This is a genomic window from Paraburkholderia sp. BL25I1N1 (assembly GCF_003002025.1).
Classification (GTDB): domain Bacteria; phylum Pseudomonadota; class Gammaproteobacteria; order Burkholderiales; family Burkholderiaceae; genus Paraburkholderia.
This window is the reverse complement of record NZ_PVZB01000023.1, coordinates 1-115,343: the sequence shown is the minus strand read 5'-3', so window position 1 is coordinate 115,343 and position 115,343 is coordinate 1. Positions and strand designations below refer to the sequence as shown.

The following is a 115,343-nucleotide window of genomic DNA, read 5'->3' as shown; positions in this document are numbered from 1 at the left end:
GTGCGGCTCGCACGCAGCGCGCTGTTTCCGACGATCGGCGTGACGGGATCGGCGACCCGCGCACGTTCGTCGACCGGCAACTTCAGTAGCGGCTCACTTGGCGGCCTGGGCGGGGCGAGCAGTTTTCAGCGCATCAACAATGCCGGCTCGCTCGAAGCCAACGCCAGCTGGGCGCCCGACCTGTGGGGCCTCGTGCGACGCAATATCGAGCAGAGCGCCGCCACCGCGCAAGCGACCCAGGCGACGCTCGCGAACGCCACGCTCTCCGAGCAGATCGCGCTGGCAAACGCGATCATCGATCTGCGCGTGACGGACGCGAATATCGACCTGCTCACTCACACCGTCGACGCGTTCCAGCAATCCTTGCGCGTCGTCGCCGAGCAGGACAAGGCCGGCACCGTGCCGCCGTCAGACCTGGTGAGCGCGCAGACACAACTGGAGTCGGCGCAATCGAGTCTGATCGCGCTGGGCGTCGCGCGCGCCCAGAACGTTCATGCGATCGCCGTGCTGGTCGGCAAGAATCCGGAAGAACTGGACATCCCTCCGAACACCATGCTGCCGACGCTGCCGTCCATTCCGGTCAGCGTGCCGTCCACCCTGCTGCAACGCCGCCCCGACATTGCCGCCGCCGAGCGTCAGATGGCGGCGCAGAACGCCGCAATCGGCGTGGCCGTCGCCGCGTATTACCCGACGATCTCGCTGTCCGCGCTGGACGGCTTCACGCAATCGCCGTTGGCCGGCCTGCTGCATATCAGCAACTACGTGTGGTCGTTGGGTGGCCAGGCGAGCGAGACGCTGTTCGACGGCGGGCAGCGCAGTGCGCAGGTCGATGCGGCAAAGGCGTCGTACGAAGCGGCCGTGGCCAATTATCGCGGCACCGTTTTGGCGGCGTTCCAGGGCGTGGAGAACGACCTTGCCGGCTTGCGCATCCTCGCGCAGCAATCCGAGGTGCTGGAGCGCGCCGTCCGCGACGCGACGCGCGGCACCGAGATTGCGCGCAATGAATACCAGGCCGGCACGGTGGACTTTACGACGGTGGCGACTGCGCAAGCCGCTCAACTGAATCTTCAGCAAACCGCATTGAACGTGCAACAAACACGCTTGCTCGATGCGGCGTCGTTGATCGGCGACCTGGGAGGCGGCTGGTCCGATAGCGAACTGAGCGATCCGCGCAAGACGGGGCAACAGAGCGCGTCGCCCTGAGCCCCTAGGCCCTGACTCGCCGATCCGTTCGGTCGGGATGCTGGTCGTTTTCTTTCGCCACCGCCGCGCCGGCGATCCGATGCCGCGCCGGCGACGCCGCGACAAAGCCCGGTTCACCGCGCAACGACTATCTCAGGATAGCGAAGCAAGCATATTCGACAGCCGTCTGATGTGAGCCTTGAACGCGTCGCTGGCTTCGCGATCGGTGGTGGGATTCAGATGCGACGTCTCGGCGAGTTGAGCCTGCTCGTGGAAATCGTTGGCGACCGCGCGCCGCACGTCCGGTGGCAACGACCGCACGATGGAGACCAGTAGTGCCTCTTCGGCGTGGATCATGCCCAGAATCGAATGAGTGTCCATGGCAACAGCTCCGTTGATGGCGCGGTAAGTTCAATCTAGCACGCTCCGCGCCGGGTATTCTGGTTACTTCCGCATACCTCTCGTTACAAACCGTCAGCCACCGGTTGGTTATCATGTGCGCTCGCATCGCTCTGAGCACCGTTGGCTAATTATGAGGAAGATCGGAAAAGCGTTGGTAGTCGGTCTGGTGCTGGCAGAGGTCGGATTCGCCGTTTACCTACTGTCCCCAAAAAGTGATCCGGCGACCCGCGATCCCGCAGCCGTTTCGGACGGCTCCGCGGCGTCGGCTTCAGACAAAGTGCAGTCCGGCACGTTACAGGTGACAGCCGACCACGCAATCGGCACGCCGCCGCCCGCCGCGAGCGCGGATATCGCCACTCGCGCTCCCGCGCCGAGCCCCGCCCAATCCGTGCAGGGACACATCACGTCCGCGCCCGCGCCCGCGCCCGAACGGTCAACTGAACACGCCGCGCAAATGCAGCAGCAACCGGCACAACCGCATCCCCAAACGGTCCAAACACCCGCTGTGGCCACTGTGCTTGCCGGCACCGATTCAAAAAAAGCCACCGTTGTGCAACCCGGCCGCAGCCGGGACGGTCTGCACCGCCGCGACTCCACCTCGCTCTCGACCCCGGCAACGGACGAACTCGTCAAGGAATCCGCCAAGCTCGATCCGGCGCTCCCACCGCCCGAGCCGTTTGCACACGACGACCAGCCTCGTCGCGGCTCGAACGCGGTCGGAGCCGCGATGACGGAACAGCTCGTCAGAGAGTCCGCCAAGCTCGATCCGGCATTGCCGCCGCCGAACCCATCGGGCGTGCACTAATCGGGTGAAACGCCGCTCGTGCGGCCGCCGTGATCCACGTGATCCATGTAATCGCCGTGATCACGCGCCGGCTGCTCAAGCCATGATGCGTTCAATTGCGCCGTAGTCTACGATGTAGTGCACATCCATGCGCGCCAGCAGTGGCACTTCTGCCAATGCAGCGCGGCGCAGGCCTGGACGCATTCCCATCGCAGCGAATCTTGATGGAGGACGAGCATGGCCAACGACTCCCCCGACATGGCAGAACGCGGCACCGGCTGGATCGACCAACCCGACAATGCTCAGGCGATCGCGCTGCTGGTCGAGAAAATCAAGGCACAGCAGGCGATGATTGCCGCGAGCAGCGCCACTCATCTGGACGGACGCGTCGACCGCGGCCAGCATCAGAAGCAAACGCTCGGCGCCTTCGGCACGCTGCGGATCTTCGAAACGATACCCATCGCGCTCAAGCATGGTCCTTTCGCGAAGCAGGACGATCTGGAGCGCTCGCTTTGCTATCGGGTCGCCTGCCGTTTTTCGAACGGCCAGCCCTGCCCTTTCTCCGACCAGGCCGTGGATGTTCGCGGTGTCGCCATCAAGTTCTTCACCGCCGAAGGCATGGAAACCGACCTCCTCATGACCAACGAGGGCGGCCGTTCGCACGCACGAAACGCGGTGCAATTCATGGACTTCGCCGATATCCTCGTCGCCCAGATCGCCAGAGGCGCGCGTGGAGCACTGGAGCAAGCGTCGATCGAACTATTGAACGGCACGCTGGGCCCCGCCGAAACGGCACGTATCGTCGCGATCCTGGCCAGGGAAACGACGCTGCGCTCCGTCGAAAGCCTGACGACCGAGCGGTTCTGGGGCTCGGTCGTGAAGCTCGGACCCGCAGCCATCAAGTACTCGCTGCAACCCGAAGACGCCACGGCGCCAGGCACCGACGGCGACCGTCACGGCGACGACTATCTGCGCGAAGACCTGTTGAACCGCCTGCAAAAAGCTCCGCTCAAGTGGCAACTCTGCGCACAGTTCTTCGTGGATGAAGAAAGCACGCCGGTCAACGATGCATCGGTGGTATGGGCCGGGTCGCCGATTGCGATCGGCGTGCTGGAGATTGCGTCACCGCCTTCCGCCGACGACGAAGCGCGCATCAACCAGATGGCATTCAACCCGGCCAACGGCTTCGAACCGCTCGGCATCACGCACGCCCGAAAAGACGTCTACGCGGCCAGCGCCGCGAATCGCAAGGACCGGGGCGTCTTGTCGAGCGAGGAGGCGCGCCGCTGCATTGGGCCAGTGTGAAACCTCTTGCGCCCTAAGCGGATCATCGTGAAGCCTCTCGACAAAACCGTGCGCCCTGTCTTGTCAAAAGCTCGTACGCAAACCAATGCGCGCAAGCGTCTGTGACCGGTTGCTCGCCGCGCCATCCGGTTGCAGCAGACCGTTGATCCATGCCCGCGTCACAGCCGCGTCGCCACTGGCGCGCTGATAGATCGCTTCGACATAAGCGGTGGTGCGTTTCGAAAAGTTGTACTGCAACGCGGTGGTGACCTGTTGCGCCTTGTTGTTTAGCAGCACGTCGTTGCCCTTCATGTACGCGTAGTCGAGACCGAGCGTCCACGGACCTGAAATCGTCCACGACGCACCGCCCTTGTAGACATCGATCTTCGCGCCGCTCGCGGTATTTTTCGTATTGGTATAGAGCAGCATTCCCAGCACGCTGCCGAAATTGTAGTGCGCGCCGAAGCCGAAATTGCGGATGCCGTCGTGACCATCGCCCAAGTGCGGATACTTCACTTCGACATACGCCGCGCCGATGCCCAACGGGCCGTTCGCATAGTTCGCGCCGAAGCTGATAGTCGAGTCCGACGAGAACGAGCCGGGCACGCCACCGAATCCATACAGCGCGCCGAACGTGAAACCCGAGATGTCCGGGCTGCGATACTTGACCGAGTTTCCTACTCGCGTAGCGCCCGCCATGCGGTCGAAATCGAATGAACCGGTCGGATTATTCGGCACACCCAGCGCGGTGAACGGCCCCTGGCGAAAATCGTAGATGCCGCCGAAGAGGAACGCACCGTCATACAGTCCGAGCGTCAGCGTCTCGAACATGAAGTCGTACTGGTTGCCGAAGGTAAGCGAGCCGAAGCGGTCGTTGGTGAGACCGACGAGCGCCGTGCGGTTGAAGATCTGCCCTGCGCCCGGAATCGTCGCGCCGCTGCCCAGATCGAACTGCGACGTGAGTTCGAAAATCGCCTTGTTGCCGCCGCCCAGATCTTCACTGCCTTTGAACGTCAGCAAGTCCGGCGACAGCACGCCGCTGTCGAACAGCGTCGCGGCGCCGCCATGCTGGTTATTCACATACGTGACGCCCGCATCGATCACGCCTTGCAGCGTCACGCTGCTTTGCGCGCCGGCTATATTCGGCACGAGACCCGGCGCGATGCAGGCGAACGTGCAGCCTGCGATAGCCAGGCGCTTCGGCTTTCTACTCTTCATGCTTATCCCCTGCAGTCGTTGTTGAATATCTGTCGTCGTTCGATGCGGATATCGACCGGCGTGAGCGATGCCCCCTCGCACGGGCCATCGATGCACAGGCCGTCTTCGAAGCGGAACATCGCGCTGTGATGCGCGCACATCAGCAATTCGGCGTCGTAGGCCCAGAACGTGTTCGGTTCGTAGTTCAGTGGAATCGAAAAATGCGGGCACATGTTGCGGTACGCCCATGCGTCGTCGCCGCGGCGCAGAACCACAACGCCTGGCGCGCCGGCCTGCCCGGCGGGGATTTCAAGCGCGCCGCCGTCGGGAATGTCATCGAGCGCGCAGAGAAAGCCTTGGCTAGGTTCGGGATTCGCCGCGTTCATCGCCTCGTCTCCTTACGCGTGCTGATCGGACAGCACGAAGTCGCGCTGTACTTCGAAGAACGGGCTCGGCAGCGCCCACTCTTTTGCGGCGGCTGCGTCGTGGTTCGGCACGTAGTCGATCACGAGCGACGGCTTCGAGCCGAACACCGCGTCGGAGTGGACGTAGGGATCTCCCTCGGAGTACAGCGCAGTGATCAGCGTCTCGTAGCCGGGCGCAACGATCAGGAAATGGATGTGGGCCGGCCGCATGGGATGACGCCCGCTCGCCATCAGCATCTGTCCGACCGGGCCGTCGGTCGGAATGGGATAGCTGGTCGGCTTGATGGTCCTGAACGCGTATTCGCCGTTCGGCCCCGAGCGAAATTTGCCGCGCAGGTTGCTCTCGGGCTGGTCGGGATCCTGGCCTTCATACATGCCGTTGTTCGCCGTTTCCCACACCTCGATCAACGCGCCGGCCACCGGCGCGCCGCGCTCATCGACGAGGCGGCCATGAATCAGCGTCGGCTCGCCTTCCGTGCGGGCGATGTTGGCGCCGAATTCTTCTTCCTTCGCGCCTTCGCGATAGAACGGGCCGAGCAGGCTGCTTTCGGTGGTGACACCGCCGCGCCCGTGATTGATCGCATCGACCATGATCGACAGGCCGAGCGTGTCCGACAGCAGGATGAACTCCTGGCGGATACCTTTGCACATTTTGCCCGTGGCTGTCAGAACCTCGATGCCGCGAAGCCATTCGTCGCCGGTCAGTTCAACTTCGCGGGCGAAAGCATGCAGGTGTCTAACCAGCGCGGTCATGATCTGCTTGAGGCGTGGATCGGTGCAATCGGCGAACGTGTCGAGCACGTTCTGCGTCAATGGATGAATGGTCTTATCGTTCATGGTTGGCCTCATGCGCGGTGTGCCGCCGAGCCCGCGTTGAGCGAATCCGACGCGCCGTCCGGCGAGCGTTGTTGAGACGGACCGGCGTCGCGAAACACGACGCGCCGGCCCACGGGGAAGAGTTGCAGGCCGTAGCGGTGTGAGACGAAGCCCCACAGCCCTTGCGGAAAGAACAGGGTCACGACGATCGCCAGCGCGCCGAGGCCGATCAGATACCAGCTGCCGAAATCGGACAGGAACCGGTTCAGCAGGAAGAAGATCAGCGCGCCGATGATCGGCCCTTCGAGCGTGCCCAGCCCGCCGATCATCACGATGAAAATGCCGAACGCGCTCCAGTTCACCGAGAACGCGGCGTCGGGCGAAATGCGCAGGTTGCCGATGAAGTACAGGCCGCCCGCCAACGCGGTGCCGCACGCCGACACCAGATAGACAATCAGGCGCGCGCGCTTCACGTCCACACCCTGGCTGCTGGCGGCCACCGCGTTGTCGCGCATCGCAGTGAGTGCGAGACCGGCTTTCGAGCGTAGAAACAGATACAGCAGGCCGATCGCCGCCGCGACGATAGCGAGCGCGAGCCACAGCGTCAGCGATTCGCGCAGCGCACGTGTTACCTCTTGCAATGCGGTGAGACTCGTGCCCGAGCCGCCGCCGAGCACCGAGACGTTCGCCACCGTGAGCCGGAACACTTCGGCGATCACCCACGTGCCGATCGCGAAGTAGCCGCCTTCGAGGCGGAACGCCACCATCGACACGGGAATCGCCACCACCGTCGCGATCACGGCCGCAATCGGCACCGCGATAAACGGCGAGATGCCGCAGTAGTTGGCGAGAATCAGCATGCCGTAGCCGCCGATGCCGAAGAATGCCTGCTGGCCGATCGACACCATCCCGCCATAACCCGCCAGCAGGTTCCACATCAACGCGAATACCAGGTAGGACGCCAACTGTACGAAGTCGCGCATCGCATCGCGTCCGCCCCACCAGGGCGCGCTCGCCACCGCCAGCGCGACGATCAGCAGCACGATCACCGCCACACGGCTCGCACGCGTCGCGCGCCGCACCTCGAAGCCCGCTGCGGGCCGGTTCAATTGCATGGTCATGTCGAAGCCTCTATGCGGTTTTGGGCAGCAAGCCCTGCGGCCGCGCCACCAGCACGCCGAGAAACACCACGTGGCCGAGCCAGATGCCCCAGCCGGGGTCGAAGTAAAAGCCCACCTGCTGCGCGATACCGAGCGCCATGCCGCCCACGAAAGTGCCCCAGAACGACCCCATGCCGCCGATGATCACGGCCTCGAACGCATACAGCAGCAGCGCCGGGCCATCGCTCGGCGACACCGCCGTGCGCATCGAATACAGCGCCGCGGCCACCGCGATCAGCACGAAGGCGATGCCCATCGCCAGCGCGTAGGTGCGGCGATACGAGACACCCATCAGTTGCACGATCTCGCGATCGTCCGAAGTGGCGCGAAACGCGCGGCCAAGCGGCGTGCGGCCGAACAGCCACTGCATCGCGAAGGCAAGCGCCACCGTCGCCACCAGCGTGACGAGCGGCAGATAGCCGAGCGTGATGCCGCCCGCGAGCGTGATGCTGCGCGACTCGAAACTGCCGGTGGCGATCGAGCGCGGGTCCGCCGAGAAAATCTGCTGCAACACGTTCTGAATCACGATCGACAGACCGAACGTGACGATCAGCGACGGCAGCGGATCGCGGCTGCTGACGCGGTTCAAAAGCGCGAATTGCACGCCATAGCCCGCGCCGAACGCGATCACGAGCAACAGCACCAGCGCGACGGCGAGCGGCAGATGAGTGAAACTCGTCAACGCGAACAGCACGAACACCAGCAGCACGATAAAGTCGCCATGCGCGGTATTGGTGAGCCGCATCACGCCGAACACCAGCGACTGACCCATCGCGAAGAGCCCGTAAAGCGCGCCCAACAGCACGCCCTGCACGACGATATTGATGAACGTGTTCATGCGGCCACTCCGAAATACGCCTGCGTGATCGCCTCGTCGGATACCTCGGCCGATACGCCGGTCAACGAAACGCGCCCTTCCTGCAGGCAATAAAAACGCGATGAGACGCGGCGTGCGAGTTGCACATCCTGTTCGACGACGATCGCGCTCATGCCATGCGCGACGATCTCGGGCAACGCCGCATAGATTTCGCGGACGATCACCGGCGCGAGGCCGAGCGAAAGTTCATCGCACATCAGCAGATCGGGATTGCTCATCAAGGCGCGGCCAATCGCCACCATCTGTTGCTGACCGCCCGACAACGCGGTGGCGGCGTGATGGCGGCGCTCCCGCAGCGCCGGGAACAGCGTATAGACGCTTTGCAGATTCCAGCGTCCCGGCCGCTTGCTGAACGCGCCGAGCAACAGGTTCTCTTCGACGGTCAAACTCGCGAACAGGCGCCGCCCTTCCGGCACCAACGCAATGCCCTTGCCGACGATGCTCGCTGCCGCCGCCCCGCCAATCGGCTCGCCGCGATACAGAATCTGCCCGGCATTGCGCGGGCGCAGCAGGCCCGCCACCGATTTCAGAAAGGTCGATTTACCCGCACCGTTCGATCCGATCAGCGCGACTACTTCGCCCGGCGCGACCGCCACGTCGATGCCGAACAGCGCCTGGAAGTCGCCGTAAAACGCGCTCAGCGCGCGTGTTTCCAATAGTGCCGACATGGTCAAGCCTCCAGTCCGAGATACACGCGCCGCACTTCGGGGTCGTCCATCACGGCGGCAGGCAGACCTTCCGCGAGCCGCTTGCCGAAGTTGATGACGAGCAGCCGGTCGGCCACCGCGAGCAGCGCATGCACAACATGTTCGATCCACACGATCGTCACGCCACGCTCCTTGACGCGCCGAATCTCGTCGACAAGGGCGTGCGTTTCAGGTTCGGTGAGACCGCCGGCGATCTCGTCGAGCAGCAGCAGTTGCGGTTGCGTCGCGAGCGCGCGAGCCAGTTCGAGGCGCTTGCGGTCGAGCAGCCCCAGCGTTCCGGCCAACTGGTTGGCGCGGGCCTTGAGGCCGGTGCGTTCGAGCACGTCGGCGCAGACGTCGTAGGCGGCGTGGCCGGTCAGTTCACCGCCGAAGGTGGCGCCGACCAGCAGGTTTTCGAACACAGTCATTCCGCCGAACGGCCTCGGCACCTGATACGAGCGGCCGATCCCCGCCGCGCAACGGCGATGCGGCGGCAAGTGATTCACATCGGCGCCGTCGAATTCGACGCTGCCCTGATCGGGCCGCACGTCGCCGCTGACGAGGTTGAACAGCGTGGTCTTGCCGGCGCCGTTCGGGCCGAGAATGCCGTAGGTTTCGCCGCGTTCGACCGCGAAGCTGATGTCGTCGGTCACCTGTAGCGCGCCGTAACGCTTCGACACGCCGGTGAGTCTGAGCACAGGGTTCATCACTGCTCTCCGCGTTGAGTTCAAGCGATCAGCTTCAGCGGGCCGGATAGCGGCACGCTCGGCGCGAGCTGGTTGTTGACGATGGCGAGATCGAAAGGATGCTTTTGACCTTTCACCCATTGGCCGCCGACAAGCGGCGTCTTCGCGACGTTCTTCACCGGACCGCTGCCCCACGCGACATGACCGACCAGCGTATCGAGCTTCGTCGAGGCCACCGCATCACGGATCGCTTCGTTCGAGTCGATGTCTTTCGCGCGCTTCAATGAATCGACGGCGATTTCGAATAGCGCATGCGCGAAGCCGATTGGTTGAGTCCATTGCTTCGAGGTGACGCGCTCGTAGTCGTCGGCAACTTGCCGCGCGCTTTGCCCCGTTAGCGACGATTTGAACGGATGCGAGGGCGACCACCACACTTCGGTGGAGAGTCCGTCGCCGAGATTGCCGAGCGCTTCGATCGAGGTCGGGAACAACAGCGCTTTGCCGATCGAAATGACTTTAGGCTTCAGACCTTGCTGACGCGCCTGAACGAGAAAATTCTTGGCGTCGGGCGGAATCACGACGCCCGTGACGATCTGCGCATTCGATTGCTTGAAAGAGGAAATCTGCGCGGAGAAGTCCTGCGTCATGCTCTGGAAGCGGCCGGGGTCCTTCAGCGTGAAGCCCTTCTGCGCGAGCACCGGCGGAAAGCCGAGCTTCGCGTCGCCCCAGGCGTTGCCGTCGCCGTCGTTGGGGAAAAGACCGCCTACGCTGTGATTGGTCTGCACCGACTGCCACATGCCGGTATAGACAGTGATCACATCCTCCAGTCCCCAGAAGAAGTGATAGGTGAAGCGGAAGCCCTTCTTCGGATCGCCCTTTCTGCCGAAGAACCACGGCTGCCACGGCACTACCGTCGAAACGCACGGCATCTCGTTCAGCTCGCATGCGTCGCTCACGGGATTGGCGGTTTCCGGCGTGCCGGACACCAGCATGATGTCGACCTTGTCCTTGAGGATCAGATCATTGGCGACTTCGCCGGCGCGATTCGGATTCGACTGGCTGTCCTTGACGACAATCGACACCGGATACGTTTTACCGCCGATCACGATGCCGTTTTTCAGCGCCGTCTGCATCTGCTGGATCGTGAAGCGGTCCGCCTCGCCGAATGGCGCGAGCGGCCCCGTTTGCGGCGATACGTAGCCGATTTTCAGCGTGCGCGGGCCGGCCGCGAAAACGAGTGGCGAGAACGCCGAAGTCGTGGCGGCGAGCGCGCCGCCGGCCGCGAGGCTGACAAAGCGGCGGCGCCTCGCATCAAAAGTATGTGAGTCCATGGTTGTCTCCTGAATTTTTTGTATGAGTGAGGTAAGCGCGCTAGTCCGGCCGTCGGCCGTCGAAGGCGGCCTCGAGTAAGGCGCGAAGCGGTATTCGCTCGACCGGCCGCGGATTCCAGTACGGGTTCTTCAAGGCGAGATCGAGTGCGGCATCGAGATCGGTTGCGCTCAGGCCAATGTCTTTCAGCGCCGTCGGCGCACCGTGGTCGCGTGCGAGATCGAACACGGCTTGCGCGGCATCGTCGGCGTGCAATGCGTGCGCGATACGCTTCATCGCCTCGGGCGCTGCCGCACGGTTGTAGGCGAGCACATGCGGCAGCACGATGGTGTGCGTCTCAGCGTGCGGCAGATTGAAGGCGCCGCCAAGCGTATGGCACAGCTTGTGATGCAAGGCCATGCGGACACTGCCGAGCACCGCGCCGCATAGCCAGGCGCCATACAGGCAATTGCCGCGCGCGGCGAGGTCTTCCGGTTGTTGCATCACGCGAGGCAGCCCTTGGCCGAGCGCGCGAATACCCTCTTCTGCCATCAGGCTGATGATCGGATTCGCGTCCTGTGCGTAGAGCCCTTCCGCCGCGTGGGCGATCGCGTTGATACCGCTCGTCAACGACAATGCGGGTGGCAGCGACGTCGTCAACGCCGGGTCGTAGATCACCGTTTTCGGCAGCACGCGCAGATCGCGGCCGGTCTTCTTGATGCCGTTCTCGGTGAGGCCGTAGATCGGTGTCATCTCCGAGCCTGCATACGTGGTCGGAATCGCGATGATCGGCAGCGAGGTTTCCAGCGCGATCGCTTTGCCGAGTCCCGTCGTGGAACCGCCGCCTATCGCGATCGCGCAGTCGGCGCCGACACTTGCGGCAAAGTCCCGTGCCGCGCGTGCGGTTTCGACCGGCACGTGCATGACGGCTTCGGCATAGACGCCCGCCGCACGCGAGCCGAGGCTTGCCGCGAGCGCTTCGGCCTGCGCACGCTGTTGCGGCGTGGACAGCACGATCGCCCGCGTGGCGCCGAGCAAACCGATCTCGCGATCGAGCTGCTCAAGACTGCCCGCGCCGAAAATCACGCGTGACGGCAGGCCGTTATAGATGAACGGTTCCATGGTGGCTCAGCGCGGATAGTAAGGCGGAATCTGCGCATCCACGTTGACCCAGACAGACTTGGGCTGTGTATATTCGCGCATCGCTTCGAAGCCCATTTCGCGGCCGTAGCCGCTTGCGCCGACGCCGCCGAATGGCGACGCGGGACTCACGCGCTTGTAGCAGTTGATCCACACCATGCCGGCGCGAATCTCGCGCGCCACGAGGTGCGCGCGTTGCAGATCGCGTGTCCACAGACCCGCGCCGAGACCGTATTCGGTGCCGTTCGCGATAGCGAGTGCTTCTTCGTCGGTGCGGAATCGGGTGACCGTCATGAACGGCCCGAACACTTCTTCCTGCGAGACCCGATCCTCCGGCTTCGCTTCGACGATTGTCGGCTCGACATAGCAACCGTTGGCGAGCGCGGCATTGTCCGGCGCTTTGCCTCCTGCTAGCACGCGACCACCCTGTTCGCGGGCGACATCGACGAACGACAGCACGCGGTCGCGGTGCTGACGCGAAGTGAGCGGCCCCATCTCGGTCGACGGATCGAGCGGATCGCCGATCTTGATCGTGCGGCTCAATGCGGCGAACTTTTCGAGCACTTCGTCGGCGATCGATTCATGCACGATCATCCGCGAGCCGGCAATGCACGCCTGCCCCTGGTTGTGGAAGATCGCGAATGCTGAGCCTTGCACCACGGCGTCGATATTGGCGTCGCCGAATACGATGTTCGCGCCCTTGCCGCCGAGTTCGAGCTGCACCTTCTTCAGATTGCCGCTCGACGCCTGCACGATCTTGCGGCCCACTGCGGTCGAACCGGTGAAGGCGACCTTGCTGATCTCCGGATGTTCGGCAATGTACTGACCCGCTACATGGCCGAGGCCCGGCAGAATATTGACGACGCCTTCCGGAAAACCCACTTCGGCCATCAGTTCGGCAATCGCGAGACTCGACAACGGTGTGAGTTCGGCGGGCTTCATGATCACGCAGTTGCCCGCGGCAAGCGCCGGCGCCATCTTCCAGCTCGTGAACATCAACGGGAAATTCCACGGCACCACTTGCCCGACGATGCCGACCGGCTCGCGGGTCATATAGTTCAGAAAGCCCTGCTCGACCGGAATCACCGAACCTTCGAACTTGTCGGCCATGCCGCCGAAATAGCGAAACGTGGCTGCCGTGCGTGGCACGTCGAGATTGCGCGTATCGCGGATCGGGTGGCCCGTATCGAGCGATTCGAGGCGCGCGAGTTGATCGGCATTCGCTTCGATCGCGTCGGCCAGTTTGAGAAGGAGGCGCCCGCGCTCCATCGCAGCGAGATTGCTCCACTTCGGAAACGCCGCCTTCGCCGCCGCGACGGCGCGATCGACATCGGCCGGGCCCGCCATCGCGACCTCGGCGATCACCGAGTTGTCGTGCGGATTGAGGGAGGCGAGCGTTTCGCCGTTTGCAGCCGGCACGAAGCGGCCGCCGATGAAGAGTTGCGTTTGCATGACAGTCCTGAGCAAGTAAAACCTGGACGCGACTTTCCCCGCGGCGCCAGCGGTCCGGCGCCGTTCGATCGACGATCAGGGGAATGCCGGAGAGTTACATCTGGATCGGATACGGCGGCAGTTCACCGCTTTCGTAACGCTTGGGCAGATCGGGCGTGGCGTTCTCCCACACCAGCAGCATCGAACGCTTCTGCGAGTAGCCTTTGTGGCGGATATCGGCCGGCATCGCGGCGATATCGCCCGCGTTCATGGTGATGCGTGCGCGCGGCTCGCCGCTGTCCTTGTCGGCGACGTCCCAGATGATCTGGTCGGACAGTTGCAGGAACCACTCGACGCGGTCGTTGCCGTGAAACACCGGCAGCACGAATTCCTCGGTGGTCGGGCAGAACAGGCTCTGCTGGCACACCGACGTGACCGATGGATTCCACGTCACGTCCGAGCGCGACAGGTATTTAAAAAGACTGAACGCATGCAGCGCGCCTTCAAAACCCGGCTCGGCGTAAATCTCAGGTTCGTCCTGACCGACGTCGGCAAACTGGCGATTGACGGGCAGGTCGTCGCGCAACGGCGAGTCGCCTTCGAGGCCCGGCATGCGTTTGGTGGCGATCCGCGTACGCTCGATCGCGGCAATGTTATCGCCGTGTTTCGTGCCGAATGCGGAGCCGGTTTCTTCCGGCGCGGCGAACGGGTCGAAGCCTTCGTTGACCCAGTCCTTCAGGATCGCCTTGAAGGTCGCCATGATGAGCGGCGTGTCGAACTGCTGCGTATGATCGACACCTGCTTCCTTGAAGCTCGCGTTAAATGCGCCGGCGTACATGTCGACCTTGCCGTAGTGATTGCGCGTGCCGATCACTTCGTCGAAGTTGACCCAGCCGTAGAAGAAACCCCACGCCACATCGCGCATCATCGCGCGCAGGAAGTCGTCGGCGTGCAACTGGTGCGAGCGGATCTGGCCTTTGGCCGGCCATCTGACGGTGGCGAAGTAAGCGTCGCGGCTGAATTCGAAATCGCCGAGGCAGAAGGTGCGATAACCGGTGACCGCGTCGGCCTCGCTCGCGGTGACGTTTTGCAGGGTGCTGAGTTTGTCCATGATGGGCTCCGGATGGATCGATCGTGTAGAGGGATTCAGTGGATGCAGATGTCGGCCCACTTCTCGACCGAATAGCGTCCGAGGATCGTCTGCACGAGCAGCACGCCTTTAGTCCTCGCTTCGAAGCGATAGGCGGCGCCCGCGGGCAGCAGCGCCTGATGGCCGCGACGCAGCCGCACATGTCCCATCGACTGGCCCGACGGCTGGCCTTCCAGGCGCACGCTGCCTTCGGTCTGCGCGTCGACCAGCGGGCCATCTGAGGGCTTGATGAAATAGATGTCGATCTCGCCGTCGAGCACGACCGCGAACTCATCGTGCGACGCAGCAAACCACGGCGACGATCCTTCCGCGCGCAGCGTCTCGATCACATACTTGAGATTCTTGCCGACAACGACTTTCTCGTAGGGTTCTGCACGGCTCGCTACGTCGAACACATTCGACATTGCGTAATGTTCCGGTTTGCCCTTGATGATTTCGATGGAGCCTTTCCGAAAGTTGTCCAGGCTGCCGAACCAGGTTTGTTGCATGTCTGCCTCCAATTGATCCACGAATGCTTTGCTTGCATCGAAGATTAAGCGGCGGCAGGCGCTACAGCAATGTTCCGAGGGTCGGGAAACGCGAACCTTGGGTGCGCCGGAATCGCGCCAGGGAAACTACCTGGTGGCGAACCCTCATAGGCCTTAAGGCGGGTCTCAGCTGTCGGACAGCTCCTCGCCGACGCTTTTCGTTTCGTCGTCGGGCGGCGAGATGCCGAGCGCCCTGTCCCACTGTGGTTCGCGCAGATAGCGGGTGCGCAGGAAGTCGACGAAGGCCTTGACCTTGGTGGTCGAGCGATGCGAGGCAGGATACACCGCAGAGAGCCACAGCGGCGGCGCCGCGTACTCCGGCAGCACGCGCTCGAGCCGGCGTTCGAGCAGATCGGCGGCGGCGACCATGGTCGGCAGATAGACGACACCCGCGCCGGCCCTCGCGAATTCCAGCAGCAGGTGCACGCTATTCGTTTTTAGCACCGGATTGAGCGCGATTTCGAAGCACTCGTTGCCGCGCATGAGCGGCCACTTGTCGCCCCACGGGTAATACGAATACCGGGCGAAATCGTGGCGCAGCAAATCGAGCGGTGTCTCGATCAGCGGCTCCTCCTTCAGATAGCCGGGCGCGGCGCAGAGCACGCCGCGCACTGGAAAGAGACGCCGCTCGACCAGCAGGTTCGACGCCGGCGGATAGATTTGCAATGCCAGATCGAAGCCTTCCTGAACCGGATCGATAACGCGGTCGTTGACGGTCACGACAAATTCCACGCGTGGGTAAGCGGCGCGAAATTCGATCAGTGTCTGCGAAAAATGGCCGAGCGCGAAGCCCGGCAGGACGTGGATATTGAGTGTGCCCGCCAGCGCCTGCGGATCGCCGCGCGAGCGCCCGGACAGATCGTGGACCTTGGTGACCAGTTCGGCGCAGTCGCGGTAGTAGGCCTCGCCGAGTTCGGACAGGCGCACCGCCCGGGTCGAACGATGAAAGAGCGGCACGCCGAAATGGTCTTCCAGTTGCTTGACGCGCGAGGTCACCACGGATTTGGCGACACCCAGCTGGCGCGCCGCGCCGGCGAAGCTCTGTGCTTCCGCGGCGCGGACGAACGCTTCCATCGACGTGAATAGATCCAACGCTGTCTCCTGTCGACCACAGTTAGCGCTTTAGCGCTTACTGTGGTCCCATGCAAAGCTGTCGACCACAGTTGGCGCTTTAGCGCTTACTGTGGTCCCATGCAAGGCTGTCGACCACAGTTAGCGCTTTGGCGCTTACTCCGACCCGATGCGCCCGCATTAGCTGCGGCGAGCGCTTTGTCGCCGTCGCCCCTCTGTACCGAGATGCTAACGCGAATTCGGCGGCACATCGCTTTTCTTATGGACCGGGCTCGACAATCGCCGTCCGAAGCTGCCCACCTTGATCTTCAAGAATCATCCTAGCGGCGCCGCCCGGGCAACGCCCCACTACTCGCACCCACACCCGCTAATTCTCCGCTCATTATGCAAACGCACAATCCGTCTCAGCACAGCCTGATTCGCCTATCGAATCACGCATCACTGAAGCGGAGCAATCATGCAACACGAAGAGAAAGCAGCGTTTCGGCCGTATATCGACGCCTTGCTCGATCAACTGGAAACACAAACTGATCGGGCGGTGCTGCGCTATTTCGACCATGACGTAACGGGCAGTACCCTGCGAACGGCAATCTTTCGCTATGCACGGGCGCTTACGGTGCTCGGCATCGGCCGGGGCTCGCTGGTCGCACTGCTCGCCCCCAATTGTCCGGACGCGCTTGCGATCCGCTACGCGGCAAACCTGCTTGGTTCGGCGACGATGTTCGTGCCTGCATCAACGAATGCCGGGCGGCACGCAACCTTGCTAGCCCGCGTCCAACCGACGCTTCTCGTAGCCTTCCCTGAAACTCTTCACGACATACCCATTGCGCTCGAGAGCCGCGTGCTGTTCGTCGGCGTCGGTCCCGCTTCTGCACGCCTGGACAAGCTCGCGCAAGTGCATGCGAATCAGCCGTTGCGCAGACCACTGAGCGCCGATGACCTGGCGGTCGTCGTCTCGTCGGGCGGCACGACGGGTGTGCCCAAATGCAGCCGCCGGTCCTTCGCGGCGTATTCGGCAAAGGTCTGCGCGGCGAACGACGAGGACCGGCGCCAGCTTATCAATGGCCGCCAGCCGGGCGATCGCCGCAATGCCTCCGCCAATGGCCCCCGACCCGCCACATGACACACCCATCATTCGTCTTCCTCAGCTAGCAACCGCGTGAGGTTAGCTGAATTGTCACGGCGATTCGCCCGGACTATCTCAGGGTTCATTTCGCCGCCCCGTTCTTGTCGATATGGAAAGGAGTAGCAAATGCGTCACTATCAATGCAACAGTCCCGAGGCAGCAGGCCGCATCCTGGCGGCATGCCTGTTAATCGATGGACACCTCAGCCTCACTGAACTCGACACCCTCGACCGCTGTGGTATGGAAAGGCGCCTGCAGTTGGATCGGCACCGATTGCTTTCGATCGTGCAAACGCTGTACGAAGACCTGACACGGTCTGGCTATCTGAATTGGAACGACGCATGTCAGGTCGATCCCGCGACGCTCGCCTGGCTCGCGGCTGATGTGCAGGACCGGCAACTCCGTCGCGACATCATGGAACTGTGCAGCGAAGCGGTCATGGCCGACCAACGCCACTGCTACCGCGAAGCCGAGTTCCTGAGACTGCTGCGCGACGCGTGGCAACTTGCGGCCCGTCCCGTTCGGCAAGTTTCGTTAGCGGGCACGTCCGCTTCGTAACGCGTGGCCTCTCGCGCCGCCAGTCATATAATCTGCCGCATGGCTGCGAGGACGGCTCGACATCAGTGTCATAGCCACGCGATAAATGGAGGCTCCTTTCACATGGATCATGCTGTCTTTCCGCATTGTGCCTGGGCCTCTCGTTTCGAGTGCGGCGAATAGATGACGCTCGCCGGCACGCTTGTTCAGCTCTGCCGTACGGCCGTTTTCGGGCTCGTGCGTGAGCTGGCGGCCTGGAAGGCTTCCCGGGCGCGCGCGACATTCGCCGCAGAGGCAATGCTCTCGGTCGCGCTCTCCGTCGCGCTTGCAAACGCGTTGGGTCTATCGGACACGTGGTGGGCCGCAATCAGCGGCTTCGCGGTGTATCGGGCCAACGGGTCCAAGGCGACCTACGCCTGGGTTCTGGGCGGCGTGACGGCCCTCATGGTGATGTACGAAGCGCACAAGCTCGCGTCCTTCCGGGCGACCGCATTGTTTGCGGCGCTGCGCGTCGCCGAGGTCGCGGTTGGAACACTTGCTTGCCTGCTGGTGGCGAGCTTGTTTCATTTCGGGCCGAAGTGGTATCGAAGGAACAGGACGGCACCGGAGGCTTCAACCGCTCGTGCGGCGGGTGAGTCCGACGGTGTACCAGCCGCCGAAAATTTGACGCCGCCACTGGAATCGGCGCGTTCGACTCGCATGCTGTTGTGCTTGCAGGCCGCGCTGTCCATCACAATCCTTGCATCGCTGACGTACGTTCTGCATCTGCCGGGTTTCGCGCAAGCAATGGTCACGGCGATCGCGGTGCTGATCGTGCCGCCGGGTCTGGCAGCAGACGGAACGCGGCAGCCGGTCATGGAAAAGATGGTGCAGCGCGTGGCCGGCTGCCTGCTGGCCGGTGTGATTGGTGTGGCGCTCCTCCCTCTGATGCAAGGGCAGGCAATCCTGTGCATGCTCGCGCTGTCCATCGGCGTGTGGGCAGGATGTCACGTGCAAACAGGACAGGAAGGAGCAAGCTACGTGGGGCGGCAATTCACCATCGCCTTCATCATGGTGTTCGTCCAGGATCACCACTGGTCGTCCGATCCATTGCCTGCGCTCATGCGGCTATCCGGCATTCTCACCGGAATTGCCGTGCTGGCGGTGGTGATGTTCGTGACCGGCCGGCTGTACATGCCGCCCATGCCGCCCATGCCACGGGATGCGAGTCGTTGAGACACATGCGCATCTGGTGTTGTCACCGGGATTCTTTTCGACTGCAGTCATTCAACTGGTAGTCGATCAGCGAGTCAGCAGCACCGTGATAGATGGTCGTATGGTCAATTCGCGGAATCGCTCGGAGCCTGTTGAACGCTCAGCGGCTATACATTGCATTCCAGTCCTCAGCCGACACGCCGCCGCCCACTCGGGACGTAATCGATGCACCGGCGTTGTTACTCGTCGATGCATCGCGCGCCGCCACCTTCGCTTCGGCGGCCTGGACTTCATCAGGATAGTGCGTCGGATCGCCGTCACCGACGTGCCATCCCACGCTCTCCAGTTGCACGAGTTCTGCACGGACCTGCGCACGTGTCGTGTGTTCGGTCGACTGAGCGAACGACGCAACGGGAATCACAAGCGCGCTGGCAAAAAGGACTCCACGGATAATCGATTTCATGGCAAACACCTCGATAAATGTTGAACCTGCCTGTAACAAACTCAATTGTCTGAAGTAGCGAATGAAGTCTGTGCTTCAACGGGGCGCGCATGAATGCACGCAACGATTGGCTCGCCATGCATAAGTGAATATCTCGCCTCCATCAACCGGGATCAGATCGCGCCATCGATCCACATTGCGCTTCTGCGGTAGCATCACCACCACAACCTGGAGGCTCGACATGACTGCGAAACCGCTGACACTTGGTATCGATCACATCGGCTTGACCGTTCGCGATCTGAATCTCACTCGCGACTTTTTCATCAATTGTTTGGGATGGACGCAAGTTGGCGAGAAGCCGGACTATCCGGCTGCGTTCGTGTCCGACGGACAGGTGATGCTCACGCTGTGGGAAGTCCAGAATCAGGCGGGCCGCGTCGAATTCGACCGCAAAACGAACGTGGGCCTGCACCACCTGGCGCTGCGCGTGGGCAGTGAAGCAGCGCTCGAGGACGTGTTCTCGAAGGTGTCGAAATGGCCCGGCGTCGAAGTTCAATTTGCACCAGAAACCTTGGGTGCCGGCCCGAAGCGGCACACGATGATTTTCGAACCGGGCGGCATCCGGCTCGAGTTCGACTTCGATCCGCGAGTCGCGGCGACCTGAGCGCGCGCTGCTACTGGAAGCAGACTCAGTGTGGCAGGCGCTCCGCGACTTTCGCCACGCCCGCCGCCGCGCACACCTCGTCCTTGTCGCCGCCGGGTGCGCCACCGATCCCAAGCGCGCCCACTATCTCGCCATTCACCTTGAACGCTACCGCACCCGGCAATGCCATGACGTTGTGCACGGTCGCGAGTTGCGGTGCGTATGGACTCGTCTTCATCAATTCGAAAAAGCCGCTGGACCGGTCGAAGCCGAATTCCGGGCCTAATGTCACGACGGTAAACGCTTTACGCATACTCGATTCAGCGGTGTGTACCGTGCTCCTGTCTCCGCGCAGTACTACCTGGGGCACGCCATCCATATCGAGCACCGTCGCGCTCACCCAGTAATGCTTCGTTTCGCACACGCGAATCGCTTCTTTCGCCGCGTCGAGGGCGACGTCGAGCGGCAAGGTGTAGTGATAGCCGGACGGCTGCGGGTCTTGTGCCTGACTTGCCGGCGACACGAGCGACGCAATGCATAGCGATGCGGTCAGACTAAAACGTTTCATGGTTACACCGTGCGGGGACGCGATGGCGCGTGAGCAGATCGATAAAGGGCAGTAGCGCGCACATAAAGTCTTGGCGCATGTTGACTGACAATATCTGCTTGTGGTCCAAGCCAACTATAGGAGTCGCGGTGGCCATTTGACACGGCGTGTCGCTGAACAACAGTTTTTCCTTGCTGGAATAAATGCTTCCAGAAATGGATCGGTTGGCGGCAACTATTCCCCATTCGCCATTGCAACAGGTCCGGGGCTAGCCTATCTTGAATCACTGAGCGGGATTGGCCGCGTCGTTTGCGTCAAAGGCCGATCGAAGCATCAGCCAGTCAATTCGAGTACGGATCGAGGGAGACGCGGCCATGACAACACCGCTGCATGGTCAGATGATGGACGTCCCGCTGACGGTTTCTTCGTTGCTGGCGCATGCGTCACGCTACTTCGGCACGACAGAGATCGTGTCGAAGCGCGTCGAGGGCGATATGCATCGGTACACGTATCGCGACTGCGAGCGGCGCGCGAAGCAACTCGCGCAGTCGCTGATCGCGCTCGGTGTCGAAGCGGGCGACCGGATCGGCACCCTCGCATGGAACGGCTACCGGCACCTGGAAACGTACTACGGCACGACGGGCTTCGGCGCTGTCTGCCACACGATCAATCCGCGGCTTTTTCCCGAGCAGATCGCCTATATCATCAATCACGCCGACGACAGTTATGTGCTGTTCGACATCACGTTCGCGCCGCTCGTCGACATGCTTGCGCCGCAATGCCCGAACGTGCTCGGCTGGATTGCAATGACGGACGAGGCGTATATGCCGCGCATGCCGACGGCCGCGTCGTGCTACGAAGCGTTGCTCATGGCGAAGGACGGCGACTTCGACTGGCCGCCCATCGACGAGCGAAGCGCATCGAATCTTTGCTACACCTCGGGCACCACGGGCAATCCGAAAGGCGCGCTGTATTCGCATCGCTCCACGGTGCTGCATGCGTTCGGCGCATCGCTTCCCGATGCGATGGGCCTGTCCGCGCGCGATTCTGTGTTGCCCGTCGTGCCGATGTTCCATGTGAACGCGTGGGGTATTGCGCATGCCGCGCCGTTGACTGGCGCGAAGCTGGTGTTCCCCGGCAAGGATCTCGACGGCAAGTCGCTCTACGATCTGATGGAAGCGGAACGCGTCACGTGTTCAGCGGGCGTACCGACCGTGTGGCTCGGACTGCTCAACTACGTGCGTGAAGCGGGCGTGCGGTTCTCGTCGCTGGAGCGCACGATAATCGGCGGCTCGGCATGCCCGCCCGCGATGCTCAGAATGTTCAAGGACGACTACGGCGTCGAAGCCATCCACGGGTGGGGCATGACGGAGATGTCGCCGCTCGGTACCCTTGCAAGACTCAACTGGGAGCAGACGCAGCGCTCGCCCGACGAGCAGCGCAGGCTGCTCGAGAAGCAGGGACATGTGGTCTATGGCGTCGATATGAAGATCGTCGGCGACGACGGGCGCGAATTGCCGTGGGACGGCGCCGCGTTCGGCGATCTGCATGTGCGCGGACCGTGGGTGATCGACCGCTACTTCCGCCACGATGCGTCGCCGCTCGTCGATGGCTGGTTTCCGACCGGCGACGTCGCCACGATCGACCGCGACGGCTTCATGCGCATTACCGATCGCAGCAAGGACCTGATCAAGTCCGGCTGCGAGTGGATCAGTTCGATCGACATCGAGAATGTGGCGGTCGCCCATCCCGCGGTGGCGGAAGCGGCGTGCATTGCCTGCGCGCATCCCTTGTGGGCAGAGCGGCCACTGCTGGTGGTCGTCAAGCGCCCCGATATGGATGTGACCCCGAACGAGTTGCGTACGTTCTACGACGGCAAGGTTGCGAAGTGGTGGATTCCTGACGATGTCGTTTTCGTCGGCGAATTGCCGCACACTGCAACCGGAAAGCTACACAAGTTGAAACTGCGCGAGCAGTTCCGCGATTACATATTGCCGACGGCACGCGAAGTTCAAAACTGTCCCCTGACCAATCGGATGGCGGGCGGTTAGTACTCACCTGGAAGTCGCGGTAAAGCCGTGCACTGGCAGGCCCAATCACAAATTAATCTCCGCAACGAAGCATGGAAAATCGACGCCTTCAACCTGGAACTCTATGGCCTGCCATGCTGCGCCAGGCGGAGCACGCACTACGCTGCGGCGCGCTGCAACGGATCGAGACTTCGCAGACGGTGCTCGAAAACGACGGCATCCGCTTTGTCGTGCGGCAGGTCTCGAACCTGATCCGCAAGGAGGAGCAGCGCCGACAAACACCAAAGCTTCGCGACGGGGAGCATCTATCGGCGGATCCATTCCTGCCCTACGAGCCGGACCTCTTTGTCGCGGATATCTCCGACACGCATCTGGCTTTGCTCAACAAGTTCAATGTCATCGACAATCATCTGCTGATTGTTACCCGTGACTTCGAATCGCAGAACGCACTCCTCAACCTGGCCGACTTCGAGTCGCTGATTGCCTGCATGGCCGAGTTCGACGGCCTCGGTTTTTACAATGCAGGCGCTGCTGCGGGGGCGAGCCAGGCGCATAAGCATCTGCAAATGGTGCCGTTGCCGCTCGGCGATTCTGAACCGCCGGTTCCCATCGAGTCCGTTCTGGCAACCGCGCTCCTTGATGGTCTGGCGCGGACCGTACCGCGCCTGCCATTCCGGCACGCTTTCGCGAGCCTCGAACCCGGTGCCGCGATTTCCGTGGATGCGGCGCCGTCGCTCCTGTCCCGCTACCGCGCGCTGCTCGAAGCCGCCGGCATCGCGCCAGTCGAAGTCGGCGGTGAACTTCATCAATCCGCGCCCTACAACCTGCTCGTTACACGCCGTTGGATGTTGCTAGTACCGAGATCGGAAGAGCGTGCCGAGGGCGTATCGATTAACGCACTGGGATTCGCCGGATCGCTCTTCGTGCGCGACGCGGCGCAGATGAGAGCGATCGAGCGGCTCGGGCCGATGGCCGCGCTTGCGCGAGTCGCGCTGCCTGTTGGTGCTTTGCGATAACGCGCTTTCACGCTTGAGCAACAAAATATCCACGATCTGTCGCGGACGCCGACTCAACCGCAAAATGTCGACCGTCCTGAGTCGGCGTCTACGACGCTACATGCTTGTCAACGCTTTTGAATCATTCAAGCTTTTTTGGCTTCGTAACTCCTGACGCTAGCAGCGACGATCTTTACTGGCCACCGTTCTGTTTCGAACGGCTAAGTCCGCTATTGACGTCGCTGTTCGCGCCGCTTTTTGTACCCATATTTAACCCGTTGGTCTTCCCGCTGTTGGAACGGGTGGTCGCAGAACTAGTCGAGCCGGAACCCGCACTGGTTCGCGCCCCCGCGTCGGTGCGCGCGTCCCCGGGAGAACCGTAGTCCTGCTGGTCCAACGCTTGCGCGGAACCAGCGCCGGATGTTGAGCTCCGCGCAGCGCCATCGCCAGCTCGCGCGCTTGCCGCAGACGACAACGCGATAACAAGAGCCAAAGCAACGAACGACCTGTTTCCATGTTTCATGACGTACCCCCAAGACGGTATTTCAGGCAGGCGGGCTGCCTTCCCATGCATGAGGCGGCGCAAGCGGCGTGCCGCCTGCCGGCGATTCCTCGCTAGCGCAGCGGAAATGATGGACACAGAGCCTCGGCGTTGCTTCTCCCTGATCAGCGCACTCCGTAAGCACTTCAAAGTGCGTTGTGCGGAAGACTCTTATGAATCGCCGTCGCGGCAACGGCCGCTTCGCCCGAGGCGACGCTGATCTGATTGAGGGTATTGACGATGTCGCCGGCCGCATAGAGCCGTTCAATGCTAGTACGCTGGTGTTTGTCGGTTCTCACCATTCCGTCCTCATCGCGCGCTACGTCGAGCCCCAATACGTCAGTCCGCGGATCGCAACCCATGACGGGATATACCGAGTCGAAACGGTGAACAGTTCCGCTCTGGCCGATGATCTGCACCGCCTGGTCAGCGCCCCGAATTGCGTCGAGTCTCGATAGCGCGATCAAACTGACGCCGCAAGCGGCAGCCGAAGCGACTTCCGCGTCCGATAGCGCGTCGAGCTCGGACGCGACCACGGACACGTCGCGTGAAAATGTCCGCATAAAGATGGCATGTGACAGCGCACACTTCGCCGGCCCTAACATCGCAATACGCTTGCCTTCAGTCTCGTAACCGTCGCATATCGGACAGAGACGAAACAGGCCGGAGCGTGTCAGTTCATCGGCGTTGGGCACTGAGGGCAATCCGTCACGTATGCCTGCGGCGAGCAACACACGTCTGGCGTGCACCGAGCGCGCGGTTTGTGCGTCGCCGCCTCCGATTGGACGATACTCGATCCGGAAACCATCGCTGACAGCTTCGATGGCCTCCACGCGGGCAGGTTCGGGCGTCACGTCGTACGGCGCGAGTTGCTCGCGCAGGTTGGCCAGCCAAGCCTCACCGTTAATGCCCGATGGAAAGCCCGGCACGTTGCGCGCAACAGGGATAAGCCGCGCGCGACTTTCGCCGGCGTCGAAGACTCTCGTCGTGCGGCGATAGCGCGCAAGATAGAGGGCCGCGGTCAAGCCGGCCGGCCCTCCGCCTACGATCACACAGTCGATCGAACCATCCATGGGGAAGCTTCCATTTCGAGCACAATGAAAGGCCGCTCGGTGCGCAATCTATGCGGGCGAGCAAAAGGCTCGCGGCGCAGCCTGCCTCCCTATCAGCCGGCTTCGCCCACCTCTTTCGGGTCGGGCAGCTTTTCGCCGCTATTCGGCGTTGGCGGCGCCGGTTCATTCTTCAGCGACTCTTTCTGTTCGTCGCTCAACCGGCGGTTCGCGGCGGTCGGATCGGACTCGGTTTGACGGGGTGGCGTTGGGCGTGCGGACTCGGTAGTCATATAAACTCCATTTCGATAGGTAGACTGATGCCAACAGACGCGTAATGCTGCGTACGCAAGCATGCGGCGTGCCGCGGCCGCTTGAAAAGGTTCGAGTGCAGGCGCTTGCTCGGTCGGTCTCCTTGATCGGTTTGCGGGTTCACGCTCAACAGAATGCTTTCGACAAACGCTCTATAACTTCAAAAGGAGACAAGCATGGCCATCCTCTCTTCAGACGAACTGGACGAGTACGCGGCGACGTTCGAGCGCGATGGCATGGTTGTGTTGAGACGCCATTTTCCTCAGGCGACGCTAAAAGCCTGGCGCGATGCATTCGAGCCGCTGCTACGCGAGCGCGTCGCCTCGGGGACAACTGCCGTGCGCGGTGACAATCGGCACTACATCACCCTGCCGTTCACGGGTGTGTTCGCCGACGAAAGTATTTTTTGCGACCCGGCCATTCTCGGTATCGTCGAGCGGGTCGCCGGCGACGACCCGGTAATGTGCCAGCTTGCCACCGACACGCCGCTGAATGGCTCGACGTACCAGGACATCCACCGCGACACGCCGCCGCTGTTCGATGACCAGCCGGAAATGCCCTCTTTTCAGTTGGCGGTCAATTTTCCGCTGTGCGACGTCTCCCTCGAGAACGGTCCCTTTGAAACCACGCTAGGCACTCATCGCATGCGTCCGGACGAAGCGATGAAGGCGTGGCGCGAGAACCGGGTCGGTCTGCAGGCGGTCCAGATGGAACTTGGCGACGTCATGGTGCGTGACGTTCGCGCTCTGCATCGAGGTACGCCGAATAGAACGGATCAGCCGCGCCCAATGGTGGTGATCGGCTACAGCAGGAGCTGGTATTTTCGACCGGAGGTTCATATCGACGTGCCGGCCGACGTGGACGAACGCCTGAGCCTCAGGGCGAAGCGGTTACTACGCTACATGCCGCGAGTGGATCGACTGGACGTTGCCCGCGCGCCGGAGGCGTATCAGAAGTTCGCGTATTGAGGCAGTCCACTTCAGCGGTCAACTTGCCGCGAGAAGTGCAGACCTGTTTGTGCGTCCACACCTAATATGGACAGGCAAAAAGGTGCGCACTTAACATTCCCCTGAGGCTGCGGCTCCCCGCGTTTCAAGATTGAACGGTCGCGGTTCCGAAAGCGCGCAGTTCCGGCCTTGCCGCGTGGCTTTTTAAAGGTCCGCTCCGCGATGCGTTTGAAGCATTCGCGGCCGATGTTCGATATGAAGGCGAGCACCTCGGTCGATCAACGATAGCGGAGTCTTTCGCTCCCTCTCCCTGTGGAGCGCAGGTTGCGCCAAGCGGGGGATTGCCAACTCGCAATGCTATGTTATAACATTGCCACCGCTGCGTAACGTCGCCCCTGTCGTCGATGGCGCATCGTGGCCTGACATCAGGCACGTCCACCCCTGAACCACAACAAGACAATGAACCGATCGCCGCTATCGCAGGCCGGTATGCTGCTGCTCGCCTGTACGCTTTGCTCCCGCGCAGTCGCTGCCGGTGGCGACGCCTCACTTGCCGGCACAGTGGCCGACGCCCAGGGCCACACGCCCGACCATGCCCAGATATCGCTTCAGGACGCCAGCGGCAAAAGCGTCGCACGGACGACGGCTGACGCCAGCGGGCACTTCCAGCTCGACCACATCACGCCCGGAACCTACGCCGTCAAGGGGGAGGCCCCAGGCTACGGCACCGTCACCCGCGTCGCGACGGTGACGCCGGGACAGGTGCTCGAGCCGCTCGCCGTCGTGCTCCAGAAAGACACCACGCTCGACGTCACCGTCAATGTGCAGCGCCTTGACCGCGCCCGCAACGGTCTGCTGCCCGAGGTCGGTGCAAGCATCTACCGCATCACGCAGGCCGACATCGACTCGTCGCCACAAGGCGCGAACACGCCGCTCAACCAGGTTCTGCTGCAGGCGCCCGGCGTCGCCAACGATTCATACGGTCAGCTTCACGTGCGCGGCGACCACGCGAACCTGCAGTACCGACTCAACGGCATCATCATTCCCGAACCGATCAGTGGTTTCGGGCAGTCGCTCGACACGCGGATCATCGATCAGGTGAATCTCGTGACGGGTGCGCTGCCGGCCCAGTACGGCTATCGCACGGCGGGCATCGTCGACATCCGCACCAAGTCCGGCGACGGCGGCAACGGCGGCACGATCGACGTATACGGCGGCAGTCACCAGACGATCGAGACGAGCGCCGACGTGTTCGGCTCGAGCGGCCCGTTCAGCTATTACTTCGCCGGTTCGCTCGGCCAGAACAATCTCGGCATCGAGGCGCCCACTTCGGACGGCAGCCCCCTGCACGATCACACGCGCCAGGGCAACGGTTTCGGTTACATGTCGTACCTGCTCAACCCGCTCACGCGCGTGACAGTGATGTTCGGCACTGCAAGCAACCAGTTCCAGATTCCGAATACGCCGGGGCTCGCGCCCGTCTACACGCTGAACAGCCAGTCCACGTTCGACTCGGCGAACCTCAACGAGACCCAGTCGGAGCTGAACAACTTCGCGGTAGTAGCACTGCAGGGCACCAACGGTGGCGCGCTCGACTATCAGGTGGCGCTCTTCACGCGCTACACACGCACCAAGTTCAATCCGGACCCGGTGGGCGACCTCATTTTCAACGGCGTCGCTTCCGAGGACTTCCACAGCAACCAGGCGAATGGCGTCCAGACCGATTTCACCTGGCGACTCAATGATCACCACACGCTGCGTGCCGGTCTCCTGTTCCAGCAGGAACATGCCGTGTTCGACAACACCGTGGCCGTGTTTCCCGTCGACGCGAACGGAAATCAGACCTCCGACCAGCCGCTCACGATTCAGGATGCGAACAGCAAATCAGGCTACCTGTACAGCCTCTATGCGCAGGACGAGTGGAAAATCACGCCGAAGCTGACACTCAACTATGGTCTGCGTTACGACCGCATGGACGAGTATGTGCAGGCCGGACAGCTAAGCCCGCGCGTCGGACTCGTGTACCAGCCGACCAACGCGACGACGCTGCACGCCGGATACGCGCGCTACTTCACGCCGCCCGCGTTCGAACTCGTGTCCGATTCGACGATCAGCAAGTTCAACGGCACGACCAATGAGAGCCCGACCTCGCAGAACGACCCGGTGAAGCCCGAACGAGCCGATTACTTTGACATCGGCGTCACCCAGCGCCTCACGTCTGCACTGACCGTAGGACTCGACGCGTATTACAAGCGCGCCAGCGATCTGCTCGACGAGGGGCAATTCGGCACTGCGCTCATCTTCACGCCGTTCAATTACCAGTACGGGCGCGTCTACGGCGTGGAGTTCACGTCGAGCTACCACCAGGACAATGTGACTGCGTATCTGAATGTCGCATACAGCCGGGCGCAGGGAAAGAACATCGAATCGGCGCAATTCAACTTCGGCGCCGACGAACTGGCCTACATCGCAAACCACCTGGTCTACCTCGATCACGACCAACGCATTACCGCGTCGTTCGGTGGCAGCTACGCCCTGGGCCAGACGACTTTCACGACAGATGCGATCGTCGGTAGCGGCCTTCGCAGCGGCTTTGCGAACACCGGGCGCCTGCCATGGTATGCGCAGGTCAACCTCGGCGTGATCCAGCATTTCAGCGAGCCGCTGATCGGCAGGTTCGATGCGCGGCTCGTGCTGGTCAATGCCTTCGGCCGTGTCTACGAGCTGCGTGATGGATCCGGCATCGGCGTAGGCGCGCCACAGTATGGCCCGCAGCGAGCGATCTACGCCGGCCTTACCAAGCACTTCTGATTATTCCGGCACGAAGGAGCCAGTCATGGACGAATGGAAAGGTGTCGCCGAGGCGTTGAGGCTCGGCGGCTGGGTCATCTACCCGCTTAGCCTGCTGGCGATCGTCGCGCTCGCGATCGCGTTCGACCGGGCTTACGTCTGCTGGCGCTACGCGCGTATGCCGCACAATGGCGCCGCGCATTCACTGCCGGGCGAGCATGTTTTACGGCGTGTGGACGTCCTGTTCGACGACGACAGCACGCCTGTCTGGCGTATCGAAGGGCAGATCGAAAAGGCCGCTTCGCAGATCGAGCGCGACATGAGCCGCGGTCTGTGGCTGCTGGAAACGATCGTCACCGCTGCGCCGCTGCTCGGATTGCTCGGCACGATCGTCGGCATGATGCATTCGTTCCGGCTGATCGGCGGGGATGGCGTCGTCAGTCCTTCGGGCGTGTCGGGTGGCGTCGCGCAGGCATTGGTCGCTACTGCCATCGGTCTCGTGATCGCACTGGTTGCGCTTTTTGCGTTCAACTATTTTTCGCGACGCGTGGACCGGCTCATGGAGGAGATCGAGACGTTCGCGAACGAGCGCCTTGGCGACCTGCGCCTCGCGCGCGAACGTGCGGAAGCGGTCTCATGAAGCTGCGGCGCGCACGTATATCGCGGCGTGGCCGCATCGAGATCATCCCGATGATCGACGTGATGTTCTTTCTGCTGGCCACGTTCATGCTCACGACACTGGCTATGCAGCGGCTCGACGCGGTCCATGTCGACCTGCCGCGGGGACAGGCGCAGCCGGTGCAGGTTGAGCAGTCCCTCACCCTCTCCGTGAATCGCGCCAACCAGATATTTGTGAACCAGCGGCCCGTTCGGCTCGATGAAGTTCGCGCGGCGGTCACGAACCTGCTCCGAAAGGACGGCAATCTTGTCGTGGCGGCCGACGACGGCGCTTCGCATGGCGTGGTTGTGCAAGCCATACTCGAAGCGCGCAAGGCCGGCGCCGAACACTTTCTCGTTGCCGTGCATCGTGAGTAGAGAATCGCTGCTATACGGCAACCGCAATGGGCGTCGCGTGATCGTTGCCGCCACGCTGGCAGCGATGGTCTGGTGGTTCTTCCTTTCCCACGTGCGCTGGCTCATTGGCTCCGGGCAACCCGCAGCGCCCCCGCAGGCGATCGAACTGCAGGTCGTGGAGCTGCCGCCCGCGCCACGCACGAGCGAAACGCCCCAGGGCCACGTCCGGCGTGATGCCGTCACCGCGTCCCATGCCGCGCCCCTTGCGCAACGGCAGCCGCAGGTGGCGCGTAGCAGCACCGTGCACCAGGCCCCTCGGGGGTTGCCGCTGCCACACCCCGCCCCCGACGCGCAGCAAGGCGCCACGGCCGCGCGGCAAGATGCGCCCATCACGCCAGAGTCGAAAGCGGCGCCGGCCCCAAGCGACGACATCGCGCAGCACGGCGCGCCATCTTCAGCCGCAGGCTCACCCGCGACCGTCAGCCAGCAGGCCCGGCTGCTCTCGCAACCGCTTCCGGAAGTCCCCGACGATCTTCGGGATCAGGCCTTTCAGGCGGTTGCCGTTGCACGCTTCGCTGTCCATGCAGACGGTACGTTCGATGTCGAACTGGTCAAGCCCACACAGAACCCGCGGCTGAATCAGATCCTGCTTGCCACGCTTGGGCAATGGCGTTTCTTCCCGGCAATCGAGAATGGACGGCCCGTCGAAAGTCATCAGGACGTTCGCGTGCACTTTAACGTGAATTGACGCGAAACGCCGAGCCCGCTGACGGCAACGACGACGAGGCCACCGTTGCCATCAGAGAATCGCGGAAGCTGTCAGCTCAGCTGCGCCAGTACTACGTCCGTGATCTCGGTGCTTATGAGAATCCGGATGACCGAATGGCCGACTATGGCAACAGATTTTTCTCCGAAACGCGCAGCTACAAAGTCACGCTAATGTTCGATCGCTGCCTGCGGATGGCGCGCTGGACGTGGCATACGGAAGAATGTTCAGGAGCCTGGCACGCGGCTAACAACCGCCCCGTCGAGTCGGCGTTCTCGTAGCTGGTGCCGCCGGATCGTGCGTCGAGAATTCCTCCAGCATCCAGTCGCGCAGCTTGCGCAGCGCCGCGCTCGTATCGAGGCGCTCCGGCGTGTAGCAGAGGAAGTGGCCCTGGTTGTCGACATCAACTGGTGCATTGACGGGCTGCACGAGCGTACCCGCATCGAGTGCTGCGCCAATCAGGAACGCTGGTACGAGCGCAAGGCCGAGTCCAGATTGCGCAGCCTGGATCAGCACTGCGTATTGCTCGAAGCGCGGTCCAGAGAACGCGTTCATGTGCGTGATCTCATGTCTTTCCGACCATACAAGCCAGACGCTTTCTGCCTGCTCGTGCACAAGCCTTGGCGCGGCCGCGAGGTCAGCCGGCGTGCGCAACGCATGCTTCGCTGCGAATTCGGGCGAACAGACAGGCACAAAAGTGCGCCCCGCCAGATAATCGCAGTTCACCCCATCCCAGCGTCCGTCGCCATAACGGATCGCTGCGTCGAGTCCAAGTGGGAACGGATCGCCGTGCGCGAGATGGCGCCGGAAGCTCAGTGTGATGTTCGGCGCTGCCGTGAGGAACGACGTTAACCTCGGCACTAGCCACTTGGTAGTGAAGGTCGGCACACTGGCGATGGTCAGCAGGTCGCTGTCCTCGCGCACACTCAGCAATTCAAGCGAGGCGTTGCCGATCTCGCGCAGCGGGCCTGTGACGCGCGCGTGATAGACCTGTCCGGCACGCGTCAGGGACAGGTTGCGCCCCTCTCTCACGAACAGCTTCATTCCGAACAGCACCTCCAGATTCGCGATCTGCCGGCTCACCGCGCTCGGCGTCAGGCCCAGCTCGCGCGCCGCATACGAAAAATTCAGATGCTTGGCCGAGCTGGTGAACGCATGCAGTTCGGCGATGTTCGGATACAGATGTTTCATTGCGTGATATTCCAGATTCGCAAAGCACGATGCGGACTTTGTACTTTTTTTTCATGACGATGCCATGTCGGCAACGCACAATGACGCCCGTTACCGCAATTCCAAGTCATTGATTAGACGGGGTTTTGCGCTGTCTCCTCTGCTCACCACCGGATTCGCTGATGTCATCCTATGCTGCCGCGGCCAGCGCCGCTGGCGTTCCTGTTCGTCGTGGCAACCGTTCGCCATCGCCGGGCCGCATGCTGGTACGTGCCGTGGTGGTGCTGTTCGCGCTCTACCTGCTGCTGCCGATCGCGCTGCTGGTGATCGGCTCGATGGGTCAAAGCTGGACCAACACGCTGCTGCCAACCGGCCTGACCGGTCATTGGTACGCCGAACTGGCGGCCGACCGTAGCTTTCGCCGCGCGTTCGCGACAAGTCTCACGGTGGCACTCGCATGCTGCGCGCTGAACGCACTGCTTGGTGTGCCGCTCGCCTATGCGCTGAACTACCGGGCAAGAGCCGGACGCGGGCTCGTCGCCCGGCTCGTGATGCTGATGCCGATCGCCGTGCCGGCGCTCACACTCGGGTTCGGCTATATCGCCGTGTTCGGCGGCGACACGCTGCCCTGGCTCGGCACGCTGTGGCTGATGATCGCCGCGCATGCGGTGCTGACGCTGCCCTACCTGCTGCAGACGCTACTTGCCGACTTGCGCCATCTCGATCTAGCCACGCTCGAGGCCTGCGCCGCCACGCTCGGCGCCGCGCCCTCGCGCCAGTTCTTGACCGTGGTACTGCCGAACCTACGCCACAGCCTGTTCGCCGGCCTGGTGATGGTGGCGGCACTGTCTATCGGCGAGTTCCAGATTTCGAATCTGATCGCGGGCTTTCGCTACCGCAACTATCCGGTGCTGCTGCTACAGGCGTTCTATGGCGCATCGGGCTTTGCATGCGCGGCAACCGTCGTGCTGCTCGTGCTCGCCGTGGCGGCCACACTCGCCTCAATCACCACCGTGCAACGACTGAAGTAATGCCATGAGCCTCGAATTCGATACCGTCAGCTATACCTACCCGGGCGCTTCGCACGGCATCTCCGACATCTCGCTGAAGGCTGCGCCGGGCGAACTGCTCGCCGTAATCGGCCAGAGCGGCTCCGGCAAGTCGACGCTGTTGCGGCTAACGGCGGGCCTGCTGACGGGCTATGCCGGTCGTATCGTGATTGGCGACCAGGACGTGGCTGAGCAGCCGGTCTGGAAGCGCGGCGTCGGCATGGTGTTCCAGCAATACGCGCTATTTCCGCACCTAAGCGTGACCGACAACGTCGCCTACGGTCTGAGGATGCGCGGCATCGGCGTGGCCGAGAGGCGCCGCCAGGCGCTCGCAATGCTCGAGCGCGTCGGCCTGACGAGTCACGCCGGGCGACTTCCCACGCAACTGTCGGGTGGCCAGCAGCAGCGCGTCGCGCTGGCGCGGGCGCTCGTGATCGAGCCGCGCGTGCTGCTGCTCGACGAGCCGCTGGCGGCGCTCGACGCTGGTATTCGTCATCAACTGCGCGACGAGATCCGCACACTGCAACGCGCCTGTGGCGCGACCACTCTGCTTGTTACACACGACCAGGACGAAGCGCTCAGCATGGCCGACCGCGTCGCGATCGTTGACGGCGGCCGCGTGCTGCAGGTCGGTACACCGCGCGAACTCTACGAACAGCCGGTCTCGGCACGTGTCGCACGCTTCATCGGCCATTCGACGATCCTGCCCGGGCGCGTGGTCGCGACTGATCGCGTCGATGTCGGCTTCACAACGCTGTGCGCCCCGTCCGGCTCGCTGCGCGAGGGCGAGGCCGTCGAGCTTTTGGTGCGCCCCGAGCACGTGCAAGCTGATCCCGAGCAGGGGTGTGCAAACCGCATCCACGGTGCGTGTGGCGAGGTCCGTTATTTCGGCTCGACACATCGCTACGACTTCATCCCGCACGGCGCCACCACGCCCCTTCTTGGTGAGGGGCGCGAGGTGGCCGTGCACAGTATCGCGATTGATCCGTGCCATCTGCGCGTTTTGCCGGCCTCGGTGCGCGAATGAACGCTCATCGACACCGCACCCTCGGCTGGACCGTAGCTGTATCTGTTCGCATGACTGATCAACACACACTCGCCCGCCTCGGCGGACACCCACACGCATTACGGAGAACTACGATGTTTGCAGGTCCCACCCTGATTCAACGCATACGCGCGACTGCGCTCGCGTTCGGCACGCTCGTGGCCTGCGCGGCCCATGCCGCGCTACCGGCGCCGCTTTATCCCGGCGAGGACGCGCTCTATGAGAAGGCTGCCGACGAAGGTATGGTGGCCTCGTTTGACACGGGTCCCGAGTGGGCCAACTGGAAAGCTCTGTTCGCCGAATTCCGCAAGCGCTATCCGAAGGTCGAGATCACCTACAACGACATCGGTTCGGCCGCCACCGTGGTCACGCTCGACAAGTCGCGCCGTCGCCCGCAGGCCGACACGGCCTATTACTTCGCCGCCTCGGCTCTCGACGCGACGGCCAGGGACGTGGTCGCGCCGTTCAAGCCGCTCAACTTCGACAAACTGCCGCCGGTGTTCCGCGATCCCGGCGCCCGCTGGTTCACGGTGCATTCGCTGAACGTTGCCTTCCTCGTCAACCGTAAGCTGGTGAAGGACGTGCCGAAGCGCTGGTCCGATCTGCTGAAGCCCGAATACAAGAACGCGGTCGTCTATCTCGACCCGCGCTCAACCGGCCAGGGGCAGGTGGACGTGTTCGCCGCCGCCTACGCGATGGGCGGCAGCGTCGACGATCCGAAGCCGGGCGCGGATTTCTTCGGCAAGCTGAAGATGGCCGGCAATGTCCTGCGCGTGGAGGGCACGACGCCCTATGCGAAGTTCGTGAAGGGGGATATCCCCATCCTGATCGGCTATGAGAACGACGGCCTGAAGGCCAAGTACACGGACGGTATGGGCGACGCGGCCGAGGTGGTGATTCCGCAGGATGGCAGCGTGTCGGCGCCGTATGCGATGAGCCTGGTCAAGAATGCGCCAAATCCGTCGGCAGCCCAACTCTGGCTCAACTTTGTGATGACCGATGCGGGGCAAGCGCTGTTCGCGCAGGGTTATGTGCGGCCTGCCGTGCCGGGCTTGACGCTGGCGCCGGAGATCGCCGCCAAGATGCCGAACGCGCCGCAGGTGCACCCGCTCGACGTGGCCAAGGCCGCCGCGAAGAAGGCGCAGGTCGACCAGCTGTGGTCGCAGGCTACGCTCGGGCAGTGAATCCAGTGATCACCGGTAACGACCAGGGACGCCCGCGATGACACGGAGCTCAACTCTCGCCACTCGCGACGCGGGGCTGCTGCGCCGCTTTGGCGCGTTGCCGGCCGGCTTGCTGTTCGCAATCGCATTCGCGCTGCCGCTCGCGGCTCTGGTCGGCGCCGCTTTCGACGGCGGCGGCCGCGCGTTTGCCTCCGTGTTCGGTGATCCGCTGGTGGCCGATGCGATCGGCCGCTCGCTGGGCCTGGCGGTGGCCACCGGCACGCTGTCGACGGCGATCGGCATGGTTCTGGCAATCGCGCTGGCCGGGCAGTCGCCGGCGAGGCGGCGACTCTCGCTCGCCGCGCTTGGCGTGCCGCTCGCCTTCTCGGGCCTGGTGATCGCCTACGGCTTCATCCTGAGCTTCGGCCGCGCCGGCTTCGTGACGATGTTGCTCGCCAAGCTCGGCGCGAATCCGGCGCAGATCGGAGGCCTGATCTATACCAGCGCGGGCCTGGCGATCGCCTACGCGTACTACCTGATCCCGCGCGTGGCGCTGATGCTCTATCCGGCCTTTGCCAACTTCGACCGGCGGCCGCTCGATGCGGCGCTCACGCTCGGTGCGCGGCCGTGGCGCGCCTGGCTCGACGTGGCCTGGCGCGAGCTGTGGCCGTCGGTGGCTGCGGCCTGGTGCCTCGTCGCAGCGATCGCGCTCGGTACCTACGGTACCGCCATCGCTCTGGCCGGCACGCAGATCAACATTCTGCCGCTTTTGCTGTATCTGAAGCTGTCCGATGGGCAAACCGATTTCTCGCAGGCAGCCGTACTGTCGATCGTACTGACAGCGCTTTGCACCTGCGTTCTTGCAATGGGGGAATGGATTGTCAGACCAAGGCAACACTGAACATGAGCGGCTCGTCGCTGTTGCACTCGCCGATCTCGCGGAGCGTCAGCGCTGCGCGAATCGGCACCTGATGCCGGTTGGCGTGATCGGCCCGAGAGCGGCCACTGAGGAACAACTGCGGACAGCTGAATCGATCGCGCACGCGCTCGCAAAAGCGGGCATCGCGATCGTCGGCGGCGGTAAGGGTGGCGTAATGGAAGCGGCCGCTCGCGGAGCTTTCCGCGCTGACGGCATCGCGATCGGCCTACTGCCCGAGGACGACGCTGAAGGCGCAAACCCGTACCTGAGCGTCGCACTGCCGACCGGGCTCGGCATAACACGCAATGCGTTGATCGCGCGTTCATCGCTGTGCCTCGTGGCGGTGGGCGGCGGGCTAGGCACACTGTCCGAGATCGCGCTCGGGTTGCAATGGGGCAAACCGGTATTCGCGGTATGCGACGCGCCGCAGGTGGCGGGCGTCGAGACGTTCGATTCGGCAGACGAGCTGCTCGTCCGCGCGGCGCGCTGGCTGACCATGCTCGCCTGAACGGGGAAGGCGAAGCCGTGACATTTTTCGTTTTTTCAACACAAAATAGGATTACTAATGATGAAGAAGACCATCGTCGCCTCGTGCATGCTGGGCGGTGTCTGCGTGGGCGCCCATGCACAAAGCAGCGTGACGTTGTACGGTGTTGCCGACAACGGCCTCGCATGGCAGAACAGCGCGACTTCGTTGGGTTCAACTTCGGGCGGCCATTCTCTCGTCAAGATGACCGCGGGTGTGTGGGCTGGCAGCCGGTTCGGCCTTAAAGGCAGCGAGGATCTCGGGAACGGTACCAAGGCTATCTTTACGCTGGAATCGGGGTTCAACAGCACGAATGGCACTTCGCAGTTCACGGGGGGAATGTTCACTCGGCAATCGTGGGTTGGTGTGACCAGCGACCGCTACGGCACACTGACTGCTGGACGCCAGTACACGGCCTACTACAACATGCTGGCGCCTTGGAGCCCGACCACTTGGCTGACCGGGTATTTCGGTGCGCACCCGGGCGATATCGATTCGCTTGACAACATATATCGCGCCAATAACTCGCTCGTCTACCAGTCGCCGACACTGGGCGGCTTCACGTTCAGCGCGTCATACGCGTTCGGCGGCGTGCCGGGCAGCGTTGACGCGGGCTCGACCTGGAGCGCAGGGCTGCAATACCAAAACGGCCCATTCGGGATCGGTGCTGCGGCTCAGCGGGTGAACAACTCGACGCCGGGCGGTGGCGCTTGGGGCGCGTCGTCGACGACTTCAAACGGTGGCGCGCAAACGGCCGTCTCGGCGATCAACTACGGCTACCAGACCGCGCAGGCGCAGCAGCGCGTCGCGGTGACGGGTGGCTATCGCTTCTCGGCCGCCTGGGACGTGTCGGCGTCGTACTCGAACGTCCAGTACATCCCCGGCATCGGCTCGACGTTTCGCGATACTGCGATTTTCAACACGGCGGGCGCGGTGCTGCATTTCAAGCCCGCCAGCGCGTGGGATTTCGCTGCCGGCTACAGCTACACGCGCGCTACCAAAGCGAACGGGATCACGAGCGCCGCGCAGTATCAACAGTTCACGTTGTCGCAGTACTACGCTCTGTCGAAGCGTACCGGCGTCTATGCGGTCCAGTCCTATCAGCGCGCGAATGGTGACACCTTGTGGAGTAACGGCAAGGTGATAATCGCGAAACCATCGCTGGGCGATGGATTCAGTAGCACGCCGGCGTCGTCGCGCAGCCAGATTGCGGTCGGTGCGGGTGTAGTGCACCGCTTCTGATGCAGTGTGGTGTGTGTATCGTCAGATGCACGCGATGCCGCGGTTTCATGTTTTGTGAACTCAAACCCTGACGCGCAGTTGAGCGTCTGGGTCTGAAGACGCAACAGAATTCGCGGTCGTGTGTCGGGTAGCGGCAAGAGACCTCGTTCCTCAAAGCAGCCAAAGGTCGATGAGCTGCCGCTGAGTTAAAGCTCGTGAACGAGTTTTCCATCGATCAACGCCACGGGCAGTTTGTGCTTCGGCATCTTTGCCAGGTTGCCGATGCGCGTCTCGTACGGCAGGTCCGACATGCGCAACCACGTTTCGAGCTTGACGACGAACGGACTGATATCGGGCGAGTCTGCGCTGCCTCCATAGCCGACTTTGTATACGATCATCTGTGGCTCCTCTCTACTTCGAACTACGCTAGACGGCCCCAGCCCGATTTTCAAGTCGCGATAGCCGTATCGAACTGAAGCTAAGTCCCCGAGGAGAACCTGAATGGCGGCTTCATGCCCTGAGTTAGTCCGTCAAGTGGTGTTGGTCGCAAAGAGCCAGTCTTGCATGGTCGGAAGCGCGGGAAAGCCGCGTTTCCGACCATAACGTAGTTTGGCAAGCCGAGTTTGCGTCAAGGGGTTTCTTCGGCCATCCATGTCGTCACGGCGAACGTCAAGTAATCGGCGACGCCATCGGCAAACCCTGCTTACGGTTTCCTCCCCACTGACGATTTCTGCGGTACGGGCGACGCGACAATTCCATCGTCACCCACGCAATGGATGACAGGAGATGTCGAAGAAGTTCTGTTCCTTTAGTCCGATCAATCGCGCCACTCGACAGCCAGCCCTGGTGGCACTAAGCTTGGGCAGGGCACGCCCCTTTGGATGTTTTTAGGGTTCGCCACGCGCGTAGCGCGACGGTCTGGTTGTGATTAACGCTTGGCGTAACGCGAAGAACCGAACATCTCATTCCGGTGGGTTTAGTCTCACCAACTTCACGCCTCATGGAGGCAGCACCATGGACATCTCACAGGCTTTTGCCGCGTTGAACGGTAGGTTCGTCGATACAGTCAATTCTCACGATACGATCGGTTGGGTGGCTCTGTTTGCCGAAGACGCCATTCTCGTCCCGGCGGGCCAGGAAATCGTGACCGGCCGAAAGGGGATCGAAGAATGGGCCGAAGTGGCAACGACCGTCTGGAACCATTTGGAAATCCAGCAAGGGCTTTGCAGATCTGATGGAAATGTGGCTTGGGAATCCGGAACCTGGACTGGGAATATCAATGTGCCGGATGAGCGGACCATGGACATCGGCGGAAACTTCCTACTCATTGCCCAGCAGGAAGGCTCCACGTTGCGCATCAAAGCGCACTCGTGGAGCGTGAATCCCACGACGCCTCGACCAACCGCAGCTTGAGCGGCGAGGCCTCGCTCGGCGAGTGCGCTACTGCTTCCTTGGCTTCCCGGCCCGGTGCGGAAGCTGGGCTTGGGCGCCGGCCGACAAGCAACATCGAAAACATACCAATGAAGTTTTCCATAATCGTGACTCGTAGGGTCCGCACGACGTTCACCGGAGAAGCCTCCCCGTTGTGGCAAGAGCTTCGAGCTTGCGTTTGAGTTCATCGTTCCCCGAGCGCAAGGCGGCGTTGTGGCGTTGTGCAAACCTATCCAGAAGGCCGACGATCCGACCGACATGATCGGCGTAAGAAGGTCCGTTGTCCAGGGCAGAGCCGACATTCGAGCGTCCGCGCGAAAGCTTGGGCCAAACGGCCGTTCTTGGCCGCACTGAGCGGGACGGCGGACATCGCAGGGACGCCCCATCTCAATCTTTCGGTCGGCGCTGCGATCATTGTCGAAACGAGTTGGCTCGATGGCGCGATGCAAAGAATCGCACTTGGACGTTTGATCGGACGGCTATTAGGCCGACGCATGCATGGAAGCATGCGCGGAATGTCGCTGCCTCGGGGACGGCGAGCGAGGGACCGAATCTTGCTCGCGATGTCCCTGTCCTGTTGATGGAAGGGAGCGCGTCATGATCAAGCTACTTGGCATCCTGGCTTTAGCGTTCGGTATTGCGGGTTGCGTCGCCGCCCAGCCGCCCTACTACGGCTACGGTGACCCGCCCGGCTATTATGCGCCGCGCCCCAGTTTCGGCATCGGGATCGGGGCAGGCAGTTTCGGTGGGAGTGGTTTCGGAGGCGTCGGCGTTGGGCTCGGGTTTTAAATGGGGCGCTACTGCCGTCAATCATGCGTCGTCTCTGGCCAGCAGTCCGACATGAAGCACGCCACTGTCCCGGGCAGAGCCTCACGCGCGACGTAGCGGGAGCGTCAGTTCGTTGCGCCCATAGATATCGGCCGCGAAACCGATTCTCTCGCCGGCATCACTTCGCATTCGTCCCGTTTTTGCGCCGCGTTGGTCCCACCGGACCCACAAGAGCCGTTCAGAGCAGTGAAAGATCAACGACTCAAATGCATCGTGAGACGCCATGACGTCGACATGAGCGCCGAAGTGGACGAGCGCGACTTCTGGGGCTCCCTGCGATCGGCAATCTCAGCAGACGAGTGAAGCGCAATGGCGTCCCCGACGACGTCGATTGGGCATGCAGAAACCTGCTCGCAGCGTCGGCGCCATCGACTTCGAAGCGCTTATCCGCAGCGTAATTCTCCGACAGACCCAGGTCGTCACCCGTTTCTCGATGATCTGACGGTCGACGCGGAGCTGGTCAGTTCAGTGTTGCGCAGTCCCGTAATCAGGCGCGACGACATCCGCCTCGCCGTCGATACCGTCGGAACCTTCTATGTTTCACAGACGCCCACGTTTCTTCATACCGTCGGTTCGCAGCTTTTGCTGTCGGTCGCAAGATTGGACAGCGCCAAATCACGAACAGCGTGACTATTCTGGAGGTGAATTCGGATCGCCCAGACATATTTCGGCTTCAGCGGAGGCTTCTGACCGACCAACTTATCCTTGTTCCAAGGCTCGCGGCTTTGATTGTGTCCCATGACAGACTCCCGTTGAGTTGATGGGAGTTTGATTGTCGTCCGGCATCTTGATAGCCGCTTCGCACCGTCAGGGTCCTTGCTATTCGGTCAGTGCCAACGTTCGTTGATCGCTGGCGGGACGACTGTTCAACTTTCGCCACCGGCCGTTGATACCATAGTCATCTCGAGCGGCGGTTCATGCTGATCGTGATGAATCCATGTCCGTTCATGGTCTGGCTCCGGGCTGGCTGTGATGCCGCAGCATGCGCCACAACAGTCAGTACAAAACAGGAAACCGGACATTTCTAATGAACCAGAACCGGACATTTCTAAAAAGCTGCTACAACCACTGCGAACGACAACTAAAGCTTATGTCACATAGATAGGAATGCTGTGCATCGATATCTACGCATGACTAACTCCGCTTATTTGAAACCATTTGTTGGTAGCAGTCCGCAAGTTGACGCATTGCCTTGATCGTCCTAACCGGAATCGCACTTTGCGCAAGGTCGCACCTATTTACGGAGTCAAAGCGTATGGATGGACGCGCGACCGCTCTGTCAGCAATGGCCTTCCTCTCACCGAGCCAAAAATTCACGCGGCGGTGATAGCGACCACTCAGGACGCCGGCTCTGAACCTGCACTTCGAGCCTCGGCACCCAGCCACTTTCTGAGCAAGGGTTCAACCCACGTCAGCGCCAGAAGAAAGCAGATTGCGACGGTAAAATTGAATATCAGATGCGCCCATGCCACCGCCATCCCCGGGTTGGTTGTTAAATCCACCATTGCTCTTGAAAAGGATCTCAGGAATGGAAAGTAGCACAGCACTCCGGTCGCATTGAACAGAAAGTTCGTAATCGCCGTGGCTCTTGCGATGGAACTCATCCCGAGACCTGCAACCAACGCGGTTGAGGTCGAGCCGACGTTCGAGCCAATGACAATCGGTATCGCGGCTTGCGGCGGTAGCACCCCTTGCTGGACGAGGAGAATTGCCAGACCAGTGGTGACGCTGCTTGACTGGACCAACGCAGTGAATAGCAAGCCGGCAAGCACGCCTGCCCAAGGAGCCTCTGCAAGTGCAAGCCATTCCTTGAACTGCGGGCGATTTTGCAGAGGCCTCAGTTCCGCGGATATCAGATCCAACGCGAAGAAGATCAATCCAAAATAGAAAACAGCTTTTCCGATGTACCTGGCGCGGATCGGCAACATCGAAATCAAGGCCCCAAGTACGATGAATATCGGTCCGATACCCGTGAGTTTGAAGGAGACCAGCCAGGCGGTTGCGGTGGTCCCGACATTGCTGCCGAGCAGGATCCCGAGACTGGCGCGGAAGGAAATGACGGACGCGTCCACAAGAGTGACCGCAAGCGCTGTGATCGCGCTGCTTGACTGCACAATCGCTGTGGCGAACGCACCAACCAGAAACCCGAGCCAGCGGCTTGCAGTCACACGTTCGAGCCATGACTGCAGCGCCGTGCCCCCGACCTCCTGCAGTTCGCGACTAAAGCCCTGAAGGCCGTAAAGGAAAAGAAGAACCGCGGAGGCCGCGGCGAACAGTCCCTGGATTGGTGTCATGGCGACCTCCTTGTCCGTTCTCCTCTGTGCGGGAAAGCCGTTCGAGTGTTGAGATCACGTCGACGGAAGACAATGCTGCGCCGCATGCCAAGTATGTACCCGCTTCGGGGTTCTGACCACCATGTCTCCCCCGCCGCTGCCGAATGGCAGAACACCCTGCGAGTTGTGCCGGCCTGTCGCGTCGGCGTGGTTCACAACTACTGCACGCGTTTCATCGACCGCCGCGTTCGCGGCGGGGCGGGTAGCAGAAAGTTACCTGCGAACCTCCGGGATAAACCTGAATGGATAGTCGGGCTCTTGGTAATCTCCGGGCTTCTGTCGTTTGGGCAACGTGACCTTGTCGCGGGCCACCTCCTCATAGGGAATCTTGCTTAGTAAGTGGCTAATGAGATCGAGGCGTGCGCGCTTCTTGTCATCCGACTTCACGACGTACCAGGGCGCAAACTCCGTCTCGGTCGCCATGAACATTTCGTCGCGTGCGCGACCGTCAAGGTGTCGCTGCAGACAGATCCTCCTCAGTCACCGCATCATCGCTCATCCCGTCCATTTGAATGCCGGGCAAATCTGCAGAAGTCGTCGCAGCCGGAGTTGACATCGAACGATCGAACGACTGACGTGACGTGCCCGATCGCCGCACGGGCTCGCCGATGGTCGCGTCGAGTCGCGTCAAAACGTACGGAAAGAATGGATTAGATGCGATTCGAAAGAGCGTATCCAGACTGACAATCAGCCCTCCGCGCTCCCCGCGTGGAACGAGAGTGCCGAGTGCTGCGCCATACTTCGTGCCTGATTCCTCGTCCTGGCGGGTTCCATACAACGGATCATCCGGTGGAAAAGGAATGGCGACATGTGACAGTGAGAACACCTGCGGCGGGTAGACGAGGTCAAGCTCACGTGTTTGCCATTGAGTGCTTCCCGGCTCGACCACGCGCTCCTTCATGTTCTCGGAGCCCGACGGAGCATTGGCGATGACCGTGAGCCGGTATGCCACAGGAAAACGCGGTACCAAGCGTGATAGCGCCAGTGGTGATGCCGGATTAAGGATCTGGCCCATCTTTGCCCGTCTGTTCACGTCGAACAGTACCAGTTCGCTTCCGTTTGATGGAAAATTCGCGTACATCGCGGTCAGGATCGCGCGTGTGCTTACCGTGGAATCGATAACGGATTGAAAGGTTAATACCGGCGGAAGTTTCGCGAGTTGTCCTGTTCTCGCAAGACGAACCAATTCCTCCTGCAATGCCATTGTCAGCCGGTGCGATTGCCTTGCACCATTGACCGGAAACGAGTTGTATTTGAATGGATTGAATTCAGGCACGATCCCGAGCCACGCAGCTTTTGCAAATGGTGGCAATAGCGCCGGAAGTGACGCGAGACCGGCAAAACGCGCGTAACGTGTAATGCCAATCATCGGTGAGAACAGCACGATCCGTTCTGGCCGGCCCAGCCGACTATCTTCGAGGCTGTCCAGTGCATACTTCATCGCGAGCGCACCACCATTCGAGAATCCGACCATCTCTAATGGGCAATTCGGCCCGACTCGACGTCTGGCTTCACGCATCGCAAGCCGCGTTGCCGCCATCCACCTCTCCCAGTCGACATCGGTCAGCCCGGCGGGCACCGTTCCGTGACCGGGCAGGCGAATTCCGATTGCAACAAATCCATGGGCGACGTAGATGCGTGCAATATGCCGGAGACTATAGGGAGAATCGGTCAAACCATGCAGCAGCACGACAGCGCCCAGGGGCTTCCCAGACGGGAGCATCTCATATGACCTGTTCCAGTCGTGGTCGAAACCTGGCGGATAGATGGGACTGTTTTTAAAGTACCGATTCGACATTACCTGCGCCGATGCTGGCAAACGGTCCGTGACCTCCCGGCGCACCTGCTCGAAAAGACTGTCTTCGTGCCTGAGATACGCGTTCCAGTCCGATCCATCGGTTTGCCCGGCGCTCAATTCTTCGGGTACATAGGTGTGCCAGAGTTCGAGCGGAGGCCCCGTGCGCGAATCGTACGCACGGACGGCAAGCAGGAGTGAAGACAATGCGGCGATTAATAGCAACGCTCGCACCAGTATCCTGACAAAGCGAGTGCCTGTTCCCATTTTTAACTACCCCGTCCCAATGAACCCGATCTGGACGATAAGGCGCGTGAGGGTGTTTGCAGTCCAACTGACGCAATCACTTTCTTGTAGCGACTAACGCCGAGCCTATCGCCGTAAGCTTGAACGACACAAGCATGGCGGTGGCCGGTTGTCCCCGCAGGGCGACGCCGACATCGTCGCGTCCAAAACGATTGGCGCCCAACAAGACTTTTCCAGACTGACGCGAGGTGTAGCCGCATCCCGTGTCGCGAGTTCGGCATATCACGTGTCGGAGCGTCACAGAAGCCATTGGTTTGCATCGTCCGACATGCGTGGGACCGCATGCAGATCGTTTCGCGCGAAACGCACCAGACAGAAGGCACGCGATTCCTGCAATGCACCCGGCACCCGCGCCAGATGAACCCGGATCTCGGTACTTTCACGCTGATGGTCGTCGTCCACGATCACGTTCGTCCGGTCAAGACGCAGCGTCCTCTTTTCCACCTGAATGTAAGGACCGGGCGACGTCAGCATCTCGCATACCATGCTGATCTCCCGCTCCAGTGCGTCGGTCTTTAGCCCAAGGCCAGCCAGTTTGCGGTTGTTCTCCTCGAGCTGCGCCTGCAAGGCAGCCATCTCTCCGACACCCGACAACCGGTTACCGTCCAGAAGTGAATTCATGCCCTTGCCCTGTCGCCCTAGAAGCATGAGTCGCGTATTCAGCAGCGCACGCTCCTGTTCCAGCAGGCCACGGCGCGATACGTCGGCGGCGATCCGGTCGAGCGCTTCAAGCGCGAGTTGCTCCACGACCCGCAACACAATTTCGTCACGCAACTCCGATTCATTGCGTTCGCACACGCGCACCTGATGATCGCCAAAACTGACCGTCGTTCGCTCAACGTCGGTACGTACAGCATCGCCGTGCTGCGCGACGCCCAGGGTGCGGCGCTCGGTCATGGCCATACCAAGCAAAACAAACGCCTCGCGATCCAGTGCATTTCGGTCAAAGTACGCACGCAGTTCGGCCGAGCGGCTCTGCGCGCGGGTGACATCCTCCGACACCGCAAAGAAGGCGTGAATGTGTGGGTCCGATGACCACGCCGCGGCGCTCGCCTCGCGTGCGATTGGGACATCTTCGGTCAGAGCGCGCACATATTCCAACGCACATCTGATGGCCGGTGCCAGTCTCGCCGCATGGTTCGTCACGAGCCGCAGTTGCGGAGCCAGATTGAGGATTCGATCAAGCGCTTCACGCGTCTCTCGCGCGGTAGCTTCACCGGGCGGTGGTTCGCGTCTAAACAACCAGTTGAACACGCTCATGCTGGCCTCCTTGTCCGAGACCGTTAAAACATCACACGGAGACTTACGTCTGACCGTCTCACGCAGCGAGAGTCCACACTTCGGCATGGACCGGCGCTGATGACTTGTATTGAATGAGAATCGAACGTACCCGAGCCAGAGCGAACGTCCTGTCTTCTACTAACCCTATGGGAGCCATGCCCCTGTTCAGTTTTCGCACGGATGCCCGGATGCCCGGATGCCCGGATATCCGCTCTTTTCCCGAGCCATTCAACCATGATGCCACGGCCCTTTCCTGCTAACGAACTTTCTTTCGCGATACTGGGTTACCTGCAAACGCAAACTGCCCCCGTCGCATCGTCGCATTCGTCGCAGCAGGGCGTTGGCGAATGACGGCAATCCGCCTCGACATGACCGCGTGCCGACTGATCAAACTGCAACCCCTGGCGGCTGAATGCCGACTCCTTCGGCGACAAAAAACGGGTATCAATGGGTACACGCGCCGCCTATTATCATTTTGTAGAGGTCAATTCCTCCCCACCAGTGTGCTTGCGTCGCTGCACTGCGACGAGTCGTTTTTATCAAAAGGCAAGTTATCGGCGCTCTCACTTTCGAAGACGCGAACATGTCACACCGCTCCGTCTCGGCGCGATCGCTGGCACGGCATTATTGGGTATTACCGGTTGTCTGGTGGGCTTTGCGTGAAATCGTTCACTCGCCGACACACCGTATGGGTTCGTGTGAGCATCCTCCCGACTGGGGGTCGGACATGTTCAGGCTCGACACGCAGGAAACGCTGATGGCTGCCGCCCTGGTGCTTCTGCTCGGTCGCCAGATCCTTGCCCGGATCCGTGTGCTTCGAACTTATACGATCCCCGAACCGGTCGTTGGCGGCCTGCTGGTCGCGTTACTCGTGTTTGCGTTACGCAGCATCTTGCGAATTGAAGTGCAATTCGACACGACGCTTCAGGCGCCTCTCATGCTCACCTTCTTTGCCACCATCGGCCTTAATGCCGATCTGGCCAGACTGAGGGCCGGCGGCCGTGCGTTGATCGTCTTTCTCGGTGTCGTGGTCGGACTGCTCGTGATGCAGGATGCGCTTGGCATCGGATTGGCCTGGGCGTTGGGGCAAGACCGCCTTCTCGGTCTGCTCGGCGCATCGGTGACCCTATCCGGCGGACACGGGACGGGAGCGGCGTGGGCGAAGGTTTTTGCAGCTCGTCACGGGCTCGCCTCGGCAACGGAGATTGCGATTGCCTGCGCGACATTCGGCCTGATCCTCGGCGGATTGATCGGTGGACCGGTCGCGCGTTTTCTCATCAGCCGGTACAGTCTTTCCCCCAGCCCGAAACCTGATGTCGCGGGCACAACAGGCTTCGAACAGCCAAAGGCAGTCCGGCCGATCACGGCAGAGGCCGTAATCGAAACAGTTGCGCTCATAGCCGTTTGCCTTGCCGTTGGTTCGGCACTCGCATCGTGGATTGCTGGCACAGCGTTCGAGCTGCCGACGTTCGTGTGCGTCCTGTTTATCGGCGTCATCCTGCGCAACGCGCTCGCCGTGCGCGGTCTGTATCAACCATTCGAGCTCGCGGTGTCGCTGCTCGGCAATGTTAGCCTCGGGCTTTTTCTCGCCATTGCGCTAATGAGCCTGCGCCTATGGGATCTCGCCTCGCTTGCACTACCGCTCCTCGCGATTCTGGTCATGCAGGCCATCGCAATGGCGATGTACGCGATTTTCATCACCTTTCGCGTGATGGGCCGCAACTATGACGCGGCCGTGCTGGCCGCCGGACACTGTGGTTTCGGCCTCGGCGCCACGCCGACTGCCATCGCCAACATGCAGGCCATTACAGAACGTTTCGGCCCATCCCATCTCGCCTTTCTGGTTGTACCGATGGTGGGCGCATTTTTTATCGACATCGCCAACGCGATCGTCATCAAGTTGTTTCTGCTGCTCCCTATTTATGGCTAAAGTCCGTCTCTCGGCCGCTCATCCGGACGCGATGTGAGACCGGAGCGTTCGTTGAAGAGGTCCGCTTGCCAACCAGGCGTGATAGCCGGATTCGTCTGTTCCGCGCGGCGCGTCCTGCTGCCGCACCTCTCTCTCGTGATGCGCTCTGCACCCTCGCGTTTCGTGCTGTACTTCGTCCGGGAGGGCGTCGGAGCAAGCATCGATGTTTTGCACTCGTCGGGAATGCGCTACCTGTGCAACACCCCGGGCATCTGCCGACCACCTCCCATCGCGCGAAACATCGCGATCTGGGCATGAATCACCTCGACCTGTTCCTTCGCGTGCGATCTGCACGACACGCCCCGTCACGTCGAATGCAAGCGGCGAGCAGGGTCGAGCGCTGGCGAAAAAACACGGTCATCCCTAAGACCACAACCTTGCGTCGCGAAAAGGATTAGCCAGAAACCTTTCCTCGAACGCGTGTATACACCTAGGACCAAAGTCCACTTTCTCGGCATCCGGACCGTATGACATGATGCCATCAGGCGGAAGCTCGCAGCCGGCCTGTCATGGCCGCCGACAAATGGGAGGCGACGCCTTGGCCCGTAATCGTAGCTGCCGAAATAGCAGCACTCAAATTGCTTCAATGTTCCCCGACCAATGAACGCCGAGATCGAGACGTCATACTGCGCAGCCTGTTCATGTGGCGCTGTTCAACAGCCGCCCGTAGTGCACTATTTCGCGCCGTGCATACGAAGACCGGGAATGCATGTAATGAACGTATGAAGTGCTCTGAGATCAGGCCAGGTCGTTCGTCTTTCTAGCGGGCGCGCACTCGCCAGACGCTGACATCAGGACCGAGGGCTTAACGCTATTCACATGCGTACTGTTCGCAGGCCATAGCGCCTGCGGGCAGATTGCGCAGCAGAGAGGACCTGCATGGCAGCACCGGCCGATCGGTAGCGCGCTTGCAATACGCCTCTGCCCGGGAGGCGCGGCCACTCGACCAGCGCCATCAAACCGATCAACAAGGAAACGACGGCGGGAATTGCAATGGAGGATGACATGCAACGACGTAATTTTCTGCTGCACACCGCGACCGGCATCACCGGTCTACTCCTTGCGGGATGCACCACGACTCCGAGTGGGACCAGGAGTGAGGCGACTGACGCGTCAAAGCGCCAGTCGATTGACGCAAGCGTTGATGGAACGATATCGCGACTCTACGCGTCGGTGCCGGGCGCGCGCGAACTCGTGTCCAAAGCGCAAGGCGTGCTGGTGTTTCCCTCAGTTCTCCAGGTCGGGTTCGTTGTAGGTGGACAGTACGGCGAAGGTGCGCTGCGGGTAGCCGAGCGCACGGTCGGCTACTACAGCACGGTATCAGGTTCGTTCGGTCTTACAGCCGGCGCACAATCCAAGGCGATCATCTTCCTTTTCATGACGGAAGATGCACTCCAGAAATTCCGCGGCGCCAAGGGGTGGTCGGTTGGCACTGACGCGTCAGTCGCACTCGTGAAGATAGGCGCAAACGGCACAATCGACACGTCGACGGCAACCGCCGCTGTTGACGCAATTGTGCTGACCAACTCGGGGCTGATGGCCGACGTTTCCCTTTCGGGAACCAAGGTGAGCCCACTCAGTATCTGAATGCAATCTCAGCGATCCGGGGCATGCATGCACGAACGACGGATATGTGGAATCACTTTTAGTTGCACTGCGACGCACAGACGTTACTCTACTTTCTGAACGGACGGGACCACGCGACCCCGCCTCTATCCCAGGCTTCACCCTCACGAGAAACTGCCGATACGCGAGCCGACACGATGAATCACAATGCGTCTCGTAAGCTTTCCGATGGCCTTTCCGACTTCCTGAAAATGGAATCGGCCGGGGGCCTGTTGCTCGCGGCCGCCGCGCTTCTCGCCTTGATCTTCAGCAACTCGCCGCTTCGGCAGATCTATGACCATTTGCTGAACATTCCGGTCGAGATCCGGTTTGGGTCGTTCCACATCGGAAAGCCACTACTGCTCTGGATTAACGACGGATTGATGGCCATCTTCTTTCTTCTGGTCGGGCTCGAAGTGAAACGTGAGGTGATCGAAGGTGAACTGTCAACGCCCGCGCAAGTAGTGCTGCCGGTCGTCGCCGGCGCTGGCGGCATGGTGGTGCCGGCATTCATTTTCTTCTTTATTTGCCGCGGTGACACGGCAAACCTCCGCGGCTGGGCCATTCCGACGGCAACTGATATCGCGTTTGCGCTCGGCATCCTTTCCCTCCTCGGCCGCCGGGTGCCGATGTCGCTGAAAGTATTTCTGACCGCAGTTGCGATAGCCGACGACCTCGGGGCCATCGTTATCATTGCGCTCTTCTACACCGCTGATCTTTCGCTTGCAATGCTCTTTCTGGCGGCCTGCGCCATCGCGGTCCTGATTGCGCTGAACCGGCAAAGAGTTACGCGCCTTGCGCCCTATATTCTCACCGGAATCGTCCTGTGGGTATTCGTTCTCAAGTCCGGTGTTCACGCAACGCTTGCGGGTGTCGCACTGGCGTTCGCCATACCCTTGAAGACGAAGGACGCCAAGGGACAAGCTCCCCTGCATCAGCTTGAACACGGCCTGCACCCGTGGGTCGCCTTCGCGGTACTACCTGTCTTTGCGTTTGCAAACGCCGGCGTATCGTTTGCCGGCGTTACCCTTGCTGCGCTGTCGGCGCCGCTGCCACTCGGTATTGCGGCGGGTCTTTTTGTCGGCAAGCTCGTCGGTGTATATGGTGCAGGTGCAGCACTCATCGCTGTCGGGCTGGGAAAACTTCCCGAAGGGGCAAGCTGGCGACAATTCGCTGGCGTCGCCTCATTATGCGGCGTCGGCTTCACGATGAGTCTGTTCATCGGTTCCCTCGCGTTCGAAGGAGCCGAATTCTTCACTCCTGTCCGGCTGGGCGTCATCGTCGGCTCATTACTTTCCGGGATTGCCGGGTGCCTCCTTCTGAGCTTCGGATCGAAACCTTCCTTGGCGGAATCGCCGCAAAGTGCGGTATGAACGTTCCGCACATTGACGGTTACATGTCAGCCGCGAGAGGGCGCGCGGCGCGAGTTCCGCACATCTGCGACCTTCAATCATCCGACGCGGGCAGGACCGTCTGCAAGTAGCGCGTTAATTTCTTCAACGTACACACGATACGTAGTTTGGTTGCGGATCGTGCCGGATGCTCACCCGGCCGTCGGCCAGATTCACTACCTTGTGCATGCGGTTCCCTGCAAGCGTATGCGTCCAATACGGGCTGGAACCGCCCCAAGCATAGATACCACCCTCATAACGCGAGTCGTCTTTTGACGCGACGATTGCATTATGGCTTCCTCCACCCGGACTGCCATGCGCGTTCGTATAGGCAAACAGTGCCTTCAGTTCATCAAGCGTAGGCAGCCGCATACGCCGCTTGGCACAGTGGTAAAGCGCGTCGTGGTAATCGTACATCACGATTCGTAATCCGTTGAAGGCGTCGGACGCGCCTTTTTTTATCCGCACGCTCTTCTTCTCCCAAGCGTAGGTGTCAATCGCGGGACGGCTAAAGCAGGTCTTTTCGTGCGAGAAAACCGTCGTGCCACCACCCGCCGTCGGATATGTTCCTTTAGGTATGCAGATTTCACGGGTAGTCCTGCTGGCGTCCGCCGGCTCCGCGCCGAACGAAAAACTCGAACCGGGTAGCGCCGCCGCTGTCGACAACGCCAGAAACAACACAGCGCGTCCATGCAGCTTTCCGATGGTTAGTGTCATGGCAATCCAGTCACCGGTAGCCAATCGGGCTGCAACTGCCCCGCTCTTCAAGACATCGAGCATAAGCATTCTCCCTGATACAACCATGGATACAGCAAGGGCCCATGTATCGGGCACACTCAGGTTGTAGCCGCGAAGGCCCGTCTGCACAAGGACTGGCGATCAGAAATTCTGCCATTCTCAATCCACGTCACGCAATCGGGCCCAATCTATCTGCTCGGGTCGCGACTCTCCGTTGGCGCTACCTCTCATATTTGTGTGAGCCGGCTGCCACGGTATGGAATCGCTTAATGCACTTGCTGCACAAGCCCGTCACATCTGGACAAGGAGCGGCAGGGTTTTCCACGCGCCATCGGCCTGTCGATTTCAAATGCGAGGGTCTTGCAAAAAAGATGTTCGCGACGCTGCAGCGGAAGCTGTACGCGAAATGGCGTTAAGATAAATTGGTCCTCACGTCAGCAAGAAGGGGCAGCTTTTCCGCAGTTGTGCGCCGATCCGCCCGCGGAGCATGGCAAGCATTGTCCAACGGGCCTATAACGTAAAAGTGGGCCTCAAGACCGCGTGAAAGAAAGCCTCAAGAAAGGAAGTGACGACTTGCAAGCTGCCCCGTGACAAAAACAAGGCCCTGTCTGACACGGCATTTCCCTGTGCGGACCTGAAGTGAAAGGGAGTTTTCCGTGAAAAGGATGAATGAGCGAACACTTTCCCCGGCGTTCCAATCGCTCAGATTCCTCTTGCGGCTCAGGAAAAGATGAAGTCCCATTTGTTTGTCCGCAGAGCCCGGTTAAGCCATGCCATTGCCGAGACACTTTGCACCCGGCTTCTTCCAAAGGTCGCTTATTGTCGTTTCATTGAATGTCGTCTGCGCGGCCGCGCTGTGCGGTTGCGCGTTGCCACCGCTTGAAAGCCGCACGCCATCGACGGCAATAAGCAACGCAGAGGCGCAGGCCACAACGCTTGGGCGTTCTGCCGCTCATGAGCTTGCTGCTCACCATGATCTGGCCGGCATTCATCCGCTGGCGGACCCGCGTGCAGCCTTCGCTGCGCGCATGGAGCTAATTCGCACGGCTGAGCGTACGCTGGACGTCCAATATTACATCTGGCGAAGTGACCTCACGGGCACGCTCCTGCTCGATGCATTACGTGCGGCGGCCGATCGCGGCGTACGCGTACGCCTGCTGCTGGACGACTACGGTATATCGTCTTCACTCGATGGCACGCTGGCCGCGCTTCAGACGCATCCAAACATCGAGGTCCGGTTGTTCAATCCGTTCGTCATCCGCAAGCCGAAGTTCATCGGCTTCCTGACGGATTTTTCGCGTGCCAACCGTCGCATGCACAACAAGTCATTCACCGCTGACGGCGCCGTAACGATCGTCGGCGGACGCAATATCGGCGACGAATACTTCGGCGCCACCGATGGCATTGTTTTCGCCGACCTCGATGTACTGGCAGTAGGCCCGATTTCAACCGATGTCGCAAATGAGTTCGATCGATATTGGGCGAGCGGATCGTCATATCCGGTCGACCTTATCGTACATCGTGCCGCCAGCGACAAACCCGATGAACTGGACCGGAAAGTTCGATCTGTCGAAAGTGACTCGACGGCCGCCGCCTACCTGGACGCCCTGCGTGATGCACCGATCGTGCAGCAACTGCTTGACGGTACGCTACCGCTGGAATGGGCCAGGACGCAGATGGTCAGCGACGACCCGGCTAAAGCTTTGAGCGAGGCGCCGCCTGAGGCAAGCGTCGTACATCAGTTTCGGGAGATTCTCGGCGACCCGATGCATGAACTGGATCTGGTGTCTCCGTATTTCGTTCCGGGCGCGGCCGGAACAAAATATTTCACTGGGCTCGCTCGTCGCGGCGTCAACGTGCGCGTACTAACCAATTCACTTGAAGCCACCGACGTGACAGCGGTTCATTCCGGTTATATGACCCGTCGTGTCGAACTGCTCGAGTCGGGGGTGGAACTGTACGAATTGCGACGATTGCCTGGCGTCGAACACAAAAGTGAGGAGCATGCCGGCATATTCGGCAGCTCGGGGTCGAGCCTGCATGCAAAGACCTTCGTAGTGGACAGCAGCCGCGTCTTTGTTGGATCATTCAATTTTGATCAGCGGTCGGCCCATCTGAATACCGAGTTAGGCTTCGTTATAGACAGCGCGTCACTTGCGAGCCGGATCGCATCCATCTTCGTGTCACTCGTACCACAGGTCGCCTATTCGACGCGCCTCGATGCCGACGGGAGACTCTACTGGTTGAAGCGGGAGAACGGGATGGAAGTGCGCTATGACACGGAGCCCAACACGACCTGGCTGCGCCGTCTGGGGGTCTGGTTTCTTTCAATCCTGCCAATCGAATCTCTCTTGTAGACGGAACGGCATCCATGCCCGGGCCCTGTTCCCGGAGTCGCAGCTTGTGCGACCTCTCCGCAGCCTCGCAATTTCAATGGCACTGTTGCACCGTGTCGTGCGCAAACACTGAAGATCAACTCAGAAACTCCACAGCGCCGGTTTTCAGGTTGTACATCGCGCCAGCGATCCTGATCGTGCCTTTGGTTTCAAGCTCCGCAAGCACCGGGCTATCCTTACGAATGTTCGCCAATGTCAATTCGACGTTCTTGCGCGCCACCGCATCCACGAAATCATAGTTCGTCGCGGAACGATCGCCGTTGTAGGTCGTCGCTTGCACCGCGGGCTTGATCTTGTCCAGCAATCCGGTCAGATTGCCCAACTCGGCGTTGGCAATGGCTCCCTTGATCGCGCCACACGCTGTGTGACCCATCACGAGCACTACCTTTGCGCCAGCAAGCTTGCACGCGAATTCCATGCTACCCAGGATGTCGTTGTTTTCAACATTGCCGGCAACACGGCAGTTGAAGATATCACCGATGCCGAGATCCATGATCACTTCAGCCGGCGCGCGCGAATCGATACAACTGAGGAGCACGGCTGCCGGATACTGTCCGCTGGCACTCGCCCTCTGTTCATTCAGGTAATTGCGTGCTTTCCTCTCGCCCCGCCGGAAGCGTGCGTTACCTCGCTTCATCGCCTCGATAATCTGCTCTGGCGTCATGCTGTCGCGCTGCTCCCTGGTCAAAGCGTCGGCGTGCGCGGGACTCGCAACGAGCGCGCCGCCAGCAAGCCCGAGCGCGACCGCGGTGCCGGTGAACTTAAGCAAATTCCGACGGCCCGAACCGTTGCCGGGCAGAAGAGGCTCACATGTGTCACACATGATTCATGCTCCATTCTGTCAAACTGACGCGCTGTATAAGCCAGCGTCAGCATTGGGCTTCCAACGCGCCCATGCCTTCGGCTCGCTCATATGGCCAGGCCGCTCGCGCTGGTAGGCGATAAACATCTTTTCGTTTGGTGTTCTTCCCTGGGCGGCACAATGTCCTTTGTACAGGGTATTCGCCATGACGCTCGAGCGCTATTGGACTTTGGTCCGATAGCGGAGGATTCACCGCCAATATGCAATATCTGGAACTACGCCAGGCGTCGGACGACCTGTGCGTTACGTGATCGGCTGACAGTCTCGGTGCCGATTGCGGCCGGCTGGTCGGCGAAACTGACATTGCCGAAAGGACTGGTGACGCGCGTGTGCGGCGACTACAAAGCTGCATCGCTTGCGCTGCGGTATCGATGGTTCGATCGCTGAACCAACGTCTCTGCCGATCCATTGTCGCGGCCCAGCTATTCCTTCACCTTCTCACCGACCTGGGAAATCCGGTTCCGCACGACGCCGATCGCCTGTTTGAGGGCGTAAACATCCTGAAAATAACGATACGGAATACGTATCTGGCTGGCATGCGCATCAATGTTCTCGATTTCATCGCGCCATTTCGCGACATCGTCTGGGGTGGGTTGCCTGTTTCTCCATATTTCGTCTTCCAGCGATTTTATTTCGCGATACCAGACCACAAGCCGTCTTCTTATCCGCGCCTCCAGCATGCGCGGCAATGCCTGCAGCAGGCCTAGCACAAGGGCCATGAAGGGGAGCAGGATCAGCAGCCGCCTTTCGATGAGACTGGCGAGCCAGAATGGAAGGTAGCGCTGCAGGAAGGGGCGACCCGATCTGAAATAGCGCGCGCTTTCGTCGGAAATGGGAAATTCCTCGGTGGTCAGATTGGGGAACGCGCCCAGCGGCGTGAAGTAGTCTTCACCGCCGTGGACGGTTCTGGCTGCATCCAGCAGCAGGTAGACCAGGGCCGGGTGTAGGGTATCTTTGGACACGAGCAGAGCCGTGGCGGCCAGCAGGGTGACATCAGTCTGTGGCAGATCGTCGACGATGCTGGTTGAGGCGCGGGGGAAAATAACTTTCGACAGGGACGGGAATTTCTGCACCAGCGCATCGGCCTGGGCAAAACTCATCAGCTTCAGATCGCTGTTCAGCAGCCTTATCTGCATCGCGGCGTCGGGCCTGCCAATAAAGAAAGCAGCATCCAGCTGGCCAGTTTCGAGGCCTTCATATGCCTTGATGGCGTCCATTTCCAGCAGCGTGGTGTTGTCGCCAGTGACGCCGCTATAACCCAGCAATGCCCGGGAGACGTGAAGCAGACCGCTGCCGGGAACGCCTATGGCGATCCTCTTGCCGCGCAGTTGTGACAGCCTGTTGACGGTAATGTCGCCACGAAAGAACACCCAGATCGGTTCGTATGAGACGGCGGCGATGGTCTGCAGGTGGTCTGTTGCTTTCGGACTGGTGGTGCCCGATTGGATAAAACCCACTTCGTATTCGCTGTCCGGATTCGTCAGCCGCTGATAGTTTTCGACCGAACCGGAAGAACTCCGGATATCGAGGGTGATGCCTTCGCGCTTCAGGATGGGGGCATAGCGATCGGCAAAGTTACGGTAGATACCCTGGTCCGCCCCGGTGGTAATGACGATCGTGCGCTGGATGGCAGGTTTGAGCATTGTCACCAACGCCCAGCCTAGCGCGGCCAGCAGCACTATCGCGCAAATGACGAGAAACCGCCGGCGCCCCGGTGTCATGGGGGCTTTCTGGGTACGTTGAAGCGCTGGGTTCTGCTTGGGCATCGTTGCCCTCTCTCGTCAGGCCTCTCCTGCCGGGATGGACTCGGGGCAAGCGTTCAAGTGACCGCGTTGCCGACAGTCGCCCGTAACGCTGCGAAGAGCTTGTTGAAATCTTTTGCAACAGCGGGACTGCGTGATCTCGAATGCCTCCACTTGGCGTTGTCAGGAGCGGCCGGTTGACGCCGATCACCGGCAACAGCACGATGAACCGGCCCGCCGCCGACGTCAGAGCGGCAGCGTATGCGTGATTGCCTGCAGGCAGACCGTCATCAGCGGACCAGGCACAATACCCAGCACCAGCACGGCCACACCGTTCAGCGCAAGCAGCGTGCGGTTACCGGCGCCGGCCGAGATCGGCGATGTGTCTTGCGGGTCGTCGAAGTACATCAACTTCACGATACGCAGGTAGTAGAATGCGCCGAACAGCGACGTCACCACGGCCAGCACCGCGAGCCACGTGAGGCCCGCGTTCACCGTCGCTTCGAGCACGGCGAGCTTCGCGTAGAAGCCGACGGTCGGTGGAATGCCGGCGAGCGAGAACATCATCACCATCATCACGAATGCGGACACCGGGCTGCGCTGGTTGAGACCCTTGAAGTCGTCGAGCGTGTCAGCTTCGAAATTACGGCGCGCAAGCAGCATCAACACGCCGAACGAGCCGAGTGTCGTCACCAGATAGATGATGCTGTAGAACATCGCCGAACCGTAGGCGCTTGCCGCCGAACCCGCATTGCCGTCCACCACGCCGGACAGCAGGCCAAGCAGCACGAAGCCCATGTTCGAGATCGTCGAATAGGCGAGCATTCGCTTCACGTTGCGTTGAACGATACCCGTGAAGTTGCCGACGATCATCGACAACGCCGCGAGAATCACCAGCATTTCTTGCCAGCCGACGGCGAGCGGCAGCAGGCCCATCACCAGGAAGCGCAGACCCCACGCGAACGCCGCGACCTTCGGACCGCCGCCGACGAACAGCGTCATCGCGGTCGGCGCGCCCTGATAGACGTCCGGCACCCACATGTGGAACGGCACCACGCCCATCTTGAATGCAACGCCCGCGACGATGAAGACCACACCGAACAGCAGCACGAACTCGTCGATGTGGCCGGAGGCAACCGCCTTCAGCACCTCGTTCAGTTCGAGCGAGCCGGTCGCACCATAGAGCATCGAGATGCCGTAAAGCAGGAAACCCGTAGCCAGTGCACCAAGCACGTAGTACTTCATCGCCGCTTCGCCCGATTGCGCGACGTCGCGGCGTAGTGCAACCATTGCGTACAACGACAGCGACATCAGTTCAAGACCGAGGTACAACATCAGGAAGTGGTTGCCCGAGATCATGACCAACTGGCCGAGCAGCGAGAACATGCCGAGCAGGAACACGTGGTCGCGAAACAGGTCGCGATCTTCAAGATATCTGCGCGAATAGACGAGCGAGACCGCGAAGCCAAGCGAAACGGTTGCCTTCATCACGCTGGCGAATGGATCAATCACGATCATCCGTGAGAAAAAATAGTAGTGGTGCGGATCGGACGATTGGATTGCGAACCAGACGCCTGCCGCGGTCGACGACACGAGCGCGATGAGGTAAGTAAGACGCCGGTTCGTTGCTTCAGAGCAGAAATCTCCCACCCGGGAGGCGATCACGAAGCCGAGCACTACGAGTGCGTCAGGCAGCAGCATATGTGCGTTTTGCATGATCTATATGGCTCTTAGGAAGTTGGAGTCGGTTCAGCCGCATGCGAATTGGTGCTGCAATTAGCGAAAGTTATTCGCGGGGTATGCGCGAGCATCTCCCATGACACGCCGCGTTAGTCCGAAGTTAACTTACTCTGTCAATTCACGTTAGCGGGGGTATCGAATCTGCCGATCACTCTTCTGCACATATCGCGCACGCGCAGATCCGTGCCGTCGGCCGAATGGTCTGCGGACTGATTGGTCACCACTTGCCCATCCCTGATGAACACCTCAGTCAACCGGCTTTCTGTAGACCTGCCAAGACTATCTTTGACGTTTATGGCCAAGCACACCACATAACCGAAGTACGGATGGAAACTGAACTCGCCCCACGACTTTTGCGGCACGCTGAGGTACTGAACCAGTGCGTTTGTTGTTTCCTCAAACCCTGCTTCGCGATACCTCTCAATGATCGTTTTGTAGTCGGCTGGGTAGGGACCGTACTGCGCGCGCAGGCTACCAATCTCAACCGGTGTAGCCCGGTATGCGCAAAGTACGTAAGGCATTAAGTAAAATACGCAGACGGACGAAAACAAAACGCTCGAGGAGTTTGAATCCTACCGGGTCAAAGTAAGCCGCGAGAAGGAGGATGTAAACGTTTTTCTGACCTCCGCCTCCCCCGCCCGGATATTCCTCGCAGCGACGTGGCGGAAGCCAGCGGGCGGGCGTCGAATGGCCGCTGCCGCATTCTGATCCGACGGCCGCTCGCTATCGTCGAGCGCCTCTTGATGGCCGAGAGCACCAACTCAATGAGGGTGCTGTAGAGCTGCCGTTGAAATCTTCAGCGGCGGCTTTCGGGCGGCTTTCGTGAATGCGTACAGTCGGCCAAATGCAGTCATTTAACCGAGCCGGTTGCGGCCATTCAAATGTCCGGTTTCGCATCACAAAGCGGACGCGCACAAACGCCGGAGATCTGCGGCGATGAGTGTTTGTGCGCGCAGGCTGGTGCCGGAGGGTCACAGGCCGGGTTACCGACAGTGACACCGGGCATCATCAGGACACGATGGCCGGCAAAGAATCAATAGTGAACGGAAAGGGGCTCTGGGTAGATCTGGGTGAGCGGATACGTACTTTCCGGCGCCCAGCCTTCGGCCGTTATGGGGGGCTGCACATCGTGGCCGAATCCGAGCGTGGTGCATGACTTTGGTTCCCCATACGACAGGACCGTGATTGTGCTTGAGTCGGTATCCGGAGCAATGTAAACCGTTGCGGTAGCGCCCACTCTCAACGTCACGGAAGGCCTAACAGGCGAGTCGCCGTTAATGAAAGGCGGCCCGCTGCAGTCAGCCGAAGGATAGTAAGCGGTCGAAATGAGGTCGCTACCCCATTCATACTGGCTGGCGGAGAACTCGTCGTTGGGATTGGTGGTTCGGCTGAGCGGGACCACGATGGTGGCACGGTTCGCCACGACGACCGTGGCGACCCGGGCGCCGTTAAACGCGACCAGCGGCCCGACATACCGTCCCTGACCATCGAATACTCTTAGGACGGCTTGATCGTCACGGTTGCCGGATTGCCTGTTATCGGGGTCGCGGCCATCGCCACCGTATGCGAGCGATGTCAGGCAAAGGGCAAGCAGGACAGCGACGTGTGAATGGCGCATTTCAATCTCCTGTTCCCGCCCGACGGCAGGTTCCGGTGTTCAGCTTAAGAACGGCACGACTGTCGTCGCTGCGGGCGGGGTCGACACACGGCTTGCCAGGAACCGGGAGATCTACGATGTCCCCTCACACCGTTTAGCATGCCCGCGACCTCCGCGTCGTTCAGCGGCGACCCTGGTGGTCATCCATGCGGATGGTAAGAGGCTCGGGATAATTCCGGTTGACCGGGTAGGTGCTCGCCGGCAACCAGCCGGTTGTCGTAAGACTGAATGGTGAGCAGCCGAAGGGCCCCTCAATTTCCGACTGGATCGCAATCGTGGTCGAGTATGCGTCCGGCGCAATGTATGCCGTTGTCTCTGTTCCTGCCCTGACTGTCGCAGAGGGTCTTACGGGCTCCGTTTCACCGCTGCCGGTAATACTACTACTCATGATAACGGGCGGCCCGCTGCAGTTCGACGAGGCGTACGGCTGGAACGGGGAGCTATTGCTCCATTCGAACTTCGACGCGGAGACATGAGTGCCACTCGGGGCACGACTGATCGGCACGACAATGATGGCGCCGTTGGCCGTAATCACCGTGGCGATAGGTCTGTCCTCGAACCCAACCAGCGGCCCGACATACTTTCCGTGAGCGTCGAACACTGCCAGAGGATCGCCCGGGCCGTCCGCGGGGTCGCGGCCATCGCCGCCGTATGCTGAGCAAGCCAGACAAAGGGCGAGCAGGGCAGTAGCTTTCGAGTAGCGCATTTCATATCTCCTGTTCTGGCAGCCGGCGTGACGGGGAAGGCACGACTTGGCGCGCAATTCTCAGGGGCACGACAACGGTGCTGGCAAACCGAACGCTCAATAGTGAATGGCAAGGGGCTCAGGATGATTCTGCGTGAGCGAGTAGACGCTTTCTGCCAACCAAGCCGGTGTTGGCGACCCTTGGCCTGTGCACTGGCCATTAGGCGGGGTCGGCATTGAGTAGGTGTCTCCCCCGATGTACGCCGTTGCAACGTTTCCGACTCTGACGCTAAAAGATGGCCTTAGCACCCCGGGGGCGATGAGTGCGTTGATGACAGGCAGGTTCCTGCAGTCCACTGTCGGAGGAGCTTCGCTTGGGGTGAGCGTGCTCGCCCATTGATACTGCGAGGCGGACACCTGGCCGTTCTGCGAGACGCGACTAATTGGGGCGACTATGATGGTGCCGTTCGCACGGACCACCGTGCCTATCGTCAGTTGGTCAATCGGTACCACGGGACCGACATAATTGCCCTGGCCGTCGAACACTTTTAGGACTCGCTGATGACCGCCGTGGCTGTCTTGCCTGTCCCCTGAGTCCCAGCTATCGCCACCGTGTGCCAGCGAGGCCAAACAAAGGGAAACCAGGACAGCGACGTGTGACTTGCGCATTTCCTATCTCCTGGTATGGCGCCACATGGCAGGACTCGCCCTGGGGCACACGCTTGTGGCGAAGCGCTGCCCCGCGTGGTGTCGATGAAATGAAAAGCTTGCGCTGGGATGGAAGTGAAACAAGAACGGCTGTCGCTGCTTAGGCGGGATTGGCACAAGCCTCGCGACTTGGCGAGGCTGAGTCAGATGATTAAACATAGTGGAGCGGATGCGGACTTTCAAGTGCCGGACGCCGGCCAGTTGATCAGAGGCGCATTGATGTTTGCAGCATGCTTGAGCCGCTCCTGAGCGTCCGTATTGTTCGCGACATCGGACGTTGTTTGCATGAGGCTTTGACCGGCTGCTTCGGGTCGGGTGCTGTCCTCCGGCAGGAGGGCAGCTGTCGTTCGACATCACAGGTGGTCCATGACCGCAGAGCAATCTATCGCGACCCTTGACTGACGATCGGCCCAATGACCGCATTGGCCGAATCTGAGACAGCGCCAAGTCAATGACAAGCGCGCCGACAGGCGAGACACGGCTTTGATTGGCCCCGACGTCGCAATTCCTCGCCGCAAAAACTCATTCGGCGGATGAGGAATCGTTATCGATGCGCTCGCCGAACACGCCCTCGATTCCGACTCTTCGATATCAAGAGTTTCCCGTCCGGTAAATATCCGGCGCAACACCCATGCGGTAGCGCTACTGTCAGTAACCGACTAGTGAACGGGAAAACCGCTAGGCCGCGCGCGCTTTCGGACCCTGCTGGACCGCGCACGTCAATGACCGGCACGTATGCCAAGCCTGACTCAAATGCCAACCTTTTCTATGGTCGCCCCAATCGGCAACCATCCTCTTAAGCGCAGGCGAAAAATATGTCATTCGATCAATACGTCAACATCCCAACCCGACATATGGGATATGACGTGCGCTCTCTTTCGTTACTTTTATGCCTAATCCAGAAAGTGCGGACTTTTTGTATGTCCACCTCTATCACCCCCATTGTCAGTAGTGACTTCTAGCATATCGTTAAATTACGATATATGATTCGTGTTGTAGCGATGCAGCCGCAACGGCGCTAACCGGCGCCCTCGCCTGCCCGTTGTTGTTGATCACACTGAAACTTACCCAATGACGCTCGACATCGACGCGATTCACAAAGCGCTTGCCAACCCGGTCCGCCGGGAGATTCTCAGCAGGCTGCGCGAGCCGTACGCGCATTTCGGCGACCAGGAACTGCCGCTCGATTACGGCGTCTGCGCCGGCAAGATCGAGGGACAGTGCGGCTTGTCGCAGTCCACCGTGTCGGCCCACCTGGCGGCTTTGCAGCGCGCGGGGCTGGTCACGTCTAAGCGGGTGGGTCAATGGGTGTTCTTCAAGCGCAACGAAGCCGCCATCCAGGCGTTCCTCGAGCACATCAACACCAAGCTGTAGGCGCCGCGATTTGCATGCCGCGCTTCTTTCATCAAGCAGTTTTTTCCGGCTCGGGCCGCGCGCCCTCGGCCAAAGGTGAACTCATATGCCGACTCTTTTCGATCCACTGCAAATTGGCGACATCACGCTGTCGAACCGCATCATCATGGCGCCGCTCACGCGCCAGCGCGCCGAAGAAATCCGCGTGCCGAACGCGCTGATGGCGAAGTACTACGCTGAACGCGCGAGCGCCGGCCTGATCATTAGCGAAGCAACCTCGGTCACACCGCAAGGTGTCGGTTATGCCGAGACGCCGGGCATCTGGTCGCAGGAGCAGGTCGAAGGCTGGAAACTCGTCACGAGCGCCGTGCACGCCGCCGGCGGCAAGATCTTTCTGCAGCTGTGGCACGTGGGCCGTATTTCGGACCCGCTGTTTCTGAACGGCGAACTGCCGGTCGCGCCGAGCGCGATCGCGGCACGTGGCAACGTGAGCCTGGTGCGCCCGGAGCGTCCCTATGTGACGCCGCGCGCGCTCGAACTCGATGAAATCGCCGGCGTCGTCGAAGCCTTTCGCAAAGGCGCGGAAAACGCCAAGGCAGCCGGTTTCGACGGCGTCGAAGTACACGGCGCCAACGGCTATCTGCTCGACCAGTTCCTGCAGGACAGCACCAACCAGCGTACCGACGCTTACGGCGGCCCGATCGAAAACCGCGCGCGTCTGCTGCTCGAAATCACCGACGCATGTATCGACGTGTGGGGCGCGAACCGCGTCGGGGTGCACCTCGCACCGCGCCGCGACGCGCACGCGATGGGCGATTCCGACCCGGCCGGCACGTTCGGCTACGTGGCTCGCGAACTCGGCAAGCGCAAGATCGCGTTCATCGCCGCACGTGAAGCGCTCGGCGACGACCGTCTCGGCCCGCAACTGAAGAAAGCCTTCGGCGGCCCGTACATCGCAAACGAAAAGTTCACCAAAGAAACCGCGCAGCAAGTGCTCGACGCGGGCGAAGCGGACGCGGTGGCGTGGGGTCAACTGTTCATCGCGAATCCGGATCTGGTGCGCCGCTTTGCGACGAATGCGCCGTTGAACAAGCCGAATCCGGCTACGTATTACGCACGCGGTGAAACCGGCTACATCGACTATCCGACGCTGGAAACCGTGGAATAAGGCTTGCCACAGGCTGAAAAAAGCCGAAGCCAGGCGGAGCGTTGGCGGAGGTAAGCTGCTGAATCGAAAAGCAGCCAATGCGTGACATGTGTGCCGAAAAACGCGCGGCGGGCGAGACTCGAACGGATACGTTCCGGTCATACCCGCCGCGTTTTTTTATGGCTCGACACCCGAGCCCACGCGTCATACATCACGCAAGATCACGCCGCATGAACACCCGTTTCGATTCGTCCAGTCCTCGCGCGATATGCGCGTCGCGTCGCGCGATCAAGGCCGCGTCGAGGTCGGCCTCGTCGATATCGCGAAACCCGAGCCGGCGATAATACGGCGCGTTCCACGGCACCTCGCGAAACGTCGACAGAATCAGTTGCGTAAGCCGTTGCGTGCGCGCAAGGTGCGCGACCTGCTCGATCAGTGAGGCACCGATACGTTGCCCCGCGTGCGAGGTGAGCACATCGAGTTCCTGCACGTAGATGCGCGTGGGTTGCGGCTCGAACATCACGAAACCGGCGCACGTTTCATCGGCGGCCACGGCAACGATGATTTCCCGCGCCGCGATCTTGCGCTCGACGACTTCCAGATCCATCGGCGGTGCATCGGCAATGCCCGCCATATCGACGCTGAGAAAGCGCCGTCCCGCCTCGAATTCGATCGCGCGGATCGCATCGGCATCGTGCAGTTCGGCAAGCCGGAAGGTGATACGGGCAGCGTGTTGCATGGGCGTTCCGGGAGTTTCGTGCTGGTGGTTATTCTCGACGACACGCCCCGATATTGACATCACCTCGGAGAAATAGACAAGTCATCGCGCCGCCGCGGGACTAAACTCCTGAAGATCCAAATTCCCCTCCGACCCAAAATGGATCTGATGCATGTGCTGCAGGTCGCCCTCCACTTTGACCAGCACCTGAGCGGCCTGATCGTGCAATACGGCACCGCCGTCTACGCAATGCTGTTTCTCGTCGTATTCGTCGAGATCGGTTTCTTGCCGCTGTTCTTCCTGCCCGGCGATCCGCTGATTTTCATTTGCGGCGGACTCGCGGCCACCGGCGCGCTGAACGTCTGGCTCGTAATTCCAGTGCTGTTCGCCGCAACGGTGGCCGGCAGCATCGTCGACTACGCGATCGGGCGGGCGATCGGCGAGAAAGTCTATACCGCCGACTATCGCTGGCTCGACAAGAACGCACTGCGCAAGGCGCACGCGTTTTACGAAGCGCGCGGCGGACTGACCTTTCTGCTATCGCCGTTCATCGCCGTGGTGCGCACCTTCGCACCGTTCGTCGCAGGCGTTTCGCGCATGACGTTCGCGCGTTTCGTGTCCTTCGTCACCGCGGGCGCGGCGTTGTGGATCGTGTCGCTGGTCGCGGCCGGCTATCTGTTCGGCAATGTGCCGCTGGTGCGCGATCACATGAGTTCGATAGTGCTGTTAGGCATCGCGCTCGGTGTCGGCTCGCTGCTCATGAGCGCCGTCTGGCGTTTCGTCAACCGGCGCCTGCGCGCGCACTGAAGTTCGTGGAGATCGTCATGACGCTATCTGCCTTGCTCGTTTTCGCCCTCGCGCTGATCGTCGCGGCCGGCACGCCGGGACCGAGCGTCGCCGCGCTGGTCGCACGCGTGCTGACTAACGGCTTTCGCGACGTGTTGCCCTTTCTCGCCGCCATGTGGATCGGCGAGGCGCTTTGGCTCACCTGCGCGGTGGCGGGCCTGGCGGTGATCGCGCGCAGCTTCGGCACGGTGTTCATGGTGCTCAAATTCATCGGCGTGGCGTATCTGCTCTTTCTCGCCTGGAAAATGTGGCGCGCGCCGGCCGACGTGCAAGGCAGCGACTTGCCGAGCGGCCAGTCGCCGTGGCGTATGTTCATGGCGGGCCTGTTCGTCACGCTCGGCAATCCGAAGATCATGATGTTTTACCTCGCGCTGTTGCCGACCATGGTCGACGTGTCGCGCATCGGCACCGTCGCGTGGTTCGAACTCACGCTCACCATGCTGATCGTGCTGATGACTGTCGACTTCGGCTGGGCGCTGCTCGCCACGCGTGCGCGCAAGCTGCTCACCACCCGGCGCGCCGTGAAGATCGCTAACCGCGCGAGCGCAACGATGATGGCGGGCGTCGCGGCGGCAATCGCCACGCGCTGAAACTTTCCTCGCCTGGACGTCTTCGCGCTCCTCAGCCGGTCGATCCGGACCTTTGCACCACAGTTCGCAACGATGCGAGCAACGCCTGCCACCATTCGCCGTGCCGCAGCAGAAACACGCGATCGGGGAAATGGTGACGCGCCACATGGTCCTGAGGCACGCTATCCCAACCGCGATGCTCGACGGTCACCCGCGTTTCGTCGCCCACCGCTTCGAAACGCACCTCGACATGCGTGTGCTGCGCGTCGCTGAAGCTGGCCTGACGCCAGCCGAAGGCAAGACGCGCGCCCGGCTCCCAAACGGTGACGCGACCGATCTCGAAGACGCTGCCGTCCGCCTGCGTCTCAACCAGGCGGCGTTGCTCGCCCGCTGGCTCAGCCGCTTCGAACGACAACACGCCGGCGCTTTGCGGCGTGAACTGAAACAGCTGATTGGGCCGCCACCATGCGGCAATCTCGCGCGTAAAAACATCGAACGCACGTTGCGGCGAGGCAGCCACGCGCAACGACACCTGCACGCGCGAACTCATCCCTGGGCCTCCAGATGCGCCTTGAACGACAGCAATTGTCCGGTCCACATGGCCTCGGTCTGTTCGAGCCACGCCTTCAGTTCGCTCATCGGCGTCGAGCGCAACACGTAAAGCCGCACACGCGCGTCGACACCGTCATGCGATTCCTCGATCAGTTGGCTCGAGCGCAGCACGCGCAAGTGCCGGCTCATCGCTTGAGGCGACAGGCCGGTGGCTTGCGCGAGTTCGCCGGCGCGCATCGGCTGATGGCTGAGCAGATCGACCACCCGACGCCGGTTCGGATCGGCTAGCGCGGCCAATGTGCGGTCGAGCGAGGCGGCGGCAGGCAGGGCCATGTGTGTTACACCCATCCTTCGATCTTCAGGCCGCTGACGCGCTCGGCTTCCTCGCGCGACACGGTGCGAACCGTCTGGCCAAAGCTCCACACGTGCCCCTCCGGATCGCGGACCGCGTAGACGCGGTCGCCGTAAAACTGATCTTCCGGCTCGCGCGTGACTACCGCGCCCGCGGCGCGCGCGCGGGCGCAATGTTCGTCGATGCCGTCACGCAATTGCACGTGCACCGACTGCGTGTTCTTGCCGCCAATCGACGCCGGGCTGGCCGCGTTTTCCGACCATTCACGGCAGATCATCACGTAGCTGTCGCCGAAACGCATTTCCGAATGGCCCAACTGGCCGTCGTTGTCTATGACGACCAACTGGCGCTCGAAGCCGAACGCCCGCTCGAGCCAGTCGAGCGCGGCAAATGGGTCCTTGTAGTACACCGCGGATCCCAACGAAGGACGATGAAGCGGCTCGCTCATGACTGCCTCCTTATTAAACGTCATGGTTGATATTTAACACTATAGTTAAACAAATCGACAAAGCAAGGACGACGTGAATACCTCCCTCGCCTTGACCTCAACCATATACGAAGGTAACCTTAGCAGGTAACCTTCACATTCGTCATGGCATAAGCATGAGCAAGAGCGACTTACCGCCCGACACCGAAGCCCTGCACGCCATGGCGGAAGACTTACGCGTGCTGGTCGGCAAATTGCGCCGCCGTTTGCGCGAAGAATCGCATCTGGGCGATTTCACCCCTTCACAGGTGCAGGTCCTCGGTTTGCTGGAGCGCGAAGGTCCGGCAACGGTCACCGCGCTCGCGCGTGCTCACGGCATGCGTCCGCAGTCCATGGGCGAGACGCTTTCGGTTCTGAAAGCGGCCGGGCTCGTCAGCGGCGCGCCCGATCCGAATGACGGACGGCAGACGGTCCTCTCCCTCACACCCGCCTTTCGCAAGAAAATCAAGGCAAGCCGCGCGGCGCGCGAAGACTGGTTGTTCCGCACCATCCAGACGCGCTTCTCGGCGGCCGAGCAACGACAGCTCGCAACCGGCGTGGACTTACTCAAACGCCTCATCGACTCGTAACTTTCAGGAGCCACTCATGGCACTCACCACGCTCGACGCAAAAACCGCACTGATCGTCATCGATTTGCAGCAGGGCATTGTTGCGCTGCCCACCGCGCATCCCACCGGCGAAGTCGTCAAGCGCTCGGCTGCCGTCGCCGACGCGTTTCGCCGCCATGGTCTACCCGTGGTGCTCGTCAACGTGACCGGCGGTGCGCCGGGCCGCGCGGAACAGGCACGCCCATCCGGCGACTTCCCCGCCGGCTTCGCGGACCTCGTGCCCGAGATCAACGCGCAGCCGTCGGATCATCGGGTCACCAAGCGCACCTGGGGCGCATTCACGAACACCGATCTCGAAGCCTATCTGCGCGAACAAGGCGTCACGCAAGTGGTGCTGGTGGGCGTGGCAACCAGCATCGGCGTCGAATCCACCGCGCGCTACGCCAACGAACTCGGCTTCAACGTCACGCTGGTCGTCGACGCCATGACCGATCTCCATGCGGACGCTCACACCAACAGCATCACGCGCATCTTCCCGCGTATCGGCGAGACCGGCACGACGCAGGAACTGCTCGCGTTGCTCGAGCGCTCGCGCGCATGATGCCTGGTTCGACCATCTATCGAAGCCCGCGCACCGGGCTAACCTCGCACAGGGAAACAGTCCGGTGACAGGCACTTTCCGTTCGCTGCGCAATTTCAATTACCGGGTCTGGGCGAGCGGCGCGATCGTCTCCAACATCGGCACGTGGATGCAGCGCACGGCGCAGGACTGGCTGGTCCTCACGGAACTCACCCAGCACAATGCGACTTCGGTGGGGATCGTCATGTCGCTGCAGTTCGGGCCGCAATTGCTGTTGTTGCCGCTCACCGGTTATGCAGCCGATCACTTCGACCGCCGCAAGCTGCTGTTCGCCACCCAGGCGGCCATGGGTGCTTGCGCACTGGGCCTCGGCATTCTCACCGTCACCGGGCTCGTGCAGTTGTGGCACGTCTATGCGTTCGCGGGGCTGCTCGGCTGCGTCACCGCGTTCGACTCGCCGGTGCGGCAGACCTTCGTGTCCGATCTGGTCGGCGAAGAGGATCTGTCGAACGCCGTCGGACTGAACTCCACTTCGTTCAACATGGCGCGCATGGTCGGGCCCGCGGTCGCCGGATTGCTGATCGCATCGGTCGGCACCGGCTGGGTGTTTCTCATCAACGCGCTGTCTTTCGTCGCCGTGCTCGGGTCGCTGCGCATGTTGCGGCTGAACGAACTGCATCTGAGACCGCACGCGGCACGCTCGCGCGGCAGTTTTATCGACGGCTTCAAGTATGTCTGGAAGCGTCCCGATCTGGTGACCGCGCTGTTGATGCTGTTCCTGATCGGCACCTTCGGCCTGAACTTCCCGATCTTCATTTCGACGATGTCGGTCACGGCGTTTCATGCGGGCGCCGGCGAATACGGCGTGTTGAGTTCGACCATGGCGATCGGCTCCGTGACCGGCGCGCTGCTCGCCGCACGCCGCGCGAAACCGCGCATGGTGCTGCTGCTCGGCTCGGCGGCCATGTTCGGGGTAGGCTGCACGGTAGCTTCGCTGATGCCGAGCACCCTGTTATTCGGCCTGATGCTCATCGCGATCGGTGTTTCGACGCAGACCTTCTCGACGTCCACCAACAGTCTCGTACAGGTCACCACCGAGCCTGCCATGCGCGGCCGCGTGATCGCGATTCTGCTGGCTATTTTAATGGGCGGTACGCCGCTCGGCGCGCCGGTCGTCGGCTGGGTCGCGGACCGTTTCGGCCCGCGCTGGGCGCTCGGGGTAGGCGCGGCTTCGGGATTCGCGGCGGCGCTCGTCGGCTTGCTTTATTTCGTGAAGTACCGCCAGCTGCGCGTGTATATCGAAGCGGGGCGTCTGCGCTACAGCGTCGACGATCCGCGGCAGGCGCCCGCCTATGTCAGCCCCGCTGCGGCGGTGCAAAACGCTGTGTTGAGCGAAGCGGAAGAAGATTCGTCCGCGGGCGTTTAAGAGGCCGTCGCCGCGCACAGATGCGCAAAAGCCGCGCCTGACTCTTGTCAGGCGCGGCTTTTTATCGTTGCAACGATCCTGTCGAACGACTTACTTCGCCACCGGCATCGTAAACTCCGCCCCCTTGGCGATACTATCCGGCCAGCGCTGCATGATGCTCTTGTAGCGCGTATAGAAGCGCACACCCTCTTCGCCGTAAGCGTGATGGTCGCCGAACAGCGAACGCTTCCAGCCGCCGAACGAGTGCCATGCCATCGGCACCGGAATCGGCACATTGATGCCGACCATGCCCACCTGAATCTGCCGGCCGAACTCACGCGCCACGCCGCCGTCCGAGGTGAACAGCGACACGCCGTTGCCGAATTCGTGCGCGTTGATCAGATCCACGGCGCTCGCGAAATCGGGCACCCGCACCACTGCCAGCACCGGGCCGAAAATCTCTTCCTTGTAGATCTTCATGTCCGTGCCGACATGGTCGAACAGCGTGCCGCCGACAAAGAAGCCTTCTTCGCTTGCCACCGGATGCGCGCGGCCGTCGACGATCAGCTTCGCGCCTTCCGCCTCGCCCGACGCGATATAACCCGTCACCTTGGCCTTATGTTCAGCGGTAACCAACGGACCCATTTCAGCGTCGAGATGTTCGCCGTTCTTGATCACCAGCGACTTGACGCGCGGCACCAGCTTTTCGATCAGCTTGTCGGCCACGTTGCCGACCGCCACCGCAACCGAAATCGCCATGCACCGCTCGCCGGCCGAACCATAGGCCGCGCCGATCAATGCATCGACAGCTTGATCCAGATCGGCGTCGGGCATCACCACCAGATGATTCTTCGCGCCGCCGAGCGCCTGCACGCGCTTGCCGCGCTTCGACGCTTCCGTGTGAATGTATTCGGCGATCGGCGTCGAGCCCACGAACGACAGCGCCGCGACGTCCGGGTGATCGATCAGCGCATCCACGGCCACCTTGTCGCCGTTGACCACGTTGAACACGCCGTCCGGGAGACCGGCTTCCTTCAGCAATTCCGCGAGACGCAGCGACGCCGACGGATCACGTTCCGACGGCTTCAGCACGAACGTATTGCCGCAGGCGAGCGCGACCGGGAACATCCACATCGGCACCATCACGGGGAAGTTGAACGGCGTGATACCCGCGACGACGCCCAACGCCTGCCGCAGATTCCAGTTGTCGATGCCGCCGCCGATCTGGTCGGTGAAATCCGTCTTCAGCAGGTTCGGAATGCCGCACGCGAACTCGACCACTTCGATGCCGCGCACCACTTCGCCTTGCGCGTCCGTAAACACCTTGCCGTGTTCGCGCGTAATCAGCATCGCCAGTTCGTCGTGATGCTGATTCAGCAACTCCTTGAACTTGAACAGAATGCGGGCGCGCTTGATCGGTGCCGTTTCGCTCCAGGCGGGAAAGGCGGCCTTGGCGGCCTGCACCGCCGCATCCACTTCCTCGACCGACGCCAGCGCGACCGAGGCGCTCACCTTGCCGGTGGCGGGATTGAACACGTCCTTGAAGCGGCCGCTGGTCGGCGCGGCCGGCGCGCCGCCGATGTAGTGGCCCAGCTGTTGCACCGACAGCTTCGCTTGTTCGTTCACTGCATTCATGTCCTTACCTCGTGTTCGGGATAAACCGCGGCGCGTCGGCACCGGGCCATAGGCAAAAAATCAGGCTACGTCGCCAGGCGCCAGAGCGGTGATCCGCTCACGGGCAGGCTCCATCGAGACCCGCCAACTGTATCGACGGCGCCGGTCATACTCCCGATACAGCCAATTAAAACCGCGCCTCACTGTATTGTTTTTTGTGTGGCAACTGTATTGGGACGCGAACCTTGTCGAGGCCTCAGCGGCGCAGCGGCGCAAAGCAGTCAAAACCCGCCCACGCCGCGCGTCACCAGCGCATACGGGCCGCTCGTCAACTGTTCCCGGAGAAATTCGATGCACACCTGGATCTTCGCCGACGACGACAGCCGCTCCGCAGTCACCGCCCAGACATCCGCGGACTGCATGTAATCAGGCAGCACGCGCACCAGTTCGCCGGTGCGCAGGCTTTCGGCCACGTCCCAGATCGACACCATCACCACGCCGTAGCCGTCTCTCGCCCACTGCACGACGATATCGCTGAGATTGGACGCGACGGTGCCCGTCACCTTCACGCTCTTTTCACCGTCGGGGCCGCTCAGACGCCAGACGCCGAAGCGGTCGTCGCGTCCGCGAAACAGCAGGCAGTCATGCTGGGCCAGTTCGGCCAGTTCGAGCGGCACGCCGCGCCGTTCCAGATACTCCGGCGACGCGCAGAGTATCCGCGCGCTCTCCACCATCTTGTGCGCGATCAGGTGCGGCTCATGCACTTCGCCCACTCGAACGTCGATATCGAAGTTCTCGCCGACCAGATCGGCGCGCCGGTCCAGCAATTCCAGCCAGATCTCGAGATTCGGATGACGCTGGCGCAGCAAGGCCAGAATCGGCGACACGTGTTTGCGGCCGAGCCGCAGGCTGGTGCTGATGCGCAGCAAGCCGCGCAGTTCGGTGCGGCGATCGGCGAACGCATCGGCCATGCCTTGCACGTCGTCGAGTATTTTTTGCGCCCACTGCAAAGCGGCTTCGCCGTCGCTCGTCACGCTGACCCGGCGCGTGGTGCGCTGAAAGAGCTTCACGCCAAGACTCGCCTCCAGCATGGCGATACGCTTGCTGACATGTGAAGGCGACAAACCCATTTCCGTCGATGCCGCCACGAAGCTGCCCCGGCGCGCGATGTTGCAGAACAACTGCAGATCGCGCAGGAAAGACTCATTGCTGGCTGTGAGCGCATTCTGATTTTCCATCTGGCCGCATTGTGTCCGTGCAGAAGCACATTACCCTAGCCTTAACGAGCCGATCGGGCAAGCGACGCCGGCCGGACGAATTGCTCGGTACAACCAGGTACTCGTTAACCCTGTATTCGGAAGTCCGTTTCGCTGCACAGCAACATTCCAGGCGCCCGGAAAGCGGGCCGCGCGGTCGGGGCCAGGTAAATCCTGGCTTGCATAGTTTTGCTTTCAGTACGCCAATGAATCAGCCGTAGAAGCTGATCAAAAAACATTTCTGTTATGGAGACGACATGGAAACGACTACATCGGCGGCCGGCCACGAGCGCCGCTCGCAGGCCCGCAAAGCAACCGCCAGCGGCTGGATCGGATCGGCGCTCGAGTACTACGACTTCTTTATCTACGCCCAGGCGGCGGCCCTGATCTTTCCGCAGTTGTTCTTTCCCTCGGGCAATCCGAAGATCGCCATCGTGGCTTCGCTCGCCACTTACGGCGTGGGTTATGTCGCACGGCCGATCGGTGCGGTGGTGCTCGGGCACTGGGGCGATACCCACGGCCGCAAGAACGTTCTGCTGGTCTGCATGTTCCTGATGGGCTTCTCGACGATGGCAGTCGGCTTTCTGCCTACCTATCACAGCGTCGGGCTGCTTGCGCCCACTCTGCTGGTGGTGCTGCGCCTGATTCAGGGTTTCGCCGTGGCCGGTGAAATCTCCGGCGCGAGTTCGATGATTCTCGAACACGCACCATTCGGGCGGCGCGGTTACTACGCCAGTTTTACGTTGCAAGGCGTGCAGGCGGGCCAGATTCTCGCCGCCGCGGTGTTCCTGCCGCTTGCCTACTTCATGGACGAGAGCTCGTTCAATTCGTGGGGCTGGCGCATCCCGTTTCTGCTGAGCGCGGTGGTGCTGATTGCCGGCTACATCATTCGCCGCGAAGTCCATGAAACGCCCGCCTTCACCAAGGAAGACGCGAGCGGCAACGTACCCAGGTCGCCGATTGTCGACGCCTTCCGCTACAACTGGCGCGACATGGTGCGCGTGATTCTCTGCTCGCTGATGAACGTGATTCCGGTCGTCGCCACCATCTTCGGCGCGGCCTATGCGGTGCAGGCGTCGTACGGCATCGGTTTTTCCAAGAGCGTCTATCTGTGGATTCCGGTGATCGGCAACATCGTCGCCGTGCTGGTCATTCCGTATGTGGGCAATCTGTCCGACCGGATCGGGCGGCGCCTGCCCATCGTCGTCGGCGCGCTCGGCGCGGGTCTGCTGTCGTTCGGTTACCTGTACGCGATCAGCATCCGCAACGTGCCGCTCGCCATTGTGATGTCGGTCCTCATGTGGGGCATCATCTATCAAGGCTATAACGCGATCTTCCCGAGCTTCTATCCGGAGCTGTTCCCGACCCGTTCACGCGTCTCCGCCATGGCCATTGGCCAGAATATCGGCACGACGATCACCGCCCTGCTGCCCGCGCTGTTCGCCTATGTCGCGCCGCCTGGATCGACCAATGTGCCGCTCATCATCGGCACGATCACGTTCGCCATCACCATCGTTGCCGCGGTAACCGCATGGACCGCACGCGAGAACTACCGCGTCAAGTTGAGCGATCTCGGCGAACCCAATGCGGTGCCGATCGATAAGGCCAGCTACGACCGGATGCGGGCCGAGACCATGGCAGAAACCAAAAAAGCCCTCGCGTAAGCCATTTCGATCGAACTTCAAAGGAATCGATCCATGACCACCATCCGGATCGCCGTGGCCGGCGCGGGCTATATCGGCCGCGCTCACATGGCTGTCGCGCAGCAGAGCGGCATGTGCACGCTGTCGGCGATCGTCGACCCGTCGCCGGCGGCACAGGCGCTCGCTGCCCAGGCCGGCGTGCCGCTTTACCGGACGCTCCAAGAACTGCTCGAACGCGATCGCCCGGACGGCGTGATCCTGGCCACGCCGAACCAGTTGCATGTGGAGCACGCGCTGACCTGTCTCGCGGCCGGCGTGCCCACGCTGCTCGAGAAACCGATCGCGCCCACGGTCGATGAGGCCGAAACGCTGGTCGGCGAAGTCGAACGCCGCGGCGTGCCGTTGCTGATTGGGCATCATCGCGCGCACAGTCCGATCATGGCCCGTGCGAAGCAACTGATCGACGAAGGCCGGCTCGGCAAACTGGTCGCGGTGATGGGCAGCGCGGTCTTCTTCAAACCGGATGAGTACTACGCCGACGCCCCCTGGCGGCGTGAGCCGGGCGGCGGTCCGATCCTGCTGAATATGATTCACGAGGTGCACAACCTGCGCATGCTGTGCGGCGATATCGTGGCCGTGCAGGCGTTTTCGTCGCATGCCACGCGCGGTTTTCCGGTCGAAGACACAGTAGCGATCAACCTGCGCTTCGCGAGCGGCGCGCTCGGCAGCTTCATGCTGTCGGACACGGCCGCGAGCGCGCGTAGCTGGGAACAGACGTCGCAGGAAAACAAGGCTTATCCCACGTATCCGGATGAAGACTGTTACGTCATCGCGGGCACCTTCGGCTCGCTCGCCGTGCCCACCATGCGCCTGAAAACCTATGGCAAGGCCGAGGATCGTTCGTGGTGGAAGCCGTTTCAGGTCGGCGTCGCCGAGATGACTCGCGACGATCCGCTCAAGCTCCAGCTCGAACATTTCGTGCGCGTGATCCGCAAGGAAGTCAAACCGCTCGTGAGCGCCCGCGACGGCCTGCAGAATCTGCGCATTACCGAGGCGATCGTCGAAGCGGCCAATACCGGTTGCGCGGTCGACACGACGTCCGCGCTCGCGGCGGCGCACTGATGTCGCCCGGCCTTTACTGAATCCACTGCTCCAGGGACATCCCATGAAAACCTTCGTGATGCTTCACGGCATCAACCACAATATGTTCGGCAAGCGCGATCCCGCGCAATACGGCACCGTGACGCTGGCCGAAATCGACAGCAGTCTGCAGGCATTGGGCAAGGAACTAGGCGTCCTGGTCGAGAGCTTTCAGACCAACAGCGAAGCCGCCATGTGCGAACGCATCCACCAGGCTTTCACGGACAATGCGCACGGCGTCATGATCAACGCCGGCGCGTGGACGCATTACAGCTACGGCATTCGCGATGCGCTGGCGATCCTGACGGTACCAGTGGTAGAGGTCCACATGTCGAACATCCATGCGCGCGAAGCATTCCGGCACGTGTCTGTGTTCGCGGAAGTCGTCAAAGGGCAGATTTGCGGCTTTGGTGCGGACAGTTATTTGCTGGGGTTGCGGGCGGCTGTATCGGCGGCGGCCGCTTAAACAACGGTGCTTTTGCGTCGCCGCGCTCGGGGTCGTTCACCGTGCGCGGCGAATGCTCCATCAGCGCCATGCGTCGGTCAGTTCGTTGGCCAGCACCATCTTTTCGCGGATCACTTCGACAAAGCCGGCGTCCGCGCCACCCTGTGCCTTGAGGAATTTGAGCGCGGCGGAATGCACGGCACGCATCGCCCTTCCGTCGATGCCGCTCATGCGCGCCGCACCGCGCCGCGTCTCATCCACCAGATCGCGCGCGCTGCTGAAGTCGGGCGATAAGCCGCTCTGCGCTTCGAACGCCGCGCGCAAACCCGCCGCATAGTCACGCGATATTCCGAGCCGGTCCATGTCGATCAGCAGATCGACGCCGCCCGCCATGCGCAATGCACACAGAATCCACAACGCAACGAACGCCCGATACGCGTTATTGCCTTCGGCCGTGCGCGCATACTGCTCGCAGGCCATTGCATAAGCGTCATCCGAAGTGGGCGCGGCGGGCGGCAAGCTCACGCCGCAAATCTCGATGGCCTGCCTGACTAGCGGGTCCGCCTGATTCAACCCCAGCACCCGAAACGGCGCGGCCACGAAAAACGGATTGCTCCATTGCCGGCCAAGCAGCCACCCCGAAGCGAACTGCGACGCGGGATTTCGCAGCACACCCACATGCATGGCCAGCGGAAAAGCTTGTTTCAGCCACGGCAGCCGGCCGGACGAACGGCAAAATTTGAAGACCGGCACGCTGCCTTGTTCGGTGGCGCGCTCGCAAAGATTGCGTAAATAGGCCTGCAGTGCGGGAAATTCCGCGTCCGGTACGCTAGCGAAGCGATCAAGGCTGAACCCCCGGCGGTAACCGTCCACACCGCGAGCGCCGTCGCGCAAAAACGGGCGATATTCGTCGAAATACGGCGCGTCGAGCGGCGGGTGTCCCGACGTCAGCGTGGGGCGCGACGCGGACACATCGGCAAGGCTCAGGTCCGCGAGCACGTTGCTGAGCGGTTCATAAAAGGCGGTCACGGTGTCGAGTTCGCGCAGTCGCGACCAGACCCACGTTCCCGCACTACGCCAGCCTGTATGCAGAAATACAGCCTGTTTCAAGGCGCTGTTCCGCGCGGCATCGTTTGACGGGTCATGCGGCGACCCATAGGACAACGGCATGTGGACTTCTCTTCAATGAAAGGTAATCGGCGCAAGCGTCTACTTTAGCGGCGCGCGCCGCCGCCTGCGTGACAGAAGCATCACTTTACCTTGCAAGCGGCACCGCGTTCGCCGGCGCGCGTGTCAACCCGAACTGGAAACGCCAGTCCAAACACTTTAAGCTGCCAGTCTTCCGAACCAAAACGCCGCTCATATGAACGATTCGGCCGATATCCGCTTCCTGTTGACGCTGCGCGAAAGCGGCAGCCTGGTCGCCGCGGCGCGCAAGCTGGGGCTGTCGCCCTCGGCGGTCACGCAGCGTCTTCAGCAACTGGAAAAGAAACTGGGCGCGCAACTGGTGAACCGTACGGCACGCCGCCTGCAGTTCACGGACGAAGGCACGCTGCTGTGCGAACGGGGTGCCGACCTTGTCCAGCAGTTCGACGCGCTGTTCGAAGATCTGCAGATGCGCCGCGGCGGACTCGTCGGCACGCTGAAGATCAACGCGCCGCTGGGGTTCGGACGGCGGCATCTCGCACCCGCGATTGCCGATTTCCAGCAGCGGCATCCGGATGTCGACGTTGCGCTCACGCTTTCCGACAAGCCGCTGACCGAGACGATGGATCGCTTCGATATCGTCGTGCACATCGGCGAACTGCCGGTGTCGAATCTGATCGGCTACACGATTGCGCCGAATGCGCGCTTCGTCTGCGCGGCGCCCGCGCTGATCAAGCGAATCGGCACGCCGGAATCTCCGGATGAATTGAGCAAACTGCCCTGCATCGTGCTGCGCGAGAATAACGAAGATGTCTCGCTGTGGCAGTTCAGCAAGGGCCGCACGCGCCGCAGCGTGAGGGTGTCCGCTCATTTGAGTTGCAACGACGGTGACGTGATCCGCCAGTGGGCATGCGAAGGACGCGGCGTGATCCTGCGCTCCGAATGGGACGTGGCCGAAGATATCGCGAAGGGCAAGTTGGCCCGTCTGCTGCCCGGCTGGAAAGCGCCGGATGCCGACGTCATGGCGCTTACACATCAACGAGCGGGCCTGCCGGCACGCACTCGCCATTTCATGCAGTATCTGCAAAGCAGGTTCAGGCCGCAGCCGCCGTGGCGGCGATGAATGTTCAAAACCAACTCCGGCGCAGTTGCAAAACGGATCATTCAATCTGACCGAATCTATGAGTTAGCCAATCTGAACGTCAAGCCACCGGTGAAACTTTATAATCAGTTCACCGTCCGCTGCTGGTCAAATCGATCATGACTCTTGCCTCCGTGCCTGCCGCCTATCCCAAAGCCGTCCTGTTCGATCTGCTGACCGCCCTGCTCGACTCGTGGACCTCATGGAATCGCGCGGCCGGTTCCGAGCAGGCGGGCCGGACATGGCGCGCCGCGTATCTGCGGCTGACCTACGGCTGCGACTCATACACTGCGTACGAACAACTGGTGCGCGAAGCCGCCACCCAGGTGGGCCTGCCCGAATCCGCTGCGCTGGCGCTCGAAGCGGACTGGCCGATGCTCACGCCGTGGAGCGGCGCCCTCGACGCACTGCAAACGCTCGCACCGCATTGCAAGCTGGCGGTCGTCACCAACTGCTCGACGCGCCTCGGCACACAGGCGGCACACCTTTTGCCGGTCCGCTGGGATGCGATCGTCACCGCCGAAGAGGCCGGCATGTACAAACCGGACCCGCTGCCTTACCGCCTCGCGCTCGACAAACTCGGCGTGCAAGCTCACGAAGCGGCGTTCGTGGCCGGCTCCAGCTACGACATGTTCGGCACCGCCGCCATCGGCATGCGGACGTATTGGCACAACCGCGTCGGCCTGCCGCTCGTAGCCGGCGCGCAGCCGCCCGAGATCCAGTCCGCGACGCTGGACTCGCTCGTTCCGTGGCTCGCTCGATTTGGCACTAGCCAGCATGACCACGCATAACCCCGTTTCCGGTGAAAGCATGAAACTCGACCAGATTGAAACCCCCGCCGCGTTGATCGACATCGCACGGATGCAAAGGAACATCGCGCGGATGCAAGGGCGTATGAACACGCTCGGTGTCGCGTTTCGTCCGCACGTGAAGACCACCAAATGCATCGACGTGGTCCGCGCGCAGATCGCTGCCGGCGCGCGCGGCATCACGGTGTCCACATTGAAGGAAGCCGAGGCGTTCTTCGCCGCCGGCGTCGACGACATTCTTTACGCCGTCAGCATGGCCCCGTCGAAGCTGCCAAGAGCGCTCGCGCTGCGCCGCCAGGGCTGCAATCTGAGGCTCGTGGTCGACAATCCGACGGCCGCCTCGGCCATTGCCGCATTCGGCGATCAGCACGGCGAAACCTTCGAGGTGTGGATCGAGGTGGATACGGACGGGCACCGCTCAGGCATTACACCGGAGCAGGACACACTGCTCGAAGTCGGCCGGATTCTGCATGAGAACGGTGTGAAGGTGGGCGGCGTGATGACCCACGCCGGTTCGAGCTACGAGCTCGATACGCCCGAAGCACTCGCCGCGCTCGCTGAGCAGGAACGCGCCGGCTGCGTGCGCGCCGCGCAGCGGCTGCGCGAAGCCGGCATTGCTTGCCCGGCTGTCAGCGTCGGTTCGACGCCAACGGCCCTCGCTGCCACGCAGTTGGAGGGTGTCACGGAAGTACGCGCCGGCGTGTACGTGCTGTTCGACCTCGTCATGCACAACGTCGGCGTGTGCGCGCTCGACGACATCGCGCTCAGCGTGCTCGCCACCGTGATCGGTCATCAGGCGGACAAGGGCTGGGCGATTCTCGACGCGGGCTGGATGGCGATGAGCCGGGATCGCGGTACTTCGAAGCAGTCGCACGATTTCGCCTACGGCCAGCCGTGCCTCTTGAACGGCACGCCGCTGTCCGGCTACGTGGTCAGCGGCGCCAATCAGGAGCACGGCATCCTCTCGCCGACAGCGGACAGCGCGCAGGCCCACGACGATGTCACGCAGCGCTTCCCGATCGGGATGAAACTGCGCATTCTGCCGAATCACGCGTGCGCTACCGGCGCGCAATTTCCCGAGTATCACGCGGTGGCGCCGGACGGCAACAGCGTGGAGTGGCGGCGCTTTCAGGGCTGGTGAAGCAGGAGGCGCCAGCGCATGACACCTCTATTGCGCAGCGCCGAGGGTGCGATCAAGCTCTACGGCGACGGCCGCTCCACAAGGAAGTCGCATAACGCATGACGATTTCGCCCACCATCGTGCTCGACTATCCGCGTTGCGCGTACAAGGAGCGAGGCATGCACGACAACGCGGCGAACACCGCGACACCCGACTCGCGCCGCTAAGCCGCTAAGCCGCCACATCACTCCTCCTCTTCCTCCAGCCCCGCCAGCAGATCGTCCACCGCGCGATACACGCGCTCGACGATCTCCGGTCCCACCTTGCGCTCCAGCTCGCGGTAATGCACTTCGAGATCCTTCGAAATCACGCGCACCAATTCCGCGCTCGTGTCCGTCAGCGACACCAGCACGCGCCGCTGGTCTTCGGCGAACCGCTCCTTGGTCACCAGTTCAATGCTCTCCATGCGCGCGAGCACGCCGGCCATGCTCGGGCTCGAAATCGTGCAGATATCGGAGATGTGACGTGGTTCCATCGGGCCGTGCTCATTGAGCGCGCGAATCACGCGCCACTGCTGTTCGGTCAACCCATGCGCGGTAATCAGCGGACGAAACCGCTCCATCATTTTTTCTCTGGCGCGCAGCAACAGCATGGGCAGGTTGCGGTGCAAAACTCGGGTCGATGCGGAAGCGGACATGTTGGAAGATGATTTAAATGCAGCCGTGGAAGCTTAAGGGAAAACCCGCGATCAGCCGACAGGCTATTGACCATGGATGATATCAAGCGCAATACTACTAACATGTTAGTGTTTTTGCCGAGAGACAGCTAATTTATGTTTGCACTTGCCGATCATCTGCTGCATCCCGAGGGCGAGGCGCTGCCGCGCGACGTGGATGCGCGCGCCGCGGCCGCGCTGCTCGCACGCGGCACGGCCTGCCGCGCGCCGGTTCGCGGCGCTGTCTATGGAACCTTGCTGAACGACCGCGCCGCGCTCGCGGCGCTGGGCGACGCGGTGCACGCCGCGCCGTATAAAGCACCGCCACAAGCGCCAGTGCTTTATCTGAAGCCGCGCAATACGCTGGCCGGGCATCGCGCGCGGGTCGTCGTGCCGAACGACGCGTTGGGCGTGGAAGTCGGCGCGTCGCTCGGCATTGTGATCGGCCGCACTGCAACACGGGTCAGCGTGGCCCAGGCGTTCGACTATGTCGCCGGCTACACGCTGGTCGCCGATCTCAGCGTGCCGCATGCGAGCGTGTACCGGCCGTCGGTGCGATTCCGGGCGCGCGACGGCTTCTGCGTCGTCGGACCCGCCGTGGTTGCGTCGCATCATGTTGCGACGCCGGATAACCTGGCGATCCGGGTTCAGCTCGGGTCACGGGACGCATTCACGGCGAGCACCGCGTCGTCGGTACGCAAGGTCGCGCAATTGCTCGCGGACGTCACCGATTTCATGACGCTCAGCGCGGGCGACGTCATCACGCTCGGCGTGCCGCACGGTTCGCCTGTCGCGCACATCGGCGACACGGCCAGGCTGTCGATCGGCGCCATGCCGCCGCTCACGGTATCGTTCGTCGGCGCCGAAGAAGAACAAGAAGGAGCACAGCCATGATGCGCGGCCGCGTTGCGTATGCAGGCGCGATTCACGAAGCCTATCCCGACGCCAACGGCGTGCGTCTCGCCGATGGCCGCGTGCGTCGGGAAAATGAATTGGTATGGCTCGCACCGATCGAAGTCGGCACGATCTTCGCGCTCGGCCTGAACTATGCCGAGCATGCGAAGGAATTGCAGTTCAGCAAGCAGGAAGAGCCGCTCGTGTTCCTCAAGGGACCGGGCACGGTGGTCGGCCATCGCGGCGTGACGCGCCGCCCCGCCGACGTCGCCTTCATGCACTACGAGTGCGAACTGGCGGTGGTGATCGGGCAAACCGCGAAGAACGTGAAGCGCGACAACGCCATGCAGCATGTGGCGGGTTACATGATTGCGAACGACTACGCGATCCGCGACTACCTGGAAAACTATTACCGCCCCAACCTGCGCGTGAAGAATCGCGACGGCGGCACGGTGCTGGGCCCCTGGTTCGTCGACGCCGCCGACATCGAAGACGTGACGCAACTCGAATTGCGCACCTTCGTGAACGGCACGCGTCAGCAACACGGCAACACGCGCGATCTCGTCACCGGCATTCCGGCGCTGATCGAATACCTGAGCAGCTTCATGACCCTCGCGCCCGGCGACGTGATCCTGACCGGCACGCCGGAAGGCATCGTCAACGTCGATGCGGGCGACGAAGTGGTCTGCGAAATCGACGGTCTGGGCCGTCTCGTCAACACGATTGCATGCGACGCGGACTTCAACCGCGCCTGATCGACAGCGAGAGAAACAGAAAAGGACACAGCAATGCGAATCGAGCATCTGATCAACGGTAAAGCGAGCGCGGCGAAAGACTACTTTGAAACGGTCAATCCGGCCACGCAAGAGGTACTCGCCGAAGTCGCGCGAGGCGGCGCGGAAGAAGTCGACGCCGCCGTGCGCGCCGCCAAAGACGCATTTCCCGCATGGGCCGCCAAGCCCGCGGCGGAACGCGCGAAGCTGGTGCGCAAGCTCGGCGAACTGATCGCGAAGCACGTGCCGGAGATCTCCGAGACCGAAACGAAAGACACCGGCCAGACGATCTCGCAAACGCGCAAGCAACTCGTGCCGCGCGCCGCCGACAACTTCAGCTATTTCGCCGAGATGTGCACGCGTGTGGACGGCCATACGTACCCGACCGACACGCATCTGAACTACACGCTGTTCCATCCGGTCGGCGTGTGTGCGCTAATCTCGCCGTGGAACGTGCCGTTCATGACGGCCACATGGAAAGTCGCACCCTGTCTCGCGTTCGGCAATACCGCTGTATTGAAGATGAGCGAACTCTCCCCGCTGACGGCCTCCATGCTCGGCAAGCTCGCGCTCGAAGCCGGCATTCCGGCCGGCGTGCTGAACGTGGTGCACGGTTTCGGCAAGGACACCGGCGAGCCGCTGGTCGCGCATCCGGACGTGCATGCCGTGTCGTTCACGGGCTCGACGGCGACCGGCAACCGCATCGTGCAAACCGCGGGGCTGAAGAAGTTTTCGATGGAACTCGGCGGCAAGTCGCCATTCGTGATTTTCGACGACGCCGATTTCGAACGCGCGCTCGACGCCGCCGTCTTCATGATCTTCTCGAACAACGGCGAACGCTGCACGGCGGGCTCACGCATTCTCGTGCAACGCGGAATTTACGCGCGCTTTGCCGAGCGTTTCATCGAGCGTGCGAAGCGTTTGACGGTGGGCGATCCGCTGTCCGACAGCACCATTGTCGGCCCCATGATCAGTCAGGGCCATCTGGCGAAGGTGCGCAGCTATATCGAACTCGGGCCGAAAGAAGGCGCGACGCTCGCGTGCGGTGGCCTCGACATGCCGGAGTTGCCCGAGGCCATGCGCAAGGGCAACTTCGTGCAGCCCACTGTATTCGTCGATGTCGACAACCGCATGCGCATCGCGCAGGAAGAGATTTTCGGCCCGGTCGCCTGCCTGATTCCGTTCGACGACGAAGCCGACGCGATCAAACTCGCCAACGACATCTCCTACGGCCTGTCGAGTTATATCTGGACCGAGAACACGGGTCGCGCATTGCGCGTCGCCGCCGCCGTCGAAGCCGGCATGTGCTTCGTCAACAGCCAGAACGTGCGCGATCTGCGCCAGCCGTTCGGCGGCACCAAGGCATCCGGCGTGGGCCGCGAAGGCGGCACGTGGAGCTATGAAGTGTTTCTCGAACCGAAGAATGTTTGCGTCTCGCTAGGCTCGCATCACATTCCGCGCTGGGGCGCTTGAGTCATTAATACGCTTCGTGCGCCAAGGCTTCGTGCCCCGTGCGGAGCAGCCACACCGAACAGGAGACCGCGATGGGCAAACTCGCGCTGGCAGCAAAAGTGACGCACGTCCCGTCGTTATATCTGTCCGAACTCGACGGTCCGCATAAAGGCTGCCGTCAGCCGGCTATCGACGGCCATCATGAAATCGGCCGGCGCTGCCGCGAACTCGGCGTCGATACGATCGTCGTGTTCGACGTGCATTGGCTCGTGAACAGCGAATACCACATCAATTGCGCGCCGAAGTTCGAAGGCGTCTATACGAGCAATGAACTGCCGCACTTCATCAAGAACATGCCGTACGCGTATCCGGGCAATGTCGAACTCGGCAATCTGATCGCGGAAGTCGCCAACGAAATGGGCGTGAAAAGCCGCGCGCACAGCGAGACCACGCTCGAACTCGAATACGGCACGCTGGTGCCGATGCGTTATATGAATGGCGATCAGCATTTCAGGACCGTCTCGGTGGCGGGCTGGTGCATGTGGCACGACCTCGACACCAGTGCGCGCTTCGGCCTCGCGGTGCGCAAGGCCATCGAGGAGCGTTATGACGGCACCGTGGCTATTCTGGCGAGCGGCTCGCTCAGCCACCACTTCGCCAACAACGGCACGGCCGAGCAGTTCATGCACAAGGTGTGGAGTCCGTTTCTCGAACAGATGGACCGCAAGGTGGTCGAGTTGTGGGAAGCCGGCGATTGGAAGACCTTCTGCGAAATGCTGCCGCTCTACAACGAAAAATGCTGGGGCGAAGGCGGCATGCACGACACCGCGATGCTGCTCGGCGCGCTTGGCTGGGACCGTTACGACGGCAAGGTGGAAGTCGTCACGCCGTATTTCGGCAGTTCGGGCACCGGCCAGATCAACGCGATCTTCCCGGTTACGCCGCTACCCGCCTGAATACCCGTCAAGGAGTTCACCGTGCCGCATCTGACTCTCGAATACAGCGCCAATCTCGCCGCTGAAGAAAGCATCGGCCAACTTTGCCGGGCCCTCGCGCAGTGCCTCGACGCGCAACGCGAGAACGAACAGCGCATCTATCCGTTGGGCGGCATCCGCGTGCGCGCGTTGCGGTGCGAACAGTACTGCATCGCCGACGGCCGCGCCGACGCCGCGTTCCTGCACGCGAACCTGAAGATCGGCGCGGGCCGCTCCGAAGCGGCAAAAAAGGCCACCGGCGACGCGCTATTCGCGCTGATCAAGCAGCACTTCGCCACGGAATTCGAACAACACGGGCTGGCGTTATCGCTGGAAATCAATGAATTCAGCGAAGCCGGTACGTGGAAACATAACAACCTGCACGCGCGCCTGAAGGCTGAATAGCGGCACTGAGAGAATCCATCATGCTAGACGAACAGACGATCCGCGAACTCGCGGCACAACTCGACCACGCCGAGAAAACGCGCACCCAACTGCGCCACTTCTCGGCCGCTTATCCGCAGATGACCGTGCAGGACGGCTACGCGATTCAACGCGAGTGGGTCAAGCTCAAGCTCGCCGAAGGCCACGTGATCAAGGGCCGCAAAATCGGCCTCACCTCGCGCGCGATGCAGCGCTCGTCGCAGATCGACGAACCCGACTACGCGCCGCTGCTCGACAGCATGTTCATCGAAAACGGTCAGGACATTCGCGCCGACCGCTTCATTGCGCCGCGCGTGGAAGTGGAACTGGCGTTCGTGCTGAGCAAGCCGTTGAAGGGTCCGGGGGTCACGCTATTCGATGTGCTGGACGCGACCGCTTACGTGACGCCGGCCGTGGAAATCATCGACGCGCGCATCGAACAGTTCGACCGCGAAACCAAAGCGCCGCGCAAGGTCTACGACACGATCTCCGACTTCGCGGCGAACGCGGGCATCGTGCTGGGCGGCCGGCCCGTGCGTCCGCTAGACGTCGATCTGCGCTGGGTCGGCGCGTTGCTCTACAAGAACGGCACCGTCGAAGAAAGCGGTCTCGCGGCCGCCGTGCTGAATCATCCTGCCACCGGTGTGGCCTGGCTCGCCAACAAGATCGCGCCATACGATGAATCGCTCAACGCAAACGACGTGATTCTGAGCGGCTCGTTCACCAGTCCGGTCACCGCGCGCGCAGGCGACACTTTCCACGTCGACTACGGCCCGCTGGGCGGCATCGGTTTGAATTTCATCTGAACTCATTTGAGCCGACACGACATGTCTCTCCCGCAGAACCCATTCAAGCGCGCGCTCGCCGAAGGCAACCCGCAATTCGGCCTGTGGGCCGCGCTCGCCGACGCCTACGTGACCGAGTTGCTGGCCACCGCCGGCTTCGACTGGCTGCTGATCGACAACGAGCATGCGCCCAACGACGTGCGCAGCACGCTCGCGCAATTGCAGGCGGTGGCCGCATATGCGTCGCATCCGGTAGTGCGTCCGGTGCGCAGCGATAGCGCGCTGATCAAGCAATTGCTCGACATCGGCGCGCAGACCCTGTTGCTGCCGATGATCGACACCGCCGGGCAGGCCGCCGACGCGGTCGCGGCCACCCGTTATCCGCCGCAAGGCATTCGCGGCGTGGGCAGTGCGCTGGCGCGCGCATCGCGTTGGAACCGGATACCGGATTACCTGAACACGGCCGCGGACGAGTTGTGCGTGCTGGTGCAGGTGGAAACCGTGCAGGGCATGGCGAATCTGCCGGCGATCGCGACGGTGGACGGCGTCGACGGTGTGTTTTTCGGCCCATCGGACCTCAGCGCGTCGATGGGGCTGCTCGGCAAACCCGGTCATGCCAGCGTGCGCGAAGCGATTCGCGACGGCATCCAGAGCGTGCTGCGCGCGGGCAAAGCGGCCGGCGTGCTCGCGCCCGATCCCGCGATTGCCGCCGACTACCTCGAAGCGGGCGCGACTTTTGTGGCGGTCGGCACGGACACGGGTTTGCTGAGCCGCGCGGCGGCCGACCTGGCGGCGTCGTATAAAAAGTCTGCGACGATGGCGGCATCGCCCAAGGGCGGGTACTGACCCGACCCGTTCAGCGCGAACATGCAGGGCCGCGCCAAGGGAAAAAGGAAACGCCTATTCCCCCGCGGGCCAAGGCAAGCCCGGCGCCGACCAGTCCAGTTCCACCCCGATCACGGACCGCTCGGTGGCGAACTGCAGCGCCAGCGTCACCGCGATACACGGCCGGCCGCTCGCCAGCGAAAGATAAGGATTGCTCGACACCGCCGCGCCCGGCAGCAATACCGCGTTACGAAAATACGGCCGATGATCCCAGCGCGCATCGCGCGGATTCGCCACGGGTTGCAGCGAGGCCCCGTCCGCGCTCCATGCCGGCCCCTGCACCTCATGCCCGATCTGCCTGCCCGCGTCGTCGAGAATGAAACAGCTGACGCAGCGCTCGAACCTCGCCAGTTGAGCGAACGCATCGTCCATGGCCACACCGGCCAGCAAGGCGTCGGCAGCGAGCCGCAAGGCAACCCGGTAGGGCTCCACTTCGGTTTCGAACAACGCATGCTGATGCGCCCGCCCTTGCGCGATCACATCGAAAGCCTCATCGATGCGCCGGTGCACTGACTCCGGCGGCGCGATCTCTTTGGCCGGCCGCCCCAGCAGATAACCCTGCGCGAAATCCACATTCGATTCCACGGCGAGAATCAGTTCTTCCGCGGTCTCCACGCCTTCGACGACCACCAGCATCCCCGCCAGATGCAGCAACGAAACCAGTTTCGGCAGAATCGGCTGCTCGGTGCCGTGGCCCGTCGCGCGAATCAGCTCGCCGTCGAGCTTGACGAGGTCCGGGCGGATCCTGAGCAGCCGGTCGAGATTCGACTGGCCGGCGCCGAAATCGTCGACGGCGATCAGGAAACCGTGCTGGCGATACAGCGCCGCCGCCCGCGACATGTCGTCGACGCTGCCGCCGTGCGATTCGAGAATCTCCAGAACCACGCGCTCAGGTTCGAGTCCCACCGCCCGCACGATTTTCGCCAGCTGATCGGCGTAGCCTTCCGCGATGAACGTGGCCGGCAGAATGTTGAGGAAGAGCCACGCGTCGTCCGGCAGCGACTGGCGCGCGCCGGCCAGATGCACAACGTGACTGGCGCGGTCGAGCGCGCCTTCGTCGCTCGAAGGCCGGGGGGCGAACAGCACTGCAGGCAGCACCAGCGTGCCGTCCTCCTGCTCGCCGCGCAGCAAGGCCTCGAAGCCCACCTGCTTCTGATGCGACAAACTGTAGAGCGGCTGAAAATGCGACGTGAGGTAGTACTCCTCCCAACGGTGCCGCCGCACGAGCGATCCGCCTTCGTCGGATCCGTCGTCGGCCAGCAGTTGCAGCGCCTCGCGCGGCAGCGCGCGCTCCGCGCATACCCGGTTTCTGCCGGAATGCTTGGCGCGCAGCAAGGCTTCGTCGGCGCGATCGAGCAGCACCATGATGCTTTCGCCGCTGCGGTGCTCGGCCACGCCGAAGCTCGCGGTGAGGCGGCCGTCCGGCCGCTCGATCGCGGCGATCGCCTGGCGCAGCCGTTCAGCCACATGAAGCGCGCCCGTGAGACCGTCGCCCAGCAGCAGCGCGAATTCCTCGCCGCCGATCCGGCTCACGCTGTCGTCCGCGGAGACCTCTTCCATCAGCACCTGGGCGACCTGGTACAGCGCGTGGTCGCCGACCGCATGGCCGAAGCGGTCGTTCAGGGATTTGAAGTTGTCGATGTCGAGAAAGATCGCGCTGACCCGCGTATCCGGCGTGACACTGTCGAGGCGGCGCTCGGCCTGCTTGACGAACGCGCGGCGGTTTTGCAGGCCGGTCAGCGGGTCAGTTGCGGCGAGTTGCGCGAGCTGGCTTTCCAGCAGAAAGTGGCTGCGGCGAAACCGGTAGAAGCCGAAGTGAAACACTGCGGAAGTCGGCACGCCGATCGCCACGATCCACATCCACACCACCGTAGCGACGTCATGCGTCAGCGGCGCGCCGAACAGCAGCGCGAACGCCGTGGCATAGAAGAGCACGCTGCCGGTGACGAAGTGCGTCGGCGTGAGCCATAGCGGCGCGGCGCAGATCGGTATCACGACCATGGCGGGCAGCGTCCACAGCAACGGCTGCGCCACGCCGACGACGTTCATCGCCATGCCCGCCACCAGCACCTGCAAGTACGCAACGCCGATCAGGCCGAAGCTCCACGTCGACTTGGCGCGCGGAATCGCCAGCACCAGCAAGGCGAGCAGCAGCGCACACGTGAGCCGGTAGGCGAGCGGCGCAGCCGGGCCATCGACCAGACTGCGCGCCCCGACGAAGCACAGGAACGCGACCACGGTGAATGCCATGGTCACGGTGGACAGCGGACGCTGGTGCTCGAGCGAGCGCCGGTGGAAGCGATCGCGCAATCCGGCGTCGGACTGGTGCTGCGTTGCGGTGGAAAGCATATTGATAGATATCAGCCTGGTTCCGGTCACTCTGCCAATGGATATCGGCAAATGTCTGACAAATATTTATGCCTTCCCTACAAATAGAAAAGATTTCTCCTTTCGCGCCCTCTGCTTTCCGCTCTACGCTCTACGCCGCCATCACGCGATTGCGGCCGGACGCCTTGGCGGCATACAGCGCGCCGTCCGCGCGCGCCATCAGCTGGGCGAGCGATTCATCGCGCCGAAACTGATCCACACCGACGCTGAAGGTGTACCGCAGCCCACGCGGCAACTCGTCCGGCGCGGCCCCGGCCAGGCGGCTACGCAGACGGTCGAGCAGGCTCACTGCTTCGGCGGCGCTGGTGGCCGGGCACAGCACGCCGAATTCCTCGCCGCCCAGCCGGCCGAACACATCGCCGACTCGCAGGTTGCCGGCGACGAAGGTTGCGAAGTGCTTCAGCACCTGGTCGCCCGCGGCGTGGCCGTAGTTATCGTTGACGGCCTTGAACGAGTCGATGTCGATGATCGCCAGCGCCACCGGCGAGCGGGTACGCAGCGACGCGCTCAGCAGCGCGTCGCCGATTGCCAGAAACGCGCGGCGCGACAGCGCGCCGGTCAGGTCGTCGACGTTGGCCAGCCGTTCGAGCCGCTCGGCGAGGCGGTCGTGCGCCAGCATCACCACGCCGATCGAAAGACAGGGCGGCGCAAGAATGCCCAACGCGAGAAAAATGATGTTGGACGGCGACACTTGCATCAGGCTGCTTTGCGTCATGAGACCGAAGCCGTACATGAGCCCGCGCGACGCATGCCCGGCGCACAGCAGCATTGCTGCCACCGCGAGGAAATAGTAGCTATAGCGCGGCCGGTTCGCGGGACGGCCGCGCAGCATGAGCGCGGCGAGCGCGGCATATAACGCCGCGTGAAACGCCGACACCAGCGCGACGCGCGCATTGAAGTCCGGCGCGGCGAAGGTCCAGTACGAGATGCCGAGCAGCACGGCGACAAGGCCGACGTAAGCCGGCCACGGTCGCACGCGGCGCCCTAGAAAGCGACAACAGCCTTCGACTACGAGCAGCAGCGAAGCAGCCAGCAACACGTTGGACGCCACGAAGGTCAGCCAGCGCGACCCATGGCCTTGCAACGCGAAAGCCAGCAACGCGACGATTGCGATCGCATTGGCCGAGATCCAGTAACCGACACCTGGGATCGCCGCGCGCCACAACGAACCGAGCACGGCCATCGCCATGGCGCTCGACAACACGGTGACCAGAAGAATACTGAGTGGATTGAGCATTGCAGTGAAAGTGAATCAAACGGCATCGTCGGCATTCGCCACGTACGCCCGTTCGTTTTGCGCGCGCACCTTGATACAAGTCCGCAAGCTTAGCGGCTCGGACAAAAAGTGGGCGTGCAAGGGCTCCGAAAGATTCAGAAAGAATTTCCGCAGGAGGACGATCACAACGGCTTCGCAATCGCGAAACGTTGCATTTATCACGAAACCGAAAATGCTAAATCACCTGGCGAGTCCAGCCGTTAATACAGCCATGACGGACACATTCTTACCGGCCCTCCATGATGGCTCAGCCCACGCGCGATTCAAGCAGCAAAAATTACTTAATCCAGAATGCATCCACCGCAATCGATTGCGCGTATAAACAGACGAATGGAAAGTGGCCAAAAGTTAGTGTCTTAAGTAGACTGCTTCGAAGTGTGGTGGACAGACTAGACAGCCCGGTAAAATTAACCTAGGCCGCGTGCAATACGCAATTTCCCGCAAGACTTCTTCTTTTCACCCGGTCGTGGCATCTAATTTTGTTAAGCAGTCGAAGCAACGGCCATTTCCCGGAAAACATGGTCCCCATTCTCGATTACCTGCTGGAACGCCAAATCTCACCGCAGTGGCGCGGCATGCTCACCGCCTTGGCCACCGAGTTCGAAGCGCAGATCGGTCGCGACGAACTGCGTCAGCTGATGCATCGCGTCGGCAGCCGGTTTGCCGCGGCGCATCCGTTGCCCGCGTGCGACTCCACCGCCGAACTCGCACGGACCTTGAATCAGTACTGGCATGAAATGGATTGGGGCTACGTCGAGTTGGCGGACGAACCCGAGTCGCTGCGCATCGTCCACTACTGCGCGCCGTTGCAGGCATTCGGCGGCGCGGCGCTTGCATGGACGCCGGCGTTTCTCGAAGGCGTGTATCAGAGCTGGTTGAGCGCGCTGGGCGCGCAAGGTTTGTCGGTCGCGCAAACGAGCGGGTACAGCGAGGACACCGCGATCGAATTTCGTCTGGGCCGTCATCCGGTTTGAACGCCGCACGGTGATGAACATGTGGCCCAGCCAGGTGGGCCGCGTGTGTAAATGGACACAGTTGCAATGGGCAGTAGAGGAACGCGCCAGACCGGTGCGCGTGAAGTGGCAGAACAGGCAGGACCGGCGTTTCAGGGCCGCGAACGCAAGTCAGGATCGGGGCAAGGGTAGGCATGAATAAGACGGCGGCACTATGAGCTCATCGAGCGACATCGAGAAACTTTTCGATCATTTTGGCGGCGACGCCAATGCGTACCAGGAAATCGGCCGCGAGAACGAAGCGCGTTCGGCGCGCACCCGTTGGCCGTTATTAGTGACGCTCGATCTGACCCAGCCGACGATTCCCGCCATCGGGCAGCATCGCGAGGCGAAGCCTCAGTCGCAGGCGGTCGAGGCGGCGGTGGCCGTCGATCGTCAGGACATCACGCCAAAAGATGCGGCCTCTGTCACGCGCGCGAAGGCGCCGCTGTTCACGCGTTCGCATCGGCGGGATATTCCGCCGGTCGCCGTGGCCGCGCCGGTGAATGGGCCGAAGGGCGCGTCGCGCTTCGGCGAACTCGAGTCGAAAAGCGACGCGACGCCGCCAGCGGCGGTTGGCGCTGTCCGGGTGGAAGCCGTCGCGCCGGTGGCTGCGCAAGCCGCGCCCGCGCCTCAGGCTCCGGTTCAAAGCACGCCGGCTGCGACTCCGTTCGCTTCGGCTGCGAGTCCGGCACGGACAGCGCCGCTCGCTCCCGTGCCTCACGCCGCGCAACCGGTTTCCATGCCGCCGGCGATCCCGCTGCGGCCGCCGGTGATGCAAGCGGTCGCGGCCGCGCCGAACTGGGCGCAGACCCCGGCACCCGCGCGCGCTTATGCGAGCACGACCGCGCCTCTCGCTGCACCCACCGCTCCGACGCAACCCGCTTCGATCCTCGGCAAGCTCTTCGCGCCGGAGCACGCATTCGCGTCCGCGCCGCCGCAACCGGCCAAGGCCAGCGACGCATCCGCGCCATTGCAGTCGGTCTTCGACCGTTTGCGCGGCACCCCCGCTCAAGCCGCAGCACCGGCCGGCGCCACGCGCGCCGCCGCGCCCGCCACCCCCAACTCGTGGCTGATCAACGGCCCTCGTCGCTCATGAAAGTCATCGCGGTGGTGTCCGCCAAAGGCGGTGTCGGCAAGACCACTCTTGCCGCCAATCTGGCTTCGGTGCTGGCCTCTGGCGGCCGGCGTGTGATCGCGCTCGACCTCGACCCGCAGAACGCCCTGCGTCTGCACTTCGGCGTGCCGCTCGACAGCATCGACGGTCTGTCGCGCGCCACGCTAACGGGCGACCCGTGGCAATCCGTGATGTTCGACGGCGTCGACGGCGTGACCGTGCTGCCCTACGGCGCGTTGCTCGAAGACGACCGCCGCCGCTTCGAAGCGCATATCGACCAGTATCCGCGCTGGCTCGCGCAGTCGCTGCAGAACCTGCGCCTCGACGCCTCCGACATCGTGATCATCGACACGCCGCCGGGCTCGTCCACGTATGTCCGCACGGCCCTGACGGCGGCCACCTTCACGCTGAACGTGGTGCTCGCCGACGCCGCGTCATACGCCGCGATTCCGCAGATGGAGCGGCTGATCGCAGCCTACGCGGCGCCGCGCGCCGAATTTGGCGGCGAAGGCTATGTGGTCAACCAGATCGACCAGTCGCGCCAGTTGACCAAAGACGTGCTCAAGGTGCTGCGTCAGATGCTCGGCACCAAACTGTTCCCCGGCGTGATCCATCTGGACGAAGGCGTGAGCGAAGCGCTCGCGTGCGACACCACGCTGATTCACTACGATCCACTCAGCCAGGCGGCCGCCGATTTCAAGTCGTGCGGCGCATGGCTGCTGGCGGCGCTCGACGCGATCGCCATCTCGCCGAGGAACGTCGCATGAGCACGTCTCCAGCGCCGGGCCTCGAGCCCGCCGAATCGTCGCGGCTCGATCGTTTCGTCGACGCGCGCTTCTGGAACAGCCGCATCGTCACCGGACTCGTCACGCTGTTCGCGCTGGTGATGCTGTACTTCGTATTCACGGTGCCGCTCGCCTTCTACGAACAGTTGACGTTCGCGACCTGCTGCTTCGTGACCGCGCTGATGTTCCGCCGCCTGCAAGGCCGTTACGCGACGATGGTGATGATCATGCTCTCGGTGGTGACGTCAGGCCGCTATATGTTCTGGCGCCTGACCGCGACCACCTACTGGGAGCATCCGCTCGACGCCGGCTGGGGCCTGCTGCTGGTCTCCGCCGAAGTGTATTCGACCATCGTGCTGCTGCTCGGCTATTTCCAGACCGCGTGGCCGCTCAAGCGCACGCCGATGCCGCTGCCCGCTTCGCGCGACCAATGGCCGACCGTCGACGTGTTCATTCCGACCTACAACGAGCCGCTCTCGGTGGTAAAGCCGACCATCTACGCCGCGCTCGCGCTCGACTATCCGGCCGAGAAGATTTCGATCCACGTGCTCGACGACGGCCGCCGCCCCGAGTTCAAGGCGTTCTGCGAAGAGGTCGGCGTCAACTGGACGATCCGCACGCACAACCGCCACGCGAAAGCCGGCAACATCAACGAAGCGCTGAAGATCACCAGCGGCGAATACCTCGCGATCTTCGACTGCGATCACATTCCGACCCGCTCGTTCCTGCAAATCGGCCTCGGCTGGTTCCTGCGCGACAAGCTGCTGTCCATGCTGCAAACGCCGCACCACTTCTTCTCCGCCGACCCGTTCGAACGCAATCTCGGCACCTTCCGCAAAGTGCCGAACGAAGGCGAGCTGTTCTACGGCCTCGTGCAGGACGGCAACGATCTGTGGAACGCCACCTTCTTCTGCGGCTCGTGCGCGCTATTGCGCCGGACCATGGTCGAGGAGATCGGCGGTATCGCGGTCGAGACCGTGACTGAAGACGCGCACACCGCCTTGAAGCTGCACCGTCTCGGCTACACCACCGCGTATCTGGCGATTCCGCAGGCCGCGGGGCTGGCCACGGAATCTCTGTCCGGCCACATCGGCCAGCGGATTCGCTGGGCGCGCGGCATGACGCAGATTTTCCGCATCGACAATCCGCTCACCGGCAAGGGCCTCAAAATCGGCCAGCGCCTGTGCTATCTGAATGCGATGATGCACTTCTTCTACGGCATCCCGCGTCTGGTGTTTCTCACCGCGCCGCTGTCGTATCTGTTTTTCGGCGCGCACGTGATCGAAGCCGCCGCCGGCACGATCGCAATTTACGCGCTGCCGCACATGATGCACGCGAGCATCACCAACTCGCGCATGCAGCGCTCGTTCCGCCATTCGTTCTGGGCCGAAGTCTATGAGTCGGTGCTGGCCTCGTACATCACCGCACCGACGCTACTCGCGCTGATCAACCCGAAGCTCGGCAAGTTCAACGTGACGGCCAAGGGCGGCCAGATCGAGAAGAACTATTTCGACTGGGCGATCTCGCGGCCCTACCTGTTCCTGCTGTTGCTGAACCTGATCGGCTTCTGCGTGGGCGTCGCGCACATCTACTTTAACTGGCATGTGCGCAGCGTGGTGCAGACCACTATCCTCAACCTCGGCTGGACCACGTACAACATGCTGATTCTCGGCGCGAGCGTGGCCGCCGCGAGCGAGCGCAAGCAGATTCGCGCGGTGCACCGCGTGGCGATGCAGATGCCCGTCATGCTGAAGTTTTCGACCGGCCGCACGCTCGCCTGCGAAACCATCGACTACTCGGAAGGCGGCGTGGGCGTGGCGCTGCCCGCCGCGATCCAGGTCCCGATGCACGAACGCGTGACCGTCTCGCTGTTTCGCGGCGACGAGGAATATGCGTTCCCCGCGACCGTCGGCTTTACCGCCCCGGGCCGCGTGGGCCTGCGCTTCTCCACCATGACGCGCGAGCAGGAGTACGAGTTCGTCAAGACCACCTTTGCACGCGCCGACGCCTGGACCGGCTGGGCGGAAGGACGGCAGCAGGACACGCCCCTGCGCGGCCTGTCGCATGTGCTGACGGTGGGCGCGCGCGGTATCGCGGGTCTGTTCGAGCATCTTTATGCCGACCTTCGCAGCTCGATGAAAAGCCGTCCAATGGACGTCAAGAAGCTAAAAACGAAAGACTGATCTATGCGCAACTGGATGGCGAAGGGCAACATCGAACGCTCGAATCACGAGCGCAGTGGGTCCGGATTGAGCATGCATCGCGTGGCACGCCCCGGCTCGCATCGGCTGATGCGCGGCCTCGCGTGCTGGCTGGCGTTGCAGACGGCGCTGGCCGCGCCGCTCGCCTCGGCGGCTGAAGTCGTGGCGGCGGCTGCCGGCGGTGCAAACCCGACGGGCGCCGGGCAGAGTGCGGCGGGCTCCGTTCAGAGCAAGCCGGTTGCGCCGAATGTGCCGACTGCGACCGGCGCCGGCACTGCGAGCGCGCCGGGTCCGGCCGTGCCCTACGATCCGAACGCGCTGGCGCAGCCGCAACTGGCGACGCCGACGCCGGCGCTCGCCGCGTCGTCGGTCAAAGCGTTGGGCGTCAGGACGCCGACCACCGCCGAGCCGGGCACGCTGGTGCCGGGCGGCCGGCGTCAGACGCTGACCTTCGCCGATCTCGGCGCGCTCGACCCGCTGCAATTGCGCGGCACCGACGGCCAGAACGGCGTGGCGTTTTCCGTGCGCGGCGACGAAGTGGTGACGGGCGCGGTCCTGCATCTGGTGTATAGCTACTCGCCCGCGCTGCTCGCGAATATCTCGCAGCTCAAGGTGCTGGTGAACGGCGAAGTTGCCGCCACCCTGCCCGTGCCGCACGAACAGGCCGGCATGCTGGTGGCGCGCGACGTCTCGATCGATCCGCGCTTCATCACTGAGTTCAACCATCTGAATGTGCAACTGATCGGCCATTACACGACGAGTTGCGAAGACCCGGCCAACTCGTCGCTGTGGGCCACGGTCAGCAATGCGAGTTCGCTCGATCTGACTTACGCGTCGCTCGCCAGCAAGCCAGATCTGGCCGCGTTGCCGGCGCCGTTCTTCGATCGACGCGATGTGCGCCGTCTCGAGCTGCCGTTCGTGTTCCCGCAGAAACCGGGCAATGCCACGCTCGAAGCCGGCGGCATCGTGGCGTCGTGGTTCGGCGCGCTCGCCGGTTATCGCGGTGCGGTGTTTCCGGCGCAACTGGATAACGCGCCGCTGTCGGGCAACGCCGTCGTATTCGCGACTTCGGATCAGCGTCCGGCCGGCATCAATATTCCGGCCATCTCCGGCCCGACCATCGCGGTGGTCGATCGCGAAGCGCCGGCGCGCGGCAAACTGCTGCTCGTGCTCGGCCGCACCGAGGCCGAACTTAAAACCGCCGCGAAATCGCTCGGCATCGGCCAGAACACCTTGACCGGCCCGAGCGCGACCATCACTCAACTGAACGAGCTCGCGCCGCGCGCGCCGTACGACGCGCCGAACTGGCTGCCCACCAATCGTCCGGTGCGCTTCGGCGAACTCACCGATCCGCGCGATCTGACGGTGTCCGGTTACGACGCCGACGCCGTGCGCGTGAATCTGCGCGTGCCGCCCGATCTGTTCATGTGGCACACCAAGGGCGCGCCAATCGATCTGCGCTACCGCTACACGGTGCGTCCGCTGCGCGACCGCTCGTCGCTGAACGTGAGCGTGAACAACGGCTTCGTGCAGGCGCTGCCGATTCCCGCCGAATCCGCGTCCGTGTTCGAGCTGAGCCATTACTTCGCCACCGTGCTGCCGGACAAGACCGCCGAAGCGCGTCGCACGCTGCACATTCCGCCGCTGCTGCTGACGCCGCGCGCCCAGGTGCGCCTGCACTTCTTCTACGACATTCCGAATACCGGCGAATGTCATGGCCGTCTGCTCGACAACGTGGTCGGCGCGATCGATCCGAACTCGACCATCGACCTCTCTTCATTCCCGCACTACATGGCGCTGCCGGATCTGGCCGCGTTCGCCAATAGCGGCTTCCCGTTCACGCGCATGGCGGACCTTTCCGAGACCGCCGTGATCCTGCCGAACGACGCCGATTCGAGCGACTACAGCCTGTTTCTGCTGACCATGGGCCGCATGGGCACCTCGACCGGCTATCCGGTGACGGGCGTCACAATCGGCACCGCCGACGACGCCGACAAGTTCGCCAACAAGGACCTGCTGATTTTCGGCGCGCCGGGCAAGCAGCCGTTGTTGCAGCGCTGGGCCAAGTCGATGCCGTTCTCCAGCGACGGCGACTCGCGCACCTTCCAGCTCACCGACATCGTCTTCAAGCTCGAGGACTGGTGGCACGGCGAACGCGGCGTGGAGCGCACGCCGGCGCGCGCCGATCTGACTCTGGTGAGTTCGAACGGCGACGCGTTGCTGACCGGGTTCGAATCGCCGCTGCAGAAGAACCGTAGCGCGGTGGCGCTGGTGAGCGCGGCCGGCCAGTCGGACGCCGACCTGTCCGCGGCGCTGCTCGACTCCGACGTGCTGCCGCAGATTCAAGGCGCGATGGCCGTGACCCATGGCCGCACCGTCACCATCACCTCGAACGGCGAAGCGTATTACGTCGGCCATCTGTCGCCGCAGGAGTATCTGCGCTGGGCGCTGTCGTCGCATCCGCTGCTGTTGATGCTGGGCGGCGTGCTCGCCGCGCTGATCATCGCGGGCCTGTTCTACCGGACGCTGCGCTCGATCGCCGCGCGCCGCCTGAGGGACTAATAGGACTGATATGCGGGTTCGAATCAACAAGAAAATCGGCGTGGCGCTGACGCTCGGGCTGGCCGCGTCCGCGAGTTTCGCCAGCCTCGTCAAAGTGGCGCAGACCACCGCCGCCCCCGGCGCCTGTGGCGATTGGAACGGCTATCGCACGTTCGTCGAACGCTTCGTGCAGGCCGACGGCCGCGTGATCGACTATTCCACGCCGGCGCAGCAAACCACTTCCGAAGGCCAGTCGTACGCGCTCTTCTTCGCGCTGGTCGCGAATGACCGCGCGACGTTCGACCGGCTGCTCGGCTGGATTCGCACCAATCTCTCGGGCAATCAGTTCGACGCGCAGAACATGCGGCTGCCGTCGTGGCAGTGGGGCAGAAAAGCGGACGGCTCGTATGGCGTGCTCGATCCGAATTCCGCCTCGGACTCCGACCTGTGGATCGCCTACGATCTGCTGCAAGCTGGCCGCCTGTGGCATGAAGCGGCTTACACGCAGTTGGGCGAAGCACTGGCCGCGCAGATTGCGCGTCAGGAAATGACCACACTGCCGGGCGTCGGACCGATGCTGCTGCCCGGACCGCAAGGCTTCAAAAGCGGCGGCGTGACGCGCCTGAATCCGAGCTATTTGCCGCTGCCGGTGTTGCGCTCGCTCGCGCACGAGATGCCGAACGGCCCGTGGGGCAAGCTCGCCGACAGCGCCTACAGGTTCATCAAAACGACTGCGCCGCAAGGCTTCGCGCCCGACTGGGCGGCCTGGCAAAACGGCCAGTTCGTGGTCGATCCGAAAAGCGGCGACACCGGCAGCTACGACGCGATCCGGGTCTATCTGTGGGCCGGCCTCGCGTCGCCCGCTGATCCGCTCGCCAAACCCTGGCTCGCGGCGCTCGGCGGCATGCGCGCGCGCGTCGCGCAAACCGGCTTTCCGCCCGAGAAGGTTTCATCGACCACCGGCGCGGCCAACGGCGAAGGACCGCTCAGCTACTGGGCTGCACTCGCGCCGTACTTCAAGGCATTCGGCGACGAGCGCGGCCTCGGCCTCGCGCGCACGCATCTCGCCGCGCTCGACACCAACGTGCCGGGCCGCGAACCGGTTTATTACGATCGTGTGCTGGGTTTGTTCGGCACGGGTTTCATCGACGGCCGCTATCGTTTTGACGAAGCCGGACGTCTCGTGCCGAGTTGGAGAAACGCATGCGACTGAGCGCCCTCGCGTTGTCATTGCGCCTCGCGCTCAGCCTCACGGCCGTCTACTGCGTGGCGACGGCTGCGCCGGATGCGCTGGCGCAGGCGTCGAAAGATCCTTTGAACGTGCTGATCGATCAGGGCAAGTACTGGCAATCGCATCAGCGCGGCGACCTCGCCGAGCAGGCGTGGCTGAAGGTGCTGCGCATCGATCCCAGGCAGCCCGATGCGCTCTTCGGCATGGGCATGGTGCTCGCCGACCGCAAGGACGGCGCCGGCGCGCAGCAATATCTGGCGCGCCTGAAAGCGGTCGCGCCAAACTATCCGAATCTGGATGAACTCGGCCGGCGCCTCGGCGAATCGAGCCTGCGCGACCAGACCGTCAACGACGCGCGGCGGCTCGCGCAAAGCGGTCAAAGCGCGAGCGCGGTGCAGGAATACCAGCGCGCGCTGAACGGCAAACCGGCCACGCCCGAATTGCAACTCGAGTATTACCAGGCGCTCTCGGCCACGCCGCAAGGTTGGGATCAGGCGCGCCGCGGTCTCGAACAGCTTGCGCGCGACAACCCCGACGACCCGCGTTACGCCCTCGCCTATGCGCAGCATCTGACCTATCGCGACGTGACGCGCCGCGACGGCATCGCGCGTCTGCAGAAACTGGCGGGCGACAGCACGGTCGGCGCGTCGGCGAAAAAAAGCTGGCGTCAGGCGCTGTTGTGGCTCGACGCGCGGCCGTCCGACGCCCCGCTCTATCAGGCCTATCTGCAAACCGCCAACGATGACGCCGCCGTGAAAGCGCGCTTCGATTCGATGGTCCAGCAGGACAGCGCGGCGCGCGCACGTTCACAGGAAAATGCCGCAACCGACGCACGCGGCCGCACCGTCGCCGATGGTTTCAGCGCGCTCGATCGCAACGACGTGGCCACGGCGCGCGCAAAGTTTTCCTCCGTACTGGCCACTAGCCCGAACGACACCGACGCGCTCGGCGGCATGGGCATCGCCGCGCTGAAGCAGGAGCATTTCGCCGAAGCCCGCAACTATCTGGAACGCGCGTCGCGCAACGGCAATCCGGCGCGCTGGAAAACCGCGCTCGACAGCGCGAGCTATTGGACCTACACGAGCGACGCGATCGGCGCGCGCAGCAACGGCGAATTCGCGAAGGCGAAGTCGCTGTTCGAACGCGCGATCGCGCTGAATCCGTCCGACGTCACCGCGCAGGTGCTGCTCGGCGAAATGCTGCTTGCGAACGGCGACCCGAGCGGTGCCGAACAGGCCTACCGGATGGCGCTGCGCCGTCAGGCCGACAACCCCGACGCGGTGCGCGGCCTGGTCGGCGCACTGGCAGCGCAAGGCCGCGGCGACGAGGCATTGCAGTTCGCCAACCAACTCAACACCGAACAGCAGTCGAAGGCCGGCGGCATCAACCGTCTGCGTGGCGAAGCGCAGGCCGCGCAGGCGCGCGCCGCCGAAGCGCGCGGCGATCTGGGCAGCGCGCGCAGTCTGTTCGAAGACGCGCTGCTGAATACGCCCGACGACCCGTGGCTGCGGCTCGACCTCGCGCGCATCTACGTGCGCCAGGGCGCGGTCGCCAACGCGCGCAGCATGATGGACGGCCTGCTCGCCGCACATCCGGACATGACCGACGCGCTGTATGCGAGCGCGTTGCTGTCCGCTGAAACGCAGGACTGGTCGGCGGGTCTCGCGCAACTCGACCGCATTCCGGTCGCGCAGCGCACCGACGCGATGACCACGTTGCAGCACCGCTTATGGGTGCATCAGCAAGCCGACCTCGCCACGCGGATGGCGCGCAGCGGGCAGACGCAGCAGGCGCTCGCCACACTGCATGCGGCCGAACCGGTCGCCGGCAACAGCCCCGAACTGATCGGCGTGATCGCCGCCGCTTACCAGCAGGCCGGCGATCCCAACCGCGCGCTCGGACTCGTGCGCGCCGCCATGAACGCGGCGCCGGGCAACACCGATTTGTTGCTGCAATACGCGGGCATTCTGTCGGCCACGCAACAGGAAGCCGAACTCGGCATGGTGATGCGTAGGCTCGCGTCGATGCAGTTGACGCCGCAGCAACGCACCGACTTCGGCAACCTGAATCTCGGCATCGTCATCAAGCAATGCGACGCGGTGCGCCAGCGAGGCGACCTCGCGAGCGCTTACGACGTGATCGCGCCGTGGCTCGCGGCCATGCCCGACAATCCCGATCTGCAGGCCGCGCTCGGCCGCCTCTATGCCACTGCCGGCGACGATCGCAATGCGCTCGCCAGCTATCGCGTCGCGCTGCAACGCAAGCCCGACGATCTGAACCTTTTACAGGCGACGATCTCCGCCGCGACCGGCGCGAAGAGTTTCAGTTACGCCGAAACACTCGCTAAACAGGCCTTGAACGCGGCGCCTGCCGATCCTGGCGTGCTCGCCACCGTCGGCCGCATGTATCGCGCGGAAGGCAAGCTGTCGCTCGCGTCGACTTATCTGCAACGCTCGCTGGTCGCCGCCAACACGCCGCTGATGGCCAATGCGCCGCGCAGTCCGGCGAGCAACGTGCCGCGCGGCTGGGAAGTGGCGATGCGCCGGATTGGCGCGACGCCGCTGCCGGGCACCAATCCATTCGAAGGCAAAACCGCCACGGTCACGCCAACCGACGCCGACAACGCCGCGCTCGCCGGTGGCTACAACGCCGCGCGCTCAGCGCTTCCGTATTCGCAGTCTTCCTTGCCGACACAAACCGTGCCGAACTATCCGCCGCCTACGCAACCCGCGCCTTACGTCGCACCTTATACGGCGCCTGCGCAGCCTTATGCGCCGAACGGCGCGCCTGCCGCCTTGCCGTATAACGCGCCGCGTCCCGCGCTCAATACCGGCGGGTATGGGCAGGAGACTTACGGGTCGAGCCAGTCGGGCGCGCCGTTGCAGCCGTATCCGGGGCAAGGACAGCCGCCGACGCAGCAGCAGGCGCAGATGCCGCCGATGCAGCAAGCTCCGCAGCAGTACAACCCGGCTTATCAACAGCAGGCGCCTTATCCGCAGCAGCCGCAATACGGTGCGCCGGATGGCTATGCGGCCACGCCCTGGCCGATGTCGCCGGCCGCGCGCGAAGCGCAGGCCAATGCCGGTTCGATGCAAACTCAACCGTATGGCGCGCAGGGCGCGAGTCCAAAGCGCTCGACCGGCAAGAAGCAGAGTGCGTCGAAAAATAGCCGCAATGCGCCCGCCTATTCGCAGCAGCCTTATGGGCAGCAGCAAGGTTATCCGCAGCAGCAACAGCCGTACTACGGGCAGCAGGCGTATCCGCAACAACAGCCGCAGCAGGGCTACGCGCAACAGCCGTATCAACCTCAACCGCCGCAGCAGCAGGCTTACTCGAATCAGGGCTACTACGCGCAGCAGCAGCCATACATTCCGCAGCCTCCCACCGGTTACGCGCAACCGTACTATCCGGCGCAACCCGGCGCGAACGGCAATGGCAACACCTACGCGCAGCCGAACGTGGCGAACGCGCAAACACTCGGCGTCGCGGAAGAACTCGCGCAGGTTAATCGCGAACAGTCGAGCAGCATCTCGGGCGGCATCGTGTTCCGTAACCGCGCCGGCGAGGACGGCCTGTCCAATCTCACCGATATCGAAGCGCCGATCCAGGGGCGTATCCGGGCGGGCAACGGCCACGTGGTCGTCACGGCGACGCCTGTCACGCTCGACGCCGGCAGTCCCGCCGACAATGTCTCGACGCTCGCGCGCTTCGGCGCCGGCCTGTCTAACGGCACGTCGGTATCGGCTGCCAATGTAGGCAGCCAGACGGCAAGCGGCGTGGGCTTGTCGGTCGGCTACGAGGGCCGCAGCCTCAGCGGCGACATCGGCGTGACGCCGATCGGGTTCCGCGAGACCAACATCGTGGGCGGTGCGAAGTACAACGGCGGCATTACTGACAAGGTGTCGTATTCGCTGGCCGTCGCGCGCCGCGCGGTGACCGACAGTCTGCTGTCCTATGCCGGCGCGCGAGATTCCGGCTCCGGTCTCGAATGGGGCGGCGTCACTTCAACCGGCGGCCTCGGCAGCCTCGCATGGGACGACGGCACGAGCGGCCTGTATGTGAATGCGGCGTTCCAGTATTACGACGGCAATAACGTACTGAGCAATACTGCCGTCAAAGGCGGCGGCGGCATCTATACGCGTCTGCTGAAAGACGCCGATCAGACACTCACGATCGGCGTGAATACGACGCTAATGCGATACGACAAGAACCAGTCGTATTTCACCTATGGCCAGGGCGGCTATTTCAGCCCGCAACAGTACGTGATCCTGAACTTGCCGGTCGAGTGGACCGGGCGCAATGGCGCGTTCACGTACGACGTGAAGGGCTCGATCGGCGTGCAGCATTATCGTCAGGATGCGTCGAACTACTTCCCGCTCAATGACGGTTCCAATCGCCAGAACGCGGCGATCGGCAATGCAGCAACTGTCGGCACCAGTGTGCAGAGCGGCGCGCAGTATCCGGGCCAAAGCAAGACCGGGGTGTCGTATTCGCTCAGCGCAGTGGGCGAATATCAACTCGCGCCGCAACTGGCGTTCGGTGCCACCGCTTCGCTCGGCAATGCTTATGAATATCGCGAGTATCTCGCGGCGGTTTATGTGCGGTATAGCTTCAGCAAGCAGACCGGTTTGCAGCCGTTCCCGCCTACGCCGCTTGTTTCGCCGTATCTGTCGTTGTCGAATTGATGCGGGTGTGAATGTCGGCGGCGGCTTTTATCAGGCCGCCGCCGTGCGCAAAACACATTACCCGCCCTCACGCTCCGTCGCATACCGCCGGCAATGCTCCAGATACCCAGCAGCATGGCTGCTCACCAGTTCCACAATACCCGTCCACAGCCAGCCCGGTGCATCCAGCGTCTTCGAACGGTTTCTGCGTAGCTCGGTGAGCCACGCCTTGCGCTCCGCGCTATCCATTTGCCGCGCGTGCGCCTTGCCGACCACCATCGCCAGAAAGCGCGCGGCCTTCATTGCTTCGTCGCGGGTCAGTTGCTCGATGGTCAGCTTCATGTCCTGCGGCAACAATTCACGAATCACGACAGCGCGATCCGCGAGACGCGCCGCGCGCATCCGCTCGCCGAGCGACGGCGACAAATGTCGCGCGCCCTCCACCACCCGCTCCGCGTTATCGCGCGGCATGCGCACGCCGGGATAGCGCGGCGCGGCCGCTTGCGCGGCTTCCTTGATATCCATCAGGCACAGGTCGTCGCCCTCCACCGCCGCGCCGTCGATGTCGAGCAGCACCGCATAACGCAATCTGCCGAGCGAACTGCAGCCCTTCACCCAGTAAGCGGCGTCGAGAACTTCCACGTCGGCTTCATCGCCGGCGCCGCGAATCACCGTTGCGAGCCGTGCCAACGAGCCTTTCTCGAACAACGCCTCGATCTCGCGCCGCTCGCTCTTGGCGAGCGGCCAGAAACGCGGACCGAGCGGAATGGTCGGATCGAGATCCTCGATACGCTCCTCCGCGAGATGCCGCCACGAACGGCGCACCGCTTCCCTCATCACCACCCGCACCGCCTCGGGCTTTTCCGCGTGGATGTCGGCGTCGCCCGCCGTTTCGTCGAAGGCGCGCTCGTAACCGTCCGCGAGCGCTTCCATCATGCGCACGGTGGTGACGCCGGGCAGATCCGAGCCACGCGCGGCGGTCGCCAGCGAGAGGCCGAGGCGGATCAGGTCATGTGCCGGATTGCCGATCACGGTCTGGTCGAGATCGCGAATCTGGATTTCAACGCGCCCTTGCGCATCGGCGACGGGTCCGAGATTGCCGGTATGGCAATCTCCGCATATCCAGATGGCCGGGCCTTCCGGCAAAGCGTGGCCTTCTATGCCCTCGAGCCATTCGTAGAACTTGCTGGTGTTGCCGCGTACGTAGGCGTGCGCCGAGCGCGCCATTCTGGCGTTGCGGCGCGTGATCAACAGCGCCTGGCGCGCATCCGGTTTGGGCAACTTGTTTCGTGTGATGTTTTTTTTCGCCATGATGGGTCCGCGTTTATCGACGTTCGAATTCTGCGCGGCGTTCAATGCCACGGTGCGCCTATCGGCGCGTGCGAACGACTCGCTGCAGCAGGATTCGCGCCTATCTTCTGAATGCGAACTGTAAGCAGCGAGCCACCACAATTGCCGACGTCGGCCAGACCCCGGCTAGACCCGACAACGCATGCGCGATGAATCACCGGCCCGGTGTTGTGGCTTACAATTGTCGCAGCCAGGTGCCCGCCATGCACCGGCACGCGGTACACGGTACACGGCAGAAGCTTCATCCCGCCTCCTGCTGCGGGTGCAAACGCATCACGCGAGCCGGCAGAGTGGGACACTTTCATCGACGTGACCTCTGTGGAGCGCAGCATGCCATTTCCGGCACAAGACCACGGCTGCTCCGGCTGGCGCGGGGAGATGGCGCAGCGCATCAGCGCATTCGACTGGGCAGCCACCGGCCTCGGCGTCATCGAAAACTGGCCGCGCAGCCTCACGGCGACCGTCCAGTTGCTGCTCGCCTCGCCCGTGCCGCTCGTGCTGCTGTGGGGCAAGCCCGGCTACATGATCTACAACGACGCGTATGCGATCTTCGCGGGCGGACGACATCCCTATCTGCTTGGCTGCCCGGTCGAACACGGCTGGCCGGAAGTCGCCGATTTCAACCGCCATGTCATGGCCACGTGTCTCGCGGGCGGCACGCTGTCGTATCGCGACAAGGAACTGATACTGCTGCGCGACGGCAAGCCCGAAGACGTGTGGATGGATCTCTACTACAGCCCGGTCGCCGACGACAGCGGCGCGCCGGCGGGCGTGCTGGCAGTGGTCGTCGAGACCACCGCGCGCGTGCTCACCGAGCGCTGGCGGCAACGCGCCGAAACCGAACTGCACGAAACCAACGAACGGCTGCAACTCGCGCTCAATACCGGCACGGTGCTCGGCACCTGGATGCTGGATATGCGCACGGGCAAGGTCAGCGGCGACGAACGTTTCGCGCGCACCTTTTCCTTTCAGCAGGAAGAAGCCGCGAGAGGAGTCGAGCGCCACGCCGCCGTCCACATGCTTCATCCGGACGACCAGGCGCTCAACGATCAACTGACCGCCGAGGCGATCCGCACGCGGCAGCCGTTTCGCGCCGAGTTTCGAATCCGGCGGCCCGACGGCGACTATCTCTGGGTGCAGGCGAACGGCCAGTGCGAATTCGACGAGCACGGCGAACCGACACGCTTTCCCGGCGTGCTGATCGACATCCACGAGCGCAAGATCGCCGAACAGTCGCTGCGCCAGCTGACCGAGACGCTCGAACAGCGCGTCGCCGACGAGGTCGCGGCGCGCGCGCTGGCCGAAGAGCAGTTGCGCCAGGCCCAGAAGATGGAAGCGATCGGCAGCCTCACAGGCGGCGTCGCGCACGACTTCAATAACGTGCTGCAGGTGATCAACGGCAACCTGCAAATGCTCGCGGCCGACGCTGGCGATCATCCGGCGACCTTGCGCCGCCTGTGCGCCGCGACGGACGCCGTCAAACGCGGCGCGAAACTGGCCGCGTATCTGCTCGCCTTCGCGCGACGTCAGCCGCTCTCGCCGACCGTGCTGAACCCTCGCCGGCTGCTGAGCGGCATGAGCGAGATGCTGCACCGCGCGCTCGGCGAAACGGTCCGGATCGACACGGTCCTGAGCGACGATTTGTGGAACGTGCAGGCCGATCGCAACCAACTGGAAAACGCGCTGCTCAATCTCGCGATCAATGCGCGCGACGCGATGCGGGCCGACGGCACGCTCACCGTGCGCGCGGCCAACCGCGTGCTGGACACCGCGTTCTGCCGCGGCAAGCCGGAGCTCTCGCCGGGCGAATACGTGGTGTTTTCCGTCACCGATACCGGCACCGGCATGCCGCCCGAGGTCCTGCAGCGCGTGTTCGAACCGTTTTTCACCACCAAGCCCGACGGCCACGGCACGGGCCTCGGTCTGAGCATGGTGTTCGGCTTCGTCAGACAAAGCGGCGGCCATACCTTGATCGATAGCGAACTGGGACGCGGCACCACCGTCTCGCTGTTTTTCCCGCGCTGCTGCGAAGCCGAAACCTCGGAAACCGTCGACGAGACCACGGCGCCCACCGGTAGCGGCGAAACGATTCTGGTCGTGGAAGACGACGCCGACGTACGGCTGACCGCCGTCGAAATGCTCGCGCAACTCGGCTACAAGGTGCTGACCACGTCGAGCGGCGACGCGGCAATCGAGTTCATCGACAGCGACGTGCCGATCGATCTGCTGTTTACGGACGTGGTGATGCCAGGCAAGATCAAGAGCGTGGAGCTCGCGCAGCGTGCCGCGGCGCGCTCGCCCGCGGTGCCCGCCCTCTTCACCTCCGGCTATACACGCGACGAAATCGTCCATCACGGCAAACTCGACGCCGGTATCACGCTGCTCTCGAAACCGTACCGGCGCGACGACCTCGCCCGCAAGGTGCGCAGCGTGTTGCGCGCCGGCGCTGCCGCGGCGGCCGGTGTGGCGTTGCCCGTGTCCGTGGCCGAAGGACAGATCGCCGCCTGCGTGCCGCCTGCTGCTTACGACCCCGCCAGGGAATCCGGCCACGAAAGCCAAGCTCCCGCGGTTGAAGCCATCCGCCAAAGGAAGTCGCCGTTGGGGACGGCGCGCTCGACTCGCACGCCGGCTCGTGTGCTGCTCGTCGAAGACGATATGGACTCACGCGAAGCATTCAGCGATCTGCTGACTGCGTTGGGCCTCGATTGCACTGCGGTCGCGAGCGCGGAAGAAGCGCTGCCGCTCGTGCCCGCGCAACACTTCGACATCCTCTTCACCGATCTCACGTTGCCCGGCATGTCCGGCGACAGTCTTGCACGCGTCATGCTGCGCCAGCAGCCGGGTATTCGCGTGCTGCTGGTGTCGGGCTACGGCAAGAACGCGCAGATCGGCGACGCGATTCCAGGCGCACGGCTGCTCGGCAAACCGCTCGATATCGCGGAACTGCGGCGCGAACTCGCCGACTGGATCGATCACACCGAAGCAGCGTCCTAGCCGGCGCGCGCCACGCATTCAACCGACTTCACGATGGACATTCGCTGCGGCACCGCAGGCTGGACCGACAAGACACTGATTGCGTGCAAGCGCTTTTATCCGCGCGGCAGCAGCAGCGCTGAAGCACGTCTGCGTTTTTATGCTTCGCAGTTCCCGCTGGTCGAAGTGGACTCGGCCTACTACGCGATGCCTTCGGCGAGCAATGCGCAATTGTGGTTCGAGCGCACGCCCGAAGGCTTCACGTTCAACTTCAAGGCGTTTCGTCTTTTCACCGGGCATCAGACTTCGCCCGATGCGTTGCCGCGAGACATTGCGATGGCGCTGCCGGAAGGCATCACCGGTCCGCGCAAGAAGAACGTGTACTACCGCGACATGCCGGACGATATCCGCGATGAACTTTGGCGGCGCTATCTGGAAGCGCTCGAACCGCTGCGCGTGAGCGGGCGGCTCGGCGCCGTGCTGTTCCAGTTCGCGCCGTGGATCACGCGCGCGCCGGACGGCCTCGCGCTGGTGGAGGAATGCCGGGCGCGGATGGCGGGCTACATGATGGCGGCTGAGTTTCGCAATCAGTCGTGGTTCGATGAAGAGCATGCAGCCTGGTCGCTCGAATTCCTGCGCGAGCGCGGCATTGTGCATGTGATCGTCGATGCGCCGCCGGACGTGACCAACCGCGTGCACACGGTGTGGGACGTGACGAATCCCGAACTCGCGATGGTGCGTCTGCACGGACGCAATACGCAGACGTGGAGCGCGACCGGCGCCGCGAGCGCAGCGGATCGGTTTGATTATGACTATGACGAAGCGGAGTTGACGGAGCTCGCCGTGCCGATTCGTGCGATCGCGACGCGGGCCGGACGCACGCATGTGATTTTCAATAACTGCTTCGAGGATCAGGGGCAGCACAATGCGAGGATGTTGATGGGGATCTTCGGTTCCGACGCCATCGCGCCGTGAGGTTGCAGTCAGCGATCGGCCAACAAGCGGCATTCGCTCACTTTCTTGCTAAGACATTCGGGAGTCGGCTCCGCTCCCTGGGAGGCCATCCGGTTCTCTCTTGAGTCTGGACCTAGTCGCCGCTCCGCCTCTTCAAAAGCCAGGGCAGGAACCTGCACAGTCAGCCGTCAACCGTTTGGCAGCTCACTTGATTCTCACGACGACCTTGCCCCTGGCGCGTCCCTGGGCCAGATATTCAAGCGCTTCCTTCGCCTGGTCAAACGGAAACACCTTGTCAATCACTGGACGAACCTGTTCTGACCTGAGCAGTTCGCCAATTTCGGAGAGCTGGGTTCCATCGGGACGTACGAAGAGAAATGAATAGGTCACATCCCGCGTTTTCGCAAGCCGCATGATCTTGCGGCTCATTAGCCCGAATACCAACCTTAGAATAAAGTTCAGCCTGCGAGCACGGGCGAACGCCGCGTCCAGCGGCCCGATGAGAGACACAATCTTGCTCCCGGGTTTAAGGATGCCTATGGATTTTTCAATCGCATCACCTCTGATAGTGCCAAGCACTACGTCGTAGCCGCGCAGCACTTTTTCGAATTCCTGCTTTTTGTAGTCGACGATCTCGTCGGCGCCCAGACTGGTTACCAGTTGGACGTTGCCCGTACTGGTGGTCGTTCCGACCTTGGCGCCGAAGTGCTTCGCCAGCTGGATCGCAAACGTGCCAATACCGCCCGACCCGGCAGGGATGAACACCTTCTGGCCAGCCCGAAGATTGGCGCGCTCCTTCAACGCCTGCCAGGAGGTAAGTCCGACCATCGGAACGGCGGCAGCCTGCACGAAGTCCAGATTGACCGGCTTCGACGCCGCAACGCGCTCCGGCACCGCCGCGAATTCGGCGATCGAGCCCCTACCGAGATCGAAGAGGCTGGCAAAGACGGCATCACCCGGTTTGAAACGCGTCACACTGCTGCCGACCTCGGTCACCACACCAGAAATATCGCTGCCGAGCGTAGCCGGCAATTCGAATTTGAGGACGGGCTTGAACGTCCCAGCCGGAATCATGTTGTCGATTGGATTCAACCCCGCCGCGTGGACCTGGACCAGCAGTTCACCAGGCTTTAGCGTGGGGCGAGGCACTTCGGCAAACCCGATCTCGGGCGACTTGCCATAGCGTTTGAAGGTGAGTGCTTTCATGGTGTTCTAAATTCAATGTTGGGTACCTGTCGCCGACCGCGAAGGATTCATCGCGCCAGAAACTCCAGTGCTTTGATCACGAAGTCGGTGTGATACTGAAAGATGCCACCGTGCCCGGCGTCCTGGTATATGACGAGCTGCGCGTGGGGAATGCGGCGGGCCATGTCAGAGCTCAATGCGGTGGGCACCATGATGTCGTTGTCTCCATTGGCGATCAGGACAGGCATGCGCAGGCGGGTAAGGTCTTGCGCCGCCTGCTGGCCCCACGCCTTGATCGCCTTGAGTTGGCGAAGCAACGCGCGGGGTGTCGGCCCCCTGTCGCGCCCGGCCTTGCGTTCCTTGAGCCTCTTCAGAAAAGCGCTTGCTGCCTGTCGGCCGTTGGTGGTCGCGGTGAAGAACAGATAGGTCTTGGGATCGCGCATCGTCACCAGACCCTTGAGCATCAGCGGCCAGGACGTAGCCCCCACGCGATCGATTCCCTGGCCGCCCGCGGGTCCTGTGCCTGTGAGGATGAGTCTGCGCACCAGATCCGGCGCCTTGAGCGCCACGTCCTGCGCCACGAAGCCGCCGAGCGAAAAGCCGAGCAGATCAACCTTATCGAAACCCATCGCGCGGATCAACGCGATGGTGTCCTGGGCCATCTCGTCCACGCTCACGGGCGCAATGCCACCGGAAGAACCGATTCCCCGGTAGTCGATCGCAATCACTCGATGCTTGCGGGCCAAGCCATCGACGATGCGTGGGTCGAAATTATCCAGCACCGCGCCCCAATGGTTCAGCAGCATCAGCGGGATGCCCCCGTGCGGGCCTAGTTCGCGGTAAGCGAAAGTGGTTCCCCCCGCCTTGATCTCGTCGTTCTGTGCGTGGGCATAGGATGTTGCCGATTGGCTATCTGGGTTGAAACTGATCATCATCGATTCCTTGAGGGGCGGCCTTCACGCGTTGACGTCCACGATAGTGCGGCCGCCCACCTAGCCCTGGAGCACCGCATCTGCAAGGCCAGGCACTTCGGCCACGGCGACCACCCGGGTGCGTGTGCGAGCTTTCCGGGGTCCACGTCGGCGGCCAGACGTGCTCACGCTTCTAGCCGCACGATAAGGCATTGGTGGCTTCGGGTATGACAGAAGCCGCAGGGGTCACGCTTCTGACCGATAGCGATCGGCCGCGTGCGCCTGCCGAATGTCCGACAGGAGCCCTTGACGCGCGCCATCCAGCGCGTCCCAGCGCCCGGCCACGTGCAGCGGCGGGATGGTGACGAGTTCCCGGCGATCAAAGCCGACCAGTGCCGCATCAACTAGTTCGCCGACCTCCATCACCTCGGGAAGCGTATTGACGTCGATGCCGGCGCGCCCCCAGATCTCCGTGCGGGTCGCCGCCGGGAGCACCGCCTGCACGTAGACGCCGCTGGGCGACAGCTCGAGGTTCAATCCCTGCGACAGGAACAACACAAAGGCCTTGGTGGCGCCGTAAATCGACATGCCGAACTCGGGCGCGAGACCCACCACCGAGCCGATGTTGACGATCGCGCCGGTACCCGACTGCACGAAGCGCGGAGCGACCGCGGCAGCGAGCCGTGTCAGCGCCGTGGTGTTGAGCGTGATCAGGCGTTCGATGCCCTCTGCGGTCTGCTGCACGAAGCTACCGGCCTGGCCCACGCCGGCGTTATTGATCAGGATGCCTATGCGAGCATCCTCGCGCAGGCGAGTCTCGACCGCGGCCAAATCCCCAGGCTGGGTCAGGTCGGCCTGCAGCACGTCGACGGCCACATCGCTTTCCTCACGCAGGCGCGCGGCGAGAGCATCGAGGCGCGCCTTGTCGCGTGCAACCAGCACGAGGTCGTGGCCGCGGCCGGCGAAGCGCTCCGCGTACGTGGCGCCGATACCAGAGGAGGCGCCCGTGATGAGAACTGTGGGAAGCGTGGTCATGAGTTAATTCCTTTGCAAGAGAGGTTCGGATGGTGGACGCAAGCTGCGCTCGCCTCAGGCGATGATGGACGGGTAGTCGGTGTAGCCCGCAGCGCCGCCACCATAGAGCGTGGCGAAGTCGGGCTGCGCCAGCGGTGCGCCGGTCTTCAGGCGTTCGACCAGATCGGGGTTGCTGATGAATGCACGGCCGAAGGCGAACAGGTCTGCTTTACCCTCGTTGAGCCTGGCAGTAGCGAGTTCCAGGTCGTAGCCGTTGTTCGCCAGGTGGGTTTGCCTGAACCGACGGCGCAGCGCGTCGTAGTCGAACGGTGCGACATCGCGCGGGCCGCCGGTCGCGCCCTCGACCACGTGCAGGTAGACGATGCCCAGCGCGCTGAGCTGCGCGGCGATGTAGTCGTACTGCGGCTGGGGATCGCTGCTCGAGATGCCGTTTGCCGGCGACACAGGCGAGATGCGCACGCCGGTGCGATCGGCACCAATTTCTTCCACCACTGCCGCAACGACTTCCAGCAACAGACGCGCACGGTTCTCGATTGAGCCGCCGTAGGCGTCAGTGCGCCGGTTGGCCCCGTCCTTGATGAACTGCTCCAGCAGATAGCCGTTGGCACCGTGGATTTCTACGCCGTCGAAGCCGGCCGCGATAGCGTTGGCCGCAGCCAGGCGGAAATCATTCACGATGCCCGGCAACTCGACAAGCGCCAGCGCACGGGGCTGGGACACGTCGACAAATCCGTTGTTGACGAAGGTTTTCGTCTCCGCGCGAATGGCCGAAGGGCCGACCGGCGCAGCGCCCCCAGGCTGGACATCGACGTGCGAAACACGGCCGACGTGCCAGAGCTGCGCGAAGATGCGTCCACCCGTGGCATGCACAGCCTGGGTGACCTTGCGCCAGCCGGCGATCTGCTCGGACGTGTACAGGCCAGGAGTGTCCTGATAGCCCTGAGCCTGAGCTGACACCTGGGTGGCCTCCGTGATGATGAGGCCGGCCGAGGCGCGCTGGGCGTAGTAGGTCGCGGCCAGTTCGCTGGGTACCAGCCCCGCGCCTGCGCGATTGCGGGTCAGCGGAGCCATGACAAAGCGGTTGGCGAGTGTCAGGCGGCCAAGGGCGTAGGGCTCGAAAAGCGTCTTCTCGGTCATGTTGCGTCGGCTTCCAGGATTGGGAATGGACGCAATGATGACAATCATAATCTAACCTGTCAAGGTTTTGATGATGGTCGACATCAATGTATAATGAAACCTTCGCAGACATGCATTCACAGTGGTCAAGAAATGAAGATCACCAAGGCACAGGCGCAAGCCAACCGGGAACACGTCGTCGAGACGGCGTCGAAGCTGTTTCGGGAGCGTGGCTACGATGGGGTCGGCGTTGCCGATCTGATGGCTGCCGCCGGCTTCACCCACGGCGGCTTTTACAAACAGTTCCGCTCCAAGGCCGACCTGATGGCAGAATCGGCGGCCTGCGGCATCGCGCAGACCGTGGCGCTGAGCGCGGGCGTAAACGCGCCTGAGTTTGTGCGGTATTACCTTTCTCGCGAGCACCGCGACACCCGCGCGACTGGTTGCACGATGGCCGCACTGGGCGGGGATGCCGCCCGTCAGCCGGAAGCGGTTCGAGCCACGTTTGCGGCCGGCATTGAGAGCCTGCTGGCTGCGCTGAGCCCTGAAGACAGCGCGTTGGACGGTGTGGACACAGGCCAGGCGCGGGCTAGGTCCCTCGACATACTGGCGCACGTGGTCGGGGCCATTGTCATGTCGCGCGCCTGTCCGGACGATTCGCCACTGGCCGACGAAATCCTTGCGGTTTGCCGCGACGAGATTCTGGCGTCAATGAGCCCGTCGGTGACCGCCGCGGGCGAACCTACGCGCAATGACGGTAGCGGCACGTCGGCAAGGCCGGAGTGACTCCGTTACCGGCGAGTTACGACCACAGCCGAGCACGCCGCAGTTTCCTCCATCGGTATATTCGTCGCCTGCCGACACGCACGGAGACATTCACACTCCTATGGCGATGGCAGGCATCGAATAACGTCTTGCGCCGGCCGCATCCGTCGCCGGTCGGCCATGTTCCGTCGTTCAGATCCGGAGGGCGAATGTCCGTTGGAGAATGACGAGCGGACCCGCGAAGCCGTAATCGCGATGGATGATCGATGGTTTTTGTGTCAGGGTCGTGCCAAATTACGCACTGCATCAATACATGGTGCAGCTGGTGACATAACGCGGGCTATCGCTTTGGAGGATAAGAAAGGCCAGTCCAAAGTGACGGACCTTTTGCTTTTCTTTTAGAGACTGCTATGGCTGCGGTGCGCTCCCATGTACCAAGCGAGTATTAGAGCAGGGTCGATTCCATTG

General features: G+C 62.5%; 102 protein-coding genes and 1 pseudogene (1 of these 103 running past the window's edge). 56 read left to right on the top strand and 47 right to left on the bottom strand.

Annotation, left to right across the window (positions count from 1 at the left end; all coding sequences use genetic code 11):
- Positions 1–1,203, top strand: partial view of an efflux transporter outer membrane subunit gene (locus B0G73_RS29620; RefSeq protein WP_106284738.1) — the 3' portion only. Its footprint begins 306 nt before the window's first position; 1,203 of the gene's 1,509 nt are visible here — the last part of the coding sequence; its start codon lies beyond the left edge, outside the window; its stop codon occupies positions 1,201–1,203.
- A gap of 132 nt (positions 1,204–1,335) precedes the next feature.
- Here the strand turns inward: B0G73_RS29620 and B0G73_RS29615 are convergent, their stop codons facing one another.
- Complete coding sequence (locus B0G73_RS29615) at positions 1,336–1,563, bottom strand: hypothetical protein (protein WP_106284719.1); 228 nt, start codon at positions 1,561–1,563, stop codon at positions 1,336–1,338.
- A 319-nt stretch (positions 1,564–1,882) separates the two neighbouring features.
- On the opposite strand from B0G73_RS29615, the gene B0G73_RS29610 reads away from it, so the two are divergent.
- Positions 1,883–2,389, top strand: a complete 507-nt coding sequence (locus B0G73_RS29610; RefSeq protein ID WP_146144247.1) for a hypothetical protein — start codon at positions 1,883–1,885, stop codon at positions 2,387–2,389.
- A 216-nt stretch (positions 2,390–2,605) separates the two neighbouring features.
- A complete protein-coding gene (locus tag B0G73_RS29605; RefSeq protein ID WP_106284717.1) occupies positions 2,606–3,673 on the top strand; it encodes a catalase in 1,068 nt (355 codons plus the stop codon).
- Between the two features lie 63 nt (positions 3,674–3,736).
- On the opposite strand, the gene B0G73_RS29600 is transcribed toward B0G73_RS29605, so the two are convergent.
- From B0G73_RS29600 to B0G73_RS29540, 13 genes are all read right to left on the bottom strand, one after another.
- Positions 3,737–4,870, bottom strand: a complete 1,134-nt coding sequence (locus tag B0G73_RS29600; protein WP_106284716.1) for a porin — start codon at positions 4,868–4,870, stop codon at positions 3,737–3,739.
- A 2-nt stretch (positions 4,871–4,872) separates the two neighbouring features.
- Positions 4,873–5,235, bottom strand: coding sequence for a Rieske 2Fe-2S domain-containing protein (locus B0G73_RS29595; protein ID WP_106284715.1), 363 nt, complete (start codon positions 5,233–5,235; stop codon positions 4,873–4,875).
- A 12-nt stretch (positions 5,236–5,247) separates the two neighbouring features.
- Entirely contained in the window at positions 5,248–6,123 is an 876-nt protein-coding gene (locus tag B0G73_RS29590) for an intradiol ring-cleavage dioxygenase (protein WP_106284714.1), read from the bottom strand.
- Complete coding sequence (locus tag B0G73_RS29585) at positions 6,120–7,211, bottom strand: branched-chain amino acid ABC transporter permease (RefSeq protein WP_258193804.1); 1,092 nt, start codon at positions 7,209–7,211, stop codon at positions 6,120–6,122. The genes B0G73_RS29590 and B0G73_RS29585 overlap by 4 nt, the downstream gene beginning before the upstream one ends.
- A gap of 10 nt (positions 7,212–7,221) precedes the next feature.
- Entirely contained in the window at positions 7,222–8,088 is an 867-nt protein-coding gene (locus B0G73_RS29580) for a branched-chain amino acid ABC transporter permease (RefSeq protein ID WP_106284713.1), read from the bottom strand.
- Positions 8,085–8,795 carry an ABC transporter ATP-binding protein gene (locus B0G73_RS29575; RefSeq protein WP_106284712.1) on the bottom strand — a complete coding sequence of 237 codons (711 nt, stop codon included), beginning with the start codon at positions 8,793–8,795 and terminating at the stop codon, positions 8,085–8,087. Before B0G73_RS29575 ends, B0G73_RS29580 begins: the two co-directional genes overlap by 4 nt.
- A 2-nt stretch (positions 8,796–8,797) precedes the next feature.
- Positions 8,798–9,520: an ABC transporter ATP-binding protein gene (locus B0G73_RS29570; RefSeq protein ID WP_106284711.1), complete on the bottom strand. Its 723-nt coding sequence runs from the start codon at positions 9,518–9,520 to the stop codon at positions 8,798–8,800.
- Positions 9,521–9,540: 20 nt separating this feature from the next.
- Positions 9,541–10,830 carry an ABC transporter substrate-binding protein gene (locus tag B0G73_RS29565; protein WP_106284710.1) on the bottom strand — a complete coding sequence of 430 codons (1,290 nt, stop codon included), beginning with the start codon at positions 10,828–10,830 and terminating at the stop codon, positions 9,541–9,543.
- 40 nt (positions 10,831–10,870) lie between these two features.
- Positions 10,871–11,929, bottom strand: coding sequence for a maleylacetate reductase (locus B0G73_RS29560; protein ID WP_106284709.1), 1,059 nt, complete (start codon positions 11,927–11,929; stop codon positions 10,871–10,873).
- 6 nt (positions 11,930–11,935) lie between these two features.
- Entirely contained in the window at positions 11,936–13,399 is a 1,464-nt protein-coding gene (locus B0G73_RS29555) for an aldehyde dehydrogenase family protein (RefSeq protein WP_106284708.1), read from the bottom strand.
- Between the two features lie 94 nt (positions 13,400–13,493).
- On the bottom strand, positions 13,494–14,489 hold the full coding sequence (locus B0G73_RS29550) for a hydroxyquinol 1,2-dioxygenase (RefSeq protein WP_106284707.1): 996 nt from the start codon (positions 14,487–14,489) through the stop codon (positions 13,494–13,496).
- 35 nt (positions 14,490–14,524) lie between these two features.
- A complete protein-coding gene (locus tag B0G73_RS29545; protein WP_106284706.1) occupies positions 14,525–15,016 on the bottom strand; it encodes a hydroxyquinol 1,2-dioxygenase in 492 nt (163 codons plus the stop codon).
- 165 nt (positions 15,017–15,181) lie between these two features.
- Positions 15,182–16,147 (bottom strand): LysR family transcriptional regulator, encoded by a 966-nt coding sequence (locus B0G73_RS29540; RefSeq protein WP_106284705.1) that lies wholly within the window; start codon positions 16,145–16,147, stop codon positions 15,182–15,184.
- Between the two features lie 481 nt (positions 16,148–16,628).
- On the opposite strand from B0G73_RS29540, the gene B0G73_RS29530 reads away from it, so the two are divergent.
- The 3 genes from B0G73_RS29530 to B0G73_RS29520 all read left to right on the top strand — a co-directional run bounded on the left by B0G73_RS29530 (position 16,629) and on the right by B0G73_RS29520 (position 19,004).
- Positions 16,629–17,249 (top strand): AMP-binding protein, encoded by a 621-nt coding sequence (locus tag B0G73_RS29530; protein WP_258193803.1) that lies wholly within the window; start codon positions 16,629–16,631, stop codon positions 17,247–17,249.
- A 129-nt stretch (positions 17,250–17,378) separates the two neighbouring features.
- A complete protein-coding gene (locus B0G73_RS29525) occupies positions 17,379–17,810 on the top strand; it encodes a hypothetical protein (RefSeq protein WP_106284704.1) in 432 nt (143 codons plus the stop codon).
- A gap of 162 nt (positions 17,811–17,972) precedes the next feature.
- Positions 17,973–19,004, top strand: a complete 1,032-nt coding sequence (locus tag B0G73_RS29520) for an FUSC family protein (protein ID WP_106284703.1) — start codon at positions 17,973–17,975, stop codon at positions 19,002–19,004.
- 139 nt (positions 19,005–19,143) lie between these two features.
- Here the strand turns inward: B0G73_RS29520 and B0G73_RS29515 are convergent, their stop codons facing one another.
- On the bottom strand, positions 19,144–19,446 hold the full coding sequence (locus B0G73_RS29515) for a DUF4148 domain-containing protein (protein WP_106284702.1): 303 nt from the start codon (positions 19,444–19,446) through the stop codon (positions 19,144–19,146).
- 220 nt (positions 19,447–19,666) lie between these two features.
- On the opposite strand from B0G73_RS29515, the gene B0G73_RS29510 reads away from it, so the two are divergent.
- Positions 19,667–20,089, top strand: a complete 423-nt coding sequence (locus B0G73_RS29510; protein ID WP_106284701.1) for a VOC family protein — start codon at positions 19,667–19,669, stop codon at positions 20,087–20,089.
- Positions 20,090–20,114: 25 nt separating this feature from the next.
- Here B0G73_RS29510 and B0G73_RS29505 read toward each other — a convergent pair whose 3' ends face one another.
- A complete protein-coding gene (locus B0G73_RS29505) occupies positions 20,115–20,636 on the bottom strand; it encodes a heme-binding protein (protein WP_106284700.1) in 522 nt (173 codons plus the stop codon).
- 353 nt (positions 20,637–20,989) lie between these two features.
- Between B0G73_RS29505 and B0G73_RS29500 the strand changes: the two genes are divergently transcribed.
- Positions 20,990–22,666 (top strand): 3-(methylthio)propionyl-CoA ligase, encoded by a 1,677-nt coding sequence (locus B0G73_RS29500; RefSeq protein ID WP_106284699.1) that lies wholly within the window; start codon positions 20,990–20,992, stop codon positions 22,664–22,666.
- Positions 22,667–22,737: 71 nt separating this feature from the next.
- Positions 22,738–23,661 carry a phosphorylase gene (locus tag B0G73_RS29495; RefSeq protein WP_106284698.1) on the top strand — a complete coding sequence of 308 codons (924 nt, stop codon included), beginning with the start codon at positions 22,738–22,740 and terminating at the stop codon, positions 23,659–23,661.
- Between the two features lie 666 nt (positions 23,662–24,327).
- Here the strand turns inward: B0G73_RS29495 and B0G73_RS29490 are convergent.
- Both B0G73_RS29490 and B0G73_RS40700 read right to left on the bottom strand, forming a co-directional pair.
- Complete coding sequence (locus B0G73_RS29490) at positions 24,328–25,254, bottom strand: NAD(P)/FAD-dependent oxidoreductase (protein ID WP_106284697.1); 927 nt, start codon at positions 25,252–25,254, stop codon at positions 24,328–24,330.
- 92 nt (positions 25,255–25,346) lie between these two features.
- Complete coding sequence (locus B0G73_RS40700) at positions 25,347–25,523, bottom strand: hypothetical protein (protein WP_181196669.1); 177 nt, start codon at positions 25,521–25,523, stop codon at positions 25,347–25,349.
- Between the two features lie 195 nt (positions 25,524–25,718).
- Between B0G73_RS40700 and B0G73_RS29485 the strand changes: the two genes are divergently transcribed.
- The 5 genes from B0G73_RS29485 (at position 25,719) to B0G73_RS29465 (ending at position 31,041) form a co-directional block, all read left to right on the top strand.
- Positions 25,719–26,510 carry a phytanoyl-CoA dioxygenase family protein gene (locus B0G73_RS29485; RefSeq protein ID WP_106284696.1) on the top strand — a complete coding sequence of 264 codons (792 nt, stop codon included), beginning with the start codon at positions 25,719–25,721 and terminating at the stop codon, positions 26,508–26,510.
- A gap of 438 nt (positions 26,511–26,948) precedes the next feature.
- Positions 26,949–29,300 carry a TonB-dependent receptor gene (locus tag B0G73_RS29480; protein ID WP_181196668.1) on the top strand — a complete coding sequence of 784 codons (2,352 nt, stop codon included), beginning with the start codon at positions 26,949–26,951 and terminating at the stop codon, positions 29,298–29,300.
- 25 nt (positions 29,301–29,325) lie between these two features.
- Positions 29,326–29,919: a MotA/TolQ/ExbB proton channel family protein gene (locus B0G73_RS29475; protein WP_106284694.1), complete on the top strand. Its 594-nt coding sequence runs from the start codon at positions 29,326–29,328 to the stop codon at positions 29,917–29,919.
- Positions 29,916–30,314: a biopolymer transporter ExbD gene (locus tag B0G73_RS29470; RefSeq protein ID WP_106284693.1), complete on the top strand. Its 399-nt coding sequence runs from the start codon at positions 29,916–29,918 to the stop codon at positions 30,312–30,314. The genes B0G73_RS29475 and B0G73_RS29470 overlap by 4 nt, the downstream gene beginning before the upstream one ends.
- Positions 30,315–30,351: 37 nt before the next feature.
- Entirely contained in the window at positions 30,352–31,041 is a 690-nt protein-coding gene (locus B0G73_RS29465; protein ID WP_258193801.1) for a TonB family protein, read from the top strand.
- 264 nt (positions 31,042–31,305) lie between these two features.
- Here the strand turns inward: B0G73_RS29465 and B0G73_RS29460 are convergent, their stop codons facing one another.
- Entirely contained in the window at positions 31,306–32,250 is a 945-nt protein-coding gene (locus tag B0G73_RS29460; RefSeq protein WP_106284692.1) for a LysR substrate-binding domain-containing protein, read from the bottom strand.
- A gap of 161 nt (positions 32,251–32,411) precedes the next feature.
- On the opposite strand from B0G73_RS29460, the gene B0G73_RS29455 reads away from it, so the two are divergent.
- From B0G73_RS29455 to B0G73_RS29430, 6 genes are all read left to right on the top strand, one after another.
- The gene (locus tag B0G73_RS29455; RefSeq protein ID WP_106284691.1) at positions 32,412–33,260 is read left to right on the top strand and encodes an ABC transporter permease; all 849 of its coding nucleotides are present in this window, start codon (positions 32,412–32,414) and stop codon (positions 33,258–33,260) included.
- Between the two features lie 4 nt (positions 33,261–33,264).
- The gene (locus tag B0G73_RS29450) at positions 33,265–34,305 is read left to right on the top strand and encodes an ABC transporter ATP-binding protein (protein WP_106284690.1); all 1,041 of its coding nucleotides are present in this window, start codon (positions 33,265–33,267) and stop codon (positions 34,303–34,305) included.
- A 113-nt stretch (positions 34,306–34,418) separates the two neighbouring features.
- On the top strand, positions 34,419–35,507 hold the full coding sequence (locus B0G73_RS29445; protein WP_106284689.1) for an extracellular solute-binding protein: 1,089 nt from the start codon (positions 34,419–34,421) through the stop codon (positions 35,505–35,507).
- 37 nt (positions 35,508–35,544) lie between these two features.
- The gene (locus tag B0G73_RS29440; RefSeq protein ID WP_106284688.1) at positions 35,545–36,387 is read left to right on the top strand and encodes an ABC transporter permease; all 843 of its coding nucleotides are present in this window, start codon (positions 35,545–35,547) and stop codon (positions 36,385–36,387) included.
- Positions 36,388–36,457: 70 nt separating this feature from the next.
- Positions 36,458–36,913 carry a TIGR00725 family protein gene (locus B0G73_RS29435; RefSeq protein WP_106284735.1) on the top strand — a complete coding sequence of 152 codons (456 nt, stop codon included), beginning with the start codon at positions 36,458–36,460 and terminating at the stop codon, positions 36,911–36,913.
- 57 nt (positions 36,914–36,970) lie between these two features.
- Positions 36,971–38,173: a porin gene (locus B0G73_RS29430; RefSeq protein ID WP_106284687.1), complete on the top strand. Its 1,203-nt coding sequence runs from the start codon at positions 36,971–36,973 to the stop codon at positions 38,171–38,173.
- A gap of 185 nt (positions 38,174–38,358) precedes the next feature.
- Here B0G73_RS29430 and B0G73_RS29425 read toward each other — a convergent pair whose 3' ends face one another.
- The gene (locus tag B0G73_RS29425) at positions 38,359–38,550 is read right to left on the bottom strand and encodes a hypothetical protein (RefSeq protein WP_106284686.1); all 192 of its coding nucleotides are present in this window, start codon (positions 38,548–38,550) and stop codon (positions 38,359–38,361) included.
- Positions 38,551–39,166: 616 nt separating this feature from the next.
- Here B0G73_RS29425 and B0G73_RS29420 point away from each other — a divergent pair.
- The gene (locus tag B0G73_RS29420; protein ID WP_106284685.1) at positions 39,167–39,565 is read left to right on the top strand and encodes a DUF4440 domain-containing protein; all 399 of its coding nucleotides are present in this window, start codon (positions 39,167–39,169) and stop codon (positions 39,563–39,565) included.
- A 615-nt stretch (positions 39,566–40,180) separates the two neighbouring features.
- Positions 40,181–40,372, top strand: a complete 192-nt coding sequence (locus B0G73_RS29415) for a hypothetical protein (protein ID WP_075304194.1) — start codon at positions 40,181–40,183, stop codon at positions 40,370–40,372.
- Between the two features lie 599 nt (positions 40,373–40,971).
- Here B0G73_RS29415 and B0G73_RS29405 read toward each other — a convergent pair.
- The 5 genes and pseudogenes from B0G73_RS29405 to B0G73_RS29385 form a co-directional block, all read right to left on the bottom strand.
- On the bottom strand, positions 40,972–41,151 hold the full coding sequence (locus B0G73_RS29405; protein WP_374957041.1) for a hypothetical protein: 180 nt from the start codon (positions 41,149–41,151) through the stop codon (positions 40,972–40,974).
- Between the two features lie 597 nt (positions 41,152–41,748).
- On the bottom strand, positions 41,749–42,705 hold the full coding sequence (locus tag B0G73_RS29400) for a Na/Pi cotransporter family protein (protein ID WP_106284684.1): 957 nt from the start codon (positions 42,703–42,705) through the stop codon (positions 41,749–41,751).
- A 252-nt stretch (positions 42,706–42,957) separates the two neighbouring features.
- Positions 42,958–43,188 (bottom strand): annotated as a pseudogene (locus tag B0G73_RS29395) (polyphosphate kinase 2); the annotation flags it as partial.
- A gap of 4 nt (positions 43,189–43,192) precedes the next feature.
- Complete coding sequence (locus B0G73_RS29390; RefSeq protein WP_106284683.1) at positions 43,193–44,806, bottom strand: carboxylesterase; 1,614 nt, start codon at positions 44,804–44,806, stop codon at positions 43,193–43,195.
- Between the two features lie 276 nt (positions 44,807–45,082).
- Positions 45,083–46,105, bottom strand: a complete 1,023-nt coding sequence (locus B0G73_RS29385; RefSeq protein ID WP_106284682.1) for a hypothetical protein — start codon at positions 46,103–46,105, stop codon at positions 45,083–45,085.
- Between the two features lie 748 nt (positions 46,106–46,853).
- Here B0G73_RS29385 and gltS point away from each other — a divergent pair.
- The 3 genes from gltS to nhaA all read left to right on the top strand — a co-directional run bounded on the left by gltS (position 46,854) and on the right by nhaA (position 51,073).
- Positions 46,854–48,056, top strand: coding sequence for a sodium/glutamate symporter (gene gltS, locus B0G73_RS29380; protein ID WP_106284681.1), 1,203 nt, complete (start codon positions 46,854–46,856; stop codon positions 48,054–48,056).
- A 1,044-nt stretch (positions 48,057–49,100) separates the two neighbouring features.
- Positions 49,101–49,682, top strand: coding sequence for a YSC84-related protein (locus B0G73_RS29375; RefSeq protein ID WP_106284734.1), 582 nt, complete (start codon positions 49,101–49,103; stop codon positions 49,680–49,682).
- 176 nt (positions 49,683–49,858) lie between these two features.
- Positions 49,859–51,073 carry a Na+/H+ antiporter NhaA gene (gene nhaA, locus B0G73_RS29370; protein WP_106284680.1) on the top strand — a complete coding sequence of 405 codons (1,215 nt, stop codon included), beginning with the start codon at positions 49,859–49,861 and terminating at the stop codon, positions 51,071–51,073.
- A gap of 123 nt (positions 51,074–51,196) precedes the next feature.
- On the opposite strand, the gene B0G73_RS29365 is transcribed toward nhaA, so the two are convergent.
- Complete coding sequence (locus tag B0G73_RS29365; protein ID WP_106284679.1) at positions 51,197–51,871, bottom strand: hypothetical protein; 675 nt, start codon at positions 51,869–51,871, stop codon at positions 51,197–51,199.
- Positions 51,872–52,599: 728 nt separating this feature from the next.
- On the opposite strand from B0G73_RS29365, the gene B0G73_RS29360 reads away from it, so the two are divergent.
- Positions 52,600–54,186, top strand: a complete 1,587-nt coding sequence (locus B0G73_RS29360; protein ID WP_106284678.1) for a phospholipase D family protein — start codon at positions 52,600–52,602, stop codon at positions 54,184–54,186.
- A gap of 115 nt (positions 54,187–54,301) precedes the next feature.
- On the opposite strand, the gene B0G73_RS29355 is transcribed toward B0G73_RS29360, so the two are convergent.
- The 6 genes from B0G73_RS29355 to B0G73_RS29330 all read right to left on the bottom strand — a co-directional run bounded on the left by B0G73_RS29355 (position 54,302) and on the right by B0G73_RS29330 (position 60,932).
- Positions 54,302–55,048, bottom strand: coding sequence for a carbonic anhydrase family protein (locus tag B0G73_RS29355; RefSeq protein WP_106284677.1), 747 nt, complete (start codon positions 55,046–55,048; stop codon positions 54,302–54,304).
- 461 nt (positions 55,049–55,509) lie between these two features.
- The gene (locus B0G73_RS29350) at positions 55,510–56,808 is read right to left on the bottom strand and encodes a TAXI family TRAP transporter solute-binding subunit (protein ID WP_106284733.1); all 1,299 of its coding nucleotides are present in this window, start codon (positions 56,806–56,808) and stop codon (positions 55,510–55,512) included.
- A gap of 267 nt (positions 56,809–57,075) precedes the next feature.
- Positions 57,076–58,545, bottom strand: coding sequence for an NADH-quinone oxidoreductase subunit NuoN (gene nuoN, locus B0G73_RS29345; protein ID WP_106284676.1), 1,470 nt, complete (start codon positions 58,543–58,545; stop codon positions 57,076–57,078).
- A 137-nt stretch (positions 58,546–58,682) separates the two neighbouring features.
- The gene (locus tag B0G73_RS29340) at positions 58,683–59,090 is read right to left on the bottom strand and encodes a hypothetical protein (RefSeq protein ID WP_106284675.1); all 408 of its coding nucleotides are present in this window, start codon (positions 59,088–59,090) and stop codon (positions 58,683–58,685) included.
- Between the two features lie 512 nt (positions 59,091–59,602).
- On the bottom strand, positions 59,603–60,187 hold the full coding sequence (locus B0G73_RS29335; RefSeq protein ID WP_106284674.1) for a hypothetical protein: 585 nt from the start codon (positions 60,185–60,187) through the stop codon (positions 59,603–59,605).
- 160 nt (positions 60,188–60,347) lie between these two features.
- Positions 60,348–60,932 (bottom strand): hypothetical protein, encoded by a 585-nt coding sequence (locus B0G73_RS29330; RefSeq protein ID WP_106284673.1) that lies wholly within the window; start codon positions 60,930–60,932, stop codon positions 60,348–60,350.
- A 1,758-nt stretch (positions 60,933–62,690) separates the two neighbouring features.
- Here B0G73_RS29330 and B0G73_RS29315 point away from each other — a divergent pair.
- Positions 62,691–62,993 (top strand): helix-turn-helix transcriptional regulator, encoded by a 303-nt coding sequence (locus tag B0G73_RS29315; protein WP_106284670.1) that lies wholly within the window; start codon positions 62,691–62,693, stop codon positions 62,991–62,993.
- Between the two features lie 85 nt (positions 62,994–63,078).
- Positions 63,079–64,140, top strand: coding sequence for an alkene reductase (locus B0G73_RS29310; protein WP_106284669.1), 1,062 nt, complete (start codon positions 63,079–63,081; stop codon positions 64,138–64,140).
- Between the two features lie 190 nt (positions 64,141–64,330).
- Here the strand turns inward: B0G73_RS29310 and B0G73_RS29305 are convergent, their stop codons facing one another.
- A complete protein-coding gene (locus B0G73_RS29305; RefSeq protein ID WP_106284668.1) occupies positions 64,331–64,858 on the bottom strand; it encodes a GNAT family N-acetyltransferase in 528 nt (175 codons plus the stop codon).
- A gap of 138 nt (positions 64,859–64,996) precedes the next feature.
- Here B0G73_RS29305 and B0G73_RS29300 point away from each other — a divergent pair, with 138 nt between their 5' ends.
- Both B0G73_RS29300 and B0G73_RS29295 read left to right on the top strand, forming a co-directional pair.
- Positions 64,997–65,644 (top strand): VTT domain-containing protein, encoded by a 648-nt coding sequence (locus tag B0G73_RS29300; RefSeq protein WP_106284667.1) that lies wholly within the window; start codon positions 64,997–64,999, stop codon positions 65,642–65,644.
- Positions 65,645–65,661: 17 nt separating this feature from the next.
- On the top strand, positions 65,662–66,273 hold the full coding sequence (locus B0G73_RS29295) for a LysE family translocator (RefSeq protein ID WP_106284666.1): 612 nt from the start codon (positions 65,662–65,664) through the stop codon (positions 66,271–66,273).
- Positions 66,274–66,304: 31 nt separating this feature from the next.
- On the opposite strand, the gene B0G73_RS29290 is transcribed toward B0G73_RS29295, so the two are convergent.
- From B0G73_RS29290 to B0G73_RS29280, 3 genes are read right to left on the bottom strand one after another with little or no spacing between them, the layout of a single operon-like run.
- Entirely contained in the window at positions 66,305–66,802 is a 498-nt protein-coding gene (locus B0G73_RS29290) for an SRPBCC family protein (RefSeq protein ID WP_106284665.1), read from the bottom strand.
- Complete coding sequence (locus tag B0G73_RS29285; protein ID WP_106284664.1) at positions 66,799–67,137, bottom strand: helix-turn-helix transcriptional regulator; 339 nt, start codon at positions 67,135–67,137, stop codon at positions 66,799–66,801. The genes B0G73_RS29290 and B0G73_RS29285 overlap by 4 nt, the downstream gene beginning before the upstream one ends.
- A 5-nt stretch (positions 67,138–67,142) precedes the next feature.
- Positions 67,143–67,604 carry a VOC family protein gene (locus B0G73_RS29280; protein WP_106284663.1) on the bottom strand — a complete coding sequence of 154 codons (462 nt, stop codon included), beginning with the start codon at positions 67,602–67,604 and terminating at the stop codon, positions 67,143–67,145.
- 155 nt (positions 67,605–67,759) lie between these two features.
- Here B0G73_RS29280 and B0G73_RS29275 point away from each other — a divergent pair, with 155 nt between their 5' ends.
- The 3 genes from B0G73_RS29275 to B0G73_RS29265 all read left to right on the top strand — a co-directional run bounded on the left by B0G73_RS29275 (position 67,760) and on the right by B0G73_RS29265 (position 70,197).
- Complete coding sequence (locus B0G73_RS29275; protein ID WP_106284662.1) at positions 67,760–68,212, top strand: MarR family winged helix-turn-helix transcriptional regulator; 453 nt, start codon at positions 67,760–67,762, stop codon at positions 68,210–68,212.
- Positions 68,213–68,228: 16 nt separating this feature from the next.
- A complete protein-coding gene (locus B0G73_RS29270; protein WP_106284661.1) occupies positions 68,229–68,792 on the top strand; it encodes an isochorismatase family protein in 564 nt (187 codons plus the stop codon).
- A gap of 64 nt (positions 68,793–68,856) precedes the next feature.
- Complete coding sequence (locus B0G73_RS29265; protein WP_106284660.1) at positions 68,857–70,197, top strand: MFS transporter; 1,341 nt, start codon at positions 68,857–68,859, stop codon at positions 70,195–70,197.
- Between the two features lie 90 nt (positions 70,198–70,287).
- Here the strand turns inward: B0G73_RS29265 and B0G73_RS29260 are convergent, their stop codons facing one another.
- Positions 70,288–71,811 carry a CoA-acylating methylmalonate-semialdehyde dehydrogenase gene (locus B0G73_RS29260; protein WP_106284659.1) on the bottom strand — a complete coding sequence of 508 codons (1,524 nt, stop codon included), beginning with the start codon at positions 71,809–71,811 and terminating at the stop codon, positions 70,288–70,290.
- 260 nt (positions 71,812–72,071) lie between these two features.
- Entirely contained in the window at positions 72,072–73,028 is a 957-nt protein-coding gene (locus tag B0G73_RS29255) for a LysR family transcriptional regulator (protein WP_106284658.1), read from the bottom strand.
- Between the two features lie 275 nt (positions 73,029–73,303).
- On the opposite strand from B0G73_RS29255, the gene B0G73_RS29250 reads away from it, so the two are divergent.
- From B0G73_RS29250 to aroQ, 3 genes are read left to right on the top strand one after another with little or no spacing between them, the layout of a single operon-like run.
- Complete coding sequence (locus tag B0G73_RS29250; protein WP_106284657.1) at positions 73,304–74,710, top strand: MFS transporter; 1,407 nt, start codon at positions 73,304–73,306, stop codon at positions 74,708–74,710.
- A gap of 33 nt (positions 74,711–74,743) precedes the next feature.
- Entirely contained in the window at positions 74,744–75,811 is a 1,068-nt protein-coding gene (locus tag B0G73_RS29245) for a Gfo/Idh/MocA family protein (RefSeq protein WP_106284656.1), read from the top strand.
- Between the two features lie 43 nt (positions 75,812–75,854).
- Positions 75,855–76,295 carry a type II 3-dehydroquinate dehydratase gene (aroQ, locus tag B0G73_RS29240; protein ID WP_106284655.1) on the top strand — a complete coding sequence of 147 codons (441 nt, stop codon included), beginning with the start codon at positions 75,855–75,857 and terminating at the stop codon, positions 76,293–76,295.
- Positions 76,296–76,355: 60 nt separating this feature from the next.
- Here aroQ and B0G73_RS29235 read toward each other — a convergent pair whose 3' ends face one another.
- A complete protein-coding gene (locus tag B0G73_RS29235; RefSeq protein WP_106284654.1) occupies positions 76,356–77,444 on the bottom strand; it encodes a hypothetical protein in 1,089 nt (362 codons plus the stop codon).
- A 193-nt stretch (positions 77,445–77,637) separates the two neighbouring features.
- Here B0G73_RS29235 and B0G73_RS29230 point away from each other — a divergent pair, with 193 nt between their 5' ends.
- The 3 genes from B0G73_RS29230 (at position 77,638) to B0G73_RS29220 (ending at position 80,511) form a co-directional block, all read left to right on the top strand.
- Positions 77,638–78,543, top strand: a complete 906-nt coding sequence (locus B0G73_RS29230; RefSeq protein WP_106284653.1) for a LysR family transcriptional regulator — start codon at positions 77,638–77,640, stop codon at positions 78,541–78,543.
- Between the two features lie 137 nt (positions 78,544–78,680).
- Positions 78,681–79,352 (top strand): HAD family hydrolase, encoded by a 672-nt coding sequence (locus B0G73_RS29225; protein WP_106284652.1) that lies wholly within the window; start codon positions 78,681–78,683, stop codon positions 79,350–79,352.
- 19 nt (positions 79,353–79,371) lie between these two features.
- Positions 79,372–80,511, top strand: a complete 1,140-nt coding sequence (locus B0G73_RS29220) for a DSD1 family PLP-dependent enzyme (protein ID WP_106284651.1) — start codon at positions 79,372–79,374, stop codon at positions 80,509–80,511.
- Between the two features lie 223 nt (positions 80,512–80,734).
- Here the strand turns inward: B0G73_RS29220 and hpaR are convergent, their stop codons facing one another.
- Positions 80,735–81,142 (bottom strand): homoprotocatechuate degradation operon regulator HpaR, encoded by a 408-nt coding sequence (gene hpaR / locus B0G73_RS29215; RefSeq protein ID WP_106284650.1) that lies wholly within the window; start codon positions 81,140–81,142, stop codon positions 80,735–80,737.
- A gap of 180 nt (positions 81,143–81,322) precedes the next feature.
- Here hpaR and B0G73_RS29210 point away from each other — a divergent pair, with 180 nt between their 5' ends.
- The 7 genes from B0G73_RS29210 (at position 81,323) to hpaI (ending at position 87,352) form a co-directional block, all read left to right on the top strand.
- The gene (locus B0G73_RS29210; protein ID WP_106284649.1) at positions 81,323–82,099 is read left to right on the top strand and encodes a fumarylacetoacetate hydrolase family protein; all 777 of its coding nucleotides are present in this window, start codon (positions 81,323–81,325) and stop codon (positions 82,097–82,099) included.
- Positions 82,096–82,854 carry a fumarylacetoacetate hydrolase family protein gene (locus tag B0G73_RS29205; RefSeq protein WP_106284648.1) on the top strand — a complete coding sequence of 253 codons (759 nt, stop codon included), beginning with the start codon at positions 82,096–82,098 and terminating at the stop codon, positions 82,852–82,854. The genes B0G73_RS29210 and B0G73_RS29205 overlap by 4 nt, the downstream gene beginning before the upstream one ends.
- Before the next feature lie 33 nt (positions 82,855–82,887).
- A complete protein-coding gene (gene hpaE, locus B0G73_RS29200) occupies positions 82,888–84,345 on the top strand; it encodes a 5-carboxymethyl-2-hydroxymuconate semialdehyde dehydrogenase (RefSeq protein WP_106284647.1) in 1,458 nt (485 codons plus the stop codon).
- 71 nt (positions 84,346–84,416) lie between these two features.
- Positions 84,417–85,280, top strand: coding sequence for a 3,4-dihydroxyphenylacetate 2,3-dioxygenase (hpaD, locus tag B0G73_RS29195; RefSeq protein WP_106284646.1), 864 nt, complete (start codon positions 84,417–84,419; stop codon positions 85,278–85,280).
- A 21-nt stretch (positions 85,281–85,301) separates the two neighbouring features.
- On the top strand, positions 85,302–85,703 hold the full coding sequence (locus B0G73_RS29190; RefSeq protein WP_106284645.1) for a 5-carboxymethyl-2-hydroxymuconate Delta-isomerase: 402 nt from the start codon (positions 85,302–85,304) through the stop codon (positions 85,701–85,703).
- Positions 85,704–85,723: 20 nt separating this feature from the next.
- The gene (gene hpaH, locus B0G73_RS29185; protein ID WP_106284644.1) at positions 85,724–86,527 is read left to right on the top strand and encodes a 2-oxo-hept-4-ene-1,7-dioate hydratase; all 804 of its coding nucleotides are present in this window, start codon (positions 85,724–85,726) and stop codon (positions 86,525–86,527) included.
- Positions 86,528–86,548: 21 nt separating this feature from the next.
- Positions 86,549–87,352: a 4-hydroxy-2-oxoheptanedioate aldolase gene (gene hpaI / locus B0G73_RS29180; RefSeq protein WP_106284643.1), complete on the top strand. Its 804-nt coding sequence runs from the start codon at positions 86,549–86,551 to the stop codon at positions 87,350–87,352.
- Between the two features lie 54 nt (positions 87,353–87,406).
- Here the strand turns inward: hpaI and B0G73_RS29175 are convergent, their stop codons facing one another.
- Positions 87,407–89,740, bottom strand: coding sequence for a bifunctional diguanylate cyclase/phosphodiesterase (locus tag B0G73_RS29175; RefSeq protein WP_106284642.1), 2,334 nt, complete (start codon positions 89,738–89,740; stop codon positions 87,407–87,409).
- Positions 89,741–89,870: 130 nt separating this feature from the next.
- The gene (locus B0G73_RS29170) at positions 89,871–91,016 is read right to left on the bottom strand and encodes a GGDEF domain-containing protein (protein WP_106284641.1); all 1,146 of its coding nucleotides are present in this window, start codon (positions 91,014–91,016) and stop codon (positions 89,871–89,873) included.
- Between the two features lie 557 nt (positions 91,017–91,573).
- Here B0G73_RS29170 and bcsD point away from each other — a divergent pair.
- From bcsD to B0G73_RS29135, 7 genes are all read left to right on the top strand, one after another.
- Positions 91,574–92,029 carry a cellulose biosynthesis protein BcsD gene (gene bcsD / locus B0G73_RS29165; protein ID WP_106284640.1) on the top strand — a complete coding sequence of 152 codons (456 nt, stop codon included), beginning with the start codon at positions 91,574–91,576 and terminating at the stop codon, positions 92,027–92,029.
- A gap of 193 nt (positions 92,030–92,222) precedes the next feature.
- Positions 92,223–93,146 carry a cellulose biosynthesis protein BcsP gene (gene bcsP / locus B0G73_RS29160; protein ID WP_106284639.1) on the top strand — a complete coding sequence of 308 codons (924 nt, stop codon included), beginning with the start codon at positions 92,223–92,225 and terminating at the stop codon, positions 93,144–93,146.
- Positions 93,143–93,931 carry a cellulose biosynthesis protein BcsQ gene (gene bcsQ / locus B0G73_RS29155; RefSeq protein ID WP_106284638.1) on the top strand — a complete coding sequence of 263 codons (789 nt, stop codon included), beginning with the start codon at positions 93,143–93,145 and terminating at the stop codon, positions 93,929–93,931. Before bcsP ends, bcsQ begins: the two co-directional genes overlap by 4 nt.
- Positions 93,928–96,132, top strand: a complete 2,205-nt coding sequence (gene bcsA, locus B0G73_RS29150; protein ID WP_106284637.1) for a UDP-forming cellulose synthase catalytic subunit — start codon at positions 93,928–93,930, stop codon at positions 96,130–96,132. Before bcsQ ends, bcsA begins: the two co-directional genes overlap by 4 nt.
- Positions 96,133–96,135: 3 nt before the next feature.
- On the top strand, positions 96,136–98,712 hold the full coding sequence (bcsB, locus tag B0G73_RS29145; RefSeq protein ID WP_106284636.1) for a cellulose biosynthesis cyclic di-GMP-binding regulatory protein BcsB: 2,577 nt from the start codon (positions 96,136–96,138) through the stop codon (positions 98,710–98,712).
- Between the two features lie 10 nt (positions 98,713–98,722).
- Entirely contained in the window at positions 98,723–99,904 is a 1,182-nt protein-coding gene (gene bcsZ, locus B0G73_RS29140) for a cellulose synthase complex periplasmic endoglucanase BcsZ (protein ID WP_106284635.1), read from the top strand.
- Positions 99,895–104,607 (top strand): cellulose synthase subunit BcsC-related outer membrane protein, encoded by a 4,713-nt coding sequence (locus tag B0G73_RS29135; RefSeq protein WP_106284634.1) that lies wholly within the window; start codon positions 99,895–99,897, stop codon positions 104,605–104,607. The genes bcsZ and B0G73_RS29135 overlap by 10 nt, the downstream gene beginning before the upstream one ends.
- 57 nt (positions 104,608–104,664) lie before the next feature.
- Here the strand turns inward: B0G73_RS29135 and B0G73_RS29130 are convergent, their stop codons facing one another.
- Positions 104,665–105,897 carry a DUF2252 domain-containing protein gene (locus tag B0G73_RS29130; protein WP_106284633.1) on the bottom strand — a complete coding sequence of 411 codons (1,233 nt, stop codon included), beginning with the start codon at positions 105,895–105,897 and terminating at the stop codon, positions 104,665–104,667.
- 369 nt (positions 105,898–106,266) lie between these two features.
- On the opposite strand from B0G73_RS29130, the gene B0G73_RS29125 reads away from it, so the two are divergent.
- Together B0G73_RS29125 and B0G73_RS29120 are read left to right on the top strand one after the other, a co-directional pair.
- On the top strand, positions 106,267–108,930 hold the full coding sequence (locus tag B0G73_RS29125; protein ID WP_106284632.1) for a response regulator: 2,664 nt from the start codon (positions 106,267–106,269) through the stop codon (positions 108,928–108,930).
- A gap of 33 nt (positions 108,931–108,963) precedes the next feature.
- Positions 108,964–109,884: a DUF72 domain-containing protein gene (locus B0G73_RS29120; protein WP_106284631.1), complete on the top strand. Its 921-nt coding sequence runs from the start codon at positions 108,964–108,966 to the stop codon at positions 109,882–109,884.
- Positions 109,885–110,067: 183 nt separating this feature from the next.
- Here the strand turns inward: B0G73_RS29120 and B0G73_RS29115 are convergent, their stop codons facing one another.
- The 4 genes from B0G73_RS29115 to B0G73_RS29100 form a co-directional block, all read right to left on the bottom strand.
- A complete protein-coding gene (locus B0G73_RS29115) occupies positions 110,068–111,069 on the bottom strand; it encodes an NADP-dependent oxidoreductase (RefSeq protein ID WP_106284630.1) in 1,002 nt (333 codons plus the stop codon).
- Positions 111,070–111,116: 47 nt separating this feature from the next.
- Positions 111,117–111,980, bottom strand: coding sequence for an alpha/beta fold hydrolase (locus tag B0G73_RS29110; RefSeq protein ID WP_106284629.1), 864 nt, complete (start codon positions 111,978–111,980; stop codon positions 111,117–111,119).
- 225 nt (positions 111,981–112,205) lie between these two features.
- Positions 112,206–112,994 (bottom strand): SDR family oxidoreductase, encoded by a 789-nt coding sequence (locus tag B0G73_RS29105; protein ID WP_106284628.1) that lies wholly within the window; start codon positions 112,992–112,994, stop codon positions 112,206–112,208.
- A 54-nt stretch (positions 112,995–113,048) separates the two neighbouring features.
- Entirely contained in the window at positions 113,049–114,131 is a 1,083-nt protein-coding gene (locus tag B0G73_RS29100) for an alkene reductase (RefSeq protein ID WP_106284627.1), read from the bottom strand.
- A 132-nt stretch (positions 114,132–114,263) separates the two neighbouring features.
- Here B0G73_RS29100 and B0G73_RS29095 point away from each other — a divergent pair, with 132 nt between their 5' ends.
- Complete coding sequence (locus tag B0G73_RS29095) at positions 114,264–114,896, top strand: TetR/AcrR family transcriptional regulator (protein WP_106284626.1); 633 nt, start codon at positions 114,264–114,266, stop codon at positions 114,894–114,896.
- Positions 114,897–115,343: the final 447 nt, after the last annotated feature.

Bases quoted from the DNA above. Each gene is read 5' to 3' on its own strand.
- bcsP (WP_106284639.1), top strand. From the start codon at position 92,223: ATGAGCTCATCGAGCGACATCGAGAAACTTTTCGATCATTTTGGCGGC.
- B0G73_RS29420 (WP_106284685.1), top strand. From the start codon at position 39,167: ATGGACATCTCACAGGCTTTTGCCGCGTTGAACGGTAGGTTCGTCGAT.
- B0G73_RS29355 (WP_106284677.1), bottom strand. From the start codon at position 55,048: ATGTGTGACACATGTGAGCCTCTTCTGCCCGGCAACGGTTCGGGCCGT.
- hpaR (WP_106284650.1), bottom strand. From the start codon at position 81,142: ATGCTGTTGCTGCGCGCCAGAGAAAAAATGATGGAGCGGTTTCGTCCG.
- B0G73_RS29210 (WP_106284649.1), top strand. From the start codon at position 81,323: ATGTTTGCACTTGCCGATCATCTGCTGCATCCCGAGGGCGAGGCGCTG.
- B0G73_RS29205 (WP_106284648.1), top strand. From the start codon at position 82,096: ATGATGCGCGGCCGCGTTGCGTATGCAGGCGCGATTCACGAAGCCTAT.
- B0G73_RS29440 (WP_106284688.1), top strand. From the start codon at position 35,545: ATGACACGGAGCTCAACTCTCGCCACTCGCGACGCGGGGCTGCTGCGC.
- B0G73_RS29295 (WP_106284666.1), top strand. From the start codon at position 65,662: ATGACGCTATCTGCCTTGCTCGTTTTCGCCCTCGCGCTGATCGTCGCG.
- nuoN (WP_106284676.1), bottom strand. From the start codon at position 58,545: ATGCAAAACGCACATATGCTGCTGCCTGACGCACTCGTAGTGCTCGGC.
- B0G73_RS29580 (WP_106284713.1), bottom strand. From the start codon at position 8,088: ATGAACACGTTCATCAATATCGTCGTGCAGGGCGTGCTGTTGGGCGCG.
- B0G73_RS29445 (WP_106284689.1), top strand. From the start codon at position 34,419: ATGTTTGCAGGTCCCACCCTGATTCAACGCATACGCGCGACTGCGCTC.
- B0G73_RS29500 (WP_106284699.1), top strand. From the start codon at position 20,990: ATGACAACACCGCTGCATGGTCAGATGATGGACGTCCCGCTGACGGTT.
- hpaH (WP_106284644.1), top strand. From the start codon at position 85,724: ATGCTAGACGAACAGACGATCCGCGAACTCGCGGCACAACTCGACCAC.
- B0G73_RS29315 (WP_106284670.1), top strand. From the start codon at position 62,691: ATGACGCTCGACATCGACGCGATTCACAAAGCGCTTGCCAACCCGGTC.
- B0G73_RS29525 (WP_106284704.1), top strand. From the start codon at position 17,379: ATGCGTCACTATCAATGCAACAGTCCCGAGGCAGCAGGCCGCATCCTG.
- bcsZ (WP_106284635.1), top strand. From the start codon at position 98,723: ATGCGGGTTCGAATCAACAAGAAAATCGGCGTGGCGCTGACGCTCGGG.
- B0G73_RS29475 (WP_106284694.1), top strand. From the start codon at position 29,326: ATGGACGAATGGAAAGGTGTCGCCGAGGCGTTGAGGCTCGGCGGCTGG.
- B0G73_RS29255 (WP_106284658.1), bottom strand. From the start codon at position 73,028: ATGGAAAATCAGAATGCGCTCACAGCCAGCAATGAGTCTTTCCTGCGC.
- B0G73_RS29250 (WP_106284657.1), top strand. From the start codon at position 73,304: ATGGAAACGACTACATCGGCGGCCGGCCACGAGCGCCGCTCGCAGGCC.
- B0G73_RS29375 (WP_106284734.1), top strand. From the start codon at position 49,101: ATGCAACGACGTAATTTTCTGCTGCACACCGCGACCGGCATCACCGGT.
- B0G73_RS29385 (WP_106284682.1), bottom strand. From the start codon at position 46,105: ATGAGCGTGTTCAACTGGTTGTTTAGACGCGAACCACCGCCCGGTGAA.
- B0G73_RS29305 (WP_106284668.1), bottom strand. From the start codon at position 64,858: ATGCAACACGCTGCCCGTATCACCTTCCGGCTTGCCGAACTGCACGAT.
- hpaD (WP_106284646.1), top strand. From the start codon at position 84,417: ATGGGCAAACTCGCGCTGGCAGCAAAAGTGACGCACGTCCCGTCGTTA.
- B0G73_RS29270 (WP_106284661.1), top strand. From the start codon at position 68,229: ATGGCACTCACCACGCTCGACGCAAAAACCGCACTGATCGTCATCGAT.
- B0G73_RS29495 (WP_106284698.1), top strand. From the start codon at position 22,738: ATGGAAAATCGACGCCTTCAACCTGGAACTCTATGGCCTGCCATGCTG.
- B0G73_RS29285 (WP_106284664.1), bottom strand. From the start codon at position 67,137: ATGGCCCTGCCTGCCGCCGCCTCGCTCGACCGCACATTGGCCGCGCTA.
- B0G73_RS29425 (WP_106284686.1), bottom strand. From the start codon at position 38,550: ATGATCGTATACAAAGTCGGCTATGGAGGCAGCGCAGACTCGCCCGAT.
- hpaI (WP_106284643.1), top strand. From the start codon at position 86,549: ATGTCTCTCCCGCAGAACCCATTCAAGCGCGCGCTCGCCGAAGGCAAC.
- B0G73_RS29405 (WP_374957041.1), bottom strand. From the start codon at position 41,151: ATGGGACACAATCAAAGCCGCGAGCCTTGGAACAAGGATAAGTTGGTC.
- B0G73_RS29560 (WP_106284709.1), bottom strand. From the start codon at position 11,929: ATGGAACCGTTCATCTATAACGGCCTGCCGTCACGCGTGATTTTCGGC.
- B0G73_RS29135 (WP_106284634.1), top strand. From the start codon at position 99,895: ATGCGACTGAGCGCCCTCGCGTTGTCATTGCGCCTCGCGCTCAGCCTC.
- B0G73_RS29555 (WP_106284708.1), bottom strand. From the start codon at position 13,399: ATGCAAACGCAACTCTTCATCGGCGGCCGCTTCGTGCCGGCTGCAAAC.
- B0G73_RS29570 (WP_106284711.1), bottom strand. From the start codon at position 9,520: ATGAACCCTGTGCTCAGACTCACCGGCGTGTCGAAGCGTTACGGCGCG.
- B0G73_RS29095 (WP_106284626.1), top strand. From the start codon at position 114,264: ATGAAGATCACCAAGGCACAGGCGCAAGCCAACCGGGAACACGTCGTC.
- B0G73_RS29400 (WP_106284684.1), bottom strand. From the start codon at position 42,705: ATGACACCAATCCAGGGACTGTTCGCCGCGGCCTCCGCGGTTCTTCTT.
- B0G73_RS29100 (WP_106284627.1), bottom strand. From the start codon at position 114,131: ATGACCGAGAAGACGCTTTTCGAGCCCTACGCCCTTGGCCGCCTGACA.
- B0G73_RS29600 (WP_106284716.1), bottom strand. From the start codon at position 4,870: ATGAAGAGTAGAAAGCCGAAGCGCCTGGCTATCGCAGGCTGCACGTTC.
- B0G73_RS29290 (WP_106284665.1), bottom strand. From the start codon at position 66,802: ATGAGTTCGCGCGTGCAGGTGTCGTTGCGCGTGGCTGCCTCGCCGCAA.
- bcsA (WP_106284637.1), top strand. From the start codon at position 93,928: ATGAGCACGTCTCCAGCGCCGGGCCTCGAGCCCGCCGAATCGTCGCGG.
- B0G73_RS29280 (WP_106284663.1), bottom strand. From the start codon at position 67,604: ATGAGCGAGCCGCTTCATCGTCCTTCGTTGGGATCCGCGGTGTACTAC.
- B0G73_RS29415 (WP_075304194.1), top strand. From the start codon at position 40,181: ATGATCAAGCTACTTGGCATCCTGGCTTTAGCGTTCGGTATTGCGGGT.
- B0G73_RS29235 (WP_106284654.1), bottom strand. From the start codon at position 77,444: ATGCCGTTGTCCTATGGGTCGCCGCATGACCCGTCAAACGATGCCGCG.
- B0G73_RS29105 (WP_106284628.1), bottom strand. From the start codon at position 112,994: ATGACCACGCTTCCCACAGTTCTCATCACGGGCGCCTCCTCTGGTATC.
- bcsQ (WP_106284638.1), top strand. From the start codon at position 93,143: ATGAAAGTCATCGCGGTGGTGTCCGCCAAAGGCGGTGTCGGCAAGACC.
- B0G73_RS29115 (WP_106284630.1), bottom strand. From the start codon at position 111,069: ATGAAAGCACTCACCTTCAAACGCTATGGCAAGTCGCCCGAGATCGGG.
- B0G73_RS29470 (WP_106284693.1), top strand. From the start codon at position 29,916: ATGAAGCTGCGGCGCGCACGTATATCGCGGCGTGGCCGCATCGAGATC.
- nhaA (WP_106284680.1), top strand. From the start codon at position 49,859: ATGAATCACAATGCGTCTCGTAAGCTTTCCGATGGCCTTTCCGACTTC.
- B0G73_RS29485 (WP_106284696.1), top strand. From the start codon at position 25,719: ATGGCCATCCTCTCTTCAGACGAACTGGACGAGTACGCGGCGACGTTC.
- B0G73_RS29130 (WP_106284633.1), bottom strand. From the start codon at position 105,897: ATGGCGAAAAAAAACATCACACGAAACAAGTTGCCCAAACCGGATGCG.
- B0G73_RS29230 (WP_106284653.1), top strand. From the start codon at position 77,638: ATGAACGATTCGGCCGATATCCGCTTCCTGTTGACGCTGCGCGAAAGC.
- B0G73_RS29300 (WP_106284667.1), top strand. From the start codon at position 64,997: ATGGATCTGATGCATGTGCTGCAGGTCGCCCTCCACTTTGACCAGCAC.
- B0G73_RS29340 (WP_106284675.1), bottom strand. From the start codon at position 59,090: ATGCCTTACGTACTTTGCGCATACCGGGCTACACCGGTTGAGATTGGT.
- B0G73_RS29565 (WP_106284710.1), bottom strand. From the start codon at position 10,830: ATGGACTCACATACTTTTGATGCGAGGCGCCGCCGCTTTGTCAGCCTC.
- B0G73_RS29515 (WP_106284702.1), bottom strand. From the start codon at position 19,446: ATGAAATCGATTATCCGTGGAGTCCTTTTTGCCAGCGCGCTTGTGATT.
- B0G73_RS29520 (WP_106284703.1), top strand. From the start codon at position 17,973: ATGACGCTCGCCGGCACGCTTGTTCAGCTCTGCCGTACGGCCGTTTTC.
- gltS (WP_106284681.1), top strand. From the start codon at position 46,854: ATGTTCAGGCTCGACACGCAGGAAACGCTGATGGCTGCCGCCCTGGTG.
- B0G73_RS29125 (WP_106284632.1), top strand. From the start codon at position 106,267: ATGCCATTTCCGGCACAAGACCACGGCTGCTCCGGCTGGCGCGGGGAG.
- B0G73_RS29175 (WP_106284642.1), bottom strand. From the start codon at position 89,740: ATGCTTTCCACCGCAACGCAGCACCAGTCCGACGCCGGATTGCGCGAT.
- B0G73_RS29430 (WP_106284687.1), top strand. From the start codon at position 36,971: ATGATGAAGAAGACCATCGTCGCCTCGTGCATGCTGGGCGGTGTCTGC.
- B0G73_RS40700 (WP_181196669.1), bottom strand. From the start codon at position 25,523: ATGACTACCGAGTCCGCACGCCCAACGCCACCCCGTCAAACCGAGTCC.
- B0G73_RS29615 (WP_106284719.1), bottom strand. From the start codon at position 1,563: ATGGACACTCATTCGATTCTGGGCATGATCCACGCCGAAGAGGCACTA.
- B0G73_RS29360 (WP_106284678.1), top strand. From the start codon at position 52,600: ATGCCATTGCCGAGACACTTTGCACCCGGCTTCTTCCAAAGGTCGCTT.
- B0G73_RS29490 (WP_106284697.1), bottom strand. From the start codon at position 25,254: ATGGATGGTTCGATCGACTGTGTGATCGTAGGCGGAGGGCCGGCCGGC.
- B0G73_RS29335 (WP_106284674.1), bottom strand. From the start codon at position 60,187: ATGCGCCATTCACACGTCGCTGTCCTGCTTGCCCTTTGCCTGACATCG.
- B0G73_RS29435 (WP_106284735.1), top strand. From the start codon at position 36,458: ATGCCGGTTGGCGTGATCGGCCCGAGAGCGGCCACTGAGGAACAACTG.
- B0G73_RS29170 (WP_106284641.1), bottom strand. From the start codon at position 91,016: ATGCTCAATCCACTCAGTATTCTTCTGGTCACCGTGTTGTCGAGCGCC.
- B0G73_RS29450 (WP_106284690.1), top strand. From the start codon at position 33,265: ATGAGCCTCGAATTCGATACCGTCAGCTATACCTACCCGGGCGCTTCG.
- B0G73_RS29505 (WP_106284700.1), bottom strand. From the start codon at position 20,636: ATGAAACGTTTTAGTCTGACCGCATCGCTATGCATTGCGTCGCTCGTG.
- B0G73_RS29480 (WP_181196668.1), top strand. From the start codon at position 26,949: ATGAACCGATCGCCGCTATCGCAGGCCGGTATGCTGCTGCTCGCCTGT.
- B0G73_RS29330 (WP_106284673.1), bottom strand. From the start codon at position 60,932: ATGCGCTACTCGAAAGCTACTGCCCTGCTCGCCCTTTGTCTGGCTTGC.
- B0G73_RS29585 (WP_258193804.1), bottom strand. From the start codon at position 7,211: ATGACCATGCAATTGAACCGGCCCGCAGCGGGCTTCGAGGTGCGGCGC.
- B0G73_RS29110 (WP_106284629.1), bottom strand. From the start codon at position 111,980: ATGATCAGTTTCAACCCAGATAGCCAATCGGCAACATCCTATGCCCAC.
- B0G73_RS29575 (WP_106284712.1), bottom strand. From the start codon at position 8,795: ATGTCGGCACTATTGGAAACACGCGCGCTGAGCGCGTTTTACGGCGAC.
- B0G73_RS29225 (WP_106284652.1), top strand. From the start codon at position 78,681: ATGACTCTTGCCTCCGTGCCTGCCGCCTATCCCAAAGCCGTCCTGTTC.
- B0G73_RS29260 (WP_106284659.1), bottom strand. From the start codon at position 71,811: ATGAATGCAGTGAACGAACAAGCGAAGCTGTCGGTGCAACAGCTGGGC.
- B0G73_RS29120 (WP_106284631.1), top strand. From the start codon at position 108,964: ATGGACATTCGCTGCGGCACCGCAGGCTGGACCGACAAGACACTGATT.
- B0G73_RS29595 (WP_106284715.1), bottom strand. From the start codon at position 5,235: ATGAACGCGGCGAATCCCGAACCTAGCCAAGGCTTTCTCTGCGCGCTC.
- bcsD (WP_106284640.1), top strand. From the start codon at position 91,574: ATGGTCCCCATTCTCGATTACCTGCTGGAACGCCAAATCTCACCGCAG.
- B0G73_RS29590 (WP_106284714.1), bottom strand. From the start codon at position 6,123: ATGAGGCCAACCATGAACGATAAGACCATTCATCCATTGACGCAGAAC.
- B0G73_RS29460 (WP_106284692.1), bottom strand. From the start codon at position 32,250: ATGAAACATCTGTATCCGAACATCGCCGAACTGCATGCGTTCACCAGC.
- bcsB (WP_106284636.1), top strand. From the start codon at position 96,136: ATGCGCAACTGGATGGCGAAGGGCAACATCGAACGCTCGAATCACGAG.
- B0G73_RS29220 (WP_106284651.1), top strand. From the start codon at position 79,372: ATGAAACTCGACCAGATTGAAACCCCCGCCGCGTTGATCGACATCGCA.
- B0G73_RS29245 (WP_106284656.1), top strand. From the start codon at position 74,744: ATGACCACCATCCGGATCGCCGTGGCCGGCGCGGGCTATATCGGCCGC.
- B0G73_RS29510 (WP_106284701.1), top strand. From the start codon at position 19,667: ATGACTGCGAAACCGCTGACACTTGGTATCGATCACATCGGCTTGACC.
- aroQ (WP_106284655.1), top strand. From the start codon at position 75,855: ATGAAAACCTTCGTGATGCTTCACGGCATCAACCACAATATGTTCGGC.
- B0G73_RS29310 (WP_106284669.1), top strand. From the start codon at position 63,079: ATGCCGACTCTTTTCGATCCACTGCAAATTGGCGACATCACGCTGTCG.
- B0G73_RS29545 (WP_106284706.1), bottom strand. From the start codon at position 15,016: ATGCAACAAACCTGGTTCGGCAGCCTGGACAACTTTCGGAAAGGCTCC.
- B0G73_RS29455 (WP_106284691.1), top strand. From the start codon at position 32,412: ATGTCATCCTATGCTGCCGCGGCCAGCGCCGCTGGCGTTCCTGTTCGT.
- B0G73_RS29350 (WP_106284733.1), bottom strand. From the start codon at position 56,808: ATGACACCGGGGCGCCGGCGGTTTCTCGTCATTTGCGCGATAGTGCTG.
- B0G73_RS29365 (WP_106284679.1), bottom strand. From the start codon at position 51,871: ATGCTCGATGTCTTGAAGAGCGGGGCAGTTGCAGCCCGATTGGCTACC.
- B0G73_RS29275 (WP_106284662.1), top strand. From the start codon at position 67,760: ATGAGCAAGAGCGACTTACCGCCCGACACCGAAGCCCTGCACGCCATG.
- B0G73_RS29605 (WP_106284717.1), top strand. From the start codon at position 2,606: ATGGCCAACGACTCCCCCGACATGGCAGAACGCGGCACCGGCTGGATC.
- B0G73_RS29550 (WP_106284707.1), bottom strand. From the start codon at position 14,489: ATGGACAAACTCAGCACCCTGCAAAACGTCACCGCGAGCGAGGCCGAC.
- B0G73_RS29390 (WP_106284683.1), bottom strand. From the start codon at position 44,806: ATGGGAACAGGCACTCGCTTTGTCAGGATACTGGTGCGAGCGTTGCTA.
- hpaE (WP_106284647.1), top strand. From the start codon at position 82,888: ATGCGAATCGAGCATCTGATCAACGGTAAAGCGAGCGCGGCGAAAGAC.